General features: G+C 58.9%; 112 protein-coding genes, 3 tRNA genes and 1 pseudogene (1 of these 116 cut by a window edge). 58 read left to right on the forward strand and 58 right to left on the reverse strand.

Features of this window, described 5'->3' with window-relative positions; translation table 11 throughout:
• Positions 1–41 precede the first annotated feature (41 nt).
• A complete protein-coding gene (locus tag ACOI7Z_RS14510) occupies positions 42–359 on the forward strand; it encodes a hypothetical protein (protein WP_004204117.1) in 318 nt (105 codons plus the stop codon).
• A gap of 41 nt (positions 360–400) precedes the next feature.
• Here ACOI7Z_RS14510 and ACOI7Z_RS14515 read toward each other — a convergent pair whose 3' ends face one another.
• From ACOI7Z_RS14515 to trpS, 4 genes are all read right to left on the reverse strand, one after another.
• Complete coding sequence (locus ACOI7Z_RS14515; protein ID WP_048336335.1) at positions 401–1,525, reverse strand: ABC transporter permease; 1,125 nt, start codon at positions 1,523–1,525, stop codon at positions 401–403.
• Positions 1,525–4,269 carry a ribosome-associated ATPase/putative transporter RbbA gene (gene rbbA / locus ACOI7Z_RS14520; protein WP_087849125.1) on the reverse strand — a complete coding sequence of 915 codons (2,745 nt, stop codon included), beginning with the start codon at positions 4,267–4,269 and terminating at the stop codon, positions 1,525–1,527. The genes ACOI7Z_RS14515 and rbbA overlap by 1 nt, the downstream gene beginning before the upstream one ends.
• Positions 4,266–5,333, reverse strand: coding sequence for an HlyD family secretion protein (locus ACOI7Z_RS14525; protein ID WP_086076465.1), 1,068 nt, complete (start codon positions 5,331–5,333; stop codon positions 4,266–4,268). The genes rbbA and ACOI7Z_RS14525 overlap by 4 nt, the downstream gene beginning before the upstream one ends.
• Before the next feature lie 305 nt (positions 5,334–5,638).
• Positions 5,639–6,646: a tryptophan--tRNA ligase gene (trpS, locus tag ACOI7Z_RS14530; RefSeq protein WP_086076464.1), complete on the reverse strand. Its 1,008-nt coding sequence runs from the start codon at positions 6,644–6,646 to the stop codon at positions 5,639–5,641.
• A 500-nt stretch (positions 6,647–7,146) separates the two neighbouring features.
• Here trpS and ACOI7Z_RS14535 point away from each other — a divergent pair, with 500 nt between their 5' ends.
• The 4 genes from ACOI7Z_RS14535 to ACOI7Z_RS14550 are packed head-to-tail and all read left to right on the forward strand — an operon-like array spanning position 7,147 to position 11,582.
• Complete coding sequence (locus ACOI7Z_RS14535; protein WP_023291822.1) at positions 7,147–8,130, forward strand: autoinducer 2 ABC transporter substrate-binding protein; 984 nt, start codon at positions 7,147–7,149, stop codon at positions 8,128–8,130.
• Positions 8,131–8,180: 50 nt separating this feature from the next.
• Positions 8,181–9,665 (forward strand): sugar ABC transporter ATP-binding protein, encoded by a 1,485-nt coding sequence (locus ACOI7Z_RS14540; protein WP_049014154.1) that lies wholly within the window; start codon positions 8,181–8,183, stop codon positions 9,663–9,665.
• Positions 9,658–10,629 carry an ABC transporter permease gene (locus tag ACOI7Z_RS14545; RefSeq protein WP_023291824.1) on the forward strand — a complete coding sequence of 324 codons (972 nt, stop codon included), beginning with the start codon at positions 9,658–9,660 and terminating at the stop codon, positions 10,627–10,629. The genes ACOI7Z_RS14540 and ACOI7Z_RS14545 overlap by 8 nt, the downstream gene beginning before the upstream one ends.
• A complete protein-coding gene (locus tag ACOI7Z_RS14550; RefSeq protein ID WP_023291825.1) occupies positions 10,626–11,582 on the forward strand; it encodes an ABC transporter permease in 957 nt (318 codons plus the stop codon). Before ACOI7Z_RS14545 ends, ACOI7Z_RS14550 begins: the two co-directional genes overlap by 4 nt.
• Before the next feature lie 41 nt (positions 11,583–11,623).
• Here ACOI7Z_RS14550 and ACOI7Z_RS14555 read toward each other — a convergent pair whose 3' ends face one another.
• The gene (locus tag ACOI7Z_RS14555) at positions 11,624–12,406 is read right to left on the reverse strand and encodes an NAD(P)H-dependent oxidoreductase (protein WP_065883223.1); all 783 of its coding nucleotides are present in this window, start codon (positions 12,404–12,406) and stop codon (positions 11,624–11,626) included.
• Between the two features lie 86 nt (positions 12,407–12,492).
• Here ACOI7Z_RS14555 and ACOI7Z_RS14560 point away from each other — a divergent pair, with 86 nt between their 5' ends.
• Positions 12,493–13,401 carry a LysR family transcriptional regulator gene (locus ACOI7Z_RS14560; protein WP_023291827.1) on the forward strand — a complete coding sequence of 303 codons (909 nt, stop codon included), beginning with the start codon at positions 12,493–12,495 and terminating at the stop codon, positions 13,399–13,401.
• Positions 13,395–13,814, forward strand: coding sequence for a FosA5 family fosfomycin resistance glutathione transferase (gene fosA, locus ACOI7Z_RS14565; protein ID WP_072421092.1), 420 nt, complete (start codon positions 13,395–13,397; stop codon positions 13,812–13,814). The genes ACOI7Z_RS14560 and fosA overlap by 7 nt, the downstream gene beginning before the upstream one ends.
• A 71-nt stretch (positions 13,815–13,885) precedes the next feature.
• Here fosA and ACOI7Z_RS14570 read toward each other — a convergent pair whose 3' ends face one another.
• Positions 13,886–15,298, reverse strand: a complete 1,413-nt coding sequence (locus ACOI7Z_RS14570; RefSeq protein ID WP_023291829.1) for a PLP-dependent aminotransferase family protein — start codon at positions 15,296–15,298, stop codon at positions 13,886–13,888.
• Positions 15,299–15,474: 176 nt separating this feature from the next.
• Between ACOI7Z_RS14570 and ACOI7Z_RS14575 the strand changes: the two genes are divergently transcribed.
• From ACOI7Z_RS14575 to ACOI7Z_RS14590, 4 genes are all read left to right on the forward strand, one after another.
• A complete protein-coding gene (locus ACOI7Z_RS14575) occupies positions 15,475–15,639 on the forward strand; it encodes a DUF1127 domain-containing protein (protein ID WP_023319656.1) in 165 nt (54 codons plus the stop codon).
• A gap of 164 nt (positions 15,640–15,803) precedes the next feature.
• On the forward strand, positions 15,804–16,268 hold the full coding sequence (locus ACOI7Z_RS14580) for a MarR family winged helix-turn-helix transcriptional regulator (protein WP_086075159.1): 465 nt from the start codon (positions 15,804–15,806) through the stop codon (positions 16,266–16,268).
• 6 nt (positions 16,269–16,274) lie between these two features.
• Positions 16,275–17,342, forward strand: a complete 1,068-nt coding sequence (locus ACOI7Z_RS14585; RefSeq protein WP_004204152.1) for an HlyD family secretion protein — start codon at positions 16,275–16,277, stop codon at positions 17,340–17,342.
• Positions 17,332–18,396: a DUF2955 domain-containing protein gene (locus ACOI7Z_RS14590; protein ID WP_023291832.1), complete on the forward strand. Its 1,065-nt coding sequence runs from the start codon at positions 17,332–17,334 to the stop codon at positions 18,394–18,396. Before ACOI7Z_RS14585 ends, ACOI7Z_RS14590 begins: the two co-directional genes overlap by 11 nt.
• Here ACOI7Z_RS14590 and ACOI7Z_RS14595 read toward each other — a convergent pair.
• The 8 genes from ACOI7Z_RS14595 to ACOI7Z_RS14630 all read right to left on the reverse strand — a co-directional run bounded on the left by ACOI7Z_RS14595 (position 18,393) and on the right by ACOI7Z_RS14630 (position 25,046).
• Positions 18,393–18,647: a DUF3343 domain-containing protein gene (locus tag ACOI7Z_RS14595; protein WP_004204154.1), complete on the reverse strand. Its 255-nt coding sequence runs from the start codon at positions 18,645–18,647 to the stop codon at positions 18,393–18,395. The genes ACOI7Z_RS14590 and ACOI7Z_RS14595 overlap by 4 nt on opposite strands.
• Positions 18,644–19,411, reverse strand: coding sequence for a putative 2-hydroxyacyl-CoA dehydratase activator YjiL (yjiL, locus tag ACOI7Z_RS14600; protein WP_087849126.1), 768 nt, complete (start codon positions 19,409–19,411; stop codon positions 18,644–18,646). Before yjiL ends, ACOI7Z_RS14595 begins: the two co-directional genes overlap by 4 nt.
• Before the next feature lie 9 nt (positions 19,412–19,420).
• A complete protein-coding gene (locus ACOI7Z_RS14605) occupies positions 19,421–20,572 on the reverse strand; it encodes a double-cubane-cluster-containing anaerobic reductase (RefSeq protein ID WP_060591540.1) in 1,152 nt (383 codons plus the stop codon).
• A 97-nt stretch (positions 20,573–20,669) separates the two neighbouring features.
• Positions 20,670–20,909 (reverse strand): DUF2164 domain-containing protein, encoded by a 240-nt coding sequence (locus ACOI7Z_RS14610; RefSeq protein WP_004204157.1) that lies wholly within the window; start codon positions 20,907–20,909, stop codon positions 20,670–20,672.
• A gap of 25 nt (positions 20,910–20,934) precedes the next feature.
• A complete protein-coding gene (gene mdtM, locus ACOI7Z_RS14615; protein WP_023291836.1) occupies positions 20,935–22,182 on the reverse strand; it encodes a multidrug efflux MFS transporter MdtM in 1,248 nt (415 codons plus the stop codon).
• 53 nt (positions 22,183–22,235) lie between these two features.
• The gene (locus tag ACOI7Z_RS14620) at positions 22,236–23,528 is read right to left on the reverse strand and encodes a DUF445 domain-containing protein (protein WP_023291837.1); all 1,293 of its coding nucleotides are present in this window, start codon (positions 23,526–23,528) and stop codon (positions 22,236–22,238) included.
• Positions 23,521–24,183 carry a LysE family translocator gene (locus ACOI7Z_RS14625; RefSeq protein ID WP_023291838.1) on the reverse strand — a complete coding sequence of 221 codons (663 nt, stop codon included), beginning with the start codon at positions 24,181–24,183 and terminating at the stop codon, positions 23,521–23,523. The genes ACOI7Z_RS14620 and ACOI7Z_RS14625 overlap by 8 nt, the downstream gene beginning before the upstream one ends.
• Before the next feature lie 47 nt (positions 24,184–24,230).
• Complete coding sequence (locus tag ACOI7Z_RS14630) at positions 24,231–25,046, reverse strand: AraC family transcriptional regulator (RefSeq protein WP_087849127.1); 816 nt, start codon at positions 25,044–25,046, stop codon at positions 24,231–24,233.
• A 215-nt stretch (positions 25,047–25,261) separates the two neighbouring features.
• On the opposite strand from ACOI7Z_RS14630, the gene ACOI7Z_RS14635 reads away from it, so the two are divergent.
• Both ACOI7Z_RS14635 and ACOI7Z_RS14640 read left to right on the forward strand, forming a co-directional pair.
• The gene (locus ACOI7Z_RS14635; RefSeq protein WP_087849128.1) at positions 25,262–26,164 is read left to right on the forward strand and encodes an Rpn family recombination-promoting nuclease/putative transposase; all 903 of its coding nucleotides are present in this window, start codon (positions 25,262–25,264) and stop codon (positions 26,162–26,164) included.
• 159 nt (positions 26,165–26,323) lie between these two features.
• Entirely contained in the window at positions 26,324–27,694 is a 1,371-nt protein-coding gene (locus ACOI7Z_RS14640) for an NAD-dependent succinate-semialdehyde dehydrogenase (RefSeq protein WP_087849129.1), read from the forward strand.
• 49 nt (positions 27,695–27,743) lie between these two features.
• On the opposite strand, the gene ACOI7Z_RS14645 is transcribed toward ACOI7Z_RS14640, so the two are convergent.
• The 17 genes and pseudogenes from ACOI7Z_RS14645 to ACOI7Z_RS14725 form a co-directional block, all read right to left on the reverse strand.
• Positions 27,744–28,064, reverse strand: coding sequence for a hypothetical protein (locus tag ACOI7Z_RS14645; protein ID WP_032454756.1), 321 nt, complete (start codon positions 28,062–28,064; stop codon positions 27,744–27,746).
• Positions 28,064–28,609 carry a YfaZ family outer membrane protein gene (locus ACOI7Z_RS14650; protein ID WP_023291843.1) on the reverse strand — a complete coding sequence of 182 codons (546 nt, stop codon included), beginning with the start codon at positions 28,607–28,609 and terminating at the stop codon, positions 28,064–28,066. The genes ACOI7Z_RS14645 and ACOI7Z_RS14650 overlap by 1 nt, the downstream gene beginning before the upstream one ends.
• 392 nt (positions 28,610–29,001) lie before the next feature.
• A complete protein-coding gene (gene yjiA / locus ACOI7Z_RS14655; protein ID WP_087849130.1) occupies positions 29,002–29,958 on the reverse strand; it encodes a GTPase in 957 nt (318 codons plus the stop codon).
• Positions 29,959–29,969: 11 nt separating this feature from the next.
• Positions 29,970–30,173: a YbdD/YjiX family protein gene (locus ACOI7Z_RS14660; protein WP_002887451.1), complete on the reverse strand. Its 204-nt coding sequence runs from the start codon at positions 30,171–30,173 to the stop codon at positions 29,970–29,972.
• 110 nt (positions 30,174–30,283) lie between these two features.
• Positions 30,284–32,434, reverse strand: coding sequence for a pyruvate/proton symporter BtsT (gene btsT, locus ACOI7Z_RS14665; protein ID WP_044525281.1), 2,151 nt, complete (start codon positions 32,432–32,434; stop codon positions 30,284–30,286).
• A gap of 295 nt (positions 32,435–32,729) precedes the next feature.
• Entirely contained in the window at positions 32,730–33,242 is a 513-nt protein-coding gene (locus ACOI7Z_RS14670; RefSeq protein WP_023291846.1) for a 4-hydroxyphenylacetate 3-monooxygenase reductase subunit, read from the reverse strand.
• Positions 33,243–33,261: 19 nt separating this feature from the next.
• Complete coding sequence (gene hpaB / locus ACOI7Z_RS14675) at positions 33,262–34,824, reverse strand: 4-hydroxyphenylacetate 3-monooxygenase, oxygenase component (protein ID WP_002887473.1); 1,563 nt, start codon at positions 34,822–34,824, stop codon at positions 33,262–33,264.
• A 223-nt stretch (positions 34,825–35,047) separates the two neighbouring features.
• Entirely contained in the window at positions 35,048–35,938 is an 891-nt protein-coding gene (hpaA, locus tag ACOI7Z_RS14680; protein ID WP_023291847.1) for a 4-hydroxyphenylacetate catabolism regulatory protein HpaA, read from the reverse strand.
• 9 nt (positions 35,939–35,947) lie between these two features.
• Positions 35,948–37,306, reverse strand: coding sequence for a 4-hydroxyphenylacetate permease (gene hpaX, locus ACOI7Z_RS14685; protein ID WP_023291848.1), 1,359 nt, complete (start codon positions 37,304–37,306; stop codon positions 35,948–35,950).
• A 21-nt stretch (positions 37,307–37,327) separates the two neighbouring features.
• Positions 37,328–38,125 (reverse strand): 4-hydroxy-2-oxoheptanedioate aldolase, encoded by a 798-nt coding sequence (hpaI, locus tag ACOI7Z_RS14690; RefSeq protein ID WP_087849131.1) that lies wholly within the window; start codon positions 38,123–38,125, stop codon positions 37,328–37,330.
• 10 nt (positions 38,126–38,135) lie between these two features.
• Positions 38,136–38,939: a 2-oxo-hept-4-ene-1,7-dioate hydratase gene (gene hpaH / locus ACOI7Z_RS14695; RefSeq protein ID WP_087849132.1), complete on the reverse strand. Its 804-nt coding sequence runs from the start codon at positions 38,937–38,939 to the stop codon at positions 38,136–38,138.
• A gap of 107 nt (positions 38,940–39,046) precedes the next feature.
• Complete coding sequence (locus tag ACOI7Z_RS14700; RefSeq protein ID WP_064158449.1) at positions 39,047–39,427, reverse strand: 5-carboxymethyl-2-hydroxymuconate Delta-isomerase; 381 nt, start codon at positions 39,425–39,427, stop codon at positions 39,047–39,049.
• A gap of 9 nt (positions 39,428–39,436) precedes the next feature.
• On the reverse strand, positions 39,437–40,294 hold the full coding sequence (hpaD, locus tag ACOI7Z_RS14705) for a 3,4-dihydroxyphenylacetate 2,3-dioxygenase (protein ID WP_002887492.1): 858 nt from the start codon (positions 40,292–40,294) through the stop codon (positions 39,437–39,439).
• 1 nt (position 40,295) lies between these two features.
• Complete coding sequence (gene hpaE, locus ACOI7Z_RS14710) at positions 40,296–41,762, reverse strand: 5-carboxymethyl-2-hydroxymuconate semialdehyde dehydrogenase (RefSeq protein ID WP_023291851.1); 1,467 nt, start codon at positions 41,760–41,762, stop codon at positions 40,296–40,298.
• On the reverse strand, positions 41,759–42,523 hold the full coding sequence (locus ACOI7Z_RS14715; RefSeq protein WP_023291852.1) for a fumarylacetoacetate hydrolase family protein: 765 nt from the start codon (positions 42,521–42,523) through the stop codon (positions 41,759–41,761). Before ACOI7Z_RS14715 ends, hpaE begins: the two co-directional genes overlap by 4 nt.
• Positions 42,520–43,152, reverse strand: a complete 633-nt coding sequence (locus ACOI7Z_RS14720; RefSeq protein WP_023291853.1) for a fumarylacetoacetate hydrolase family protein — start codon at positions 43,150–43,152, stop codon at positions 42,520–42,522. Before ACOI7Z_RS14720 ends, ACOI7Z_RS14715 begins: the two co-directional genes overlap by 4 nt.
• 57 nt (positions 43,153–43,209) lie before the next feature.
• A pseudogene (locus ACOI7Z_RS14725) lies at positions 43,210–43,374 on the reverse strand (hypothetical protein).
• A gap of 64 nt (positions 43,375–43,438) precedes the next feature.
• Here ACOI7Z_RS14725 and hpaR point away from each other — a divergent pair.
• Complete coding sequence (gene hpaR, locus ACOI7Z_RS14730) at positions 43,439–43,879, forward strand: homoprotocatechuate degradation operon regulator HpaR (RefSeq protein WP_002887503.1); 441 nt, start codon at positions 43,439–43,441, stop codon at positions 43,877–43,879.
• Positions 43,880–43,882: 3 nt separating this feature from the next.
• Here the strand turns inward: hpaR and ACOI7Z_RS14735 are convergent, their stop codons facing one another.
• Genes ACOI7Z_RS14735 through ACOI7Z_RS14750 form a run of 4 tightly spaced genes read right to left on the reverse strand, consistent with a single transcriptional unit; the run spans position 43,883 to position 47,439 of the window.
• Positions 43,883–45,145, reverse strand: coding sequence for an FAD-dependent oxidoreductase (locus ACOI7Z_RS14735; RefSeq protein ID WP_086075167.1), 1,263 nt, complete (start codon positions 45,143–45,145; stop codon positions 43,883–43,885).
• Positions 45,126–45,389 carry a (2Fe-2S)-binding protein gene (locus ACOI7Z_RS14740; protein ID WP_086075168.1) on the reverse strand — a complete coding sequence of 88 codons (264 nt, stop codon included), beginning with the start codon at positions 45,387–45,389 and terminating at the stop codon, positions 45,126–45,128. Before ACOI7Z_RS14740 ends, ACOI7Z_RS14735 begins: the two co-directional genes overlap by 20 nt.
• Positions 45,386–46,495: an NAD(P)/FAD-dependent oxidoreductase gene (locus ACOI7Z_RS14745; RefSeq protein WP_086075169.1), complete on the reverse strand. Its 1,110-nt coding sequence runs from the start codon at positions 46,493–46,495 to the stop codon at positions 45,386–45,388. Before ACOI7Z_RS14745 ends, ACOI7Z_RS14740 begins: the two co-directional genes overlap by 4 nt.
• A complete protein-coding gene (locus ACOI7Z_RS14750) occupies positions 46,492–47,439 on the reverse strand; it encodes a 4-hydroxyproline epimerase (RefSeq protein ID WP_086075170.1) in 948 nt (315 codons plus the stop codon). The genes ACOI7Z_RS14745 and ACOI7Z_RS14750 overlap by 4 nt, the downstream gene beginning before the upstream one ends.
• A 310-nt stretch (positions 47,440–47,749) precedes the next feature.
• On the opposite strand from ACOI7Z_RS14750, the gene ACOI7Z_RS14755 reads away from it, so the two are divergent.
• The 5 genes from ACOI7Z_RS14755 to ACOI7Z_RS14775 all read left to right on the forward strand — a co-directional run bounded on the left by ACOI7Z_RS14755 (position 47,750) and on the right by ACOI7Z_RS14775 (position 53,910).
• Positions 47,750–48,574 (forward strand): AraC family transcriptional regulator, encoded by an 825-nt coding sequence (locus ACOI7Z_RS14755; protein ID WP_032455015.1) that lies wholly within the window; start codon positions 47,750–47,752, stop codon positions 48,572–48,574.
• Between the two features lie 151 nt (positions 48,575–48,725).
• Positions 48,726–49,646 (forward strand): dihydrodipicolinate synthase family protein, encoded by a 921-nt coding sequence (locus ACOI7Z_RS14760; protein ID WP_004204197.1) that lies wholly within the window; start codon positions 48,726–48,728, stop codon positions 49,644–49,646.
• A 14-nt stretch (positions 49,647–49,660) separates the two neighbouring features.
• Positions 49,661–51,265 (forward strand): aldehyde dehydrogenase (NADP(+)), encoded by a 1,605-nt coding sequence (locus ACOI7Z_RS14765; RefSeq protein WP_086075171.1) that lies wholly within the window; start codon positions 49,661–49,663, stop codon positions 51,263–51,265.
• A 15-nt stretch (positions 51,266–51,280) separates the two neighbouring features.
• Positions 51,281–52,882: an APC family permease gene (locus tag ACOI7Z_RS14770; RefSeq protein ID WP_087849133.1), complete on the forward strand. Its 1,602-nt coding sequence runs from the start codon at positions 51,281–51,283 to the stop codon at positions 52,880–52,882.
• Between the two features lie 11 nt (positions 52,883–52,893).
• Positions 52,894–53,910 (forward strand): Ldh family oxidoreductase, encoded by a 1,017-nt coding sequence (locus ACOI7Z_RS14775; RefSeq protein ID WP_032454766.1) that lies wholly within the window; start codon positions 52,894–52,896, stop codon positions 53,908–53,910.
• Positions 53,911–54,117: 207 nt separating this feature from the next.
• Here ACOI7Z_RS14775 and ACOI7Z_RS14780 read toward each other — a convergent pair whose 3' ends face one another.
• Positions 54,118–55,338, reverse strand: a complete 1,221-nt coding sequence (locus tag ACOI7Z_RS14780; RefSeq protein ID WP_420702330.1) for an amino acid deaminase — start codon at positions 55,336–55,338, stop codon at positions 54,118–54,120.
• A gap of 76 nt (positions 55,339–55,414) precedes the next feature.
• A complete protein-coding gene (locus ACOI7Z_RS14785; protein ID WP_065883258.1) occupies positions 55,415–55,561 on the reverse strand; it encodes a hypothetical protein in 147 nt (48 codons plus the stop codon).
• On the opposite strand from ACOI7Z_RS14785, the gene ACOI7Z_RS14790 reads away from it, so the two are divergent.
• The 5 genes from ACOI7Z_RS14790 (at position 55,539) to ACOI7Z_RS14810 (ending at position 60,423) form a co-directional block, all read left to right on the forward strand.
• The gene (locus ACOI7Z_RS14790; RefSeq protein ID WP_420702332.1) at positions 55,539–56,978 is read left to right on the forward strand and encodes an N-acyl-D-amino-acid deacylase family protein; all 1,440 of its coding nucleotides are present in this window, start codon (positions 55,539–55,541) and stop codon (positions 56,976–56,978) included. The genes ACOI7Z_RS14785 and ACOI7Z_RS14790 overlap by 23 nt on opposite strands.
• 10 nt (positions 56,979–56,988) lie before the next feature.
• Positions 56,989–57,381 carry a RidA family protein gene (locus ACOI7Z_RS14795; RefSeq protein ID WP_087849134.1) on the forward strand — a complete coding sequence of 131 codons (393 nt, stop codon included), beginning with the start codon at positions 56,989–56,991 and terminating at the stop codon, positions 57,379–57,381.
• 102 nt (positions 57,382–57,483) lie between these two features.
• Positions 57,484–58,968, forward strand: coding sequence for a sodium:solute symporter family protein (locus ACOI7Z_RS14800; RefSeq protein ID WP_087849135.1), 1,485 nt, complete (start codon positions 57,484–57,486; stop codon positions 58,966–58,968).
• A complete protein-coding gene (locus ACOI7Z_RS14805) occupies positions 58,965–59,837 on the forward strand; it encodes a 2-dehydro-3-deoxygalactonokinase (protein WP_087827562.1) in 873 nt (290 codons plus the stop codon). The genes ACOI7Z_RS14800 and ACOI7Z_RS14805 overlap by 4 nt, the downstream gene beginning before the upstream one ends.
• Positions 59,824–60,423, forward strand: coding sequence for a 2-dehydro-3-deoxy-6-phosphogalactonate aldolase (locus tag ACOI7Z_RS14810; protein ID WP_087849136.1), 600 nt, complete (start codon positions 59,824–59,826; stop codon positions 60,421–60,423). Before ACOI7Z_RS14805 ends, ACOI7Z_RS14810 begins: the two co-directional genes overlap by 14 nt.
• On the opposite strand, the gene ACOI7Z_RS14815 is transcribed toward ACOI7Z_RS14810, so the two are convergent.
• Both ACOI7Z_RS14815 and ACOI7Z_RS14820 read right to left on the reverse strand, forming a co-directional pair.
• Positions 60,420–61,283: a MurR/RpiR family transcriptional regulator gene (locus ACOI7Z_RS14815; protein ID WP_032429092.1), complete on the reverse strand. Its 864-nt coding sequence runs from the start codon at positions 61,281–61,283 to the stop codon at positions 60,420–60,422. The genes ACOI7Z_RS14810 and ACOI7Z_RS14815 overlap by 4 nt on opposite strands.
• Before the next feature lie 70 nt (positions 61,284–61,353).
• On the reverse strand, positions 61,354–61,887 hold the full coding sequence (locus ACOI7Z_RS14820) for a GNAT family N-acetyltransferase (protein WP_048336357.1): 534 nt from the start codon (positions 61,885–61,887) through the stop codon (positions 61,354–61,356).
• Between the two features lie 32 nt (positions 61,888–61,919).
• Here ACOI7Z_RS14820 and ACOI7Z_RS14825 point away from each other — a divergent pair, with 32 nt between their 5' ends.
• From ACOI7Z_RS14825 to ACOI7Z_RS14865, 9 genes are all read left to right on the forward strand, one after another.
• Complete coding sequence (locus tag ACOI7Z_RS14825) at positions 61,920–62,750, forward strand: GNAT family N-acetyltransferase (RefSeq protein ID WP_087849137.1); 831 nt, start codon at positions 61,920–61,922, stop codon at positions 62,748–62,750.
• Positions 62,751–62,849: 99 nt separating this feature from the next.
• A complete protein-coding gene (locus ACOI7Z_RS14830; RefSeq protein ID WP_087849138.1) occupies positions 62,850–65,615 on the forward strand; it encodes a sigma 54-interacting transcriptional regulator in 2,766 nt (921 codons plus the stop codon).
• Positions 65,616–65,714: 99 nt separating this feature from the next.
• Positions 65,715–66,137 (forward strand): PTS sugar transporter subunit IIA, encoded by a 423-nt coding sequence (locus tag ACOI7Z_RS14835; protein ID WP_044525295.1) that lies wholly within the window; start codon positions 65,715–65,717, stop codon positions 66,135–66,137.
• Positions 66,138–66,151: 14 nt separating this feature from the next.
• Entirely contained in the window at positions 66,152–66,622 is a 471-nt protein-coding gene (locus ACOI7Z_RS14840) for a PTS sugar transporter subunit IIB (protein ID WP_087849139.1), read from the forward strand.
• Positions 66,623–66,638: 16 nt separating this feature from the next.
• Entirely contained in the window at positions 66,639–67,418 is a 780-nt protein-coding gene (locus ACOI7Z_RS14845; RefSeq protein ID WP_023291868.1) for a PTS mannose/fructose/sorbose/N-acetylgalactosamine transporter subunit IIC, read from the forward strand.
• Positions 67,396–68,247 (forward strand): PTS system mannose/fructose/sorbose family transporter subunit IID, encoded by an 852-nt coding sequence (locus ACOI7Z_RS14850; RefSeq protein WP_065883271.1) that lies wholly within the window; start codon positions 67,396–67,398, stop codon positions 68,245–68,247. The genes ACOI7Z_RS14845 and ACOI7Z_RS14850 overlap by 23 nt, the downstream gene beginning before the upstream one ends.
• 12 nt (positions 68,248–68,259) lie before the next feature.
• A complete protein-coding gene (locus tag ACOI7Z_RS14855) occupies positions 68,260–69,321 on the forward strand; it encodes an SIS domain-containing protein (RefSeq protein ID WP_087849140.1) in 1,062 nt (353 codons plus the stop codon).
• Positions 69,322–69,338: 17 nt separating this feature from the next.
• A complete protein-coding gene (locus tag ACOI7Z_RS14860) occupies positions 69,339–70,349 on the forward strand; it encodes an SIS domain-containing protein (protein WP_044525297.1) in 1,011 nt (336 codons plus the stop codon).
• Between the two features lie 133 nt (positions 70,350–70,482).
• On the forward strand, positions 70,483–71,439 hold the full coding sequence (locus ACOI7Z_RS14865; protein WP_170927832.1) for an Rpn family recombination-promoting nuclease/putative transposase: 957 nt from the start codon (positions 70,483–70,485) through the stop codon (positions 71,437–71,439).
• 54 nt (positions 71,440–71,493) lie between these two features.
• Here the strand turns inward: ACOI7Z_RS14865 and opgB are convergent, their stop codons facing one another.
• The 6 genes from opgB to ACOI7Z_RS14895 form a co-directional block, all read right to left on the reverse strand.
• Positions 71,494–73,785, reverse strand: coding sequence for a phosphatidylglycerol--membrane-oligosaccharide glycerophosphotransferase (gene opgB / locus ACOI7Z_RS14870; RefSeq protein WP_023291873.1), 2,292 nt, complete (start codon positions 73,783–73,785; stop codon positions 71,494–71,496).
• A gap of 257 nt (positions 73,786–74,042) precedes the next feature.
• On the reverse strand, positions 74,043–74,537 hold the full coding sequence (locus ACOI7Z_RS14875; protein WP_087849141.1) for a DUF2501 domain-containing protein: 495 nt from the start codon (positions 74,535–74,537) through the stop codon (positions 74,043–74,045).
• 65 nt (positions 74,538–74,602) lie between these two features.
• The gene (gene dnaC, locus ACOI7Z_RS14880; RefSeq protein WP_087849142.1) at positions 74,603–75,340 is read right to left on the reverse strand and encodes a DNA replication protein DnaC; all 738 of its coding nucleotides are present in this window, start codon (positions 75,338–75,340) and stop codon (positions 74,603–74,605) included.
• Between the two features lie 2 nt (positions 75,341–75,342).
• Entirely contained in the window at positions 75,343–75,882 is a 540-nt protein-coding gene (gene dnaT, locus ACOI7Z_RS14885; RefSeq protein ID WP_032454787.1) for a primosomal protein DnaT, read from the reverse strand.
• Between the two features lie 102 nt (positions 75,883–75,984).
• Positions 75,985–76,458 (reverse strand): threonine/serine exporter, encoded by a 474-nt coding sequence (locus tag ACOI7Z_RS14890; RefSeq protein WP_004886472.1) that lies wholly within the window; start codon positions 76,456–76,458, stop codon positions 75,985–75,987.
• Complete coding sequence (locus ACOI7Z_RS14895; RefSeq protein ID WP_004886474.1) at positions 76,449–77,225, reverse strand: threonine/serine ThrE exporter family protein; 777 nt, start codon at positions 77,223–77,225, stop codon at positions 76,449–76,451. Before ACOI7Z_RS14895 ends, ACOI7Z_RS14890 begins: the two co-directional genes overlap by 10 nt.
• A gap of 280 nt (positions 77,226–77,505) precedes the next feature.
• Between ACOI7Z_RS14895 and pobA the strand changes: the two genes are divergently transcribed.
• From pobA to bglJ, 4 genes are all read left to right on the forward strand, one after another.
• Positions 77,506–78,690, forward strand: a complete 1,185-nt coding sequence (gene pobA / locus ACOI7Z_RS14900) for a 4-hydroxybenzoate 3-monooxygenase (protein WP_023291877.1) — start codon at positions 77,506–77,508, stop codon at positions 78,688–78,690.
• Between the two features lie 16 nt (positions 78,691–78,706).
• Complete coding sequence (locus ACOI7Z_RS14905) at positions 78,707–79,588, forward strand: helix-turn-helix domain-containing protein (protein ID WP_023291878.1); 882 nt, start codon at positions 78,707–78,709, stop codon at positions 79,586–79,588.
• A gap of 263 nt (positions 79,589–79,851) precedes the next feature.
• The gene (locus tag ACOI7Z_RS14910) at positions 79,852–80,574 is read left to right on the forward strand and encodes a helix-turn-helix transcriptional regulator (protein ID WP_044525327.1); all 723 of its coding nucleotides are present in this window, start codon (positions 79,852–79,854) and stop codon (positions 80,572–80,574) included.
• Complete coding sequence (bglJ, locus tag ACOI7Z_RS14915; RefSeq protein WP_032454790.1) at positions 80,535–81,209, forward strand: DNA-binding transcriptional activator BglJ; 675 nt, start codon at positions 80,535–80,537, stop codon at positions 81,207–81,209. Before ACOI7Z_RS14910 ends, bglJ begins: the two co-directional genes overlap by 40 nt.
• Before the next feature lie 5 nt (positions 81,210–81,214).
• Here bglJ and ACOI7Z_RS14920 read toward each other — a convergent pair whose 3' ends face one another.
• On the reverse strand, positions 81,215–81,673 hold the full coding sequence (locus ACOI7Z_RS14920; protein ID WP_023291881.1) for a YbaK/EbsC family protein: 459 nt from the start codon (positions 81,671–81,673) through the stop codon (positions 81,215–81,217).
• A 333-nt stretch (positions 81,674–82,006) separates the two neighbouring features.
• On the opposite strand from ACOI7Z_RS14920, the gene ACOI7Z_RS14925 reads away from it, so the two are divergent.
• The gene (locus tag ACOI7Z_RS14925) at positions 82,007–83,350 is read left to right on the forward strand and encodes a PTS cellobiose transporter subunit IIC (RefSeq protein ID WP_002887650.1); all 1,344 of its coding nucleotides are present in this window, start codon (positions 82,007–82,009) and stop codon (positions 83,348–83,350) included.
• A gap of 50 nt (positions 83,351–83,400) precedes the next feature.
• On the opposite strand, the gene fhuF is transcribed toward ACOI7Z_RS14925, so the two are convergent.
• The 3 genes from fhuF to ACOI7Z_RS14940 form a co-directional block, all read right to left on the reverse strand.
• Entirely contained in the window at positions 83,401–84,189 is a 789-nt protein-coding gene (fhuF, locus tag ACOI7Z_RS14930; RefSeq protein ID WP_023291882.1) for a siderophore-iron reductase FhuF, read from the reverse strand.
• 106 nt (positions 84,190–84,295) lie between these two features.
• Complete coding sequence (locus ACOI7Z_RS14935) at positions 84,296–85,342, reverse strand: GGDEF domain-containing protein (RefSeq protein WP_023291883.1); 1,047 nt, start codon at positions 85,340–85,342, stop codon at positions 84,296–84,298.
• A 23-nt stretch (positions 85,343–85,365) separates the two neighbouring features.
• Positions 85,366–85,536, reverse strand: coding sequence for a hypothetical protein (locus ACOI7Z_RS14940; RefSeq protein WP_072096669.1), 171 nt, complete (start codon positions 85,534–85,536; stop codon positions 85,366–85,368).
• Between the two features lie 70 nt (positions 85,537–85,606).
• Here ACOI7Z_RS14940 and ACOI7Z_RS14945 point away from each other — a divergent pair, with 70 nt between their 5' ends.
• Positions 85,607–85,846, forward strand: a complete 240-nt coding sequence (locus ACOI7Z_RS14945) for a DUF1435 domain-containing protein (RefSeq protein WP_023291884.1) — start codon at positions 85,607–85,609, stop codon at positions 85,844–85,846.
• 21 nt (positions 85,847–85,867) lie between these two features.
• Here the strand turns inward: ACOI7Z_RS14945 and ACOI7Z_RS14950 are convergent.
• The 4 genes from ACOI7Z_RS14950 to rsmC all read right to left on the reverse strand — a co-directional run bounded on the left by ACOI7Z_RS14950 (position 85,868) and on the right by rsmC (position 87,386).
• Positions 85,868–85,954, reverse strand: a tRNA-Leu gene (locus ACOI7Z_RS14950).
• A gap of 30 nt (positions 85,955–85,984) precedes the next feature.
• A tRNA-Leu gene (locus ACOI7Z_RS14955) sits at positions 85,985–86,071 on the reverse strand.
• A gap of 28 nt (positions 86,072–86,099) precedes the next feature.
• A tRNA-Leu gene (locus ACOI7Z_RS14960) sits at positions 86,100–86,186 on the reverse strand.
• A gap of 171 nt (positions 86,187–86,357) precedes the next feature.
• Positions 86,358–87,386: a 16S rRNA (guanine(1207)-N(2))-methyltransferase RsmC gene (rsmC, locus tag ACOI7Z_RS14965; protein ID WP_048296620.1), complete on the reverse strand. Its 1,029-nt coding sequence runs from the start codon at positions 87,384–87,386 to the stop codon at positions 86,358–86,360.
• Between the two features lie 102 nt (positions 87,387–87,488).
• Here rsmC and ACOI7Z_RS14970 point away from each other — a divergent pair, with 102 nt between their 5' ends.
• The 13 genes from ACOI7Z_RS14970 (at position 87,489) to deoD (ending at position 99,968) form a co-directional block, all read left to right on the forward strand.
• Positions 87,489–87,902, forward strand: coding sequence for a DNA polymerase III subunit psi (locus ACOI7Z_RS14970; RefSeq protein ID WP_004886506.1), 414 nt, complete (start codon positions 87,489–87,491; stop codon positions 87,900–87,902).
• Complete coding sequence (gene rimI, locus ACOI7Z_RS14975) at positions 87,871–88,317, forward strand: ribosomal protein S18-alanine N-acetyltransferase (RefSeq protein WP_023291887.1); 447 nt, start codon at positions 87,871–87,873, stop codon at positions 88,315–88,317. The genes ACOI7Z_RS14970 and rimI overlap by 32 nt, the downstream gene beginning before the upstream one ends.
• A 14-nt stretch (positions 88,318–88,331) precedes the next feature.
• The gene (yjjG, locus tag ACOI7Z_RS14980) at positions 88,332–89,009 is read left to right on the forward strand and encodes a pyrimidine 5'-nucleotidase (RefSeq protein ID WP_023291888.1); all 678 of its coding nucleotides are present in this window, start codon (positions 88,332–88,334) and stop codon (positions 89,007–89,009) included.
• 90 nt (positions 89,010–89,099) lie between these two features.
• Positions 89,100–90,689, forward strand: coding sequence for a peptide chain release factor 3 (gene prfC / locus ACOI7Z_RS14985; RefSeq protein WP_002887711.1), 1,590 nt, complete (start codon positions 89,100–89,102; stop codon positions 90,687–90,689).
• A 219-nt stretch (positions 90,690–90,908) separates the two neighbouring features.
• Entirely contained in the window at positions 90,909–91,529 is a 621-nt protein-coding gene (gene osmY, locus ACOI7Z_RS14990) for a molecular chaperone OsmY (protein ID WP_017901234.1), read from the forward strand.
• Between the two features lie 129 nt (positions 91,530–91,658).
• Positions 91,659–91,820 (forward strand): DUF1328 domain-containing protein, encoded by a 162-nt coding sequence (locus ACOI7Z_RS14995; RefSeq protein ID WP_002887716.1) that lies wholly within the window; start codon positions 91,659–91,661, stop codon positions 91,818–91,820.
• Positions 91,821–91,973: 153 nt separating this feature from the next.
• Entirely contained in the window at positions 91,974–93,047 is a 1,074-nt protein-coding gene (locus tag ACOI7Z_RS15000; RefSeq protein ID WP_023291890.1) for a patatin-like phospholipase family protein, read from the forward strand.
• Positions 93,044–93,838 carry a metal-dependent hydrolase gene (locus ACOI7Z_RS15005; protein WP_032452382.1) on the forward strand — a complete coding sequence of 265 codons (795 nt, stop codon included), beginning with the start codon at positions 93,044–93,046 and terminating at the stop codon, positions 93,836–93,838. Before ACOI7Z_RS15000 ends, ACOI7Z_RS15005 begins: the two co-directional genes overlap by 4 nt.
• A 129-nt stretch (positions 93,839–93,967) precedes the next feature.
• Positions 93,968–95,245 (forward strand): NupC/NupG family nucleoside CNT transporter, encoded by a 1,278-nt coding sequence (locus ACOI7Z_RS15010; RefSeq protein ID WP_023291892.1) that lies wholly within the window; start codon positions 93,968–93,970, stop codon positions 95,243–95,245.
• 415 nt (positions 95,246–95,660) lie between these two features.
• A complete protein-coding gene (deoC, locus tag ACOI7Z_RS15015; RefSeq protein WP_032452384.1) occupies positions 95,661–96,440 on the forward strand; it encodes a deoxyribose-phosphate aldolase in 780 nt (259 codons plus the stop codon).
• Positions 96,441–96,549: 109 nt separating this feature from the next.
• Complete coding sequence (gene deoA, locus ACOI7Z_RS15020) at positions 96,550–97,872, forward strand: thymidine phosphorylase (protein WP_032429093.1); 1,323 nt, start codon at positions 96,550–96,552, stop codon at positions 97,870–97,872.
• Positions 97,873–97,924: 52 nt separating this feature from the next.
• Complete coding sequence (gene deoB / locus ACOI7Z_RS15025; protein WP_023291895.1) at positions 97,925–99,148, forward strand: phosphopentomutase; 1,224 nt, start codon at positions 97,925–97,927, stop codon at positions 99,146–99,148.
• Positions 99,149–99,248: 100 nt separating this feature from the next.
• Positions 99,249–99,968 carry a purine-nucleoside phosphorylase gene (deoD, locus tag ACOI7Z_RS15030; protein WP_002887789.1) on the forward strand — a complete coding sequence of 240 codons (720 nt, stop codon included), beginning with the start codon at positions 99,249–99,251 and terminating at the stop codon, positions 99,966–99,968.
• A gap of 85 nt (positions 99,969–100,053) precedes the next feature.
• Here the strand turns inward: deoD and lplA are convergent, their stop codons facing one another.
• Both lplA and ACOI7Z_RS15040 read right to left on the reverse strand, forming a co-directional pair.
• Entirely contained in the window at positions 100,054–101,070 is a 1,017-nt protein-coding gene (lplA, locus tag ACOI7Z_RS15035) for a lipoate--protein ligase LplA (RefSeq protein ID WP_087848854.1), read from the reverse strand.
• Positions 101,070–101,717, reverse strand: a complete 648-nt coding sequence (locus ACOI7Z_RS15040; RefSeq protein WP_087848855.1) for a YtjB family periplasmic protein — start codon at positions 101,715–101,717, stop codon at positions 101,070–101,072. The genes lplA and ACOI7Z_RS15040 overlap by 1 nt, the downstream gene beginning before the upstream one ends.
• Positions 101,718–101,821: 104 nt before the next feature.
• Between ACOI7Z_RS15040 and serB the strand changes: the two genes are divergently transcribed.
• Genes serB through nadR form a run of 3 tightly spaced genes read left to right on the forward strand, consistent with a single transcriptional unit; the run spans position 101,822 to position 105,439 of the window.
• Positions 101,822–102,793, forward strand: coding sequence for a phosphoserine phosphatase (serB, locus tag ACOI7Z_RS15045; protein ID WP_023291898.1), 972 nt, complete (start codon positions 101,822–101,824; stop codon positions 102,791–102,793).
• Positions 102,794–102,802: 9 nt separating this feature from the next.
• Positions 102,803–104,185, forward strand: coding sequence for a DNA repair protein RadA (gene radA, locus ACOI7Z_RS15050; protein ID WP_023291899.1), 1,383 nt, complete (start codon positions 102,803–102,805; stop codon positions 104,183–104,185).
• Between the two features lie 21 nt (positions 104,186–104,206).
• Positions 104,207–105,439: a multifunctional transcriptional regulator/nicotinamide-nucleotide adenylyltransferase/ribosylnicotinamide kinase NadR gene (nadR, locus tag ACOI7Z_RS15055; protein WP_004886547.1), complete on the forward strand. Its 1,233-nt coding sequence runs from the start codon at positions 104,207–104,209 to the stop codon at positions 105,437–105,439.
• Positions 105,440–105,532: 93 nt separating this feature from the next.
• Here nadR and ettA read toward each other — a convergent pair whose 3' ends face one another.
• Positions 105,533–107,200: an energy-dependent translational throttle protein EttA gene (gene ettA, locus ACOI7Z_RS15060; protein ID WP_023291900.1), complete on the reverse strand. Its 1,668-nt coding sequence runs from the start codon at positions 107,198–107,200 to the stop codon at positions 105,533–105,535.
• Between the two features lie 228 nt (positions 107,201–107,428).
• Between ettA and sltY the strand changes: the two genes are divergently transcribed.
• Positions 107,429–109,366 carry a murein transglycosylase gene (gene sltY / locus ACOI7Z_RS15065; RefSeq protein WP_087848874.1) on the forward strand — a complete coding sequence of 646 codons (1,938 nt, stop codon included), beginning with the start codon at positions 107,429–107,431 and terminating at the stop codon, positions 109,364–109,366.
• Between the two features lie 88 nt (positions 109,367–109,454).
• Positions 109,455–109,784, forward strand: coding sequence for a trp operon repressor (gene trpR / locus ACOI7Z_RS15070; protein ID WP_065883303.1), 330 nt, complete (start codon positions 109,455–109,457; stop codon positions 109,782–109,784).
• On the opposite strand, the gene yjjX is transcribed toward trpR, so the two are convergent.
• Positions 109,771–110,286 carry an inosine/xanthosine triphosphatase gene (yjjX, locus tag ACOI7Z_RS15075; protein WP_032452387.1) on the reverse strand — a complete coding sequence of 172 codons (516 nt, stop codon included), beginning with the start codon at positions 110,284–110,286 and terminating at the stop codon, positions 109,771–109,773. The genes trpR and yjjX overlap by 14 nt on opposite strands.
• Positions 110,287–110,399: 113 nt before the next feature.
• Between yjjX and gpmB the strand changes: the two genes are divergently transcribed.
• Positions 110,400–111,047 (forward strand): 2,3-diphosphoglycerate-dependent phosphoglycerate mutase GpmB, encoded by a 648-nt coding sequence (gene gpmB, locus ACOI7Z_RS15080; RefSeq protein ID WP_004204216.1) that lies wholly within the window; start codon positions 110,400–110,402, stop codon positions 111,045–111,047.
• On the opposite strand, the gene robA is transcribed toward gpmB, so the two are convergent.
• Positions 111,044–111,721, reverse strand: the 3' portion of a protein-coding gene (gene robA, locus ACOI7Z_RS15085) for an MDR efflux pump AcrAB transcriptional activator RobA (protein WP_004204217.1). It continues 192 nt past the right edge of the window; 678 of the gene's 870 nt are visible here — the last part of the coding sequence; its start codon lies off the right edge, out of view; it ends in the stop codon at positions 111,044–111,046. The genes gpmB and robA overlap by 4 nt on opposite strands.

Here is a 111,721-nt window from a genome sequence, read left to right on the forward strand (position 1 = left end):
GCTATCTGCACTGGTTATCGGCTGGCAATATGAGAATAGAAATGAAAATCCTGCTTAACTGGTCGCCGTTGCGCCGGCTCTTCACCTACCTTCAGGAGCGCTTTACCTTTCTGGTGCTGCTCTGCTGGCCAGCGATAATCTGGCTGTTCTGCCGGGTCGGCGTGTGGCTGACGGATAACCTGTATGAACTGCTGGGGAAATCACCCGCCCAGTCCTTCACTGTCTATCTGCAGCCGTTTATGACCCCCGGCACGCTGCTGCGCATCTCCATCAGCTGGGTGGTGCTGCTGTTCATTCTCTTCAGCATGGCGATGGCCTTCACCTGGGGTCTTCGCCACTTTATGAATCGCCACAAATAAACCATTCGGGCCGCCGGGAGTCGACGGCCCTTCTTAAGCCCTTACGCCATCTGACCAATCGTTTTGCGAAAACGCAGCAGGGCGATAGTAAAGAACACCGCTCCGATAGCCAGCAAGGTTAAGAACTGCGGCCAGACGATACTGAAGCTGGCGCCGCGGTACAGAATCGCCTGCGCCAGACTGACGAAGTGGGTGGTCGGCATGGTCAACATGATATCCTGAACCAGCTGCGGCATACTTTCACGCGGCGTGGAGCCGCCAGAGAGCATCTGCAGCGGCAGCAGCACCAGGATCATCAGCAGCCCCAGCTGCGGCATCGAGCGGGCGAGGGTGCCCATAAAAATGCCGATCGAGGTGGTGGCGAACAGGCTGAGCGCCACCCCCAGCATAAACAGTGGAATCGACCCCTCAATGGGCACCTGCAAAATCCCCTGAACCATCAGCAGCAGCGACAGCCCGGAGACCACCAGCACCACCAGCCCCATCGACCAGATCTTGGCCATCATGATCTCAAACGGCGTAACCGGCATCACCAGCAGGTGCTCGATGGTACCGTGCTCGCGCTCGCGGATCAGCGCCGAGCCGGTGAGGACAATAGCCAGCATGGTGATGTTGTTGATGATCGCCATCACCGCGCCAAAGCGCTCCTGTTCCAGGTTAGGGTTAAAGCGCATTCTTACCGCCAGCTCTACCGGCAGCACGCTGTTCTCCCGGTAGCGGGCAATGAAGCCGTTTACTTCGCCGTTAATAATATTCTGGATATAGCCGTTGCCGGTAAAGGCCTGGCTCATGCGCGTGGCGTCGACGTTGACCTGCACTTCCGGCTGGCGGCCGGCCAGCACATCGCGCTGGAAATTTGGCGGAATATTGATGGCGAAAGTGTAGCGCCCGGCATCCAGGCCGGCGTCCATCTCATCGGCGGTGATCAGCTCCGGTTCGAGAAACCAGGGGCGGTAGAAAGCGTTAATGATGCGTGAAGAGAGCTGCGACTTATCCATATCGGCAACCGCAATTGGCGCCAGGTGCAGCGAGCCGGGCATCACCGTAGCTGAGGAGTACACCGACACGGTAAAAGCAAACACGATTAGCGCCAGCATCGCTTTATCACCCAGCAGGCTGCGCAGCTCTTTGACGCCGAGGTTATAAATATTACGTAATCCGCGCATCACCCCTCCTGTTTCTTCAGCAGCAACACGCTCAGCCCGAGCACCAGCGGCACCGCAATCAGTAGGGGAATAAAGGAGCCCCACAAATCGCTGAGATTCAGCGCTTTGGAGAAGGTGCCGCGGGCGATAGTCAGGAAGTGGCTGGTCGGGTAGATTTGTCCAATCCAGCGCCCGGGGCCTTCCAGCGACGCCACCGGATCGATCATCCCGGAGAACTGGGTCGCCGGGATGAGCGTAATGATGGCGGTGCCGAAGATGGCGGCGATTTGGCTCTTCATAAAGGTTGAGATCAGCAGTCCCAGTCCGGTGGCGATGGTGACATAGAGCAGCGCCGCCAGGCTCAGCGTCAGGAAGCTGCCCTTATGTGATACGCCAAAGACGAAGACCGACAGCGCGCACAGCAAAAAGAAGTTAAACATTCCCAGTACGATGTAAGGCACCTGCTTGCCGAGCAGGAATTCGCTGCGGGTGGTCGGCGTCACGTACAGGTTGATGATCGACCCGAGCTCCTTCTCGCGTACCACGCTCAGGGCGCTGAGCATCGCCGGGATCATCATCAGCAGCAGCGGGATCACCGCCGGGACGATGGCCGGCAGGCTCTTCACGTCCGGGTTATAGCGATAGCGGGTCTCAATGGAGATGAGAGAGGTAGCGCGCTGCGGACTGCTCTGCCGGGCGGCCATCTCCTGCAGCCAGGCCAGATGCATGGCCTGCATGTAGCCGCGTACCGTTTCAGCACGGTTTGGCATTGCGCCATCCACCCAGACACCGATTTGCACCGGCGTGCCGCGGGCGATATCGCGGCCAAAGTTCGGCGGGATCTCTATCGCCACCGCCAGCTCGCCGTCGCGCATCCGCCGGTCGAGCTCATCGTAACTGCGCAGCGGCGCCTGTTCGATAAAGTAGCGTGAGCCAGCGATATTCTGCGACCAGCCCTGACTGCTGAGGGTTTGATCGCGGTCGAGTACCGCAAAGCGCAGATCCTCGACGTCCATGCTGATCCCATAGCCCATGATAAACATCAGGATCACCGTTCCCAGCAGCGCCAGCGTCGAGCGCACCGGATCGCGGCGCAGTTCCAGCGCTTCGCGGCGGCTGTAGCTGAACAGCCGTTGCAGACTGAAGGCCTGGCGCGGGGCCGCGCGTTCTGGATGGGATGCTGCAGCAGGCGCAGGTTCCTCAGGAGCTGCGGCGGTTGGCTGCGCCTCCTGGAGCCAGGCGATAAACGCCTCTTCGAGGCTGGCGGCACCGCGCTGCTCGACCAGCGCCTGCGGCGTATCGCTGGCCAGCACCTTGCCGGCGTGCATCAGCGAGATGCGGTCGCAGCGTTCTGCCTCATTCATAAAGTGGGTGGAGATAAAAATGGTCACCCGATCCTGACGCGCGAGGTCGACCATCAGCTGCCAGAACATATCCCGTGCCACCGGATCGACCCCGGAGGTGGGTTCGTCGAGGATCAGCATTTCCGGGCGATGGATAACCGCCACCGCCAGCGACAGACGCTGACGGATGCCCAGCGGCAGGGCGGTGGGCAGGGCGTCTTCCACTTCGCTGAGCATGAAGCGCTCGCTCATTTCCGCCACCCGACCGGGGATTTCGCCGTCCGGAATATGAAACAGGCGGGCGTGCAGTTCGAGGTTTTGCCGGACGGTCAGTTCGCTATAGAGCGAGAAAGCCTGCGACATATAGCCCACCCGCTGGCGGGTGGCGATATCTTTCGGGTCGACCGGCTGGCCGAACAGCCAGGCTTCGCCTTCGCTGGCGGGCAGCAGGCCGGTGAGCATCTTCATGGTGGTGGATTTGCCGCAGCCGTTGGAGCCGAGGAAGCCGAAGATTTCACCGCGGGCGATGCGGAAGTTAACGTGGTCGACGGCGACGAAGTCGCCAAAGCGCATGGTCAGCCCACGGGCTTCGATGGCGATCTCTTCCTCGCGGTCGTCGCGCGGCGGGATTACCACTGCCTTATGCGCCTGGCGCTGCGCTTCCGGCAGCAGGGCGATAAACGCCTGCTCCAGCGTCTGACTGCCGGTCTGCGCTTTCAGCTCCGCAGCGGTACCGGTCGCCAGCACCTCGCCGGCGTTCATCGCCACCAGCCAGTCAAAGCGCTCAGCCTCTTCCATGTAGGCGGTAGCCACCAGCACGCTCATCTCCGGCTGGCGCTGACGAATGCTGTCGATAAGCTCCCAGAACTGCGCCCGGGAAAGCGGGTCGACGCCGGTGGTGGGTTCATCGAGGATCAGCAGCTGCGGGTCGTGGATAAGGGCGCAACAGAGCCCCAGCTTTTGCTTCATCCCGCCGGAGAGCTTACCCGCCGGGCGATCGCGAAACGGCGCCAGCCCGGTGCTCTGCAGCAGCTCGTTGATACGAGATTCGCGTTCGGCTTTATCGTGGCCAAACAGGCGGGCGAAGAAGTCGACGTTTTCATACACCGAAAGGGTGTGATAGAGGTTTTTCCCCAGCCCCTGCGGCATCCAGGCAATCTTCGGGCACACCTCGCGGCGGTGATGAACGTCACGCATATCCCCGCCGAGCACCATCACGTTACCCTGCTCAATAGCCCGCGCCCCGGCGATGAGAGAGAGCAGGCTCGATTTGCCGACGCCGTCCGGGCCAATCAGGCCGACCATGCGCCGCGCCGGGATCGCCAGACTGATATCCCGCAGCGCCACGGTGGTGCCAAAGCGCTGGCCAACGTTGTCCAGCCGGGCGACGGGGGGCGAGGTATCCTGTGGCGTCAGTATCATTGCGGCAACCTTACCGTCAGGGCTTCAGGCCAGGACAGCTGGTTATCCAGCCGCACGTAAGCCATGCCGGGCAGACCGGTTTTGACATACTCCAGGTGCTGCGCCAGCAGCTCCGGCGGGATACGCACTTTGACGCGGAACATCAGTTTGAGACGCTCGTCGCGGGTCTCCACCGTTTTCGGCGTGAACTGGGCGACGCTGGCGACAAAGCTGATATTGGCCGGGATCACCAGATCCGGCGCGGCATCGAGGATCAAGCGCGCTTCGCTGCCGAGCGCCAGCAGACCCGCCTGTTCGGTGGGCAGAAAGAAAGTCATATAGACGTCGGCGAGATCGACCATGTTCAGCACCCGGCCACCGGCGGCCAGGACTTCACCGGGCTCGGCGACGCGATACTGAACGCGGCCGTCGCGGGGGGCTTTCAGCTCGCTATCGTCAATATCGGCGAGGATCCGCCGCTCGGTCGCCTGGGCGGCTTCGACGCGGGTTTGCGCCTGAATAATGCTGGTGCGGGCGGCCTCGATGGCGGCGCGGGCGGCAGAGACCTGGGCTTTCGCCGACTCCAGCGCCGCGCGAGCGCTCTCCGCCGCGGCGCGATCGTCATCCAGTTGCTGAGCGGAGACGGCGCCGCGCTGGGAGAGAGTGTGCGAGCGGACGTGACGTTTCGCCGTGGAGTCGAGCTCCGCCTGACGCTGCTTCACTACCGCTTCGCTGGCGCGCATTTCACTTTGCCGCTGATCGAGCAAGGCTCTGGCGGCCAGGACCGCGCTTTCCGCTTCCTTGATTTGCGCGGCGGCTTCAAGACGCTGCTCGTTCAGTACACGGGTATCCATTCTCGCCAGCACCTCTCCCTGGTGCACGAACTGACCCTCTTTGACCAGAATGGTGTCGATACGCCCGGCGATTTTGCTGGCAATATCCACCTCGGTGGCTTCGATTCGTCCGTTGCTACTGGCAAAACCCTCCGGGAGGTCCGGCGGGCGCAGCAGCCACCATGCTGCGGCGGCGAGTACCACCAGTAAGCCGACAAAATACCCTGTCCAACGTTTCTTTATTTTGTCCATACGCGACTCGCTTGATTCCCTGTGCGAAGTGATACGCGTGTCTTCTCCGGCGGGCGGAGCGTCCTCCTTGCGAAGGACGAATGAGTGGGGAAGGGCCGCTGACGCCGCGCTCTACCGCGTCGATGCGCAGCCGAACGCTGTACTACTTATGTGGTCATCATCAGCGATCCTGGCCTTAATGAAACACGCATAGTGAGAGCTACCGTTAACGTGATAGTAACATTCGCGGCGGCGTTGTCCACACTAAAGGCAGGGTCTTGTCGACGCGTTAACAAAATATCCACTACCGGAAACCTTTCATCACCTCAGAACAGGACCGGCAGCCCCAGACCTCGTTTCACCTCATGCAGCGTCTGCTGCGTCAACTGGTGGGCGCGCTCGCTGCCCTGACGCAACAATTCCAGCAGCATCCCTTTATCCTGAATAAAGGTGGCCCGCCGTTCGCGGATCGGCGCCAGGAGCGCCTGCAGGCAGGTTTCCAGTTCATTCTTACACTGGCGATCCCCCAGCCCGCCGCGCTGATAGTGGGCTTTCATCTCAGCCACCCGCGCCTTATCGCTATGGAAAGCGTCGAGATAGGTAAACACCACGTTGCCGTCGACATGCCCCGGATCGCTGACTCTCAGGTGCGTCGGGTCGGTATACATCGCGCTGACCGCGCGGTGGATCTCCTCTTCACTGGCCGATAACGTCAGCGTATTGCCCAGCGATTTCGACATTTTGGCGTTGCCGTCGACGCCCGGCAGGCGGCTCACTTCGCTGAGTAGCGCCTTGCAGTGGCGCAGCACCGGTTCGCCGGTGAGGCTATTCATCTTGTGGACGATCTCGTTGGTCTGCTCAATCATCGGTAGCTGATCGTCGCCCACTGGCACCAGTTCGGCTTTGAAGGCGGTGATATCTGCCGCCTGGCTAATCGGATAGGCGAGAAAGCCCACCGGCAGCGAACGGGCGAATCCCTTCTGGGCAATCTCATTTTTGACCGTCGGATTACGTTCCACGCGGGCGACGGTGACGATATTCATATACAGCGCGCTGAGCTCCGCCAGCGCGGGCAGGGCGGACTGCAGGCAGATCGTGGTGAGCCTGGGGTCAATGCCGACGGCCAGATAATCGGCCATCACTTCGAGAATATGATGGCTTATTTTTTGCGGGTTGCTGCCGTTGTCAGTGAGCCCTTGCAGGTCGGCGATCAGAATAAACTGCTGGTGGTCGTGCTGCAGCGCGACGCGCTGGCGCAGCGAGCCGACGTAGTGGCCAAGATGTAGCTGGCCGGTGGGGCGGTCGCCAGTGAGGATGGTTTGCGGATGGTTCATCAGGGACTCCTTATCAGACTGTTCAGCCGAAAGACGTCCTGAAAACACCAAAGCCGCCTTCCGGCGGCTTTGAAAATGGAAACGTGTATCGTGCCGCCTGTTATGCAGGCAGCCACCAACGGCGGGGATAGGTTACGATCGCGTTTCTGTTCATCTTTTTATCCTGCCACGGAATAGGCCAAGAGCGCAATCAAAAACCATATGATTTTGCTGGTATTATTTTTTTGTTGTTTTGCGGTAAATGACCAGACGGGAAAATAGGTTTTCTCATAGACCTGATAATTATTATGGAACAATAAAGTATGTTGCAGGCTTTTTGTGAAAAAGCTCACGTCACAGGATTATAGTATTATTATCCATATTTATAGCTGGATATTACCTGTCTGCTGTTACAGCTTGTGTTTATTCTCTTCTAAATTATTAACATTATTACTATTTATATCTTTTTTCCATTTTGCGTCATACCCCTGTCTGACTACAACGTATTGAGGCTAATTATTATGCATAAACGTCTGGTCGTTAATATTTTTTCATCCTTGCTGTTGGGGGCTGCGCTTATTTCCGCGCCGGTATATGCGGCGGAAAAAACGGTAGTCAATATTTCAAAAGTAGATGGCATGCCATGGTTTAACCGGATGGGTGAAGGGGTAGTCCAGGCTGGGAAAGAGTTTAACCTCAACGCCTCTCAGGTTGGGCCGTCCAGCACCGACGCGCCGCAGCAGGTGAAAATTATTGAGGACCTGATTGCACGTAAAGTGGATGCCATCACTATCGTGCCTAACGATGCCAACGTGCTGGAGCCGGTATTCAAAAAAGCCCGTGACGCCGGCATCGTCGTGCTGACCAACGAATCGCCCGGGCAGCCGAGCGCCAACTGGGATGTGGAGATCATCGATAACGAGAAGTTCGCCGCTGAATATGTGGAGCATATGGCCAAGCGGATGGGTGGCAAAGGCGGCTACGTTATCTATGTAGGTAGTCTTACGGTACCGCAGCACAACCTGTGGGCCGATCTGCTGGTGAAATACCAAAAAGAGCATTATCCGGACATGCATGAAGTCACCCGCCGCATGCCGGTAGCGGAAAGTGTTGATGATTCCCGCCGTACCACGCTCGATCTAATGAAAACTTATCCGGATTTGAAAGCGGTGGTCTCTTTTGGTTCGAATGGTCCGATTGGCGCGGGGCGCGCGGTGAAAGAGAAGCGTGCGAAAAACAAAGTTGCGGTCTACGGGATGATGATCCCATCGCAGGCGGCCTCCCTCATTAAGAGTGGTGATATTACAGAAGGCATTACCTACGATCCGGCGACAGCCGGCTATGCCCTCGCGGCCGTCGCCAGCACCCTGCTGAACGGCAAATCCATTGAGCCAGGATTTGAACTGAAAGAGCTCGGTAAAGCGGATGTCGATAGCGACAAGCATATTATCCGCTTCCATAAAGTGCTGCTGGTAAATAAAGACAATATTGATTCGCTCTACTAATCCATCTTCCGGGGCGCCTGGCGCCCCGGCTTAACCTGCCAGGGGATGTTATGGAACCTTTCCTTTCCCTTCGTCACGTCAGCAAAACCTTCCACGCCAACCGCGCGCTCAATGATATCAGCATCGATTTTATGCCCGGGGAAGTACACTGCCTGGCCGGGCAGAACGGTTGCGGGAAGTCGACGTTGATCAAAATTATCTCCGGCGTCTATCGCCCGGATGAGGGCGCGGCGATGGAGCTGGGCGGCAAGACGTGGCCCAGACTGACGCCTGCGGCCTCTGTCGCCCATGGGATCCAGGTGATTTATCAGGATCTGTCGCTGTTTCCCAATCTCAGCGTGTGGGAGAACATTGCCATCAACCACTATCACCGCGGCGTGCTGGTAAAGCGCAGCGAACTGCGGCGCAGTGCGGAGCAGGCGATGCGGAGTATTAACGTCTCGCTGCCGCTTGATGCCACCGTTGAGTCGCTCTCCATCGCCCGCTGCCAGCTGGTGGCGATCTGCCGCGCGCTGGCGCAGGACGCCCGGCTTATCATTATGGATGAACCCACAGCCTCATTGACCCATCAGGAAGTGGAGGGGCTACTGAATGTCGTGCGCCAGCTACGTGAGAGGGGGATCTGCATCGTCTTCGTTAGCCACCGTCTGGAAGAGGTCATGGCCGTATCGGATCGCATCAGCGTGCTGAAGGATGGCAATCTGGTCGGCACCTTACCGGCGGCAGAGGTGACTACTCGGCGACTCGGTTTTCTGATGACGGGCCAGGAGTTTGATTATCAGGTGCGCGACCTGTGGCAAGGGAAGGGCAGCACGCCGGTACTGGAAGTGCGCAATCTCAGCCGCAAGGGGGAATATCACAACGTCTCTCTGAAGGTCGAAGCCGGAGAAGTGGTGTCGATAGTCGGCCTGCTGGGTGCGGGGCGAACAGAGTTGTGCCTGAGCCTTTTCGGCATGACCCGCCCCGACAGCGGCGAGATCCTGATAAATGGCCAACCGGTGCGGTTGCGTAGCAATCAGGACGCTATCCGCCACGGTATCGGCTATGTCTCTGAGGACCGTATGTCACGCGGCCTGGTGATGAGTCAGTCGATTGAAAATAACATCATCAGCACGGTGTTTCATAAAGTGAAAGGCACTTGCGGACTATTGAGTGACAGTAAAGCTCAGCAACTGGTCGCGAGAATGGTCAACGCGTTGACCATTAAAGCGCCGGATACGCATTTGCCGGTGAATACCCTCTCCGGCGGCAATGCCCAACGCGTCTCTATCGCCAAATGGCTGGCGATCGCCCCTAAGCTGCTGATCCTTGATAGCCCGACGGTGGGGGTGGATATCGCAAACAAAGCCGGGATCTATCATATCATCAGCGATTTGGCTGCCCATGGCATCGCCGTGCTGATGATTTGTGACGAGATCGAAGAGGCGTGGTACCAGAGTCATCGCATCCTGGTGATGAAGCAGGGCGAATTGACGCATAGCTTCCTGCCGGACAGCAGTAACCAACAGCAGATAGCGGAGGTGGTTAATGGCTAATCTGTTGAAACAACATGAATTCTGGTTAGGTATGTTTATTATCGCGCTGTGCCTGATGCTGGGCTGGCGCAGTGAGGAATTTTTCACTTTCGGTAATATTTACGACCTCGCTAATAACTACGCGATGCTGACTATCCTCGCCTGTGGCCTGTTCGTGGTGCTGATCGCCGGCGGGATTGATATCTCCTTCCCGGCCATGACCATTATCGCCCAGTACGGCATGGTAGTGATGCTGCAAAAAGTGGGCGGCAACTTCGCGGTGGCCTTTGTGCTTGCCGGCGGTATCGGCGTGCTACTGGGGCTGGTTAACGCGCTGTTGGTCAATCGTCTGCGGGTCCCCTCGATCATTATCACCATTTCCACGCTCAATATTTTCTACGGTTTGCTGCTGTGGTTAAGCAAAGGTGTCTGGCTCTATGACTTCCCCCCGTGGTTTGAAAAGGGGGTCATGCTGTTCAAATACACCGATGCCGATGGTTACGATTACGGCCTGGGGCTGCCGCTGCTGACGATGATAGCGGTGGTGTTGTTGACCGCGTTTATCATGAATTTCACCACCGTTGGCCGCAAGATCTATGCCATGGGCGGCAACCGGGAATCCGCCAGCCGCGTCGGCTTCAGTGTGCTCCGCCTGCAGTTGTTCGTTTATGGCTACATGGGGCTGATGTCGGGGGCCGCAGGTGTCGTGCAGGCATGGACAGTGATGACTGTCGCGCCGGATTCATTGCTGGGCTATGAGCTGACGGTGCTGGCCGCGGTGGTGCTGGGCGGCACCAGCCTGATTGGCGGGCGCGGAACCCTCACCGGTACGCTGCTGGGGGTGATTTTACTGGCGGTGATGCAGAACGGCCTGAACCTGCTGGGGGTCTCCTCCTACTGGCAGACCCTGATTACCGGGGCGATCATCGTCGTCAGTATCAGCGTAACGGCCTGGAGCCAGCATCAGAACCGGAGCTTGTTATGAAAAAATCATGGCGCAATAACGTTGAGTTTTACCTGATCGGCCTGCTGCTGCTGACGGTTATCGCCTTTAGCATTGCCATGCCAAACATCTTCTGGTCTGTCACTAATTTCCAGTCGATTGCCTCGCAAATGCCGGTGTTGGGGATCCTGGCGCTGGCGATGGCAATGACCATGCTTTGCGGCGGCATTAATCTGTCAATTATCGCGACCGCCAACGCCTGCTCGCTGGTGATGGCCTGGGTAGCGACAAGCTATCCACCGGGTGCCGCCACTGCGCTGGCGACGCTGCTGGCCGGCGGAGGGGCGGCGATGATCATTGGCCTGTGCAACGGGATACTGATCGCCGGGATCCGTGTTTCGCCGATCCTGGCTACCCTCGGTATGATGACCCTGCTCAAAGGGATAAATATTTTGATCACCGGCGGCAGCGCCATCGCTAACTATCCTCAGTGGGTACTGTGGCTGAATCATGCCCAGTGGTTTGGTATTCCGCTACCAATGTGGCTTTTTGCGGTGGTGGCGATCGGGCTGTGGGTGCTGCTGGAGAAAAGCCCGCTGGGTCGAGCGATCATGTTGATCGGATCCAACGAGCGGGCGACCCATTATTCCGGGATCAATACCCGACGGGTGTTGATGTGGGTATATGTCATCTCGGCCCTGCTCTGCGCTGTGGCCGCGTTTCTGATGATGTCGAAGCTGAACTCAGCCAAAGCGTCTTATGGAGAATCGTATCTGTTGGTGTCGATCCTCGCGGCGGTGCTTGGCGGCGTGAATCCGGATGGCGGCAGCGGGCGCATCGTCGGGATGGTGCTAGCGCTGTTCCTGCTGCAGATCATTGAGAGTGGGTTCAATATCCTCGGTATCAGCCCCTATCTGACGATGGCGCTGTGGGGTGTATTGCTGCTGTGCTTTATCCAGGCGCGAGGCATGCTGGGGCTGGAGAGAGTCGGATAAACTACCCATCCTCGGTGGCGAAGACGGGCAGCGTTTGTCTGCTACTTGCTACGCAGATGCACCGCCAGGCCGCTTTGCCCCGGCGCCAGCTCCGGGCGCAGCGTCAGCGATGGGATCAGATAGTCGCCATGATTTTGCCGGCGAAATGGAATGGGCTCAGTTTGCCACAGCGTGTCCAGCCGCCCGGCCAGGGTGGCGCACTGGTTGGCGAACTGCGCGGCATCGGTTTTGTCCGTGCGGTAGAACACCAGCGGCGGAAGCACCTCGAAGCCGGGATAGAACAGCATACCGTGCTGAATGGGGAACAGGATGTCGTCGATGGGGCCATTGATCCCGCGCGGTGAATAGTGTTCCGCCCAGCCGCCGGCGGTGACGATCAGCATTGCCCGCTTGCCGACGAAGGTGCCTTCCCCATAGCGATCGCCCCAGTGGCGGTCGCTGTGCTCGCCGACGCCATAGGCAAAACCCCAGGCGTATACCCGATCGATCCAGCCTTTCATGATCGCCGGCATCGAGAACCACCACAGCGGGAACTGAAAAATCACCGTATCGGCCCACAGCAGCTTTTCCTGCTCGGCTGCGATATCCGCGCTTTGAGTTCCTTGCGAAAAGGCCTGTTTTGAATCAAGGGTAGGACGCCAGAACTCGCCGACCGGCGGCGCGCCGCTGTCGTCGGCGTCATACCCGGCCTTCCAGCGCATGGCGTAGAGATCGGACACCTGGACTTCATGACCGGCCTGCTGCAGATGACGGATGGCGAAATCTTTGAGTCCGCCATTGAGGGAGCGCGGTTCCGGATGGGCGTAAATCAGCAGTACTTTCATAACATCACCTCTGAAGTGGGAAGATCTGCAGAGTAGGAAAGCTGGCGCTATAGTAGAAATTAATTACTTCAATCTCAGGTATAGCTGTGATTAATTTACATCGTCTGGATCTCAATCTGCTGCGCACGCTCGACGTGCTGCTCAGTGAAAACAACGTCACCCGGGCGGCGCAGCGACTGAATCTGTCGCAGCCGTCGGTGAGTATTCAGCTCGCCAGGTTGCGGGAGATGTTTGCCGACCCGCTGCTGATGCCGGGCCCGCGCGGCATGCAGCCCACCGCCCGCGCCGATGAGCTTCGCCAGCCGCTGCGCGCCGCGTTAGCCGCGCTGGAGCAGGCGGTGGCGCCGGTCAGCCCTTTTGATCCGGCGACGGCGGCGGAGACCTGGCGGGTGGCGGCGACGGACTATATGGCCTCGGCGATCCTCCTGCCGATGCTGGGCAGGCTACGCCTGGCCTCTCCCGGCAGTCGGCTGGCGGTATTTGAGCTCCAGCCGGCGCGCCTGGAGCAGCAGGCGGCCAGCGATGAAGTGGATCTCTGCTTCCATACCCGCGAGGGCGCGCCGCCGGGGCTGCATCAGCGCCTGCTGTTTCGCGAGCGCTACGTGCTGGCGGGCCGGGCCGGGCATCCGGCGCTGCGGCAAGGGTTGAGTCTGGAAACGTTCTGTCAGCTGGAGCAAGCGATCGTCTCCCCGGACGGGGGCGGCTTCAGCGCAGCGACCGATACCGCGCTGGCGAACCTTGGCCTGACGCGGCGGGTTGTCCTCTCCGTGCCACATTTCCTGTTTATGCTGGAGACCCTGCGCAATAGCGATTTGGTGGCGATGCTGCCGGAGCGGCTGGTGCGCGGGCAGAGCGGGCTGGCGGTCGTCGAGCCGCCGCTGGCGGTCGCCGGCTTTGAGATGCTGATGCTGTGGCACGAGCGCTGGCACCGCGACCCGGCGCATCAATGGCTGCGCCAGTTCATTGTGAATTCACTGGAGGAACAGACATGCTGAGCGGACTGAATCACCTGACCCTGGCGGTCAGCCAGCTGGCGCCGAGCGTGGCGTTTTATCAGCAGCTGCTGGGTATGACGCTGCACGCCCGCTGGGAGAGCGGCGCCTATCTCTCCTGCGGCGATCTGTGGCTATGCCTGTCGCTGGATCCGCAGCGGCGCATCACCCCGCCGGAGGAGAGCGATTACACCCATTATGCGTTTAGCATCAGCGAAGCCGATTTCGCCTGCTTCGCCGCTCGCCTTGAGGTTGCCGGCGTGGCGGTGTGGAAGCTGAACCGCAGCGAAGGCGCCTCGCACTACTTCCTCGACCCCGACGGCCATAAGCTGGAGCTGCACGTCGGCAGCCTCGCCCAGCGTCTGGCCGCCTGCCGCGAACAGCCGTATAAGGGGATGGTGTTTTTTGACCAGTGAAGCGCTTTGCTGACGCGGGATCATCCGTAGCCCCGGTAAGCGCAGCGCCACCGGGGAGAACAGGTTGCACTTCACTCCATCGCCACCTTCACCGCTTCTCCCAGCTTCACCATCACCGCTTTATGTTTCTCGGTCGGCGGCAGGGCGCAGTTGATCCTGACGCAGTTGCGATACTTGCCCGCCGCGGAAAACAGCGAGCCCGGCGCGACCTGGATCTTCAGCCGGCACAGCTGTTTGGCGACACAGACCATATCCACCTGCTCCGGCAGCTCCACCCACAGCATAAAACCCCCCTTCGGCCGGGTGACGCAGATCCCGCAGGGGAAAAATTCCCGCAGCCAGCAGGTATAGATCTCCATATTGCGCTGATAGATCTGCCGCATCCGCCGCACGTGACGGTGGTAGTGGCCTTCGCGAATAAAGTTACAGGCCGCCAGCTGAGTGGAGGGGACGTTGGTGCCGCTGGCGGCGTACTTCATCTGTAGCAGCTTGTCGTAGTAGCGACCGGGGGCGATCCAGCCGATGCGCAGGCCGGGGGCGATGGTTTTGGTAAAGGAGCTGCAGAGCATCACCCGGCCGTCGATATCCCAGGAGTGAATGGTGCGCGGGCGCGGGTACTCGGTGGCCAGCTCGCCGTAGATATCATCCTCGAAAATAACGATATCGTGGCGCTGGGCCAGGTTCAGCACTGCGCGCTTGCGAGCGTCCGGCATGATAAAGCCCAGCGGGTTGTTGCAGTTCGGCACCAGGATCACCCCTTTGATCGGCCACTGATCCAGCGCCAGCTCCAGGGCCTCGATGCTGATCCCGGTTTCCGGATCGGTGGGGATCTCAATCGTCTTTAATCCCAGTCCGCGCAGCATCTGCATGGTGCCGTAGTAGCAGGGGGATTCCACGGCGATGATGTCCCCAGGCTGGCACACCGACAGCAGGGCCAGCGACAGCGCGCTGTGGCAGCCGCTGGTGAGCACCAGATCGTCGGCAGTCACCACCGATCCGCCGTCGAGCATCAGGCGGGCGATCTGCTCCCGTAGCTCACGGCGCCCGGCCAGTTCGTCATAGTTCAACACCTCAGTGAGGTTGTGCTGGATCGCCCGGCTCAGTTCGCGCCAGATGGGCTTCAGGCTTGGCTGCGTCACGTCCGGCGAGCCGCCGCCGAAGGGGATGATCGTTTTATCGTAGCGGGCGTCGAGCATGGTCAGCACCTGATCCCACTGGGTGATCTCCACCGGGCGCTGCACCGGGCGCGACATCGGCGGCACCGGCGGCTGGGCCTTGCGGGGGGCGACGAAATAGCCCGATCGCGGCTGCGGCACAATCATCTGCTGCTGCTCTAGCAGCTGATAGGCCTGCTGGACGGTGCTGATGCTGACGCCGTGCTCTTGGCTCAGGCTGCGCACCGACGGCAGCTTTTCGCCGTGGCGATACAGGCCCTGTTCAATGCGTTCGGCCAGCAGCGTCGCGAGATGTTGATAGCGGGTCATGTGTATCCTTAATTGCCGCCATACAGATGGAATAACCAGTACAGATGGCCGTAAAAAGTGGGGTCTGCTGTACGTTTTAGCTAATCTGTATGTTAAAGAAAAGTGTTTTGTGAATCTGTATTCCTTACCCCCAAATCCGTGAAGATAAAGCCTCTGGCAAGGTGAGGAGGTAGAGGATGGAATTTCACGAGAACAGGGCAAGACAGCCATTTATCGGTTTCGTACTGCTGGTGCGGTTTGTCAAAAAATGGTGGCTTCAGGAGCAAACGCGCAGAGCTTTGCAGAAAATGAGCGACGAACAGCTGAAAGATATCGGCCTGCGTCGGGATCAGATCAATTAAAAAGTGCGGTTTTTTTCAGACATCATTTCTTCTTTGCCCCGGTAAGCGCTGGCGACGCCGGGGAAACATTCACGAAATTTATCAATTGATGCGACGCGACCTTCCGTTTCTTGATACTTACCCTGATAAGTATTATTTTCTTCTCAACAATGAGAGGAAAAGCTGTGACTGAAGACGAACTGTTTGCCCGCCGCCCGCTGGGGATGCGGATGGCCATGGTGGTGCGCCAGTGGCGCGCGATTATTGACTCCGCTATCACCGATACGGGACTCACCCAGTCCAGCTGGACGGTGCTGATGCAGCTGCAACAGCTGGGAGACAACGTCTCGGTCAGCGAACTGGCGGAGGTGCAGGGGATTGAACTGCCGCCGCTGACGCGCACCCTCTCATTACTGGAAAAGCAGGGCTATCTGTTGCGTTCCACATCGCCATATGACAAACGCATTCGCCTGCTGAAGCTGACCGCCGAGGGGCGGGCTATTCTGGAAAAACTGAGCCGCGTGATCGAGACCTATCAGGAGCGCGTAACCCAGACCATCCCGGAGGCCGACCTCGCCACCTTCAGCGCCACGTTAAATCAAATCGCCTGCCGTTTGCGGACTATCCGCGAAGAAGATAACAAGATCTAACACACTATGATGACGCCTGAACAAAAATTTGCCCGCTGGGTACGGGTGAGTATTGCCGCTTTTCTGGGAATATTCGCCTGGTTTATCGTTGCCGATATCTGGATCCCGCTGACGCCGGACTCCACCGTCATGCGCGTGGTGACCCCGGTTTCGTCGCGGGTCTCCGGCTATGTCTCGCACGTCTACGTGCATAACAATAGCCAGGTGAAAAAGGGCGACCTGCTGTATGAGCTCGACCCAACGCCATTCATTAATAAAGTTGAAGCGGCACAGATCGCCCTTGAACAGGCGAAGCTGAGCAACCAGCAGCTGGACGCGCAAATCGCCGCCGCCCGCGCCAACCTGCGCACCGCGCAGTACACCGCCCGTAACGATAAGGTCACGCTCGATCGCTATCAGCGCCTGAGCACCATGCAGAACGTCTCGCAGTCCGATCTCGACAAGGTGCGGACCACCTGGCAGACCAGCGAGCAGTCGGTCTCGGCGCTGAACGCGCAGATCCAGAACCTGCTGATCCAGCGCGGCGAGCGCGACGATAAGCGCAACGTCACCCTGCAGAAATACCGCAACGCGCTGGAGGAGGCGCAGCTGAACCTGGCCTGGACCAAAGTGCGTGCGGAAACTGACGGCATGGTCAGCAACCTGCAGCTTAACCCGGGGATCTACGCCACCGCGGCAACGGCCGTGCTGGCGCTGGTCAACAACAATACCGATATCGTCGCTGACTTCCGTGAGAAGAGCCTGCGCCACACCGCGGTAAACACCGATGCGGCGGTGGTCTTTGACGCCCTGCCGGGGGAAGTTTTCCCGGCGCACGTGACCAGCAGCGATGCCGGGATTCTGGCGGGGCAGGAGGCGGTTAACGGACAGCTGTCGCAGCCGGAACAGTCCACCCGCTGGGTGCGTGATGCCCAGCGAATGCGCATTCACGTCGCGCTGGATCAGCCGCTGGCGAAACCGCTGCCGACCGGCGCCCGCGCCACGGTGCAGCTGTACAATAGCGAGGGACCTTTCGCCCGTACCTTCGCCGGCCTGCAGATCCATCTGGTGAGCTGGTTGCACTATGTCTATTAATACCCTGGCGCACGTCTTTACCCCGCACGGCAATATCGTCTACACGGCGAATGATTTTCGCCAGACGGTGCGTATCGCCGTGGCCGGGACCATTGCGCTCAGCATCTCCACCTTCTACGACGTGCAGTACGGCGTATTTTTTGTGGTGTATCCGCTGATGCTGATGTCGCTGGTGCCGGTGTTCAACCGCCACGTCGCCCGCCAGTTTGTGTTCAGCGCGGCGGTGAACTGCGTCGAAATGGTATTGATCGTTGGTTATCTGTCGCAATGGCCGGTGATCATGACGCTGGTGGTGTTCGCCCTGTACGTGATGCGTTTTCGCTTTATGAGCCAGGGGCCGCTGTTTCTGCTGGGGTCGATGGGGGTGGTGTGTCAGAGTACGATGCTCAACTTTATGAGCTACCCGACCAGTAACTGGCACACCCTGATGTTCTCCAACATGGAAGCGTGCGTGCTGGCGGTGGCGCTAAGCGCGCTGCTGCATTACCTGATCCCGGACGTCGAGCCGCGCAAGCCGCCGCCGCGCCTTGAAAAAGACGCCGCCCGCATCCGCCACGAGTCGCTGCTCTCCGGAACGGTGGCGACGATCATCTTCGTGGTGTTTCAGATCTGCGATCTCAGCGACTCGCTGTCAGCGCTGATGGCCGGGATCCTGATCCTGTTCCCGATGCACTATCGCGGGGCGGTGATCAGCTCGATCTGGCGCGTGGCGGGGGTGGTGCTGGCCTGTCTCTATATTCTGGTGGTGCAGTTGATTATCTATGACTTCAGCAACCACATGGTCCTGATGATGCCGCTGATTGGCCTCGGGCTGGCCTTCAGCGCCCGTCTGCACGTGATGGAGAAAGTGGGCGCCGGGGTGGGCTTCGCCAGCATCACCACCATCGGCATTATGTTTGGCCAGAATCTGCATCCCTATCAGGATCTGGTATTCAGCGATCTGTACCGCATCACCTCGGTAACGGTCTCGCTGGTGGTGACGCTGACCCTGGTCTTTCTGATGCACCGTCTGCTGAACTGCTTTGCGGCGACGCGCTTTGTGGTAAGCGATTAACCTGCCGGTGGGAAGGTGGCGAGACAGCGCCACGCTTCCCCGTCCTGCTGATACAACGCCGCCGTCTGTTCCGGGACGATCCAGGCTCGCGCGTCGGCTTCCGTCCCCTCAAGCAGGATGCACAGCCCGCAGCCGCTGCGCAGCTGGCGGGGAATATCTTTGACCTCGAAGGTCATTCCCGCCGCCTGCAGGGCTTTGCGCGTGCGCACCACTCCCACCGTGGAATGAAATAAAAACAGAAACGTTGTCATCCGCGCCTCCGCTGGCGCTGGCCGATCAGCGCCGCGCCGATCGCCCCGGCGAACTGGGCGTCGGGATGGGTTGTCACCGCCATGCCGACATGGCTTTCCAGCATGCGGGCAAAGGCGGCGCAGTGGCTGACGCCGCCGGTAAACAGCAGCGGTCCCTGCGCCGATAAGCGGCCGATAAAGTTCGCGCTGCGCCGGGCCATGGCGTTAATCACCCCCGCCAGAATCGCCTCCGGCGCGACCCCCGCCGACCGCAGGCTGATGACTTCCGATTCGGCGAATACCGTACACATGCTGGTGATGGCATGCGGTTCCACGCCGTCGGTAATGGCGTCCAGCTGTTCGACGCTGGCGCCGAGGGTGCGTGAAATGACCTCCAGAAAGCGGCCGGTGCCGGCGGCGCATTTGTCATTCATCAGAAAGTCGCTGAGGTTGCCCCCGGCATCCAGCTGGATAACCTTGCTGTCCTGGCCGCCGATATCAATCACCGTGCGGGTGTCCGGCGCCAGCAGGCGGGCGCCGAGACCATGACAGGAAATCTCCGTCACCTGTTTATTGGCGAAATCCACCAGCTGGCGGCCATAGCCGGTGAGGGTTAAAAAGGGCGTTTCCGCGAGGCCAGCGCGCAGCGTCTCCCAGGCCTCATGGATGGCGTCGGCGGGGCGAAAGGGGGTCGGGCAGAGGAAACGACGCGTAATCACCCCGTCCGCCAGCAGGATGCCTTTCGTGGCGGTGGAGCCGGAATCAATACCAACCGTGTAGATCACGCCTGCTCCTTACAGCATTTCGATAAAGGCGGCGACGCGGGTGCTGAGCTGGCCGAGGTCCGCTGTCGAATAGTCGGTTTCAATCGCCATATAAGGAAGGTCGTGCTGCTGGCGCAGATGGCGTTTAATGGCCAGCGATTCCACGGCATAGGTATGGCAGGCCTGCAGGATGACGTCGATTACCCCGTCGGCCTGGTACTCCTCCACCATCTGGCTCAGCAGCTGCAGGCGCTGATCGTTAGGGGAAATACAGGAGCAGCCGATGGCGAGATATTTATCGGTTAAGGCGTCGTAGACGTCACCCTCTTCCGCCACGCAGCGCTCGGTCGCCTTCGCGCCGGTGCAGTTTTCATAGCCCACCACCCAGCCGCCGTTTTCTTCGATGGCGCGAACCACTTTCTCCGCCGCCCCGCCGATCGGGCAGCCGGTGATCAGAATGCGCGGGCGTGAGGCCAGTCGTTGACCCTGCCGCCACTCCTGACGGATGCGCTCCGCCATGGCGTTGAGCTCGTCAATCAGCGCGGTTTTGTCGAAGCGGAAGGTGGCGCCATACACCACTTTCAGGATGTCGCCGCCGCTGAGCGCCGGCGGATTGAGCTGCCCGAGATGATAAAAGTGGGCCAGCGCCCGGCGTTCGCGGTTTTTCAGCACGATGGCCTCGCGCAGCGCCGCCTCGCTAATCGGCGCGCCAAACTGCGCCTCAATCACCTGCTGCAGGCGCAGGATCTCCGCTTTCCACAGGGCGCGGGAGGCCGCGTCGCTGGCGCTGTTCGGCAGCTGCATGACGTGGACCGCCTTGAACTCGGCCATGTACTCGTACATTTTCTTTTTACCGTCGCAGGTGGTTTCCCCAACCACCAGGTCAGAGAAATAGAAATAGGGGCATTTATCGGTTTTGCCGAAGCCGTAGCTGCTTTTGATTAACGGACAGAGGTTGCGCGGCAGATCTTTTTCCGCTTCCTCGATGGTTTCATCGGAGGTAGAGCACAGCGAGACCACCACGGCCCCCGCCGCCATGGCGATCTCCTGAGGCATAAAGGTGCAGTAGGTGCCCACCAGCGGCACGTTCTGCTCTTTAAGATCCATGACGGTGAGAAAGCCCTTCTGGCGAGCTTCCGAGAACTGGTCAAAAATGGCGGGTAGATCGGTGATAAGCGACATGGTTTTCCTTCCCCGTACACGGGAGATGCTGAAAGAGTCGCCATTATAACCCTGTTGTTTGTATGCTTTTATTGATCTCCTGCGTCTGCGCGCGGCGTTAATAGACCTTCTTTAAATCCATCTCTTCCTGGATCCGCTCGCTCCATGCCAGATGGGTGCGGATGGCCTCTTCGATACCGGCGTTGTAAAACAGCGGCCCCAGCTCCTGGGCGATAAAGTCGACAAAAAATTCAGCGTCAAACTGCTCCAGTTCGAGGTTAAATGTCTCTTCGCAGTACTTGCTGAGCCTGTCGCGCAGCAGGTCGCGCTGCGCCGGGCTGAGTTCAATCTCACTCATGATGGGGCTTTCTCCGTAAAAGGGGTCACGACTGCCGGGCTTCAATGACCGCTTGCGCACACTGACGCTGGTGGCGTAACAGTCCGGCGAGGCAGCAGGCGGCGGCGAGCCCCGCGACCACCGCCAACAGGTGGAAGGGCAGTCTCCCGCCATGGAACCACAGCCAGCGAGCGCCTTCAATCGATAAGGCGCTGACGCTGAGGATCACGATATTCAGCGAGGCGGAGACCGTGCCTTTCGGCAGGTCGTTGGAAAAGAGGGTAAAGCGGAACAGCGTCGGGAAAATCAGCCCGATGCCAAAGGCGTAGAAGCAGGTGCCGAGCACCGACCACAGCCAGACGTGCGGCCAGGCCAGATTCCCGACGATCAGGATGGCCAGGCCGAGCATCTGTACCGGCACCGCGCTCAGCACAAAGCGCGGACGGGTGGGATCTTTTACCCAGCGCGCCACCGACAGGTTGGCAATGATGACGGCGCTGAAGACCGGCACCTGGCTCCAGGCGAACTCGCTGGTGGTCAGCCCGCCGGCGTCCATTAAAATCACCGGCGATACCGCCACCCAGCTCATCAGCGGAATATAGCTCAGCGACAGCGTGGCGGCGCCGAGCAAAAAGATGCGGTTGCGAAAGACGTTGCGAAAATCGCGCAGCACGCCCAGGGGGCTGAACGGCACATCGCCGCGGCGCACCGTCTCCGGCATGGTCAACAGCAGCCCCAGCCAGGCCACCAGCCCCATGGCGGCGATAATGCCGAACAGCGCTTTCCAGTGGATAAAATGCATCAGCGCCGCGCCGGAGAGCGGGCCGACGATCGGCGCCACCAGCACGACGGAGGTGATCACCGCCATCAGCCTGATCGACCTTTTTTCCTCAAAGGCTTCCTGTACGGTGACGTAGCCGACGGTGGCGATAAAGCAGATGCTGGTGCCCTGCACGAAGCGGGCGATCAGGAACTGGGTCATGGAGGTGGTGAACAGCGTCGCCAGGCAGGCGAGGGTGAAAATCAGCGCGCCGGTGAGCAGTACCGGACGCCGTCCGATCCGGTCAGAGAGCGGCCCCAGCAGCCACTGCAGCGCCATGCCGCCGGCCATATACAGGCTCACCGAGGCTGGAGCCAGCGCCACATCGGCGTTGAAATCCCGCACCACGTGCAGGATCCCCGGCTGGATCAGGTCGGTGGTGAGATAGGCGGAAAAATCATACAGAATGAGCGCCGCCGGGAAGAACAGCGCGGCGGCGTGCCGGGTTAGCCAGCGGGTCATCCGGTGCATCATCTCGCCCTCCCTGTGGAATATTTTTCAGCGCTATTGTTCAGATAGTATCATTGCTAACCAATATGCAGATGCAGCAGCGACGGGATCTGCGAGAGCAGCCACAACAACAGGCCGATGGTTCCCCCCACCAGGGTGCCGTTGATGCGGATGAACTGCAGATCTTTACCGATATTAAGCTCGATCTGCCGCGACATATCGCGGGCGTCCCAGCTCTTCACCGTGTCGCTGATATGCCGAGTGAGGAAGGCGGCGAACTCCGGCGCCACCCGATGCGCCGCCTGCTCCAGGTGTTCGTTAAGCGATTCGCGCAGCGCGTCGTCGCGGAGTAAGGTTTCACCGAACCACTGGCCAGCCTCGGCGATGCGCTGCTTAATACGCGAGTCGTCGCTGCTGATATCGTTTTTTACCCAACCGCGCAGGTCGCCCCACACTTCGCCAAGATAGCGGTTGAAGGTCTCATCATTTTTCAGCCAGGCTTTGATGTTATCTGCCTTCTGCGCCAGTTCCGGGTCGGATTTCAGGTTATCGATTAGCTTTTGCGTCGCGCGGTCAAAGGTCTGGCGGATCTGGTGGGTGCGATCGTGAGTGACCTCGTCCAGCAGGGTATTCACGGCGTCGGTGACCATCTCGGCGCTGTGCTCGCCGAGCCACTCGGTGGGTAATAGCCTGGCCTTCAGCGGGTGTTCGGTCTCCAGCCAGCGCACGATGCCGCGGGCGATAAAGGCGCGGGAGCTGTCGCGCTGCAGCAGGGCGATCAGCTGATTTATCAGCGAATCCAACAGCTTTTGATGGCGGTTGTCGCGGGTCAGCCCCTCCAGCATCATGGCGCTGGTCTGCGTCAGGTCGACCTTATCGATCGCCTTATGCACCGCGCGCCGCAGCAGGCGCTGAATGCGGGCGTCATCGGTCAGTTCGAGAAAACCGCTCATCACCTGCAGCAGGTGCTGGCCGACCCGCCGGGCGTTCTCCGGCTGGCTGAACCAGTTGCCGAGCATCAGAGCTGGTTGATAGCGGCGGATCAGCGCCACCAGCGACGGGGTATCGAGGAACTTCTCTTCCACAAAGCGGCCGAGGTTGTCGGCGATGCGATCTTTGTTGCGCGGGATAATCGCGGTATGGCGGGCGACAAAGGGCAGCGGAATACGACGAAACAGGGCCACCACCGCAAACCAGTCGGCCAGCGCCCCGACCATCGCCGCTTCGGAAATGGCCTTCAGCGCGCTGACCCATGGCGTCGGCGGCAGCAGCAGGGTGGTGATAAATAGCGCGGCGGCGATCAGCAGCAGCGACAGCGCCAGCAGTTTGGCGCGTTTCAGTTCAGCGAGTTTTTCCATAAACTTAAGCATATAACCTGACGGCGAGGTCGTGCAAAAATCGCCAGATAATCCACAGACCGAACATCATCAGGATCGCCCCCGCCGCCCGCTCGACCCGCCAGACGATGGCGCTCAGGCGGTGCTGTACCTGCGGCAGCGCAATCGCGCTCACCAGCAGTAAATCCCAGAAGAACACCACGCTGACCATCCACAGGCCACTTACCGTTTGCTGCAGCAAGGTAACCGCCGGCCCCAGCAGGGAGGTCATCAGCGCCAGATAAAACAGCGCGTTCTTCGGGTTGAGCAGCGATGACCCCAGCCCCAGCAGCAGCTGCTTGCCGAACCCCGGACACGATGCGCGAACGCTCTCCACCGCCAGCGCCGCGGGACGGCTGCGAATCAGCAGGCTGCCAATCCACAGTAAATAGCCTGCGCCCAGCAGCTCGATGAGCAAAAACAGCAGCGGCGCCTGGCGCAGAAGCCCCCAGCCAACGATGGCCAGAACAATATACAGCGCATTGCCGGCGGCGATGCCGAGACACAGTCCGAGGCTGCCGCGGATCCGGTAGCGTACAGCGTAACCGACCAGCAGAAAAAAATCGGGGCCCGGGCTGAGCAGAGCGACAAAGTGGGACAGGGCTAACGCCGGAAAGGCGGCGGGGAAGAGAGTCGATAAGGTATTCATAGTGGCCTCGATAATGGTGCTGAGGCCACCCTACGCCAGGTGGAAAATTACTTATTGTCGGAAATTGATCGGCTTTGCGCATACTGCCGCGGCGTGGCGGCGGTATAACTGACGAAGGTTTTATGGAAATGGCTCTGATCGGCAAAGCCGGCCTGATAGCCGACGTCGGCAATAGGGTCCCCGGCACGTAAGCGCGTTTTCGCATATTCAATGCGCGCCATATTGATCAAACTGGCGGGCGTCAGGCCGGTATCCTGTTTCACGGCGCGGATAACGGTCTCTTTACGTAGCGCGCTGTCGTGGGCCAGCTTATCCAGCGATGGCGGCGCCGGCAGATCTGTCGCCAGGCGCTGAAACAGCAGGGCGCTGGCGTGATGTGGCGCCTGCGGCGCGGCGGCGCATAGCGGCAGCGCGTGCAGGAGCTGCGCCAGCCGGGCGGGCAGTTGCTCAATGCGGCCGCGGCTCATCAGGACGACAATCTGCTGGAAGCAGGCAAAGAGAGGGCTGTCGCGCAGCAGTGGCTGCGGCGAGGTGATACTGGCGCCAGGGGGAATATCCGGCCGCTGCGCATGGCACCATGCCGCCTCCAGGTACAGCATATGATAGCTGCGCGGCCGGTCACGCAGCGGATTACAGCTATGCGGCGCGTGCGGCGGGATCACGATCAGATCCCCGGGCTGCAGGAGATATTCCTGACCATTGCACAGGCAGCGCGTTTCACCGTCGATAATCGCCCCCACCGAGAGCTGCGGGTGGCTGTGGCGCTTATAGGCCTGACGGCTGCGCCAGGTGCTGCGCAGCTCCAGCCACGGCAGGCGTTCGTCTCGCCAGAAGGTTTGGGGAATATCTCGGGTATGGTTCACCGCATCGACCTTTGCTGAGGGGATAAATCGTTTATAGCATGCTGCGCCAAGGCTGTCGCCCGCCGGGATTTGCGTACCGCGTCGAAAAAGGATGTCACGCTTGCAGTCCGGGGAAATATGTTTTCGTCGCGGAATGTAAAATCCCGGTTTCCGGGGTGTCAGCGACATTCATGGGAGGTAGAGTCCCTGCAGGATAAGCAGGCAGGGATGAGCCGATGGCAAAGGGCACCACCTCGACGCCGCATGATGCGGTGTTTAAACAGTTTCTCACTCAGGCCGACATCGCTCGTGATTTCCTGGCGATCCATCTACCGCCTGCGCTGCGTCAGCGCTGCGACCTCGATACCTTACAGCTGGAGTCGGCAAGCTTTATCGAGGAGAGCCTGCGGGCCTGGTACTCCGATGTGCTGTGGTCACTCAAAACCGCGTCTGGCGAGGGATACATTTATGTGGTTATCGAACATCAGAGCTCGCCGGATGCGCAGATGGCCTTCCGCCTGATGCGCTACGCCATCGCCGCGATGCAGCGCCATCTGGATAGCGGTCATACCAGACTGCCGCTGGTGGTGCCGATGCTGTTCTATCACGGAGCGACCACGCCATACCCGTGGTCGCTCAACTGGCTGGACTGCTTTGTCGATCCACCGCTGGCGAGGGAGCTTTATGCCTCGCCCTTTCCGCTGGTGGATATCACGGTGATCCCCGACGATGAGATCGTTCGCCACCGGCGGGTGGCATTACTCGAGCTGATACAGAAGCATATTCGCCAGCGCGATTTAATGGCGATTGTTGAGCAGCTGACGACGATTTTACTTAGCGGTGACGCTAATGACAGGCAGATAAAAACGCTGTTTAATTATCTACTGCAGACTGGCAACGCGCGTCGCTTTGGCCGGTTTATCCAGGAAGTGGCGCAACGGGTTCCTCAGCACAGGGAGAGATTAATGACCATCGCCGAACGATTACAGGAAGTGTGGCGCAGAAAAGGCAAGCGTGAAGGACAGCATGCCGAGGCGCTGCGCATTGCCCAGAGGATGCTGGCCGACGGCATTGCCTGCGAGACGGTGGTGAAAATCACCGGCCTGACCGCCGACGAGATCGCCGCGCTGGCGCATTGATAACGCCGGGGCGGCCTGACGGTCGCCCCGGTTAGCCACCGTTATGGAATATTCCGGATATACCTAACTTTACCCGCATCGCCAGCCATCTCGACTACCCTTAATATCCTTAACGGCATTTTTGACTGCCTTAATAGCGATAACAAGGAGACATGCGATATGGCCTATCAGACGGTGAATCCTGCGAACAATCAGCTTATTAAAACGTACCCGGCGCACAGCGATGCGGACGTGGAAGCGGCGCTGCGGCAGGCGGATGCGCTCTATCATTCGGCTTGGGCGAAAGGGGATATCGAACCGCGCCTGGCTGTGCTGCATAAGCTGGCGGATCTGATCGACAGCCGGGCGGAAGATCTGGCGAAAATCGCCAGCGAGGAGATGGGGAAACTCATTAAGCAGAGCCGCGGCGAAGTGAAACTGTGCGCGCAAATCGCCCGCTACTACGCCGATAACGCCAAATCGATGCTGGCGCCGGTGAAATATCCCACCGAACTCGGCGACGCCTGGGTTGAACACCATCCCATCGGTGTATTAGTGGCGGTGGAACCGTGGAACTTCCCCTATTACCAGCTGATGCGCGTCCTGGCGCCAAACCTGGCGGCCGGGAACCCGGTTATCGCCAAACACGCCAGCATTGTGCCGCACTGCGCGGAGACCTTTGCTCATCTGGTGCGCGAGGCCGGCGCACCAGATGGGGCGTGGACCAATCTGTTTATCTCCCAGGATCAGGTGGCGAAGATTATCGCCGACGATCGTGTGCAGGGCGCGGCGCTGACCGGGTCGGAAAAAGCTGGCAGCGTGGTGGCGGCGCAGGCGGCGAAGCATATTAAAAAATCGACCCTGGAACTCGGCGGCAACGATGTGTTTGTGGTGCTCGACGATGCCGACCTCGATCGCGCGGTGAAAATCGGCGTCCAGGCGCGGCTGAACAACGCCGGCCAGGTGTGTACTGCCGCCAAGCGGTTTATCCTGCATGAGAACATCGCTGAGTCGTTTCTGACGAAATTTAGCGAGGCGTTTCGCCAGGTAAAAATAGGCGATCCGCTGGATGAAAGCACCACGCTGGGGCCGCTCTCCTCTAAAGATGCGCTGGAAACCTTAAGCAAGCAGGTTGGCGAGGCGGTCAAACACGGCGCCACGCTGCATCTGGGCGGCAAGCCCGTGGCGCGAGACGGCAACTTCTTTGAACCCACTATCCTGACCGGTATCACCCGCGACAACCCGGCGTACTTCGAAGAGTTCTTTGGCCCGGTGGCGCAGATCTACGTGGTGAAAAACGATGAGGAGGCGATTGCGCTTGCCAACGATTCTCACTATGGCCTGGGCGGCGCGGTGTTCAGTCAGGATATCGAACGCGCTAAACGGATGGCATCCGCCATTGAAACCGGGATGGTCTATATCAACTGGCTGACCGATACCGCGCCTGAACTGCCGTTTGGCGGCGTGAAGCGTTCCGGTTATGGCCGGGAGCTCTCCGATCTCGGCATCAAAGAGTTTGTGAACCAAAAGCTGGTGGTGGTTCGCCGCTAAGCCCGACCATAAAAAAACCTGCCATCCGGCAGGTTTTTTTATAATAGATTTATTGCACTTCGACTTTATCCCAGCCGCTTTTGAACATACAGCTGTCGACTAAGGTCTCCCGCTGATATTCATTCGCGTCTTCTACCGTATAACTTGTTTCAACATCCTGTTTCTTATGCTTTTTGTCGCTTTTTTCTGAACTGGACCCGGTCACCACGTTATCCGGAGGGAGATCGACCAGGGCCTGCGCTTCACATTCGGTGAGCTTTTTATGCATGTCGGCATCGCTTAAACCCGGCTTCACCCAGGTATACTGAGTGCAGCCGGTGAGCAGCAACGCCAGGCTCAGCGCAGAGAGCGCGGCGAGACGTGATTTCATCAGAAGGTAATCCCGCCGCCCACGTAGGCGCCATCAATCAGGGTGTGGTTTGGGCGGCCCTCTTTGCCGTCAACGCTCACGTGACGGTAACCGACCTTCAGGGTCAGTGGACCAACCGGGGACCAGCTCACGCCGCCGTTCGCCTCAACATAGTTTTTCACGCTGTTGTTCAGGCCGTCGGGGGCGACATACCCTTCGCCAAACACGTGGATGCTGTCGGTCAGGGCCACGTTCACTCCGCCGCCGACCGGAAACGCGACGCCGTTATCGCCTTTTTTCGGCCCGAGGTAGATAGCTTTCGCGCCAGCGTTGAGCATCACCGGGCCAACTTCCAGATTGTAACCCGCGCCAACGCCGCCGGTCTGGCTACCATCATCGGTATTCTTCAGCCAGTGGCTTTCGGCATACAGGCCGGAAGAGGATTTACCCATTTCCATATTCAGGTTGGTAAAATTCTTACCTTGTTCAACGGTAAACCCCATTGCCATGGCGGAACCAGAGACCGCGGTCAGGGCAGCAACAATCAGGATGTTAAGCTTTTTCATGGTTTGCTCCTCGTCATTAAATTTGTCTGAGGGCACCTTAACAATCGATGTTTACCTCTGCAAATGTGACTTACGTCGATTTTTTATGCTGTGTTTGTCAGGGAAGTGTTTTGAAAATGTTGTCATGACGTTGGGTTATGGCGAGGTCAATCATCAAATTTGGTCTGTTTAGCCACAGTTTAATGGGTGGGCTAAACAGAAACTGAACAGGGCGGGCATTAATTATTAAGCATCCTATTCATTGAATTTCTTATTATTTCCAAAAGTGTTTCTGCTGTTACTTATAAAAACGTTGATTTACATTTTTCGACGCGATGACGACGTTTTAACCCTGTCTTTGACGATGTACGGGGAGAGAAGGGGGCCTGCGCCTTAGCGCGCAGGCGGGCAGATTAGCGTCGTAGCCCGGCAAATGCCGCGCGAATCTCCTCTTCCGGCAACTGAATGCCGATAAACACCAGCGTGCTGTGCGGCGTTTCATCGCCCCACGGGCGATCCCAGTCGGCGCTGTAGAGGCGCTGCACGCCCTGGAACAGCAGGCGATTTGGCTCGCCGTCGATCCACAGCATCCCTTTATAGCGCATCAATTGCTCGGCGAAGGAGAGCAGCAGATTTTCCATTACACGCGACACTTCGCTGATATCCACCGGGTAATCCATCTCAACCACGATTGATGACACGTCGTTTTGCTTATCTGCCATAAAGTGGAAACGCGGTTTGCTGTTTACGACGTTCTCTTCCAGCATAAAGCCGCTGGTGTTAAACAGCTGGCTAAGATCGATATCGCCGTGAATGACGGTATAAATCGGCGCCCGGGCATTAATGCGCGCCAGCCGTTCGCGCAATTTTTCGGTGTCGCCGGCAACATCAGTTTTGGTCAGCAAAATGCGGTCTGCGTAGCCTACCTGCGACTGGGCGATGGTGAACTGATCCATCTGCTGGTCGGCATGGACCGCATCCACCAGGGCGATCACGCCATCCAGCAGATAGCGCTCGCAAAGCACCTCGTGGGAGAAAAAGGTCTGGATAATCGGCCCCGGGTCGGCCATGCCGGTGCATTCAATCACCAGCCGGTCGAACTCGATTTCACCGCGGTCGCGGCTGTCGAGCAGATCGAGCAGGGCGTCTTCCAGTTCGTTGGAGCGCGTACAGCAGATGCAGCCGTTGGTCAGGGTTTTAATCTGCGTGGCGCGGTCGCCGATCAGCTGATCGTCAACGGCGACTTCGCCAAATTCATTTTCAATCACGGCGATTTTAAAGCCGTGCTGTTCGTTGAGAATATGGCGCAACAGGGTGGTTTTACCTGCGCCGAGAAAACCGGTGAGTAGGGTGACTGCAATTGGTGCCATTATTGCCTCCATTAACAGCAGCGGACGCCGCCTTTGCCGTCGCCGCCGTAGCGGGCCTGCTGGCGTTCGCGGAAGAATTCTTCATAAGTCATGTACGGCTGATCCGGATGGTTGGTTTGCATATGGGTGACGTAGTTGTCGTAATCCGGAATGCCAATCAGCATTTTCGCCGCCTGACCGAGATATTTTTTTGCCTGACCTAAGTTACCAAACATTGTAAGTTCCAGATAACGAATAAAGCCGGATGGCGGCTAGCGCCTTCTCCGGCCTACGTTGATGCGCTTTTTTGTAGGCCGGATAAGCGTAGCGCCATCCGGCATCGGGGTTAATGATGTGACGAGGTCTTCACGCCGCCTTCCGGTACCGGCACGTACGGGGTCTCTTTGTCGGTACGCACTTTATTGTTGCGGACAGTGAGCCAGGTTTTGATGCCGTAGAAGATGATGCTGTACACCACCACCAGGAACAGGATGCTCAGGCCGGCGTTGGTGTAGTTGTTGACCACGATATGGTTCATGTTGGCAATCTGCTGTGCGGTCAGTTCGCCGCCGGAAGCGATCTTCTCTTTATACTGCTGAGCCATAAAGAAGAAGCCTTCCATCTGCGGGTTGGTGCTGAACAGCTTCAGGCCCAGCGCCCAGGTGGTGCACAGCAGCAGCCACGCAGCCGGGATCACGGTGACCCAGATATATTTGGTGCGCTGCATTTTGACCAGCACCACGGTGCCAAGCACCAGCGCCACCGCGGCCAGCATCTGGTTAGAGATACCGAACAGCGGCCACAGGCTCTTCACGCCGCCCAGCGGATCGACCACGCCCTGATACAGCAGGTAGCCCCACAGCCCGACGCAGCCGGCGGTACCGATAATCCCGGCGACCAGCGAGTCGGTTTTTTTCAGGAACGGCACGAAGTTACCCAGCAGATCCTGCAGCATAAAGCGGCCTGCGCGGGTCCCGGCATCCAGCGCGGTGAGGATAAACAGCGCTTCAAACAGGATACCGAAGTGGTACCAGAAGCCCATATCCGCCATCGGGATGATTTTGTGGAACACATGAGCGATACCCACGGCCAGCGTCGGCGCGCCGCCTGCGCGGTTCAGTACCGACGGTTCGCCGATATCTTTCGCGGTTTGCAGGATCTGCTCAGGTGAGATCACGAAGCCCCAGGAGCTGACGGTCGCTGCCGCGTGAGCGGTGACATCCCTCAGCTGGGCGGCAATCAGCGCCGCGTTTTCACCGCCCATTTCGTGCAGGTTCGGCATGGTGATGCCCAGACCCGCCGGCGGGGTGTTCATCGCGAAGTAGAGGCCCGGTTCGATAATCGATGCCGCCACCAGCGCCATCACCGCCACGAAGGACTCCATCAGCATTGCGCCGTAGCCGATAAAGCGGGCGTCGGTTTCGTTGGCCAGCAGCTTCGGCGTGGTGCCGGAGGCGATCAGGGCGTGGAAGCCGGAGACCGCGCCGCAGGCAATAGTGATAAACAGGAACGGGAACAGGGCGCCTTTCCACAGCGGACCGGTACCGTCAATGTACTGGGTCACCGCCGGCATTTTCAGGTCCGGGTTAAGGATCACGATACCCAGCGCCAGGCCAACGATGACGCCGATTTTCAGGAAGGTCGCCAGGTAGTCGCGCGGCGCCAGAATCAGCCATACCGGCAGCAGAGCCGAGATAAACGCGTAGCCAATCAGGGTAAAGGTGATGGTGGTGTCTTTAAAGGTCAGCGCCGGGCCCCAGTACGGGTCGTGGGCAATCACGCCGCCGAAGTAAATAGACGCCACCAGCAGGACGATACCGATGACCGATACTTCGCCTACGCGGCCCGGGCGCAGGAAGCGCATGTAGATCCCCATGAACAGGGCAATTGGCACCGTCGAGCAGACGGTGAAGACGCCCCACGGGCTTTCCGCCAGCGCTTTCACCACGATCAGCGCCAGCACCGCGAGGATGATGATCATTATCAGGAAGCAGCCGAACAGCGCGATGGAGCCAGGTACGGGACCCATCTCCTGTTTGATCATCTCGCCCAGCGAGGCGCCGTTACGCCGTGAGGAGATAAACAGCACCATAAAGTCCTGTACCGCGCCTGCCAGCACGACGCCCGCCAGCAGCCACAGGGTGCCCGGCAGGTAGCCCATCTGCGCGGCGAGCACCGGGCCCACCAGCGGACCGGCGCCGGCAATCGCGGCAAAGTGGTGGCCAAACAGCACGTAGCGGTTGGTCGGCACATAGTTCAGGCCATCGTTATTAATGACCGCTGGCGTGGAGCGCGTCGGGTCAAGCTTCATCACCTTCTGCGCGATATACAGGCTGTAATACCGGTAGGCGACGAGATACACGGAAACCGACGCCACCACGATCCACAGGGCACTGACGTGCTCACCGCGGCGCAGGGCGACGACTGAGAGGCAAAATGCCCCGATGATCCCGAGAATCACCCAGGGTATGTGCTTGAATAGTTTTTTGGTATCCATAGTAAAACCTGGCGTTAATGAGATGAATAATTGGCCGAAGCCGTCTGGTTTTAAGTAAGGGTTGATAGAGGTATTGATTAGCTAGGCTGTCTCCGATCTTGCCAGACCGGCGCGCGCGTAAAGATGAGTAAATGGGTGAGTGGTTATATAGGAGGTTAAGCGGTTACTGGAAGGGGTAAGCGGTTGGCTACGAAGTGAACAGGGCGGGATTATGTGATTGTGATCACAGGAGATTGTGGCCTGAGACGCTGTGGGTTAACGCTCCTCCCCAACCGGGGAGGAGCAGACAAGGCGATTACACTGCGACTTCCATTTCCATCATTACCGGGTGGAAGCGGCGCTTAAAGTAGATCAGCCCGTGGCCCTGCTGGCTCAGGGTTATATTCCTGATTTCTACCAGATAGACCAGGTGGGTGCCGATGGTTTGTACCTGGCTAATCTCCCCCTCGAGACTGGCCAGCGACCCCTTCAGCACCGGCTGCCCGAGCGCGCCCTGCTGCCAGCCGCTGAGGGCAAAACGCTCTTCCATCGTCACCCCGGTCATCCCGGCGAAATGACGGGCCATGATTTCCTGTTCATGGTTCAGCACGTTGATGCACAACTTGCCGTTGCCCTGAAACACCGGGTTCATCGCGCTGTTGGCGTTGATACACACCATCACCGAGGGCGGCGTATCCGTCACCGAGCACACCGCCGTGGCAGTAATCCCGCAGCGGCCGGCTTCGCCTGCGGTGGTGACCACGTTAACCGCCGCCGACAGGCTGGCCATGGCATCGCGAAAACGCAGGCGTTGTTCATCTAATTGCATTATGACCTCCCGCTGCGAATTACTTCAGCAGCTTATCCAACATGTTGATATCAGCGTTATTGTGCAGATGCGGCACCGTCCAGCCGTTCTGGTCGTACTCGGACAGGCAGCGGTCGACCATCGCCATCATCTTGTCCATATTGCCGGAGCTCTGCGCCTGGCGCAGACACTGCAGGCGAATCTCATCCTGGCTACCGGAGTAGTTGATTTCATACAGCTCGTGGCGGCCGCCGAACTCGCTGCCGATGGCGTCCCACATCAGTTTGAGGATCTTGATACGTTCAACGTGATCCATACCGTTGGAGCCGCGCACATACTTCGCCAGATACTGGTCAATCTGCGGGTTGTTCAGATCGCGGGCGCTGGACGGCAGATAAATCAGGCCGCTGGTGACGTTGCGCTCGATGATGTTCTTGATCTTGGCGTAGGCCATCGGGGCCATCACGCGATAGGTCTGCAGCGCGGCGTGATCCGGCAGCCATGCGCCGTTGACCCACGGCGTCGCTTCCGAGCACATGGAATCGCTCAGCGCCCAGAACATGTTGCGCCATGCCACCACTTCGCCGAGGTCGGCCTGCACGCCGCGGAACTCGAGGGTGCCGGTACATTCCAGCGAGCGCTTCAGCAGGGCGGTGATAAAGTCCAGTTTTACCGCCAGACGTACGCAGGCCTGCAGCGGGTACATGCGGGCGAACCCCCCTTCCATGGTCCAGCGGCGGCAGCGGTCGAAGTCGCGATAAATCAGCACGTTCTCCCATGGGATCAGCACCTTATCCATTACCAGAATCGCGTCGTTCTCGTCGAAACGGCTGGAGAGCGGATAGTCGTACGGGGAGCCGGTCGCGCCGGCGACCATCTCATAGGAGGCGCGGGAGATCAGCTTGACGCCTTCGGCGTCCATCGGCGCGACGAACATCAGCGCGAAGTCCGGGTTTTCGCCCATCACCTGCGCGGAGCCGAAGCCGATCATGTTGTAGTGGGTCAGCGCCGAGTTGGTGGCCACCACTTTCGCGCCGCTGACGATGATCCCGGCATCGGTCTCTTTTTCCAGCTTGATGTAGACGTCCTTCACTTCATCGGCCGGCTTGTGGCGGTCGATCGGCGGGTTGACGATCGCATGGTTAAAGTACAGGCCGGTTTCCTGAATGCGGGTGTACCAGTTGCGGGCGTTCTGCTCGAACTGGCCGTAAAACGCCGGGTTGGCGCCCAGCGCGCAGCCGAATGCGGCTTTATAGTCCGGGGTGCGGCCCATCCAGCCGTAGCTTAAGCGCGACCACTCGGCGATGGCGTCGCGCTGCTGGCGCAGATCGTCGGCGCTTTTCGCCACGCGGAAGAATTTATGGGTGTAGCCGCCGCTGCCGGTATCGGTGCCCCAGCACAGGGAATCCTGCATCTCCGGTTTGTGCAGCGCATCGTACAGTTGAGCGACGGAGGCCGCGGCGTTACGGAAGGCCGGGTGGGTAGTGACATCCTTCACGCGCTCGCCGTAGATATAAATTTCGCGGCCATCCTGCAGGCTTTTTAAATACTCTTCGCCAGTTAACGGGCGTTTCGCGTCGGCGCGGAAATCTTCAGGTTTCATAGGGGCCTCTTCAGTATTTATCGGAAAATGATGTTAAATATATGTTTTGTTTTTGTTGTTCAATTGAAGCGGTTATTGCGCTTGTCGTGAAGGGACGTTTGCGACAATGACGGGTACTTTTCAGGCGGGAGTGAATTTTGTGATCTCTGCAGCGTTTGCCGGCTGGCGCGGCGCTGAACCGACCTGTGGACCATCGCCCGGCAGGCGCAGCGCCAGCGGGGAATTACGATACCGGTACTTTTTGCGCCCGGTAGCTGCTGGGCGAGCAGCCGACCTGGCGGCTAAAAAAACGCGCAAAATAAGCGGGATCTTTAAACCCCAGCTGCCAGGCTATCTCATTGACGGCGCTATCGGAGAACAGCAGCAGGCGCTTCGCCTCGCGCAGCTGGCGGTCGAATATCAGCCGTTTGGGCGAACGGTTGGCAAAGCGGCGACAGATATCGGTCAGCCGCGATTCGGTCAGGTGCAGCTCCCTGGCGTAATCCGGTACCGTCCAGTGCTGATGGTAGTGGCTGTCGATCATCTGGTTAAAGCGCTGGAATAGTTTCAGCTCGCCGCGCATGCCGCTGGCGGCGTGATCGTCGAGCTTTGCGTTACGCAATAGCAGGGTAAAGACCGCCTGCGCCAGCAGCGCCAGGGTGTGCTCGCGCCCCGGCAACTGGGCAGTGGATTCCCGGCGGATCAGCTGCCAGTAGTGGGCCAGCGCGGCCAGCTCGTCGGGTTTATCCGCCAGCGACAGGCAGATCCCCGGCAGGCCGAAGGTCTCCCGCGTGCCGGGATAGAGCACCTCCAGCAGCGGCCAGATGAGTTCTTCGTGCACCGTCAGCACATGGCCATCGCTATCGGACTCGGTAATAAAGGCGTGCGGCACCGAGGGCGGCGTTAACACAAACAATGGCGCCTGCACCGAATAGCGATGGTCATCAAGCTGCAGCTCAATCTGCCCGGTATCAAGATAGTGCATTTGGAAATAGCGGTCATGGCGATGCGCCTGCATGTCGCGGCCAAAAAAGGCCGCCATGCGGGAAAACGACTGATAGTGCACCTCCTCGGTGCCCAGGCTCTCGTCGTAATCTTTATTGATATCGATATTGGCGATGGAATGCTGGCACATACCCGCTCCTTAGTGGCCTTTCTGCGCCGCTAAGCCCGGCGCGGCGGCGGCGTCCTCACGCTGGCTCATTGGAATGCGGGTGAGCACCAGCGCGCCGACAATCAGCAGCCCGGCGACAAACCACAGCCCGGAGCTAAAGCTGCCGGTGGTATCGCGCAAAATGCCGATCAACAGCGGGCTGACGGCAGAGCCGACGTTGCCGATGGCGTTGATCACCGCCAGCGCCACCGCGCGCGACTGCAGGCTGATCACCCGATCCGGGGTGGTCCAGAAAATGGCCATCGCGGTAAAGGATCCCACAGAAGCCATAATAATGCCGATCAGCTGGATCAGGCTGTGGTGAGTTGCCGAAGCCAGCAGCCAACCCGCCGCGGCGAACAGGTAGGGCAGGATGGTATGCATTTTGCGCTCTTTGCGCCGGTCGGAGCGGCGGCTCCACCAGATCATGCCGAAAATAGTGCAGAACTGCGGGATCGCCGCCAGCAGGCCAATCATGATGTTGCTACTGCCGGTGTTGAAGCTCTGCAGGATCTGCGGCGTCCAGATATTAATGGCGCTCAGGGTATTGGTCAGGCAGAAGTAGGCCAGGGTATACATCAGCACCGCTGGCGTCAGGACTTCGCGCAGCGTGGAACGCGGCGAAGCCGGAACGACCGCCGCATTTTCCCGTTCACGATCGATCATCGCCTTCAGCGCCTGTTTTTCTTCGCTATCGAGCCAGTTGGCTTTATCCGGCGTGTCGTTGAGGAAGAACCAGGTGACGACGCCGAGCACCACCGACGGCAGGCCTTCCAGCAGAAACAGCCACTGCCAGCCCTTCAGGTTCCACAGGCCGTCGAGCGCCAGAATATAGCCGGAAAGTATCGAGCCGAGCATCATGGTCACCGGCATGGCGATCATAAACAGGGCGTTGGCGCGGGCGCGATGGTAGGCCGGGAACCACCAGGTCAGATAGACGAGGATCCCCGGTAGAAAACCAGCCTCGGCGATGCCGACCAGCATGCGCAGGATGTACAGCGTATGCGGGCTGGTGGCGAACATGGTGCAGGTCGAGGCGATCCCCCAGACCACCATAATTCCGGCGATCCAACGGCGCGCGCCGACTTTCGCCAGCATGATATTGCTGGGGATCCCGCACAGCACGTAGGTGACGTAGAACAGCGTCGCCGCCAGGCCGAACATGGTGGAGGTCAGGCCGAGGTCTTTGCCCATCGTCAGGCCGGCGAAGCCGATATTAATGCGGTCCAAAAATGAGAAAACAAAGAGAACAAACAGGAAGGTAATCAGGCGGCGGAACAGCTTTTTGATCACCCGGTTTTCTACTTCAACGGCTTTATTATCATTGTGTTGCAGGGTAGAGGTAGTCATGTTGCGCTCCACATTATCCGTTCAATAGACGGATTTATTGTTATCGGTTGTGGTCGTTGCGGTGTGGGTAAAACGGGCCGCCAGCGCTTCTGCGCCGCGCGCCAGCAGGGTGGTATCGACGCCGACGGCGACGAACAGCGCGCCCAGTTCGAGATAGCGCTTCGCCAGCGCTTCATTGGCCATCAGGATCCCCGGCGCCTTACCGGCCTGACGGATTTGCTGGATGGCCTGTTCAATGGCGGCCTGCACTTCCGGGTGCTGCGGATTGCCGCCATGGCCCATATCGGCGCTGAGGTCCGCCGGGCCGATAAACACGCCGTCCACGCCGTCGACATCGAGGATCTGCGGCAGATTTTTCAGCGCTTCGCGGGTCTCAATCTGTACCAGGACGCACATGGCGTCGTTGGCCTGGTGAAGATAATCCGGCACCCGGTTCCAGCGCGAGGCGCGGGCCAGCGCGCTGCCGACGCCGCGAATGCCGGCGGGCGGGTAGCGGGTGGCTCTGACCGCCAGCCGCGCTTCATCGGCGTTCTGCACCATGGGCACCAGCAGGGTTTGCGCGCCGATATCCAGCAGCTGTTTGATCTGCACCGGGTCGTTCCACGACGGGCGGACCACCGGCTGGCTGGGGTAGGGGGCGATGGCCTGAAGCTGGGTCAGCACCGTTTGCACATTGTTAGGCGCGTGTTCGCCGTCGATCAGCAGCCAGTCGAAGCCGGCCCCGGCCAGCAGTTCTGCGCTGTAGCTACTGCACAGCCCCAGCCACAGGCCAATCTGCGGTCGACCCGCTTTTATGGCGTCTTTAAAGGCGTTATTCATCATATTCCTCCTAGACGAACCGGCAGCTAATCGCGCCCATGGTGCCGTAATCAACGTGGAAGGTATCGCCCTTGCGCGCCGGGACCGGACGGGTGAAGGAGCCGCCGAGGATGATTTGCCCGGCTTCGAGCTGGACATCGTACGGCGCCAGTTTGTTGGCCAGCCAGGCCACGCCGTTGGCCGGGTGATTGAGCACCCCCGCGGCGACGCCGGTCTCCTCAATCACGCCGTTGCGATACAGCAGGGCGGAGATCCAGCGCAGATCCAGCTCGTCGGGCTTGATCGGGCGGCCGCCGAGGATCACCCCGGCGTTGGCGGCGTTATCGGAAATGGTGTCGAACACTTTACGCGGGCGCTGGGTTTCCGGGTCGATGTTGTGGCAGCGGGCGTCAATCAGCTCCAGCGCCGGGATCACGTAGTCGGTGGCGTTGTAGACATCAAACAGGGTGCAGTTCGGGCCGCGCAGCGGTTTGGCCAGCACGAACGCCAGCTCGACTTCGATACGCGGAACGATAAAACGGTCGGTGGGGATATCGCTGCCGTCGTGGAAGAACATATCGTCAAGCAGCGCGCCGTAGTCCGGCTCGCTGATCTGCGAGCTGGCCTGCATGGCTTTCGAGGTCAGGCCGATCTTGTGGCCTTTGAGTACGCGGCCTTCGGCGATCTTCATCTCGACCCACTCGCGCTGTACGGCGTAGGCGTCCTCAATGGTGATCGACGGATAATCCAGCGAGATCGCGCGGATCTGTTCACGCTGTTTTTCGGCCTGATTCAGCCGCTGGGCAATCAGGGTTCGGGTCTGTTTATCGAGCATAGTGATTCCTGTGGCATTGTATTGCCGGATGGCGCTTCGCTTATCCGGCCTACAATTCATGGCCGCTGTAGGCCCGGTAAGCGCAGCGCCACCGGGCAATTTGCACGTTATTTAAATAAGGCGTGCACGTTGTTCTGTTTGTAGTTCAGCGTCGGATCGAGCTCTTCCATGGCGAACGACAGCGCCAGGTAGCGGCTCTCCATCAGCGCCGCGAAGTGGGATTTGATCAGCGCGAACAGCATATCTCCCACGTCCTGACGGCTCTCCAGGCTGCGCCCGGAGCCGATCTTCAGCGTCATATGGACAAAGGCGTAATCCTGCCTGCCGTCGGCCATCTGCCAGGTATCCAGCCAGTGGGCACGGCTGCGGATCCCGCCGATCGGAAAGATGCCGGTAGCGGCCAGCGCCTCGTTGACTTTGGCGAACAGCCCAGGCAGATCGGCCTGCTCGCGGATGTTGTCGGTACATTCGGCGATAAAATGCGGCATGGGGCCTCCTTACGCCTGCGCCGGCAGCGGGAACACGGCGTTAACCTGGCCGGTGCCGGAGCTGGCGAACAGCTCGGTGATAAACTCCACCTTGCCGTCGTATTTATCCCAGCCCAGCAGGCCAAGCAGCATCACCGTGTCGTGCATGTTGCCTTCGCCGTAGCAGTAGTCGGCGTACTCCGGCAGCATGGTGCAGAACTCTTTAAATTTGCCCTCGCGCCACAGCTTCACCACCCGCTCATCCATCTGATGATCGAACTCGCGGGTGTAGCTGTTCATCCCCTCTTCGGCGCGCTGATCGTCGATAAAGCGGTGCGACAGCGAGCCGCTGGCCAGCACCGCCACGGTGCCGTCATATTTCTCAATGGCTTTGAGGATCGCTTCGCCCAGCCTGCGGCTGTCGGCAAAGTCGTGAACGGTACAGAAGGCGGAAATGGACACCACCTTGAAGTGCTTATCGCTGTTCATGTAGCGCATCGGCACCAGGGTGCCGTACTCCAGCTTCAGGCTCGGAATATTGTGCGCTTTGGCGCGCACCCCGAGCTTCACCGCCTCGTCGGCGATGAGCTGACCCAGCTCCGGGTTGCCGTCATAGTCGTAGGTCATGTCGCGAATAAAGTGCGGCAGTTCGTTACTGGTGTAGACGCCCTGGAAATGGTCGGCGCAGTTGATGTGGTAGGCGCTGTTGACCAGCCAGTGGGTATCGAACACGATGATGGTATCGACGCCCATTTCCCGGCAGCGCTTGCCAATCTCTTTATGCCCGTCGATAGCGCCCTGGCGGCAGCCGTGGTTTTTCCCCGGCAGCTCAGACAGGTACATCGACGGCACGTGAGTGATTTTTGCTGCTAACGCTAACTTACCCATATCAGACTCCCCATTTCGGGATCGGATGGTCGCCCATCGAGATGCAGACGTTTTTCATTTCGGCGAACACTTCAAAGCTGTACTCGCCGCCTTCGCGGCCGGTGCCGGAGGCCTTCACGCCGCCGAACGGCTGACGCAGGTCGCGGACGTTCTGGGTGTTGACGAACACCATCCCGGCTTCAATACCGCGCGCCAGACGCAGCACTTTGCTGACGTCCTGGGTCCAGATATACGACGCCAGGCCGTATTCCACATCGTTCGCCAGGCGCAGCCCTTCCGCCTCGTCTTTGAACGGCAGCAGGCAGGCGACCGGGCCAAAAATCTCTTCCTGCGCGACGCGCATGCGGTTGTCGACATCCGCCAGCACCGTCGGGCGCAGGAAATTGCCGGCTTTCAGATGCGCCGGCAGGTCGGACGGTTTATCCGCGCCGCCGGCCAGCAGGGTTGCCCCTTCTTCAATGCCGAGGCGGATATAGCCGGAGACTTTCTCCCAATGTTGCTGGCTAATCAGTGCGCCGACCTGGGTGTTCGGGTCGGTTGGATCGCCGACGCGCAGGCGGTTAGCGCGCTCGGCGAAGCGTTTAACGAACTCGGGGTAGATGCTCTGCTGAATGAAAATGCGCGAGCCGGCGGTGCAGCGTTCGCCGTTGATCGAGAAGATGGTGAACAGCGCGGCGTCGAGGGCGCGCTCAATATCGGCGTCTTCGAAAATCAGCACCGGCGATTTGCCGCCCAGCTCCATTGAGTACTTTTTCAGCCCGGCATTTTTCATGATGTTGCGCCCGGTGGCGGTACCGCCGGTAAACGATACCGCGCGCACGTCATGGTGGCGTACCAGCGCATCGCCCGCCGTCGCGCCGTAGCCCTGCACCACGTTCAGTACCCCCGCCGGAATACCCGCTTCCAGCGCCAGTTCGCCCAGACGGTCGGCGGTCAGCGGCGACAGCTCGGACATCTTCAGCACCGCGGTATTCCCCAAGGCCAGGCACGGCGCCACCTTCCAGGTGGCGGTCATAAACGGCACGTTCCACGGCGACACCAGCGCGCAGACACCCACCGGCTGCACCAGGGTGTAGTTCAGCATCTTGTCGTCGACCGGATAGGTCTTACCGTTCATCTGCTGGCACACTTCGGCGAAAAACTCGAAATTGTGGGAGGCGCGCGGGATCAGCACGTTTTTGGTCTGGTGGATAGGCAGACCGGTATCGGCGGTTTCCATCGCCGCGATCTCCGGGACGTTCTGGTCGATCAGATCCCCGAGGCGGCGCATCAGACGCGCGCGCTCTTTCATCGGCAGGTTAGCCCACTTCGGGAAGGCCTCTTTCGCCGCCGCTACCGCCTGATGGACTTCGGCTTCACCGCCGGCGGCGACTTCCGCCAGCACTTCGCCGGTGGCCGGGTTGGTGGTATGAAAATAGTCTGCGCCGGCAACGTTTTTACCGTTGATCCAATGGTTAATCTTTTTCATGACAGTGTCTCCTCATACGCTTGCTGGCTGATGATATGGTTGGCCAGGCGGCCCACGCCCTCGACTTCAACGATCACCTCGTCGCCTGGCACCACGTCGGACAGCCCTTTCGGCGTGCCGGTGGCGATCATGTCGCCCGGTTGCAGGGTCATAAATTCGCTTAAGTAAGCGATGAGAAACGGGATGCTGAAGATCAGATCGGCGGTGGTGCCCTGCTGGCGCAGCTCGCCGTTGACCCAGGTGCGCAGGGCCAGATTATGCGGATCCGGGATCGCCTCTTTGCCGACGATCCACGGGCCGATCGGCGTCAGGGTGTCGCGGCTTTTCACCCGCAGGTTTGGCCGGTAGTAGTTTTCCAGATAGTCGCGGATCGCGTAGTCGTTGCAGACGGTATAGCCGGCGACATAGTCCATGGCCTCGGCTTCGCTGACGCGGCGGGCGGTTTTACCGATCACCACCACCAGTTCAGCTTCGTAGTGCATGTATTCCACGTTATCCGGGCGTACCGACTGCTGCTGGTGGCCAGTAAAGGTGTTTGGCGCTTTGATAAACACCAGCGGCTCGGTTGGCGGCTTAAACGCCAGCTCGCTGGCGTGGTCGGCGTAGTTCAGCCCCAGCGCGAACAGCGTGCCGTCGGCGGGCGGCAGCCAGCGGAATTCACCTTCTTTCAATACCGTGCCATCGTCCAGGCGCACCTGGTCGCGTTCATCGACCACCGCATCGCGTACCTGTCCCTGCCATTCAATACGTGCCTGTTTCATGCCAGCTCTCCTTCTGCGACAACCGGGTTTTCCAGCGCCGGGAAGCCCTCGGCGAGAATGCGTACGCGATCGCCGGGACGCAGCGTAACGCGGGAGTGGGGCGTACCGATGAGGATCGCGTCGCCGGGATTGAGGGTGGCGAACTCGCTCAAGGCGCTCAGCAGCTGCGCGGCGTTACGCTGCAGATCGCCGGTATGCCAGCTGTCCGCTTCGCGGCCGTTGATTTCGGTGATGATGGTCAGGTTATCGACGTTGCGCACCGGCGACAGCGCGCCGACGGGGCAGAAACCATCGCGGCACTTGGCCTTGATCGCCGGGCGATAAAAACTCTCTTCCGGCAGGCTGACGTCGTTCGCCAGCGCGTAGCCGGCGATATAGTTCGCTGCCTCTTCCGCCGCCACCTTGCGCGCGGTTTTGCCGACAATCAGCGCCACGGTGGCGCCGCTTTGCACGGTTTCGCCCTGCGGATGGGGGATCGCCTCGCCATCGCCAATCACGGTATTGCGCGGCTTGATAAACCAGACCGCGGTTTTCGGCGGCGTTTTGTAGGGGGCCTGTTGAAACGCCTCGCGCCAGGCGTCGAGCTGGCTGCGATGATTGAGCGCAACGGCGAAGATGGTACCTTTCATTCACCACTCCTCTGGGACTGATTTCGGTTCAAAGGGATTTCGTTAATATATTAATGATCATCTTTTATGCTTTGCGATGAGGTTTAGCAACTGGAAGTGAATGTTTTGTGATCGGATTAACACAATATTTACACATCAATAACTTATTCGTTATTAATCAAATGGTTGAATATTTTTCTGGGAAAGGCTGGTACTTTTCAGGTGCAGAAACCGGTTGTACATGGCAGGATTAAAGCTAATTATTAAGTTGTTAATAAGTTTTAGATGAGGCCGTTGAGGGGATACTATGCATGATTCATTAACCATTGCCTTGTTGCAGGCGCGTGAAGCGGCGATGGCCTACTTTCGACCGATCGTCAAACGACACAATCTCACCGAACAGCAGTGGCGGATCGTGCGTATCCTCGCCGAACGTCCGTCAATGGACTTTCACGATCTGGCTTTTCGCGCCTGTATTCTGCGCCCCAGTCTGACCGGGATTTTGACGCGCATGGAGCGGGATGGACTGGTGCTGCGGCTGAAGCCGGTTAACGATCAGCGCAAGCTGTACGTCTCGCTGACGCCTGCCGGAACCGCGCTGTACGAAAGCGCCCAGGCGGAGGTGGAAGAAACCTATCGCCTGCTGGAGGCTCAGTTCACTACGGAAAAGCTGCAGCAACTGACCTCGCTGCTGGAGGAGTTTATTGCGCTTGGCGTCCCTGCCGGGCGCGGTGATGAAGAAGAGTAGCGGTTACGGCTCGGCGCTCAGCCTGGCGAGGGCAATAAGCGTCTCCGCACGGGCGGGAGACAGCGGCTCTCTCGGCTGCGGCAGCGGCCAGCCATACAGCCAGCGGGCGCTGGCGGCGCAGGTGCGTCCCTGACAGGCGCCCATTCCGCAGCGCTGGGTAAGCTTGGCCTGTAGCCAGTCGTCGGCGGCTGCCACATCGCCGCAGCGCACATCTTCGCAACGGCACAGCAGGCTCTCCGGCGTCGCCGCGTTTTTCAACGACTCCGCCAGCCGGAAGGTGCGGTTGATGGCCGTGGCGAAGCGCTGCCAGCGGGCGCGACGGGCAAATAACGCCTGGGCCTGCTGGCTGGCCCCGGCGGCGGCATACCCGGCGATTTCGCCCTCCGCCAGCGCCAGCTCGCTCCCGCCGAAACCGGTGCACTCCCCGGCGGCGTAAATATCCGCGAGGCTGGTCTGCTGCCAGCGGTTAACCTGGATCGCCTCCTGCGCCGTGGCGCAACCGAACAGCAGCCCCGTCTCGACATTGGGCACCAGCCCGTAGCCGATAGCCAGCCGATCGCAGGCGACAGTCCGCTCGACGCCGCGCTGGCGCAGCGTCACGGCTTCCAGCCGCGTTGTACCGTGAGCGCGGATCGCCTGGGCGCCGCTAAGATAGCCTTTCGGGGCCAGCGTCGCTAACTGGCGCAGCTTCTGCGGCCAGCGCCACAGCCCGCTGGCGAAGTGCAGCAGCGCCGGGAGCGGTGCTTGCTCAACGATATTCGTTACCTGGCCTCCGGCCTTGTTCACCGTATCCGCCACCGCCAGCAGCAGCGGGCCGCTGCCGGCAATCACTACTTTTTCGCCTTTCAGCGACAGGCCATGTTTGATCTGCGCCTGCAGGCCGCCCGCGCTGGTCACGCCGGGTAAGGTCCAGCCGGGAAAGGGCAGCGACAGCTCGCGCGCGCCGCAGCAGAGGATCAGTTTCTGCCAGTAGACCACGCCACCGCCGTCGGCGGTTTCAAACAGCACGCTGCGCGCGGAGGGGCGGGCAATCAGCCGCGCGCCGTTCACCACCCGGATGACGGCAGACGCGGCGATGGCGTCGCGGTAGCGCCGGGCCAGGGCGGGCAGCGTCGCCTGCGGGCCGGCGCGCCAGATTTGCCCTCCGGGGGCGGGGTTATCGTCGAGAATAATGACCTGTTTATCGCAGGCGGCGGCAGCGAGGGCTGCCGCCATGCCGGCGGGGCCGGCGCCGAGGATTAAAATGTCACAGCGCAGCGTGTACATAGCGGCTCCTTTCTATTTGCATGCCGGCCCGGCACAGGGTCTGGCAGGCCAGCACCCGCCGGCCGTCGACGGTGATCCGGCACTCCTGGCAGACCCCCATGCCGCAAAACGGCGCGCGGGGGGCGCCGTTAACCGCCTGTCGGGTGGTGGGATCGCCGGTCAACGCCAGCGCTGCCGCCACGCTGATACCTTCCGGCACCGTCAGCGCTTCGCCATCGACAGTGATATTGAGCGTGCTATTCATGCGATTGCCTCCTGATGGTACAGACGGGCCGGGAGCCAGGCCTCAGGCGCCAGCGGGCAGCGTTCGCCGAGGATCTGCGCCGCCAGCAGCTCAGCCGTCGCCGGGGCGGTGGTGACCCCCAGTCCTTCATGGCCCAGCGCCAGCCATACACCGCGGCGCGTGGGGTGCGGGCCGATCAGCGGATTGCCATCCTGCGAGGCGGCGCGCAGGCCGCTCCAGCAGCGGATGATATTCAGCGTCGCCAGCGCCGGCACAAAATGGCGGGCGCGGTCGAGCATCTGCCCCAGCAAGGGGAGATCCAGCTGGCGCTCGCGATTATCGAACTGGCGCGAAGAGCCAATCAGCAGCTGGCCAGTGGGCCGCGGCTGCAGGTTAAACGCTACCGAGGTACCGCCGCCGTGGGCGCTGGCGCCGTAGCCCAGCTCAACCAGCTGGTGATGCACCCGCGGCCCGTAGCGATCGGTAATTGCCAGCTGACCCTTCCTTGGCCGCAGCCAGTTTTCCGCCAATAGCGTATTGGCCTCCAGGCCGCAGGCCACCACGATGGCCCGCGCCTGTAGCCGTTTGCCGCTGGCGAGCAGCACCTGCGGTTCGGTAATCGCCTGCGCGCTGTCGTGCAGGCAGGTGAGATGGTCTCCGGCATCGGCCATCAGCCAGCGGGCGACGTTTGGCGCGTAGACGATGCTGTCGCCGGGTACCCATAGCCCGCCGGCCAGCCCGCTGCGCAGCAGCGGCTCGCGCCCAGCGATCTGCTGTGGGGTCTGCAGTTCGCTGTGGATCTGATAGCCAGCCAGCCGCCGCTGTTTTTCACCCGCGACGGCCATCTCTTCTTCGCTTTCCGCCAGCCACAGCGTGCCGCAGCCGCGCCAGGCGCAAGTGGCGGGCATCCGCGGGGTGATGGCGCGCCAGCGCGCCAGCGACCACGCCGACAGCGCCAGTTCGGCGGGGTCGTCATCCATGCACACCAGATGGCCCATACCCGCCGCCGTGGCGCCGGGTTGACCGTCATCGATAAGCGTCACTTTCTGCCCCCGCTTCGCCAGCTGCCACGCGCAGGCGGCGCCGATGATCCCGGCGCCGATCACGATGACATCGCACGGCTTCACGGCGCGATCCCCCAGCAGAAGGGATCGTCCGGGTTGAGGATCAACTGGTTATCGCCGCACACCCAGGCTTCGCCGCGGATCGTTGGAATGATGCCTGCGGCGGCGCGCTGGTAGCTGGCGGTAAACTGGCTGCCGATGATGCTGGCCTGGCGCCAGATCGCTCCCGGCTGGAGTTTGCCATCCTGCGCCAGGCAGGCCAGCTTGGCGCTGGTGCCGGTGCCGCACGGCGAACGATCCCAGGCCTTTCCCGGACAGAGTACAAAGCTGCGGCTGTCGGCGGCATCGTCATCGGCGAACAGCTCGATATGGTCGATAACGCCGCCGTCGTCGCCGCGGATCCCCGCGGCCTCCAGCCCCTCGCGCACCGCCCAGGCGTAGTCGGTGAGCTGTGGAATGTGCGCCGGGGTAATGGCGAACGGGTGATCGTTAATCAGGAAAAACCAGTTGCCGCCCCAGGCAATATCGCCGATGACGGGACCCCGCGCGGTCTCCACGCGGACCTGCTTTTTCCAGCGGCGGGCCGGGACGTTTTGCACCGATACGCTGCCATCGTCGTGCAACGTGGCGCTTACGTCGCCGACCGGGGTTTCAATCAGATGAACGCCTGGCTGGATACGGCCAAGCCACGCCAGCGAGGCGATAAGCCCGATGGTGCCGTGGCCGCACATATTCAGAAAACCGGCGTTGTTGAAGAAAATGACGCCAGCGGTGGCCGCCGCCGAGACCGGTTTGCAAAGCAGCGCGCCGACCAGCACATCGCTGCCACGCGGTTCGAGAATCACCGCCTGACGCCAGCGATCGAAGTCACGGGCGAAACGGTCGCGACGCTCCGCCATGCTGCCGCCGCCGAGGTCGGGGAAGCCGTCAACGATCAGGCGGGTGGGTTCGCCGCCGGTGTGTGAATCAATGGCTCTCAGCGTAATAGGGGGGCGTGGCGCGGTCATTCTGCTCTCCGGAAGTTAACAACATGTTTCATCATGCTGGCGCAACCCGTGACGGGCGGCTTGAACGCTTTCGGCAGAGATAATGACGAAATCGGCATAATAGCGCCGGGGGGATGTTCATTTGGTGCATAATTATTTCTTATTAATCATTCTGTTAATGGCGTGGTAAACCGAAAGTGGCGATTGCGCCAGTGGATAAACCAGGGGAAGGCGTAAAGCGGATCCAGGATCGCAAAACCGGCGGTTGCCGCTTGAGGTGTTAACAGGAAGTGAATAAATATCCTTCGGTCACTTACCATGAGGAAGCCCTATGATCGGTGTGTCTGAAGCGGCGCCGCCGCGCGCTGTTAATCAACCGGAGCTGGCGGTCGATGAGCTGAGCCAGATCTGCGAAGGGCTGGCGCGCCAGCGGCCGGAGAATATGGCGGCGCTGCTCAATGCCCTGGCGCTGATCGCCCCCCTGCTCAATGCCATCCCCAACGTGGTCTTTTTTATCAAAGACAGCGAAGCGCGTTATCTGCTGGCGAATCTGACGCTGGCCCGCCGCTGCGGTTTCAAAACCGTCTCCTCGCTGCTGGGGAAAACCTCCGCCGACGTCTTTCCTTCCGCACTGGGTCAGGGTTACACCGAACAGGATCTTCGGGTATTGCGGGAGGGCGTGACCCTGCGCGACCAGCTGGAAATGCATCTCTACAATGGCCGGGAACGCGGCTGGTGCCTGACGCAGAAGCTGGCGCTGCGCGATGTCCGCGGACAGGTGATCGGCATGGCCGGGATCTCTCACGATCTGCAGGAGGCCCACGCCCGCCATCCGGCGTGGCAGCGGCTGGCGATCGTCGACGATCATATCCGCCGCCACTATCACCGGCCGATCGCCATGGAAGAGCTGACCGCCTTGAGCGGGATGTCGATTGCGCAGATCGAGCGCTACTGCAAACGGATCTTCCATCTCACGCCGCGGCAGATGATCCACAAAGTGCGTCTGGAAAAAGCCACCGAATTGCTGGCCGGCGACACGCCGATTACCGATATCGCCTTGCAGTGCGGCTATACCGATCACAGCGCCTTCAGCCGCCAGTTCAAAGCGATGACCGGCTCGACGCCGCGCGATTTTCGCCTGACGCTGCAGGGATAACGGCTGGCTCACACTTTTGTAGACTGTGCTAATTTCGTCATCGGATTAAGGGAAAACCGACAAGCCGCCGGTTCCGCGACGCGTCAATCTGTCAGTGAATATTCACCAATCATTCACCTCGACTTAACAAAATGACGACAAGGAACCGAGCATGAGCAATAAAGCGATTCACTGGAGCGGCGTATTCCCGGCGGTTAGCACGCAGTTTCGTAGCGATTACTCCCTCGATTTAGACGCCACCCACGCGGTGATGAAAAACCTGGTCAAAGATGGCGTTTCCGGGCTGGTGGTGTGCGGCAGCGTAGGGGAGAACACCTCCCTGAGCACTGATGAAAAATTGCAGATTATCGAGGTGGCGAAAGATGCCGCCGGCGGCAAAATTCCGGTGATCGCCGGGGTGGCCGAGTTCACCACCGCCTTTGCCCAGAAGATGGCGAAAGAGGCGGAGCGCGTCGGCGTCGACGGGATCATGGTGATGCCGGCGCTGGTCTACTCCTCAAAACCGCATGAAACCGCCGCTCACTTCCGCAGCGTGGCCACCGCCACCGACCTGCCGATCATGGTCTACAACAACCCGCCGATTTACAAAAACGACGTGACGCCGGACATTCTCGCCACCCTGACCGATTGTGACAACATCGTCTGCTTTAAAGACTCCTCCGGCGATACCCGCCGCTTTATCGACCTGCGTAACACCGTTGGCGACCGCTTCGTGCTGTTTGCCGGGCTGGATGACGTGGTGGTGGAAAGCATCGCCGTCGGCGCGGAAGGGTGGATCTCCGGAATGTCCAACGCCTTCCCGCGCGAAGGGGAAACGTTATTCCGTCTCGCCCGCCAACAGCGTTACGAAGAAGCGATGGCGCTGTACCGCTGGTTCATGCCGCTGCTGCATCTCGATGCGCGTCCGGATCTGGTGCAGTGCATCAAGCTGTGCGAAGAGCTACTCGGGCGCGGCAGCGCTGTGACTCGTCCGCCGCGTCTGGCGCTGGAAGGCGAAACGCGCCAGCAGGTGGTGGCGATCGTGGAACAGGCGCTGGCGACTCGTCCTGCCCTGCCGGACGTTGGCCTCTGAGCACAGGAGTCAGTATGAATGCATCTCAAACCACGGCGGGACGGCAGTTTATCGCCGGACGCCGCGTTGCCAGCGGCGAAGCGACGCTATTGAGCCTGCGGGCGGTGGATGGCGAGGCCACCGGCCATCGCTTTTATCCGGCTTCCCACGCGGAGGCCGCCCAAGCCGCGGAGGCGGCGCAGCAGGCGTTTGCCATTTATTCACAGACCACGCCGCAGCAGCGGGCGCACTTTCTCTGCGCCATTGCCGATGAACTGGACGCGCTGGGGGAGGCGTTTTTTGCTATCGCCGAACAGGAGACCGCGCTGCCGCTGGCGCGGCTGCAGGGCGAGCGGGCGCGAACCAGCGGCCAGCTGCGGATGTTTGCTGGCGTGATCCTGCGCGGGGATACCTTCGCCGCCCGTATTGATACCGCCTTAGCTGACCGTCAGCCGCTGCCGCGCCCGGACCTGCGTCAATATCAGCAGGCGTTAGGGCCGGTGGCGGTGTTTGGCGCCAGCAACTTTCCGTTGGCCTTTTCCACCGCTGGCGGCGATACCGCCTCGGCGCTGGCGGCTGGCTGCCCGGTGGTGGTGAAGGCCCATGCGGGCCATATGGCCACCGCCGAGCTGACCGCTGACGCGATCGTCCGGGCGGTCGCGCGGTGTGGGTTACCCGGCGGCGTATTCAATATGATTTTCGGGACGGATATCGGCGCCGAATTAGTCCGCCATCCAGCGATTCAGGCCGTTGGCTTTACCGGCTCGCTGGCCGGCGGTAAGGCGCTATATCAGCTGGCGCAGCAGCGCCCACAGCCAATCCCGCTGTTTGCTGAAATGTCGGCGATTAACCCGCTGATTATTCTGCCGCAGGCGCTGCAGACGCGGGCCGAGGCGCTGGCGAACGAGCTGGTGGCGTCATTTACCCTCGGCGGCGGCCAGTTCTGTACCCGTCCGGGGCTGATTCTGGCGCTGCGCGGCGCCGGACTGGAACGCTTTAAGTCGGCGCTGTGCGCGGCGGTAGCGGGCTGCGCGCCGCAGGTGTTGCTCAATGCGCCGACCCTTCAGCACTACCGCCAGGGCGTGGCGGCGCTGGCGACGCATCCGCGTATCGAGAGGCTGGCGAGCGGCCTCGCCGCCGGCGCCGGGGAGGCGCAAACCCAGCTGTGGCAGGCTCAGGTCGAGGATCTGCTGGCGCAGGATACGCTGCTGCAGACCGAAGTTTTCGGCCCGCTATCGTTGCTGGTGGAAGTGGACGACGCGGCCCAGCTGCAGGCGGTGGTGAAAGCGCTGCAAGGACAGCTCACCGCGACGCTGCACGCGGAAGCGGACGACGGCCCGCTGGCGGCGAGTCTGCTACCGCTGCTGTGTGAGAAGGCCGGACGGGTGCTGTTTAACGGTTATCCCACCGGCGTGGAAGTGTGCGATGCGATGGTCCACGGCGGCCCATGGCCGGCGACGACCGATGCGCGCGGGACGTCGGTCGGCAGCCGGGCGATTGAGCGTTTTCTGCGCCCGGTCTGCCTGCAGAATGCGCCGGCCGCCCTGTTACCGCCGGCGCTGCAGGATGCGAACCCTTTAAACCTGCTGCGCCTGGTCAACGGCCAGTGGACCCGGGAAGCGATTTCCTCCTCTCATTGACGCAAGGGCATCACCATGACCATTCACACTACGCATAACAGTCAAACCCGCGTTGCGGAGTCGGGTAAGTTTAAAAAACAGCTGACCCTGACCGACCTCACCTTTATCGGCCTGGGGGCGATCTTCGGCTCCGGATGGTTATTCGCCGCCAGCCATGTGGCATCCATTGCCGGTCCGGCCGGTATCGCGTCGTGGGTGATCGGCGGCTTTGCGGTGCTGCTGCTGGGGATTGTCTACTGCGAGCTGGGGGCGGCGCTGCCGCGCGCCGGCGGCATTATTCGTTACCCGGTCTTTTCCCACGGTGAGCTGATGGGTTATCTGCTGGGGTTCATCACCCTGATCGCCTTCTCCAGCCTGATCTCGATAGAAATTGTCGCCGCCCGGCAATATGCCGCGGCCTGGTTTCCGGCGCTGACCCAGCCGGGCTCCAGCTCGCCGACGCTGCTGGGGTGGGGGGTGCAGTTCCTGCTGCTCTGTTTCTTCTTCGCGCTGAACTACTACAGCGTCAAGACCTTCGCCCGCTCGAACAACTTCATCAGCGTGCTCAAGTTTCTGGTGCCGCTGCTGGTGGTGGTCACGCTGTTCGCCTTCTTTAAACCTGAGAACCTGCATGCTCAGGGCATTGCGCCGTTTGGTATGTCCGGGGTGGAAGCGGCGATCAGCGCTGGGGGAATTATCTTCGCCTATCTGGGACTGACGCCGATTATCTCGGTGGCCAGCGAAGTACAAAAGCCACAGCGGACTATCCCTATCGCGTTGATTTTATCAGTGGTGCTGTCGACGATTATCTACGTGCTGCTGCAGTTGGCGTTCCTTGGCAGTATTCCCACCGAGATGCTGAACGGCGGTTGGGCCGAAGTGAGCAAACAGTTCTCGCTGCCGTATCGCGATATCGCCATTACCCTCGGCATGGGCTGGCTGGCCTTTATGGTGATAAGCGATGCGATCATCTCCCCGAGCGGCACCGGCAATATCTATATGAACGCGACGCCGCGGGTGATCTACGGCTGGGCGAAGGCGGGTACTTTCTTTAAAGCCTTTACCCATATTGATAAAGCGTCCGGTATTCCGCGCCCGGCGCTGTGGCTGACCTTTGGGCTGTCGATTTTCTGGACGCTGCCGTTCCCCTCCTGGGAACAGCTGATAAGCGTGGTGTCGGCGGCCCTGGTGCTGAGCTACGCCATCGCCCCGGTGACCGCCGCCGGGCTGCGCCGCAACGCCCCGGATCTGCCGCGGCCGTTCCGCGTGCGCGCCTTCGGCATCATCGGCCCGGTGTCGTTTATGGTCTCGGCGCTGATCGTCTACTGGTCCGGCTGGAATACGCTCTCGTGGCTGCTGGGGCTGCAGATCGTGATGTTTGTGGCGTATGTGATGTGCAAAGGCAAGGTGCCGGAACATACCGTGAGCCTGGCGCAGCAGGTGAAGTCTTCGCTGTGGCTGATCGCTTTTTATGCGTTGATTATCCTCTTTTCCTGGCTGGGCAGTTTCGGCGGGCTTAATGTTATTGGTCACCCCTGGGATACGGTGCTGGTGGCGGCAATGTCGCTGGGGATTTATTACTGGGGCGCGCGCAGCTGTCTGCCGCAGGCTAATTTTAGCGGAGACGAAGAAGAGTAAAGGAGAACAGTATGGGGTCGGTAACTCTATCGTTACCAGAAGCTTATGACCTGGCGCTGGCGGTGCTCAGCGCCAATGGATTCAGCGCCGACCACGCGGCGGCCATCGCCCGTAACGTGGCTGCCGGGGAGCGCGACGGCTGCGCTTCCCACGGCCTGTGGCGGCTGTTGGGCATTGTCGATACCTTGCGTAAAGGTAAGGTTTCGCCTGATGCCGAGCCGCAGATCCACGACCAGGCGCCGGCGATTGTGCGGGCGGATGCCGGGGGCGCCTTTTCGCTGCTGGCCTACGAACGCGCGCTGCCGCTGCTGCTGGAGAAAGCGCGGCACAGCGGTATTGCGGCGCTGGCGATTAACCGCTGCGTCCATTTTTCCGCGTTGTTTGCCGATATTGAACCGTTGACTGAGGCAGGGCTGGTGGGGCTGGCCTGTACGCCAAGCCATGCCTGGGTCGCCCCGGCGGGCGGCACCCGTCCGCTGTTCGGCACCAACCCTATCGCCTTTGGCTGGCCGCGGCGGGAGGAGCCGCCGTTTATTGTGGATATGGCGACCAGCGCCGCGGCGCGAGGCGAGATCCAGCTGCATCAGCGCGCCGGCAAAGCGCTACCGGAAGGGTGGGGAATCGACAGCCAGGGGCAGCCGACTACCGATGCCACAGAGGTACTGAACGGCGCGATGTTAACCTTCGGCGGCCATAAGGGCTCGGCGCTGGCGGCAATGGTTGAGCTGCTGGCCGGGCCGCTTATCGGCGATATGACCAGCGCCGAATCGCTGGCGTGGGATAACGGCGCGGGCGGTTTACCCTACGGCGGCGAGCTTATCCTGGCGCTGGATCCGCAGCGTTTTCTCGGCGCGCAGGCACAGGAGCAGCTGGCGCGCGCCGAAACGCTGTTCAATGCGATGCAGGATCAGGGCGCGCGGCTGCCGGGCGAGCGGCGTTTCGCCTGCCGCCAGCAGAGTGAGCGGCAGGGGGTCGCCATCAGCCGTTCATTGCATGATGAGATTTGCGCCTTGCGCCAGGGCGGGTAAGGCGCGAATCGCCGTCCCCCGGGACATCCCCCGGCTTGCGCTACGCTTAGCCGGGCTACCGAACGTCGCGGGTTGTGTAGCCCGGGCAAGGCGCGAAGCGCCGCCACCGGGGCATCCCCCGGCTTGCGCTACGCTTAGCCGGGCTACCGAGCGTCGCGGGTTGTGTAGCCCGGGTAAGGCGCGGAGCGCCGTCACCCGGGATGCCTGTCAAAACAGCGTGTCGAGCTCGTCCAGCACGTTGTAGTCGTCATCGACCAGCAGCAACGTCTTCCACTTATCAAAGGTCAGACAGGGGTGCGAGGCGCCGAACAGCAGAATATCGCCGACCTGCACATCGCTGCCCGGCGCCAGGCGCAGCATGCAGTGCTGATCCATGATGCCGATACTGACGATCGACTCCGCGCGCAGCGCTAACTGCTGGCCGTTACGATAATGGGCGATCGGCTGCGGCAGCCCGGCGTCGAAGGCGCAGTCGCGCTTGCCGAAATTCACCACCGCGCGATCCGCCTCAGGCACCGATTGCACCATCGCCATCAGCTCCAGCGCTGATGTAAGATCGCCGGCGAGATCGCAGGCAATCGGATCGCGGGCGATCAGCGCTTGTTGGGCGAGATCGTAGATCCCGCGATCGTGGGTGATATAACAGCCCGGGCGAATGACGATACGGCAGCGGCGCGGTTTTGCCGCCGCCAGCCAGATGTTGCACACCACGTCATACCAGACGGTGCCCGCGCCGGTGAGAATAAATTCGCCGTCAACCAGCGGCTCCATGCGGCAGGCTAGCGCTGCAGCCTGTTGTAATAGCGCTTCCACCTGCGGTTGCGGATCGTCGCCGTGCAGGACCCCTTCATACAATTCCAGACCGCGTAGCCGTAGCCCCGGCAGGTCGCTGACCCGCTGCGCCAATGCCAGCGCGTCATCCACGCTACGACAGCCGCAGCGCCCGCCCGGCACGCCAAGTTCAATCAGCACATCCAGCGTTTGTCCCTGGGCGGCGAAGAACGCGGAGAGGGCGCGCACGTTGGCCTCGCTATCGACACAGCAGATAAAATCCACTGCCCGGTAGTGGGCTTTTAGCTGCGCGACCACCTGCATATTGGCCTTACCGACCAGCTGATTGACCATCAGGACGCGTTGGATGCCGCTGGCCATCGCCGCGCTGGCCTGCCAGGCGCTGCCCACGCCGATCCCCCACGCTCCCGCTCGCTGCTGCGCCTGAAATATCCATGGCGTCATTGTCGTTTTACCATGCGGCGCCAGCGATACGCCGCGGGCATCGGCGTAGCGCTGCATCCATGAAATATTATTTTCCAGCGCCGACTTTTTTAGCAGCGCGGCAGGCAGACAGCCCTCTTCCGCCAGCAGATTAGCCGGCGCGGACATGAGGGCGGATTTGTGCGGAATGAGCGGTGCTGAATGGTATTTCATAACACTTTCCTTTCAGGGTTTATAATCGGTGAGTTGCTGGGTATCATTTATAAATATTTGATAATAATGATTTTAATTAATAATTGTTGTTTATTTTGAATAAAAGTATCACAAAATGATGTGGTTTTTGCGTAGTTTTCCACTGTTTTTTGCACTTGTAAATGGTTAACTTGTCGGTATGTCGAAAGGGAGTAATTGCTATGAAAGTTGACTGGCTTTTCAAAAACGTCACGGTGATCGACGGGAGCGGTGGGCCGCAATACCGTGCCGATGTGGCGGTGAAGGGCGACCGAATAATGGCTATCGCTCCGGCGCTTGACGTCGCGGCGGAGCAGGAGATAGATGGTCAAGGGCGGGTACTGGCGCCTGGCTTTATCGATGTTCACACCCATGACGATATCAACGTCATCCGCATGCCGGAGTACCTGCCTAAGCTCAGCCAGGGGGTGACAACCGTGATCGTCGGCAACTGTGGGATCAGCGCGGCAACCGCCACCATGCGCGGCGAGGTGCCGGACCCGATGAATCTTCTCGGCGAACGACAGCACTTTATCTATCCCACTGTCGAAGCCTATGCCCATGCGGTAGAGGCCGCGCGACCCTCGCTTAACGTCGGGACGCTGATTGGGCACACCGCGCTGCGCAATAACCATATGGATGACCTGTTCCGCCCGGCGAGCGAGACGGAAATCGCCGGCATGCGCATACAGTTGCGCGATGCGCTGCGCCAGGGCGCTTTAGGACTGAGCACGGGACTTGCCTACGCCAGCGCCTTCCAGTCTACCACCGAAGAAGTGATGGCGCTCGCTGAGGAGTTGACGGCAGAGGGGGGAATTTACACCACCCACCTGCGTTCGGAGTTCGAGCCGATTCTGGAGGCGCTCGACGAGGCGTTCCGCATTGGTCGCCACGGCAACGTGCCGGTGGTGGTCTCGCACCATAAGTGCGCCGGCGCGAAAAACTGGGGTCGCACGAAGGAGACGCTGGCTTTCTTCGATGAGATGCGCCAGCGCCAGGAGATCGCCTGTGACTGTTACCCCTATTCCGCCAGCTCGTCGACGCTGGATATGAAGCAGGTCACCGATGAGTTCGATATCGTCATCACCTGGTCGGAAGCACAGCCCGAGCAGGCCGGAAAAACGCTGCAGCAGATCGCCGATGAATGGCAGGTGAGCCTGCACGACGCCGCGGCGCGGCTGATGCCGGCAGGCGCTATTTATTACAACATGGACGAGCAGGACGTACGGCGGGTGCTGGGTTATCCGGTGACCATGATTGGCTCCGACGGGCTGTCGAACGACCCGATGCCGCATCCGCGGCTGTGGGGGGCGTTTCCGCGGGTCCTGGGCCACTATTGCCGCGATGAACGCCTGTTTCCGCTGACTACCGCGATCCACAAAATGACCGGGCTGTCGTCGGCGCGCTTCCAGCTGGCGGATCGTGGGCTGGTAAAAGTGGGCTACTACGCCGACCTGGTGCTGTTTGACCCGCTGACGGTGCGCGATGTCGCCAGTTTCTCCGACCCGAAACGTCCGGCGGACGGTATTGAGGCGGTGATGGTTAACGGCGTGATGAGCTACGGCAGCGACAAAAAGATTATCGGGCGCGCGGGGCGTTTCCTGCGCCGCCGAATGAACTGAGGAGTGAAAAATGAGTATTAAACGTTATGGCGTAGAGGGCGGTACCGGTACCGGCGGGCAGCACCTGCCGTTCGCGCGGGCGGTGGAAGCGGGAGGCTGGCTGTACGTCTCCGGCCAGACGCCGATGAAGGACGGGGAAGTGGTGGAAGGCGGGATTGTCGACCAGGCGCGTCTGGCGATTCAGAACTGCGTAGATATCATGACCGAAGCGGGCTACACCCTGGCCGACGTGGTGCATGTTAAAGTGATCCTCACCGATGCGCGCTATTTTCAGTCTTTCAATAAAGTCTTCCGCGAGTTCTTTGGCGACAACCCGCCTGCCCGCATCTGCTGCGTAGCGGACCTGGTGGTGGATTGTAAAGTCGAAGTGGATGTGACCTGTTATAACGCTTCTCGCGCATAAAAAGTTAGTAACCAGAAATATAAACAGTCATTTTGAGCGCTGAAATAATTCAGCGCTTCGTAGCCTTTTACCTTTACAAAATTAACTGGCAGGATGTGAATTATGAATAGTCATGTCTTTTTAGTCGGCTTTATTATTTACGCATTGGCCATGATTTGGCTTGGCTGGTACGTGTCCCGTCATCAAAAAAGCGGTGAGGATTTTTTACTCGGCGGCCGTTCTTTGCCGCTGTTCCTGACGCTGGGGTCTACCGTGGCGACCATGGTGGGAACCGGTTCAAGCATGGGCGCTGTCGGCTTCGGCTACAGCAATGGATGGGCCGGGATGCTCTACGGCGTGGGCGGCGCCATCGGTATTTTACTGGTGGCCTGGCTGTTTGCGCCGGTGCGAAAGCTGCGCTTTATGACCATGAGCGAAGAGCTTTCTTATTACACAGGTAGCAGCCATTTAATTAAAAATCTCGTCGGGATAATGATATTTATTGCCTCAATTGGCTGGCTGGGGGCGCATATTCTTGGCGGGAGTATGTATTTAGCCTGGGCGACAGGAATTAATCTGACGGTGGCAAAAATTATTATTGCCATGGCGTTTGCGATTTACGTCATTATCGGCGGTTATTCTGCTGTGGTGTGGACAGACACCATTCAGGCATTAATTCTGTTTTTCGGTTTTATCCTGATGGCGATTCTGGCAGTGGTTCACGTCGGGGGATGGGATGCCATCGTTCAGGCGATGGATCCCAAGGCGATGAGCCTGTTTGCGGTCGATAAGTTGGGGACCATTCCGGCGCTATCGCTGGCGATGGTCATCGGCGTCGGCGTGCTGGCGACCCCTTCCTATCGCCAGCGTATTTACTCGGGAAAAGACGTCTCTTCGGTGCGGCGCTCGTTTGTCTATACCGGCGTGCTGTATCTGTTTTTCTCGGTGCTGCCGGCGATCATCGGCATGGCGGCCTGGACGATGAACCCCAATCTTGAGAACAGTAACTACGCCTTCCTGTTCGCCACCAGCTTCTTACCGGCGATCCTCGGGCTGGTGGTCCTGATTGCCGGACTTTCCGCCACCATGTCTTCGGCCAGCTCCGATGCGATAGCCGCCGTGGCCATCATGATGCGGGATGTCTATACCCTCGTGACCGGAAAAATGCCGCCGGCGCATAAGGCGATAACGCTCTCTCGCTGGATGCTGGCGTTCGTCATCGGCCTGGCGATGATCTTCGCCCTGACCTCGAACGATATCATCAGCTATATCACCAAAATGATCTCCATGCTGATGTCCGGGCTCTTCGTCTGTTCCATTCTCGGCCGCTTCTGGCTGCGCTTTAACTGGCAGGGGGCGCTCACCGCGCTGCTGAGCGGCATGCTGGTGTCTATTGTGGTTCTGGTTAAGGCCGACTGGCTGGCTTACTGGGGCAATCCGTGCATTCCGTCGGTCGTTGGCAGCTTTGTTTCCGCTATTTTTGTCACCGTCATGACGCCAGCCAGCAAAATCAGCCGTCAGCAGGCGCTGGAAATGATTACCCAGGAGCGGGAAGGGGAGGCGATCCCGGCGAAGACGGCGGTGCAGGTCTCAGGAGAAGCACAATGAAGGATTATATTGCCGTCGACTGGGGCTCTACCCAGCTGCGCGGCTGGCTGATTCGCAACGGCCAGTGCGTCGAAACGAAGCAGCTGCCGCTGGGTATTACCCGCCTGAACGGACGATCGCCTGCCGATGTATTCGCGGAGCATTTGGCCCCCTGGCGCGGCGCACAGGCGCTGCCGGTGCTGATGGCCGGGATGATCGGCAGCGATGCGGGCTGGCAGGCGGTGCCGTATCTGGACTGTCCGGCGGCGATCGACGCGCCTGGGCGGCAGCTATGCGCCGTTGCTGAAGGCGTGTGGATTATTCCCGGCCTCAAGATTGAACAGGACGGGGATTTCAACGTGATGCGCGGCGAAGAGACGCAGCTGCTGGGGGCCTGCCAGCTGGCGCCGGCGGAGTGTTACGTGCTGCCGGGCACCCACTGCAAATGGGTCCAGGTGGCGGGCGGCGCGGTGCGTCATTTTGCCACGGCGATGACCGGCGAACTGCATCATCTGCTGATGACGCAATCGCTGATCGGCAAAGGGCTGCCTGCCCAGCAGCCGGACGAGGCGGCGTTTGAACGGGGGCTGGAAAAAGGGCTGGCGCAGCCGTCGCTGATTAGCGAACTGTTTGTCGCCAGGGCCGCCCGGGTGCTGGGCGGTCTGGCGGCGAGCTCGGTCAGCGATTACCTCTCCGGGCTGCTGATTGGCGCGGAGGTAGCGACCCTGGGGCAGCGTTTCCGTGCTTCTGCCGTCACGCTGGTTGGCGACCCGGCGCTGAATGCCCGCTACGGTCGGGCGATGAAGGCGCGCGGAATGACGGTTAACAGCTGCAGTGGCGATGAGGCATTGCTGGCTGGCATGGCGAGGATAATGCATGAACAAGATTAAGCTGGTGGCGATTTTACGCGGTATTCGCCCCGCTGAGGCAGCGGAGCATATTGAGACGCTAATCAATGCAGGCTTTCGCTATATCGAAATCCCGCTCAATTCGCCAGACTGGCAGCAGAGTATTCCGCAGATGGTTGCGCGGTTTGGCGAGCAGGCGATGATAGGCGCGGGAACGGTACTGCGCGTGGAACAGGTCGATTTTCTCGCTGAGGCCGGGGCGAAGCTTATCGTGACGCCGAATACCCAGCCTGCGGTGATCCGTCAGGCAGTGGCGCACGGAATGCAGGTTTGTGCCGGGTGCGCCACCGCGACTGAGGCGTTTAACGCGCTGGATGCCGGGGCGCAGTGGCTGAAGATATTTCCGTCTTCTGCTTTCGGTCCGGACTACATTCGGGCGCTGAAAGCGGTGTTGCCGTCGGAGGTGCCGGTGCTGGCGGTGGGCGGCGTGACGCCGGAAAATCTGGCAACCTGGATGCGGGCTGGGTGCGCCGGAGCCGGTCTGGGCAGCGATCTTTATCGCGCCGGACAGGCCGTGGAACGTACCCGCCTGCAGGCGGAGAGGTTTATCGCCGCTGCCGGTGGCTAGTCGCCAAGAGGCTGGCGATCGACGCCGCCGCGGTGGCTGTCGAGGGCCAGCTTAATACGACGTAATTTGCCTTTTGCCTGAGTTTTGTTGGCCATCGCCAGTTCGGTGGCCAGCACATCGACCATCGCCAGCATCGCATAACGCGAAGTGCTGGGCTTGAAGATATAGTCGTTTTCCCGCACCAGCAGCGGCAGCACCAGATCCGCCTGCTCAGCCAGCGGCGTCCCGGCGGGGGTAATCGCAATGACCTTCGCGCCGTACTGGCTGGCAATCGCCGCGCTCTCGATGATCTCCGGGGTATAGCCGCCCAGAGACAGTACAATCACCACATCCTGCGGCGTCACCGCCGAGCTCATCATGCGTACCAGCAGACCGTCGCTCTGACTGACGACCGGAAGACCAAGACGAAACAGGCGATATTGAATCTCCTGAGCGCAGATGGTTGACCCGCCGCCCATTCCAAGGGCGAGGATCTGCCGCGCTGCACTCAACCAGCTCACCGCACGCTTCAACGCCTCGATATCCAGCGCCCGGCGATTGGTCTCCAGCACGCTGATGATTGACTCATAGATCCCCTGTACGCCTTCGAGGTCCGGAACATCGAGGATAAACCGCTGGCCGACCGCAAGGGATTGCGCAAGCTTCATCTTCAGCTCACGGACGTCTTTACAGCCGAGCGCCCGGGCAAAACGGGTGACCGACGCCTGGCTGGTCTGAGTCAGACGCGCTATCTCGGCGATGGGTAGCTCCGCCGCCGCCGCGACATCATCGAGAATAAACTGCGCGATGCGCTTTTCGGTCGCCGTGAGCTCCACAAAGCGATCGGTAATACAGGAAATAATATCGATTGACCAGGACATACGGGTAGCAACAGGTAAGTTTTGATTGGTACTTTGTACCATATATCGCCGCTAAATTCAGCGCTGGCGTCTACAACGCCAGGCGCATGGCGCAGCGCGTCTCCGGCGGCAGTCCGTGCCGGGTCTCCTGTTCTCTTTTCGCCGCCAGCCCGGCGGGCAGGGTCAGCTCATCGAGGATGGCGAATCCCAGGCGGGTATAAAACGGCGCATTCCACGGCACTTCGCGGAAGGTGGTGAGGGTCACCGCCGGGTAAGCCATTTGCCCGGCGCGCTCGATAACCTGCTCCAGCAGCATCCGCCCGATGCCCTGATGCTGCCAGGCCTGGTGGACGGCGATTTCGGCGATAAATAAGGCATCGTCGAGCGGTTCGGTAAGAATAAAACCAACCGGCTGCCCGGCGGCCACCGCCAGCAGACTATGTTCCGTTTCCAGATAATCATGATGGCGCGCAACGCTAATCACCTCGCTGTCCGCCAGCCAGGCGAGAGCGGGGATCTGACGAAATGCCTGAGCGGCGGAACGTTCAATGGCCGGCAGAAGGGCGATATCACTCTCCTCGGTCAGGCGTAATCCGGCGCCGGCAGTTATAGTGTTAGTTTTCATCACCTGAGCATAGCAGCCTTCGGGAGAAAAATATGGAGCTGACCGCCGTTCCCGCCACGCAGTTCAGCAGCGTGCAGTTAACGGATATTCTTAACGCCTGTTTTGAAGCCTATCTGGTACCGGTGACCCAGTCGGTGGAGGGATTTGTTCAGCGCTTTAGCGCCGAGGGGATGAGCCTGATCGATTCCCGCGTCTGGCTGGCCGGAGATGAACCGGCGGCGATCACGATCGTCGCGCGTCGGGGGAATATGGCTCGCCTGGCGGCCTTTGCCCTGCGCCCGGCCTGGCGCGGCAAAGGTCTTGGGCGGAAATTGATGCAGGAGCTGCTGACGTTTCTGCAGCAGCAGGAGATCGAGACGGTTTCCCTGGAGGTGATCCGCGATAACCACGCGGCCGTCGCGCTGTATCAGTCGTTAGGCTTTACGCGGCGCTATGGGCTCTGCGGCTACCTGAGCGCAGAGCCTCTGGCTGCGGCGCCTGGCGCGTTACAGCCTTATCCGATCCTGGCACTGCTTCGACGCGCCGTTGAGGAGAGTAACAGTCAGCTCCCCTGGCTGATGGATCCGCTTACCTTCGCCACCCTGCCATGCCGCGTCGTGACCCTGGAACAGCGCGCCTTCGCGGTACTGAGCACCTCGGGCTCACGGCCTGTACTGCAGTTTTTATGGGTGGAACCCGCCGCCCGTCGCCAGGGGCTGGCGCAAGCGCTGCTGATGGCGCTGGCGCAGCAGTTCCCGGGGATCGGCACGTCGGTGACGGTCCCGGAAACCTTTACGCCGCTGTTTGCCGCGGCGGGGTATGCGCCGCTATCGCTGCAGCAGTATGAAATGACGATGGAGTGTGCCGCAGCGAAGTCCGCTTAGGCGGGAGTGTGCGCTGGGCCGCAAAAAACAGCACGGGGCGTCGATAAGCCTCTCTTTTGCCGCATCATATCTCTTCGTAATGGCGACGAGGGGGATGTAATGCGTAAAACGGAACTGTTGGCTTTTTTGCAAAATCAGACCGATTTTTTCGATCCGGATCACCTGAGCGACGTTTTCACCGCCAGCTGGCTGGCTCAGCGTTTCGCGATGCAAAGAAATACCGCCAGCCACTATCTCAATCAGCTGGTCGCCCAGGACGTGCTGGTGAAGATCAACACCCGGCCGGTCTATTTTCTGCATAAAAAAGCCTTCTGCCAGCAGTTCTTCCCCCTTTCCCGCAGCGAGTACGCCAGCATGGCGGAGCTGCTCGCGGAGAGTGACCGCCAGCCGGAACAGGCGGACCATTTTTCGTTGCTGACCGGGCATGACGGCAGCCTGCGTAAACCGATTGAGCAGATGAAAACCGCGCTGTTTTATCCCAACGGCGGCCTGCCGCTACTGATCGTCGGCGACAGCGGAACCGGCAAAAGCTATATGGCGGAGCTGATGCACGAGTTCGCGATCGCCCAGGGCCTGCTGGCGCCCGATGCGCCCTTTGTCAGCTTCAACTGCGCGCAATATGCCAGTAACCCGGAGCTGCTGGCCGCCAACCTGTTTGGCTATGTCAAAGGCGCGTTTACCGGCGCGCAGAGCGATAAAGCCGGGGCGTTCGAGGCGGCAAACGGCGGGATGCTGTTTCTCGACGAGGTCCATCGACTGGATGCTCAGGGGCAGGAGAAGCTCTTCACCTGGCTGGACCGCAAGGAGATCTACCGGGTGGGAGAGACCGCCCATGGCCTGCCGATTTCCCTGCGGCTGGTGTTTGCCACCACCGAAGATATTCACAGCACGTTTCTGACCACCTTTCTTCGTCGTATTCCGATCCTGGTCAGCTTGCCCGATCTTCAACACCGCAGCCGCGAGGAGAAGGAGGCGCTAACGCTGCAGTTTTTCTGGCAGGAGGCGTGGACGCTTGCCGCCAGGCTGCAGCTCACGCCGCGGCTTTTGCAGGTTCTGACGCAGTACGTTTATCGAGGCAACGTCGGCGAGCTGAAGAATGTGGTGAAGTACGCCGTTGCATCGGCCTGGGCCAGGTCTCCGGGCAGCGAGATGCTGACCGTGACGCTGCACGATCTGCCGGAAAATATCATGGCGGCGACGCCGGCGCTCAGTGAAGCCATGGGCCAGAAGGAGCCGCTGCTTATCGAGCCGCAGACCAGCCTGGTCTGGCTGCTGCGGGCGCGCGATCCGGTTCAGGGGCTGATCCATGACGTTCAGTGTCGGATTCTGGCGCTGTATGAAGCAGTGCTAAATAAAAAAACGGTCTGGGAAGAGGCGCAAAGAAGCATGGGGGAGGAGATTGAAACCCTCTTCGATCGGCTGATCTTTGATAACCAGGATGCCAGTAGCTCGCAGATGTTGCTGCTGATCGCCCATCAGGTGCGGGAGGAGTATTATCGCCTGGAAAAACGCTTCAATATCCAGTTTAACGGCAACTGTCTCTACGCCCTGAGCCACTACCTGATCCATCGCTCCCGTCAGGCGCAGTCGACGATGAGCAATGAGAAAATCCGTCTGCTGGCGGATTTTCTGGCAAACAAATTCCCGCTGCTGTATCGCTTTTGCGAAGCGATCCTCGACGCGCTGGCGTTGAAGCTGGATATTGAGCCCCGGCGTATTGACCTGCTGTTGCTGGTGCTATGGTTCCAGAAAAACGGCGCAATCAGCCAGCAGCAGGTGACCCGCGCGATTATTCTCGCTCACGGTTACGCCACCGCCAGCAGCATCGCCAGCGTGGCGAACCGCTTGCTGAAAAGCCCGCTGTTTGAGTCATTCGACATGCCGCTCGACGTGACGCCGGAGGCTATCGCTAATCAGGTGATGGCGTATATTGAGCGCCACGCGCTGGCTTCAGGGCTGATCATTCTGGTCGATATGGGATCGCTGAACGCTATTCACAGCCATTTTAATCGTCGCCTGAATACGCCGGTGGCGATTATTAACAATGTCTCCACCGGCATGGCGATGTACGTCGGGGAGCGGATTTTACACGGCGATATGCTGGAAGATATCGTCCGCGAGATCGGCGACGATCTGGCGGTTGAGCACCAGCTCTATTACCCGCAGACCGATAAACCGCGGGCGATTTTGACCACCTGCGCCACCGGTCTGGGCGCTGCGGCGAACCTGTCGGCGCTGTTAAAAGCCAGCATCCCTGAAGCGCTCGGCGTTGATATTGTGGCCTGCGATGTGGAGACCCTGGCCGACCCCGCGCGGCGGGAGCCGATGCTCAGCCGCTACGACGTGCTGGCGATCGTCGGCACCCTCGATCCGCATCTTGCCGATCTCCCGTGGATCTCGCTGGATTCGCTGATCTCGGGGGAGGGAAGTCGCCCGCTAATGCGTATCTTCGGCGAACTGGCGACAGCGGAGCAGGTCAGCGAGATCAACAACCTGATCCTGAAAAACTTCTCGCTGCGGCGGGTGATCGAGTCGGTGACGATCCTCGATACCGCGAAGGTGATCAACCAGGTTGAGCAGTTTTTGCTGCGCTATGAGCATTTGGCCGGGTACGAGGTGCCCAACGAACGTAAGGTGGCGCTGTATGTGCATATCAGCTGTCTGATAGAGCGGTTAATTCGCCACGCTTCCCCAACCCATTATGCGGGAAGGCAGTGTCCGGAGCGCGAGCTGGCGACGCTGCGCGAGGCCTTTAGTGTCATAGAGAGCGGATATAGTGTCAAAATCCCCGCCGTAGAACTGTACTACATTCACGATATTCTGACGCGGGAAACGGAATTTATTCAGGAAGATCAAGAGTTTTAACGCTTCTCTCCCTTTTGTCCTTACGTTAGCCGACGCGCCACTGTTTCTGGCACGTCGGTTGCAATTAAGAAAGCAGTGGAATGCGCTTTCGAGGTAAGGATGAAACGACACTATATTTTTGCCAGCCACGGCACCTTTGCTAACGGTTTGTTGAACTCTGTGGAGCTGATCCTCGGTAAACAGCCGGATATTCATACTCTGTGCGCCTATGTGGAAGAGGAGGTCGATCTGACGCAGCAGGTGGAGGCGCTGCTGGCGCGTTTCCCGGCGCAGGATGAGCTGATAGTGATTACGGATATTTTCGCCGGTAGCGTGAATAATGAGTTTGTGCGTTTTTTATCGCGCCCGCACTTCCATTTATTGTCCGGGTTAAATCTACCATTAATTATTGATCTGCTTATTTCTGCAGCGGAAGAGAATACCGAAAAATTAATTTCTGAAGCATTAATCAACGCCAAAGAGAGCATTCAGTACTGCAATCAGACTATTGCCGGGGCGATGACTATGGATAAAGACTTCTGAAATGAGGATGCATAATGATTACGTTATTAAGGGTTGACCATCGATTACTTCACGGCCAGGTAGCCTTTTCCTGGACCCAATATGTCGGCGCCGATTGCATTTTAATCGCCAACGACAGTGTCCCTGAGGATGAACTGCGGAAAACCACCATTAAGCTTGCTAAACCACCCTCGGTGAAGCTGGTGATTAAAAATATAAATGATTCTATTGAGGCGATAAAAAGCGGGGTTACCGATAAATATAATTTATTTATTGTTGTGGAGTCGGTCAATGACGCCTGGCGTATTGCCAGCGCCGTTGGGGACATAAAAAGTATTAATCTCGGCGGGATTAAAGCCAAAGAGGGCAGTAAAAATATCTCTAAGGCGATTAATTTATTGTCGGAGGAAATAGAGCAGTTGCAACAACTGGTGGGCAAAGGCGTCGAGGTGGAGATTCGCCAGGTCCCGAACGATCGCAAACAGCTTTTTACGGAATGCGTGTGATTCCGGAGGACAGATTATGGTAGAGGCTCTCTTACTGGGTCTGGTGGCGTTTATCGCGCAATCGGAATATGCCTTAGGGACGTCGCTGATTTCCCGGCCTATCGTCACCGGGCTACTGACCGGTCTGGTGCTGGGGGATGTGCAGACCGGCGTCATTATGGGCGCGACGCTGGAGCTGGCGTTTATCGGTTCGTTCTCCGTTGGCGCCTCGATCCCGCCCGACGTGGTGACCGGCGGTATTCTCGGCGTGGCGTTCGCCATCACCTCCGGCGCGGGCACGGAAACGGCGCTGTTGCTCGGCCTGCCTATCGCCACCCTGACCCTGATCCTGAAAAACGTTTATCTGGGGATGTTTATTCCGCTGCTCAGCCAGAAAGCGGACGGCTATGCGGAACGGGCGGATACGCGCGGCATTGAGCGGATGCATCTGATTGCCGGATTCGGCCTGTCGCTGATGCTTGCCACGGTGGTGACCGTCTCATTCCTGGTGGGCAGCAACGCGGTGAAATCCCTGCTCGATACGATCCCGGAATTTATTAAACACGGACTCAGCGTGGCCACCGGGATCATTCCGGCTCTCGGCTTCGCGATGCTCGCCAGGTTGCTGATTAACAAGAAGGTGGCGCCGTACTTTTTCCTCGGCTTTGTACTGATGGCCTATTTGAAAATCCCGGTGACCGGTATCGCCATTCTCGGCGCCATCGTGGCGGTGGTGATGGTTAATGTCACCGCATTGAGCGCACCTCGTACCACGACAGAACAAGGAGTCAGCGATGACGACGAAGATGATTTCTGACGAAACTCTGCAGCCGCAGGCGCAGGAAGAAGCCCGTATTACGCCGCGCGATCTACGCCGGGTCTTCTGGCGCTCCTTCCAGATGGAGTTCTCCTGGAACTATGAGCGGCAGATGAATCTTGCCTTTGTTTACGCGCTGATCCCGGTGCTGAAAAAGCTCTATCCGCGCAAAGAGGAGCTGGCCGGGGCGCTGAAACGCCATCTGGTGTTCTTCAATACCACGCCGCATATCGTCACCCTGCTGCTGGGGATCACGACGGCGATGGAGGAGAAAAACAGCCAGCAGAAAAATATGGATGCCAACGCGATTGATAACGTCAAAGCCTCGCTGATGGGCCCGCTGGCCGGGCTGGGAGACTCCTTCTTCTGGGGAACGCTGCGCCTGATCGCGACCGGCATCGGCACCAGCCTGGCGCTAAAGGGCAATATTCTCGGGCCGATCCTGTTTCTGCTGGTGTTTAACGTGCCGCACATTCTGGTGCGCTGGTGCTTTACCCGCTGGGGCTACGTGCTGGGCACCGGGGTGCTGCAGCGGATCCAGAAGAGCGGAATGATGGAGAGCCTGACCTACGGGGCGTCGATTATCGGCCTGATGGTGGTCGGGGCGATGACCGCCTCAATGATCGATATCACCATCCCTGTCTCCTTCGGGGCCGGGGAGGCCAAAACTCAGGTGCAGGACATCATCAACGACATTCTGCCCTGCATGCTGCCGCTGGTGAGTTTCGGTATCGTCTACTGGCTGCTGGGGCGGAAGGTTAAACCGCTCTCTATTATCGGCGGAATGGCGCTGGTGGGCATTCTGGGTTCGTGGATCGGATTGTTTTAACGGGAGTGAGCTATGCGACCAACAATGATGACCTATATCAGCGAAGAGCCGGCCTGTCTGGCGCAGATCCTGCGCGACTACCGGCGCAAGCTGGCGGCGATTGAGACCTTCGCCCGCCAGCAGCCGGTGCGGCGTATTTTGCTACTGGCGACCGGATCGTCGCTGAATGCCGCGCTTTGCGCGCGCTATTTCTTTGAACAACGCTTTGACGTGCTGGTGGACATTAAAGAGCCGTACAACTTTACCCATTACGAAACTATCGACCCGCATACCGATCTGGTGGTGGCGATTTCACAGAGCGGAAAAAGCGCGTCGACGCTGGAGGCGATGCGTAAGGTACAGGCCTCAGGACTGCCGGTATTTGCTCTGACCTCCGACCCGCAAAGCCCGACCGGGCGGGCCTGCGATGGCGTTCTGGATATCAATACCGGGATCGAGAGCGTAGGGTTTGTCACCCGCGGCTTTAGCGCGACAGTGCTCAATCTGCTGCTGATAGCGCTGATGATTGCTCGCAGCCAGGGGAAGGCCAGTGAAGCCGAGGAGCAGCACTATCTTGCCGAATTCCAGCGACTGGCGGCGGCGATCCCGGAGGTCATCGCCCGCACTTCGCGCTTTATCGACCGGCATAGCGAAACGCTGCGGCGCGGCGAGCGCTTTGTCGCCACCGGCTATGGCGCGCTGGTTGGCGTGGCGAAAGAGTTCGAAACCAAATTTACCGAGACGGTGCGGGTACCTTCCAGCGGCTTTGAGCTGGAAGCCTATATGCACGGCCCCTATCTGGAAGCCAATGCCCGCCATGTGATGCTGTTTATGGAGGACTCGCCGGACGCGCGAACCCGGGCGCTGCGCGACTATATGGCGCCGTCGATTGCCCGCGCCTTTACGCTGACGCTGGGGGACGAAGAGGATGAACAAACGCTGGCGCTTAACTGCCCGTGCGAGCATCACCTGGCGCCGCTGCTGCTGATTGTCCCCGTGCAGATGCTCGCCTGGCATACCGCCGGGCTAAAAGGCATCGATCTGGCGATACGTATTTTCGACGATTTTGACCGCGTATTAAAAAGTAAAATCTGATTATTCAGGAGAAAACTATGTTGGGTTTTAATCAGGACGAGTACCTGACCAGTGCTCGCGAGATCATCGCTGCGCGTAAACAGGCGGAAACCGTGGCCGACGCTATTTATGACAGCGGCTGCAGCGCGTTATTTTTCGCCTCGGTAGGCGGTTCTTTAGCTCCGATGATGGCAATTAATGAGTTTGCCAAAGAATTAACCAGCGTGCCGGTTTATCTTGAGCAGGCGGCGGAATTAATTCATCGCGGGCATAAAAAATTAAATAAAGAGGCGGTGGTGGTGACGTTATCCAAATCCGGCGATACCAAAGAGTCGGTGGCCATTGCCGAATGGTGCAAGGCGCAGGGGATACGCGTGGTAGCCATTACCCGTCATGCCGATTCGCCATTGGCTGCCGCCGCCAGCTGGCATATTCCGATGTGCCACAAAAATGGCGTGGAATATGAATATATGCTGCTGTACTGGTTATTCTTTCGGGTCATTTATCGTCACGGCGAGTTTGCGGATTATGCGCGTTTTGCCAGCCAGCTCGAGTTGCTGCCGGAAAATCTTCTGCAGGCCAAACGCCAGTTCGATCCCCAGGCGGACAGCATTGCCGCGCAATACCATGACAGCGACTATATGATGTGGATTGGCGGCGCGGAAATGTGGGGTGAGGTCTACCTGTTCTCGATGTGTATTCTCGAAGAGATGCAGTGGAAGCGGACCAAGTCGGTAAGCTCGGCTGAATTTTTCCACGGCACTCTGGAGCTGCTGGAAAAAGAGGTCCCGCTGTTTCTGGTGAAGGGCGAGGGGAAATGCCGGGCGCTGGACGAGCGCGTCGAACGCTTTGCCGAAAAGATAACTGACCATCTGGTGGTGATCGACCCGCGCGACTATCCGCTGAACGGCATTGATGATGCGTTCCGCTGGATTATGGCGCCGTGCGTGGTGTCCACTCTGCTGGTGGACCGGCTGGCGGCCCACTTTGAGCACCATACCGGCCACGACCTGAATATCCGCCGTTATTACCGGCAGTTTGATTACTAAATCTTGCCTATGGCGGCCAGTCAAACTGGCCGCTCCGCTATTCTCCGAGGCGCTTCCCAGAAAATCATCGTTAAAACCAACCGGTTAAAAACCGGTGGTAGAGTCCGGCTTTCCTTCTCTTTCAGGCAAGCGGATGGCCATGAAAAAACGAATAACCGCCACGCCGCATGATGCGGTGTTTAAACGATTTCTTCGCCACCCGGAGACGGCGAATGATTTTCTCATGCTCTATCTTCCCGAAGCGATCCGCCAGCGGTGCGATTTAGCTACTCTGAGGCTGCAATCGGCGAGCTTTATCGATGAGGATCTGCGCGCCTGGTATTCGGACGTGCTGTGGTCGGTGCAAACCACCTGCGGGGCGGGATATATTTACGTGGTGATAGAGCATCAGAGCTCGCCGGATAATCATATGGCTTTTCGTTTAATGCGCTATGCGATTGCCGCGATGCAGCGACACCTCGACGCCGGGCACAAAACGCTGCCGCTGGTGGTGCCGATGCTTTTTTATCATGGCGCAACCAGTCCGTATCCTTTTTCCCTCAACTGGCTGGATGAATTTGCCGACCCGCAGCTGGCGAAGAGGCTGTACGGCAGTCAGTTTCCATTGATCGACGTCACGGTCATGCCGGACGATGAAATCGTGCAGCATCGGCGGGTCGCCCTGCTGGAGCTGATGCAAAAGCATATTCGCCAGCGCGATCTCAGCGGCATAACGGAGTCGTTGGCGGCCGTGGTGATGCTGGGATACACTAATCCCCGGCAGTTGAGAATGCTGTTTCACTATATGCTGCAGTACGGTAACACGGCCGAGCCGGGCGTGTTTCTCCGCCGGCTGGCCCGCCGTCTGCCACAGTATGAGGAGACATTGATGTCTATCGCGCAAAAGCTTAAGCAGGAAGGTCGACAGGAAGGTCGGCATGAGGGCCGACAGGAGGGGCGCCTGGAAGGGCGCCTTGAGGGCTTACAGGAAGGGAGCCGGCGTGAGGCGCTGCGCATTGCCGGCAGCATGTTACAGAATGGCCTCGACAAAGAGACGGTACAGAAAATTACCGGACTGTCGGCTGACGACCTCAAGCCGCTGTTTTGTTAACACCCTGCCACGGAAACTGTTGCCCGGCGCCAATATCCGCCGGGCAAGGTGGCTTTAACCTTCGCTTTTTACCACTTTGATCTCCACCATACCGATCCCCAGCTGACGCGGGGAGTGGCCGAGGATATTGCCCTCGTTGGTGGACTGCGGGTCCGGCGGAGTGATGGTCAGCGTATTGCTGCGCGTTGGGTTGTCGAAATGCAGCGTCGTGGTGGTCACATCATTGACCAGTGTAAGCACTTGCTCACTTTGACCAACCCGCACCGGGATCGGCTTATTGGCATTGGGACCGTAGGCTTTGGCGGTGATCACCAGATCAAATTTCTCCGGCAGCGGCTCTTTATATTCAATCTTCACGTCGCTGCCCAGCTGGGCATTGGACCACCGACCCCAGGACTCGGGCCGCGAAATGCCGCTAAACTGTTTCACCTCTTCCGGCGCGCCGGCAACGTTAAACACGAAGCTGTCGGCCTTATAGCGAATATCGTTGTCGACAACTTTCAGCGTATCGACGTTGCCCTTATAGCGCTCCATATCGATAAGGGTGTCCCTGAAGGCGGTCTTACCTTGCCACTGTGGCTTATCAACGTGCTGGACCTTCTGCTCACCCCCCAGTTGTCCCTGCGAGACGCACCAGTCGGTGGAGAGCGCCAGCTCAGGAGACCACAGCTGGCCCATTTTATAGCAGCGATCGACCCACACGAAATTATCCCGCGGCGCGAAATCGGCCAGCTGGAAGCGCAGCGGCGCCGAGTATTCGCTCTCCGGCAGCGGTTCAACGCGCTGGTTCGACACCCGGAGCAGCAGCGGCAGACGGAAATGGCTGCCGGAGAAGGCGATCATGTTCTTCTGCGAGTCGATGGTGAAGTTTTTCATCTCTTTCGGGAAGTTCCACAGGCGGATCACGTCGGGTTTCCAGGCCAGGACCTTCTCTTTCATATTCATGAAAATACCGGAGAGCGACTGGCCAGAGAGACTGCTGCGCCCGAGGCCGATATAGTTATCGCCACCGAGAATATCCAGCACCGTCGCGCCGTTATCCATGGTGTTGCGTTTCACCGCCAGGGTCTCCTGCTGCGGCCGATCGCCGCGCAGGACAAAGAACAAATTGCTGCGATCGTGTTTGTTGAGGTAATCCCAGGCGCTGTTCTTCATGGCCAGGTGATCGGAAGAGACCACGATGACCGTGTTTTTGAAATAGGGAGAGGCTTTGATCTTCTCGATCAGCGCGGCGATATGTTCCTGGCTGCAGCTAACGGCGCTGAAGGAGAGGTTTTTCTTGCCGTCCACGTCATAGCGTTTACGCTCGCAGGTACGCGAGATAAAGCCGTCGGGATGGTGAGTGTCCACCGTCAGGGCGAACAGTGAAAAGCGTTTTCCGGACTGCGACAGTTCTTCGAATTTTTTCCACGTCTCGTCGAGTACCGTGTCGTCATAGAAGCCCCAGTCGTTGCGGTAGGTTGGATCGGCTACCGTGGTTTTGAGCTCTTCCGCCCCGAACAGGTGATCGAAGCCGTGGGATTTGAGAAACACGTCTTTGCCGGCAAAGCGCAGGTTAGCTCCCTGCACAAAATAGTTTTCGTAACCGGAGTTTTTCAGGATATCGCCAAGGCAGATATTCTGCGGAAAGAAGCTGGAGACCGAGGCCGAAGCGTTGCCTTCAAACGGGGCAAACAGCGGAATGCCACACTGTGATGCGACCATGCCGGCGATGGTGTAATCGGTCCCCGGCAGCTGCATAGTATTGCTGAAATCAATGCCCTCATCTTTTATTCTGCCAAGCTCAGGGGTGAGGTTGGGGAAAGCATCGTTATCAAAATAGGTGCGCTCAAGGCTTTCGCCATAGATATAGACCAGATTCAGCTGCGGATTGTCGATACGCTTCGACGGTTCTTTGTAGTACGCCGCAAAGTCCGGATCTCCTTCCCGCGACTGCGATTTCACCAGCTCGCTGATTTGATGGAAGGCCGGGCTGGCGTCGACCGAAGCCAGCGCCAGCAGCAGCGCCGCCAGGCTGTAGCCGACGTGATGAGGATGATGCCGACGGCGGCGCAGCACCCATCCCAGGGCGCCAAAGACGGCAACCAGCGCGACGGCCACGCCGACGCCCGGCAGAATGTATTTGCCGATCCCGGCGCCGGTCAGGCTGTTGGTCAGAGTGTAGAGTACCGCGTCGTTGATGCCGTCGCCGGTAAAGTAGTCGCTGGCGTAGAGGGTGATATTCAGCACCACGAACAGACCTAACACCGTGAGCGTGGCGGCAAACCACCAGGTGTTACGACCCGCTTTCCAGGCATAAAGCACCACCGAAGCTAAAAATAAGGCGATGGATAACAACTCTGACACAGCTCATCCTCATTAACGCCAGTTATCGGCTGGCAGAACAGATTACTTTTCAAGCCACACTGTAATTGCAGCGCCATCTTGCTGCAATTCTAGCGTCATGAAAGTGTGCAGTTATTCAGAATTGGTTTAGAAGTTGCCTTTTTTGATCGGCGTCGCAACGGGCGGGGCGGGGAAGCGCAAGGAGAAATAGGCGAAAAAAGCCGTTTCAGGCCGCGCTGCCGTCGCGAAGGCGACAAACGCGGCATTGGCCCTCTGCGTCAGGAGAGAAAGTTAACGCCCTGTTTTAAGACCAGATCGCAGGCTTTGGTTTTCACCTGATTCGCCAGCGAACTGTTGCCGAGGGTATTCAGGTCAAGCTGCTGGCCATTATTGCTGTTGAGCAGCCCCTGCAGGCCATCAAGATAGCTGGTGTCCTGTTTTTGTTTTTCCGGCGTGCTGAGCCCCAGCTTATCCAGCACCTGGTTTTTGACGTTATCAGCGCTGGTCGCCGAGGCGAGCTTCTGTTTGGCGCAATATGACATGATCCCGGCGGCGTTATTCATGCTGCTGGCGGTCAGCGACTGGCTGCTGCCGTTGAGCAGGCTGGTCAGAGAGGAGATGGACATTCCGCCGCCGCTGGCCTGGGTGGTGCTGCCGCTGAGCTGGCTGGCGGCGCTGTTGAGAGAATCCTGCCAGGAGGCGGCGTGGGCGCCGGAGAGGGTAAATGCGCTGAGGGTAAGCGCGGCAAGCAAGCCATTTTTTAACGATTTCATAGACGGACTCATAAGCGTGACTGAAGAATCGCTTTAGTATAACGCCGTCGTCGTCCGGAAATCTCTTAATACTCCTTGCCGGTGACGCGGTGCCGGTAACTTTCCCAGTTGAAGATAACCCACAGGCTGTTGCCCAGGCGCATACGGTCCATCACCCGTTCGCCGAGCAGCTTATTCATCTCTTCCATATTACTGTTGGTCAGCATACCGGTGGGCCGTTTGGATGAAGATCGGCGGTCAACGATCTGATTGATAATGACCTTTTCATAGCGAGACTCTGTCTGCATACCAATTTCATCAATGACCAGAAGATCGACCTTGCTGAGGTCGTTCAGTAACTGCTCTTCGCTCGTCTCCCGGTTGCCGAAGGTATCTTTCATCGCCGACATAATATCGGCCACGGTGATGATTAAGACCGACTTCCCGCGCAGCAGCAGTTCGTTGCAGATAGCCGCAGCGAGGTGGTTTTTGCCGGTGCCCGGTTTGCCGGAGAAGATAAAGCTGGCGATATTGCCATCGAACTCCTCCACGTACTGACGCGCGCGGGCGAGGGCGTTCATCTGCCCCTCGCACTCGACGCGATAGTTATCAAAGGAGCAGTTCTGATGAAGGGGGCGGATCCCCGAGCGGTTAAAGGTGCGCTGCATTTTCATCGCGCGGTTCTCCCGCTCCAGCGCTTCGGAACGCAGCTTGCCTTGCTCTTTTTGCCAGGCCAGCAGCTCTTCGCCGGTTTTAAACGCCGGTTCGATATGAGCCGGCATCATTTTCTGCAGGCGCTTCATCAGATCGCCAACGTTTTTCATGCTCATCCTCGGAAACCTCGCGGAATATGACTGTCGGGTTCGCTAACGCTGTTCACATCGCGCTTCGGCTGCCCGCCGTTGCTGGCGCGGCTGATTTGCACGCTGCGAGCCAGTTTCTGCTGCCACTGCACGTGGTGAAACACTTTACCTTCCGCCTGCCAGTAAGCGACGAAAGCGGCCAGCTCTTCCGGGGTGACCGGCTGGCTCAGCGCGATGCCCCACAGCGCGGCCAGACGCTGAAAGTCGGCGTCCGGCTGCCAGGCCGCATACATGGCAAATTTGCCCATCGGCACCGCAACCGGCGCCGCGGCGGGCTCGTCGAAAAACTGCGGGTCAAGCGCGATGTCGCTGCCGGGGCGCGCCAGCCTGGCTTCCAGCTCCAGCAGCTGCGCCAGCCGGGCTGGGGTCAGCGCATAGAACGCCGGGGCGTTGTTGGCAAAAACGGCGACGGTGCCGTCAGTCGATTTCGCCAGCAGCGCCGCGTGCTGCTGGAGGAACTCTTCCAGGCCGCTAAAATGGGAGGTTAAAATTCGCGAAGACATAACTCTATCTCAACTCTGAACTGCAAAGAGTGGGGTGATCTGCACATAGTAGCACAGAGCCCGTCGCGGAAGGAGCGTCGCGGCTCTGCCGCGACGCCGGGGTTAGACGCGAGGGCGCTTACGATACAGCCACAGACCGGGTATCGACAGGCCAATGGAGAGGGCGCCCACGATCGAAGAGGCCTTTAAAAAATTGCTCAGCAGCAAAATCATCATCTCTTCAGAATAGCCAAAATGGCTGATTTTTACCGCGGAGATCATCGCGGTGTAAGCGGAAATACCGGGAAACATCGGGATCACGGCGGCGACGGTAAAAATCTTCGGATGCGCCAGATACCAGCGCGACCACTGGATGCCGATGCAGCCCACCAGCAGGGCGGCGAGAAACGTGGCCCATTCAATGTTAAAACCAGCGCTCATCATGACCATGCGCGAACCATGGCCGATCGCTCCCAGCAGCGCGCACCAGCGCAGGGCGCGCTGCGGGACATTAAAGACCATCGCAAACCCGACGGCAGGGATCGCCGCCAGCAGCATGTCTTCCGCCAGTGCGAAAATAAACGAAATTATGCCCATCCCCGCAGCCCCCATACGGTCATTGCCATCACTACGCCAATGCAGGTGGCAAGGGTTAACAGGCTGGCGATCGCCCAGCGGGCGAGGCCAGTATTTATATGCCCTTTAAACATATCGGCGACGGCATTGATCAGCGGAAAGCCCGGGACCAGCAGCAGGACGCTGGCGGCCATGGCAATGGTCGGGGTGCTGGCAAAGGTCGGGAGGCGCAGCAGTAGCCCGGAGATCGTGGTGGCCACAAAGGCGGTGATGCAGAAGTTGATCTGCGGATGCATAGAACGGTGGGTCAGCACCTGGCGAATGTACATGGCCACCGTGCTGGCGCAGAAGCTGACCAGCGCTCCATCCCAGCCGCCGTTATTCAGTTTACAGAAACAAGCGCAGGAGAGGCCCACCATGATCACCAGCAACCAGCGGGGATAACGCAGGGGCCTAATCTGCGCGAAGCGCTTCTCGACGTCGCGATAGTCCAGCAGCTTATGCTCGGCGAGGATCACGATATGCTGCACTTCCGTCACCACATGCATATTAATGCCGCGGTCGACATTCTTACGCGTTGAGGTAAGACATTCGCCATCCTTAATGGTGGTCAGGACGATAGCGTTGGAGGAGATGGCGCTTTCGACGCTGTCCATCCCCAGCGCCAGCCCGAGACGCGTTGAAAGCTCTTCCACCAGCGCGCTTTCGGCGCCGTGCTGTAACAAAAAAAGACCACACTGGATGCATAATCGTGTGATTGCCCGCTGCTGTGCCCGATCAACCTGCATATTTCCTCTGCTGTCCGCGACGCCTGGTATCTGCCGATACTTTAACCTGAAGCGCCGGGGCGGCTGAGGGGGGTGGGATCAAATAATGTGCAAAAATCTCCCGTCCGCCGGGGTGGCGGAATTTGAAGCGTCCCACACTTTTGCCAGTTTGGTGAAAAGTGCAATTTTTGTCGCCATTCATCCCTTCTTTTTCCCGTCTGACTTATCAAAAATGCAGGAAAGCACTTTTATTAAACAAAAATTATACAAATAATTAACCCTGCAAAAGTGAGACAATCCTATGAAAACACAGGTCGCGATTATTGGCGCTGGCCCTTCCGGGCTGCTGCTGGGGCAGCTACTGCACAACGCCGGGATCCACACGGTCATTCTTGAGCGTCAAACGCCGCAGTATGTGCTGGGGCGTATCCGTGCGGGAATTCTGGAAAGCGGTACCGTCGATCTGCTCCGTGAAGCGGGCGTGGCGCAGCGGATGGATGTCGAAGGCCTGGTGCATCATGGGGTGGAGTTTCTCTTTGACGGCCAGCGGGTGCCCGTCTCACTGAGCGAGCTGACCGACGGCAAGAGCGTGATGGTTTACGGCCAGACTGAAGTGACCCGCGATCTGATGGCTGCCCGGGCCGCCAGCGACGCGCCGATCGTGTACGGCGTCAGCGAAGTGACTATCCATGACGCAAAAAGTGACCGGCCGACGATCACCTATCTTAGCGAAGGTGAATTCTGCCGCCTGGAGTGTGACTTTATCGCCGGTTGCGACGGGTTCCATGGCGTGTCGCGGCAAAGTATTCCCGCTGACATCCTCAAGACTTACGAGAGCGTCTGGCCGTTCGGTTGGTTAGGCCTGCTGGCGGATACGCCGCCGGTCAATCCGGAGCTGATCTATGCGCATCATCAGCGGGGATTTGTTTTATGTAGTCAGCGCTCACTTACTCGCAGCCGCTACTATCTGCAGGTTCCGCTGAGCGATAAGGTGGAGGACTGGTCGGACGAACGCTTCTGGCAGGAGTTGAAATGCCGATTGCCGGAGGATCTGTCATCAAAGTTAGTGACTGGTCACTCACTTGAGAAAAGCATCGCGCCCTTGCGCAGCTTCGTCGTCGAGCCAATGCAATATGGGCGATTGTTCCTGGTGGGGGATGCCGCGCATATCGTACCGCCGACCGGCGCTAAAGGGTTGAACCTGGCGGCATCGGACGTGAACTATCTGTGGCGGATCCTGCGTGAATACTACCATCACGGCCGGAGCGATCTGCTGGCGACCTATTCGCGACTGGCGCTGGATCGGGTCTGGAAAGGGGAACGCTTTAGCTGGTTCATGACCCGCCTGCTGCACGATTTTCCGCAGCAGAGCGAGTTCGACGCCAAAATGCAGGCGGCCGATCGCCGCTACTATCTGGGCTCGCGCGCCGGGCTGACCACTATCGCGGAAAACTACGTGGGCCTGCCCATGGAGCGTGTCGTCTGACTGAACAGGAGTCACTATGCCGCCCGTCCAAACTGTTCCGGTATTTAAGCTGTATGGCGAGGAGCGCGGCTGGCCGACGCCGGACCTGCTGCACTGCGAGTCGATTTTGCAGCGCAGCAGCCTGTATCAGTGGCATATTCGCGTCCACCAGCACGCCGAAATGGTCCAGCTCCTCTATTTGCATAAAGGTCGGGCGGAGATCGAAATTGAAGGCACCACCTCGGTGATGACGGAGTCCTGCATCCAGGTGGTGCCCGCCCTCTGCATTCATGGCTTTCATTTCTCACCCGGAACGCACGGATTTGTGCTCTCCCTGGCGCTACCGCTGCTGAGCCGCTTTGAAAATCAGTTCGGCCGACCGCTGGATGTGCTTAGCGTTGCGCAGTGTCTGCCGGTGGGGCGTTCCCGGGGGCGTATGCATACGCTGTTTTCAGCGCTTCGCGAGGAGTACAGTGCCGATCATGATGCCCGGGAAATGATGCTTTATTCGCTGCTGGGGACGCTGCTGGCCTGGTTGAACCGGCAGTGCCGCCCCGCACCGCCCGCGGAAGATAAAGCGGAGCGAAAGCGCAGTATGATGCGTCATTTTTCCCGGCTTATTGAGAGCCACTACCGACAGCACCTCCCGCTGGCGGAGTATGCGAAGTTGATTGGGCTCTCGGTCACGCATTTAAACTATTTATGTCGCGAGTTCTATGGCTGTAGCGCCCTTGGGGTATTGCATCAGCGACTGATGCTTGAGGCGCGGCGTAATCTGCAATACACCCGCATGACGATAACGCAACTCTCTGATTATTTGGGCTTTAGCGACGCCGCCTATTTTTCTCGCTTTTTCCGCCGCTATAGCGGTATGTCGCCTAAAGCATTTAGAGAAGCAATTAAAGAGAATGCTTCATAATGTTCATGCCTGAAATTATTTTTGCTAAATAATGGTTTTATCTTTTCTAATTTATTAGCGCAGGGCGTCTGTGCTAATATTCATCGCAAGTATACACAGGAATAATATTTACTTGATATGACCACGGTTCGGTCATGCAGTATATCGTGTACGCGGGCCATGAATATGCTTTTAATATTCATCCAGTAAATGGTATGGCGATCGAGTCACTCGCCGATCGTTTGCGGGCAAGCGAAGAAACTTCGACAGGAAGCGGAGGTGTTATGTTACCAGGACAAGGTAAGTTTGGCGTCGTTATTAGTAAAATCCCCGTCATGCAGTCAGGGTTAAAGGTGATCTTCAATGAGAACCTCCCGGATTACGAACTCAGTTTTTGCCGCACTCATGATGAGCTCACCCTTTTACAACTGCGGCGAGCGGTGCTGGTCGTTGCGGATATCTCCGGCGAGATTGCGCAGCCCCGGGCCGTCTGCGAGCGTTATTACTCCCTCATGACCCAGTATCGAGATATTCACTGGGTTTTTATGGTCAGCGACAGCCTCTATCCATTAGCCGTTGAGCTTTTAATTCGTCCCGAAAGCTCGCTGATCTCAGAGAACGAGCCGGTTGACCGGCTGATTGAGGTGATTTGCGCCGGTAGCCGTGCGGCTGAGCAGATTAGCCGTACGTTGTTTACCGGGGATGTGGACAGCGATTTCGCTAGCTACCACTCAGCGGCGATGCTGACCCTGTCAGAGCGGAAAGTTCTGCGCCTTCTGGCGAAGGGATGGGGAATTAACCAGATCGCCGCGCTGTTGAAAAAGAGTAATAAGACGATTAGCGCGCAGAAAAATAGCGCAATGCGTCGTTTATCGCTACGCAGCAACGCTGAAATGTATGCCTGGATCAACAGTGCGCAGGGAATGCAAGAGCTGAATATCAATTCAGCTTACGGGGAACAAATGGAATGGAAAAAAATAGCACAACCCGTCATGTCGCCATCGTAGAAAAATGTGTGATGACGGAAATGGCCTGGCGCTATACCTTTAGCCGTGAAGAGAGCAGCCAATACCGCATTCATTTTTTTAAAAATATCAATTTGCTCAGGGCGGTGGAAACGTCGTTCCCATGGTCAGCAATCATCTTTTCACTTTCGGGGAGTCGTTCGTCCAGAGCCGAGAGCCTGCTTTTTCTTCACGAAATGGCGAGGATCCGACCGGAAGTTCAAACGATTATTCTGGCTAATAATGAAAGCGAAATGCGTCTGATCGGCCATTTAATGCCGGCCTGCCTGCAGGGTATATTAAATAAATCCGCGCCGCGACGCGGATTGCAGGAGCATTTGTTACAGCTGCTGGATAATCATTCCCTCGCCGGCAAAGAGCACTTTTGCGGCAGAGAGGCATGCAACGATCCGCTAAGCCCAACGGAGCACGCCATTCTTCGGTATATGTCGTGGGGATATTCGCTTGCGGAAATTGCGGTGCAGCTGAACCGGAACATTAAAACCATCCGCGCGCATAAATTCAACGCCATGACCAAGCTCGGGGTTCGCTCTGACATTGGTTTATTAAACGCGGCGGATATCTTGCTGCATTTACCGATAAGCGGCCCGACCAGCGCCGTTAAACAGGTGGCATAACGCGGCTATATGCATACGTCTACCCATGTTGCATCGGTGAGCTGCGCCATTCGTTCTGGTTCAATGCGAACGGCGCTGTGAATAGCTCCCGCTGCGGGTAGCACCTCCTGATAGTGCCTGAGCGAGACGTCACAGAAGACGGCCAGCGGATTTTCCAGACCAAACGGGCACACGCCGCCAACCGGATGGCCGGTCCAGGTTACCACCTCGTCGCTGCTCAACATACGCGCTTTAGCGCCAAAGGTCTCTTTCAGCTTTTTATTATCCAGCCGCGCATCGCCCCTGGCGACGATCAGTACAATCTTATCTTTGATCTTGAGCGACAGCGTTTTGGCTATTTGTCCCGGCTCAACGTTGTGCGCGGCAGCGGCAAGCGCCACAGTGGCGGTACTCTGGTTTAACTCAATAATTTCGATATCGGGGGCGTGTTCGGCAAAAAACTGCCGTACAGACTGCAGACTCATTGGATTCTCCTGATTTAAGGCTGGTTAAATCTGTCACAAGCCTGGCGGAGTGTAAATATCAGCGCGGACAATCCAGATTCTTTCTATTTTGTCGATCTCCTTCACATTCACCGTAACCGGTTACAGTAACCGGTTGCGGTTATCTGCATTGAGATGAATACTGGAACAGTCACTTCTCCTTTTATTTATAACAAAAGAGCCGTGTATGAATCGTTGTGTTATGGGCAGTATAGCCGGTAATCCACCCGCGGCCTGCTGCATCAATAAGCGGTCATCGTAACGGCAGGGTAATCGTTGTTGGGCCAGTATCAATAGCCTGTCAGGAGGGCTACTATGTCTGCTAACCATGCTGCGTTTAATTTGATATTTCGCTTTGTAGAAAATTACATAAGCCCCATAGCAGGGCGGATCTCATCGCAGCGTCACGTCATGGCTATCCGTGACGGTTTTATCTCCGCGATGCCGTTTATGATCGTCGGATCGTTCCTGCTGGTGTTTGCTTATCCTCCTTTCTCCCCGGACACCACCTGGGGTTTTGCCCGCGCCTGGCTGGATCTGGCAAAAGAGTTTGAGGGGCGCATTCTGACCCCCTTTGATATGACGATGGGGATCATGTCGATCTACATCTGCGCGGCAATCTCTTACAACCTCGGTAAGCACTACGAGAAATCCAATCAGCTCGATCCCTTTATGTGCGCGATGCTGTCGATCATGGCCTTTTTACTGATTGCCGCGCCGAAGACGAATGGCACGCTGCCGGTGGATAGCCTCGGCGGAACAGGGATCTTTACCGCCATTCTGGTGGCGATCTACTGTGTGGAGATGATGCGTTTTCTCAAGGCGCATAATATCGGTATCCGTCTACCGGATCAGGTCCCACCGATGATCAAAAATTCCTTTGATCTGTTGATCCCGGTGCTGGTGGTTGTGCTGACGCTCTATCCGCTGAGCCTGTTTATTCAGCACCATTTTGACATGCTGATCCCGCAGGCCATTATGGCAATTTTCAAACCGCTGGTTTCGGCAGCCGATTCCCTGCCGGCGATCCTGCTGGCGGTCCTCATCGGCCACCTGCTGTGGTTTGCCGGGATCCACGGTGCGGCGATCGTTTCCGGGATGCTGCAGATGTTCTGGCTGACCAACCTCGGTATGAATCAGCAGGCGCTGGCCCAGGGCGCGCCTCTGCCGCATATTTTTATGGAGGCGTTCTGGACCTTCTTTATCGTGGTCGGAGGTTCCGGTGCCACCATGGGGCTGGTGTTCTGCTATCTGCGCAGCCGCTCAGCGCATTTGCGCTCCATTGGGCGTTTAAGCGTGGTGCCAAGCCTGTTTAACATTAACGAGCCGGTCATCTTTGGGACGCCTATCGTCATGAACCCGGTGTTCTTTATTCCGTTCCTGCTGGCGCCGATGGTGAATGCGGTGTTGGCCTGGGCGGCAATGAAGCTGGATCTGATTGGCCGCGTCATCTCCGTGGTACCGTGGACGGCGCCGGCGCCGATTGGCGGTGCCTGGGCGCTGGGCTGGGATTTCCGGGCGGCGATTCTGGTCATCGTTCTGGCCTGCGTGTCGGCGATTATCTACTTCCCGTTCTTTAAGGTATATGAGAAGCAACTGCTTGCTCAGGAAGCGGAAGAGGCTGAACGGGCGGAGCAGGAGAGTCAGCAGACCGCATAAATAGTGACCGGGCGGCCACAGGCCGCCCGTTGCTTATTGTAGACAGGGCGTTATTTTAACGTGCAGTCGCCGCACTGTTGGACGTCCGGCAGGCGATAGCGCTGGCAGCAGGTGCGTCGGACTAACTGTCCTTCACGCAGCACAACCGTTCGCCATAGTGGGTTATCCTGACCATCGGCGAGTTGTTTTTCGAAGAAACAGTGCTGGCGCAGGGCGGCAAGCTGCTCATCCCCCAACAGCGCGCGCATTTCCCCAAGATACCAGTTAATCAGATAGCCAGTATTGCTCCAGATAAGTTTGCCATTGATCTCGCCCGTGGCTTCCAGCGCCTCAATAACCGGCTGCAGGGTGCGCGTCACCAGGGCATCCATTCGCGACAGCGGTGACAGTCTCTCAATACCGGCATCGCTATGGACATCAATCCAGAAACAGGCCGCCCTGCCGCTTTCGTGAAATTCGACGTGGAAATGTTCCGGCGCCAGGCTGAGACCCTGTGGTTCATTGAGCAACGCCAGCATCAGCGGCGGCACCAGCAGACCGATATACCATTGCGCCCAGAGCGAGAGCAGAGGTTTTGCTTCCCGTGTCAGCGTTGGCTGATGACGATAGATATGATCGGAATAAGTGGCCAGCAGGGAGCGTAAGGCGGTGGGTCGCGACCACTCGGCAAGCGTCAAAGCGTGCCCTGGAGCGGATTCATCCAGGCGCAGGAAATCGAGCAGATGGGGGCGAAGGGTGGCGATTTTTTCCCGAATACTCTCCGCCAGGGCGCGCTCAGCCGTCGGCAAAGGGGCCCGCCAGATAAGTTCATCGCTGAGAGGAAGGGAACGCCAGGCCATTCGATTTCCAGATACAAATCTAAATGATAATGATTCCTGATATTAGTTGTTTGCAGGCGGCATGGCAAGAATTTTGTCGGCGCCACGATGCCGCGGCGCGCGCAGGTTAACTGGCCAGAATAATGTTGCGGCCTTTATTCTTAGCGTCATAGAGTGCGCCGTCGGCGCGCGCCAGCGCTTGCTCAATATTGTCATCAATAAGCGGCGTCAGGCCAATACTGATGGTCACGTTGGTGGCGACGCTCTCATTAAACATATGCGGGATTTTCAGGTCATAGACCCGCTGCCGAATACGTTCGGCAGCCTGCCAGGCCGTTTCTTCGCTGCTGTTGGTCAGCAGCACCATAAACTCCTCGCCGCCAAAGCGGGCGACAATATCGCGCGAGCGTACGGCGTTGCGAATGGCTGCAGAGACGCGAATGAGCGCCTGGTCGCCCATCATATGACCATAGTGATCGTTATAGGCTTTGAAATGATCGATATCGAGGAGCAGCACGAAGTGGTTGTCGCCGTCCAGCGCCAGCAGGGTATCGAGGCGATTCTGCAGTCCGCGGCGGTTATACAAACCGGTCAGAGGATCCAGCATACTGAGATCGTTGAGGGTGTTGCGTTCCTGCATGAGTTTATCCATTAATCCTTGTGTGAAGGCATCGCTGCGCTTCTGGATAATATTTTGCAGGGTAATACCGGCAATAGGCAGCATAAAACAGTAAGTCATGCGCAACCATTGTTCCCCCTCCGCCATTATCAGGCAGGCAAGGAAAGTCGGTAAAGAGTGGAGGGTAAAGGCAGTGATATTATTGGAAAAAGCGATGGTGCCGATAAACAGAATGCTTAATAGGGCGATCACCAGAAAGTTAAAATGCGGCGGTGTCAATAGCATCGCCTTTGTCACTACGTGCCATGCCCATAGCATGCCAAATAACAACGAGATAGCGGGAATATTTATTTTCGATTGCGGCCATTTCCAGTGCCAGAGCAGCAGCAACCCGCTGCAGGCCACGATCAGGGCGCAAGGCAGCGTAAAACGAACTACCGTAAATAGGGGGGTGACCAGCGACAGAGAGGATGAAATGAAATTAAGCAGTAAAAAAAGCCGTAAGGAATATTGATATTTTTGTGCGTAGTGTGCTCGCCAGGTTTGTGCAGTCATATCGGAAGAATCATTATTAGTCGTTAAATTTCAAAATGATGAAAGCCAAAAATGAAGAGTCTGATAACAATGTGCAAAAAAAGGTTATTTGCAAAATAAGAAAAATATTTAATATATATCGATAATCCGCTTAATTTATCACCTTCATGAATGTATGTCATTACCGCGAACGTAAAGAATAAGGCGCAGAGCACATCGCAAATGACAAATGATAAAAGTTATCATATGATATTGGTTATCATTATCGTTGTGAGAGGTGAAACCATGCTGCAGCGAGCATTAGGAAGCGGTTGGGGAGTCATCGTTCCCGGCGCGCTGATTGTCGCTCTCGGGTATGCCGGGGTGTCGGCTGACGTATGGCGGACGCTGGTCGCGGTGGGCATGCTGATGTCCGCGGCGATGATATGGCATCGTCAACTGCGCCATTTTATTCTGCTGCCATCGTGCGTTGCACTGGTTGGTGGAATAATGCTGATGCTTGTGGATATCAAACTGAGGGGATAACGCCGGGAGAGGGAAAAATATTGGTGCGAGGGGGGGGACTTGAACCCCCACGTCCGTAAGGACACTAACACCTGAAGCTAGCGCGTCTACCAATTCCGCCACCTTCGCACAGTATTCTTTCTTTAGATATTGCCTCGTTGGTGCGAGGGGGGGGACTTGAACCCCCACGTCCGTAAGGACACTAACACCTGAAGCTAGCGCGTCTACCAATTCCGCCACCTTCGCCCAGTGCGAGCAATATCTTCGTGGATTATGGTGCGAGGGGGGGGACTTGAACCCCCACGTCCGTAAGGACACTAACACCTGAAGCTAGCGCGTCTACCAATTCCGCCACCTTCGCATACCATCGACACTATGAAAGTATCGTTACCACGGAGGCGCATTCTAGTGGTTTTCGGCGACACGTCAATAGTTAATTATGCAGGTTGTATCGATTGCTGCAAAAATGGGCGGATTTGCCCGCAGGAAGCGCCAGCGGTACCAGAAACGGGCCGCCGGCGTGAGAAGGCGACTATTTTTTCGCCTGACGGGTCATGATGGTGCGATAGACCTTAAAACGTCCGGTCTGGGCGATCACCTCATGGAAGCCGAACGTCTCATCCAGCACCTGCGGATACGGCAGGAAGGCGTTGGCGACAATGCGCAGCTCGCCGCCGCTGTTCAGATGGCGAACCGCGCCGCGGATCAGCGCCTGGGCGGCTTCGAGGCTGGTCTGCAGCCCGTCATGGAATGGCGGGTTGGAGATGATCATGTCGAAGCGACCATTGACCTCGGAGAAGACGTTGCTGGCAAACACATCGCCAGCCAGGCCGTTGGCGGCAAGCGTCGCGCGGCTGGCTTCGACCGCAGGGGCGCTGACGTCGCACAGGGTCAGGCGCACTTTCGGCGAATGGCTGGCCAGCGCGGCGGCCAGCACGCCTGCGCCGCAGCCGACGTCCAGCACTTTCCCTTTGGTATGCGGCTCGAGGGTGGAGAGCAGCAGCTGGCTGCCGACGTCCAGCCCGTCGCGGCTAAAGACGCCTGGCAGGGTTTTAATCGTCAGATTATCCAGTGTGTATTCGCCCCAGAAGGCATCGGCGTTGAAGGCGGGCTGCTTTTCCAGTCGGCCATGATAGAGGCCACAGCGGCGGGCGCTATCCACTTTGTTTAATGGCGCGTATTCAGCCAGCATCTGCTCCGCGCTGCGGACGCCGCTGCGGTTTTCACCGACGACGAAAATGTCGCTTCCCACCGGCAGCAGAGAGAGCAGGTTCATCAGCTGGAACTGTGCCTCTGGTTTATTCTTTGGCCAGTAGTAGATCAGGGTGTCGCATTCGGCGACGTCAGCGGCCTCAGCCACTAAGCTAAAACGGACGGTGTCTCCCATCTGGCGGTTGAGAACCTGCCAGTGGTGGAACTGTTGGGTGTGGGCGCGGCTGGCCGCGGTATCCAGACGCGCAGGCAGGTCATCCTGCAGGTCACCGGCAAACAGAACGCGGGCGGACTCGAAATCATCACTGTGGCGCAGCAAGACTTCACTTGCCGGGGTAAAAGCGGACATGAAACACTCCTTCATTAAGACTGGCGCCGATTATAGTAGTTTGTTGGCGCAGATACGACGGATTTGCTATATTGCGCGCTTGTTTAACAGGAGTGTTTCGCTATGACATCCCGACGAGACTGGCAACTACAGCAGCTGGGCATTACCCAGTGGTCGCTGCGCCGACCGGGGGCGTTGCAGGGCGAAATCGCTATCTCGCTTCCTGAACATATTCGTCTGGTGATGGTGGCGGAAACCCCGCCGTCGCTGACAGAGCCGCTGATTGGCGACGTATTGCGCGCGCTGGCCGTGACGCCAGATCAGGTCCTGCAGCTGACCCCGGAGCGGGTGGCGATGCTGCCGCAGGACAGCCGCTGCAACAGCTGGCGGTTGGGCACAGAGGCGTCGCTGCCGCTGGCGGGCGCCCAGGTGTCCACCCCCGCTTTTGATGAACTCCAGACCAGCGCGCCGGCTCGCAGGGCGCTCTGGCAACAAATCTGCGCACATGAACACGATTTCTACCCTCAGCACGGCTGATTTAACCCGAGCCTGGCAAATCGAAACCCGCGCCCACGCTTTCCCGTGGAGCGAACAGACCCTGGCCAGTAACCAGGGGGAACGCTATCGCAACTATCAGCTGTCGGTGGATGGCGAAATGGCGGCGTTCGCCATTACGCAAGTGGTGCTGGATGAGGCGACGTTGTTCAATATCGCGGTCGATCCCGCTTACCAGCGCCGTGGCCTGGGGCGAGCGCTGCTGGAACACGTCATTGACGAAGTCGAAAGGCTCGGCGTCGTCACGCTATGGCTGGAGGTACGCGCCTCCAACGTTGCCGCTATCGCGCTGTATGAAAGCTTAGGCTTCAATGAGGCGACGATTCGCCGCAACTACTACCCGACGGCCGACGGGCGCGAAGACGCCATTATTATGGCTCTGCCAATCAGTATGTAAGACAAGGTGATACGATGAAATGGGACTGGATTTTCTTTGATGCCGATGAAACGCTGTTTACGTTTGATTCTTTCAGCGGCTTGCAGCGGATGTTTCTCGACTACAGCGTGACCTTTACCGCCGAAGATTTTCAGGACTATCAGGCCGTGAATAAGCCGCTATGGGTGGATTACCAGAACGGCGCCATCACCTCGCTGCAGCTGCAGCACCAGCGCTTTGACAGCTGGGCGGAACGTTTGAATGTGCCGCCGGGGGAACTCAACGACGCGTTTATGAATGCGATGGCGGAAATCTGTGCGCCGCTGCCGGGCGCGGTCTCTCTGCTCAACGCGCTGCAGGGCAAGGTCAAGATGGGCATCATCACCAACGGCTTTACCTCGCTGCAGCAGACTCGTCTGGAGCGGACCGGTTTACGCGATCACTTTGATTTGCTGATTATTTCTGAAGAAGTGGGCGTCGCCAAACCGGACGCGCGCATTTTCGATTACGCGCTGGCGCAGGCGGGTAACCCACCGCGCTCGCGGGTGCTGATGGTCGGCGATACCGCCGAGTCGGATATTCGCGGCGGCGTGAATGCCGGACTGGCGACCTGCTGGCTCAATGCGCATCAGCGCGAGCTGCCGGCGGACCTCGAGCCGGACTGGACGGTGACCTCGTTAAGCGAACTGGAGCAGCTCCTGTGTAAACACTGATTGCCTCCCCCCCGTTGATGGGTAAAATAGCCGCAATTTTTCGTATTCCACATGCGTGGCTCATGGCCGCGTTTACTTAGAAGATTAATTATGACGTTGTCTCCTTATCTGCAAGAGGTGGCCAAACGCCGCACTTTTGCCATTATTTCTCACCCGGATGCCGGTAAGACCACCATCACCGAAAAGGTGCTGCTGTTCGGACAGGCGATTCAGACCGCCGGTACCGTAAAAGGTCGTGGCTCCAGCCAGCACGCGAAATCCGACTGGATGGAAATGGAAAAGCAGCGTGGTATCTCGATCACCACCTCGGTGATGCAGTTCCCCTATCATGACTGTCTGGTGAACCTGCTGGATACCCCGGGGCACGAAGACTTCTCGGAAGATACCTACCGTACCCTGACGGCGGTGGACTGCTGCCTGATGGTGATTGACGCGGCAAAAGGCGTCGAAGATCGGACCCGTAAGCTGATGGAAGTCACCCGTCTGCGCGATACGCCGATCCTCACCTTTATGAACAAACTCGACCGTGATATCCGCGATCCGATGGAGCTGCTGGATGAAGTGGAGAACGAGCTGAAAATCGGCTGCGCGCCGATTACCTGGCCTATCGGCTGCGGTAAGCTGTTCAAGGGCGTCTATCATCTCTACAAAGATGAAACCTACCTGTATCAGACCGGTAAAGGCCATACCATCCAGGAAGTGCGCATCGTGAAGGGGCTCAACAACCCGGATCTCGACGCGGCGGTGGGGGAAGATCTGGCGCAGCAGCTGCGCGATGAGCTGGAGCTGGTGCAGGGCGCGTCGAACGAGTTCGATAAAGATCTGTTCCTGGCCGGGGAAATCACCCCGGTGTTCTTCGGGACCGCGTTAGGTAACTTCGGCGTTGACCATATGCTGGATGGCCTGGTGGAGTGGGCGCCGGCGCCGATGCCGCGTAACACCGACACCCGTGAAGTCACCGCGACGGAAGAGAAGTTCACCGGCTTCGTGTTTAAAATTCAGGCCAATATGGACCCGAAACACCGCGACCGCGTGGCTTTCATGCGCGTGGTGTCAGGTAAATATGAGAAAGGCATGAAGCTGCGTCAGGTGCGCATCGGTAAAGACGTGGTGATCTCCGACGCGCTGACCTTTATGGCCGGCGACCGTTCGCACGTTGAAGAAGCCTATCCTGGGGATATCATCGGCCTGCATAACCACGGCACCATTCAGATTGGCGATACCTTCACCCAGGGCGAGATGATGAAGTTCACCGGTATTCCGAACTTCGCACCGGAACTGTTCCGTCGTATTCGCCTGAAGGATCCGCTGAAGCAGAAACAGCTGCTGAAAGGGCTGGTTCAGCTTTCTGAAGAGGGCGCGGTGCAGGTCTTCCGTCCGATCGCCAATAACGATCTGATCGTCGGCGCCGTGGGTGTGCTGCAGTTTGACGTCGTCGTGGCGCGCCTGAAAAGCGAATACAACGTGGAAGCGATTTACGAATCGGTCAACGTGGCCACCGCACGCTGGGTTGAATCCACTGACGTGAAGAAATTCGAAGAGTTCAAACGTAAAAACGAAGTTCAGCTGGCGCTGGATGGCGGCGATAACCTGACCTACATCGCCCCGACGATGGTCAACCTGAACCTGACGCAGGAGCGTTATCCTGACGTGGTGTTCCGCAAAACGCGCGAGCACTAATCCCTGACGAAGCGCGGCGCAGGCCGCGCTTTTTTCTTCTTCCGCCCGCGCTTCCCTCCTTCTGGAAAGTTCTTAAAACGCCGCTAATTCGTCTGTTTTTTATCCATATCCTCCGCAACCCCTTCGCCTGTCTACTATATTTAATTCGTGTTTTTAAAAATGCTGGCGTAATTCACTGCGATAAGACGCCAGCGCTGGTGAAAAAACGAGGACATCACGATGACCAGACTAAAGAATGCCAATATGTTGCTGGCGCTCTTCTTAGGCTTAGCCGCGTTGAACGCCTCGGCAGAGACGGAAAAAACAACGGTAGACAGTGCGAAGTCAGCTGCCAGCAATGCGGGAGAGGCGGTAGACAATTCGATTAATAAAGTCGGCGATTTTATGGACGACAGCACTATTACCGCACGGGTAAAGGCGGCGCTGATCGACCATAAAGATATTAACTCCGGCGATATTTCGGTGAAAACGGAAAACAAAGTGGTCACCCTCAGCGGCGACGTCACCAGTGCTGAACAGAAAAGTCAGGCGCTGAGCGTGGCAAAAGCGGTCGAAGGCGTCTCTCAGGTCAACGACAAGCTGACGGTGCAGCACAAATCGTCGAGTGAGACGGCGACGCTGAAAGGCTATGCCGGGGACACCGCTATTACCAGCGAAGTGAAGGCTAAGCTGCTGGCGGATGACATTGTCCCTTCGCGCAATGTGAAAGTCGAAACTAACGCCGGCGCAGTGCATCTGACCGGTACGGTGGCTTCCGCGGCGCAGGCTGAGCGCGCCGCAGAGATTGCGAAAGCGGTTTCCGGTGTGAAAAGCGTCCGCAACGATCTTAGCGTGAAGTAAATCGAGTTATTAACAAAAGTGTTGTCTGGCCAAGGTTGCCGAACGAATAGCAGCACCCACTGAGCGATGAGCTTTCCAGAAAGGGTGCGCAAACCGCTGTTCACCGTCCATTATGGTAAGGAGAAAAGTATGTTTCGATGGGGAATTATTTTTCTGGTCATTGCATTAATTGCTGCGGCCCTGGGCTTTGGTGGTCTGGCGGGTACTGCCGCTGGCGCCGCGAAAATCGTCTTTGTCGTCGGGATTATCCTGTTCCTGGTGAGCCTGTTTACAGGACGCAGACGTCCGTAGAGGGACAACAATCCGGGCGATGCTGAAGCCTGAGCGTTTTTACTGACACGTCGTCTTACACAAAGCCAGTCCTGCGGACTGGCTTTCGCGGTTTAAGCGATGGGCAAATTGCGTTACCTTGTCAGGAGAAGACTAATCGAACAGGAAAGCAGGGTGGGGCAACGCATTCCCGTTACGCTGGGCAATATCGCCCCGCTGGCGGTTAAACCCTTCCGACCAGGCAAGCTGGCGCTGGTGTGTGAAGGCGGGGGACAGCGAGGGATTTTCACCGCCGGGGTTCTGGACGAATTCATGCGCGCCGGATTTAACCCCTTTGACCTGATGCTGGGGACCTCCGCGGGGGCGCAAAATCTCTCCGCTTACATGTGTAATCAGCAAGGCTATGCCCGCAAAGTCATCACACGCTACACCACCTCACGCCAGTTTTTCGATCCGATGCGCTTTGTGCGCGGCGGCAACCTTATCGATCTCGACTGGCTGGTGGAGGCCACCTCGCAGCAGATGCCGCTGGCCATGAACTATGCCGAAACGCAGTTCGCGCTGGGCAAAGAGCTGTGGATGTGCGCCTGTCGCGGCGACGATTACTCCGCCAGCTATTTTTCACCGACGCCGCAAACCTGGCTGGATCTGATCCGCGCCTCCAGCGCCATCCCCGGGTTTTACCGCAGCGGCGTGTTACTTGACGGCGTTAGCTACCTTGACGGCGGCGTCAGCGATGCGATCCCGGTACAGGAGGCGGCCCGCCGCGGCGCTCAGACCATCGTGGTGATCCGCACTGTCCCTTCGCAGATGTTTTACACCCCGGAGTGGTTTAAGCGGATGGAGCGCTGGCTGGGGGAGAGCAGCCTGCAGCCGCTGGTCAATCTGGTGCATCATCACGAAACCACCTATCGCGCCATCCAGCAGTTCATCGAAAAACCGCCCGGCAAACTGCGGATCTTCGAAATCTATCCCCAGCGGCCGCTGCGCAGCATGGCGCTTGGCAGCCGACTGCCGGCGCTGCTGGAGGACTACAAAACCGGACGCCAGTGCGGCCGTTATTTCCTGGCCACCGTGGGTAAACTGCTGGCCGACCGACCGCCGCTGTTGCGCCACGCGCCGCGTATCGCCCGGCCTGCGCCGGTGGTGGTGCCGCCGGTGCCGGTGGCCAATGAAGCGCCGCAGGCGACCATCATCGCTGCGCCGCAGGCCAATGACGCAAGCTTTAATCATGAGGATCTGGCGTGACGCACCGTTTTATCGATACCCACTGCCACTTCGATTTTCCTCCCTTCGCGGAAGATGAGGTCGCCAGCCTGGCGCGTGCGGCGCAGGCCGGCGTCGGGCGAATTATCGTTCCGGCCATCTCCGCTGAGCGTTTTAGCCGCGTGCTGGCGCTGGCGGCGCAGCACGAGGCGCTGTATGCCGCGCTGGGCCTGCATCCGATTGTCATCGAGCAGCACACCGATGAGGGGCTGGCGCAACTGGAGGCGTCGCTGGCGCAGCGCCCGCCAAAACTGGTGGCGGTGGGGGAGATTGGTCTCGATCTCTATCGCGACGAGCCGCAGTTCGATCGTCAGCAGGCGCTGCTGGAAGCGCAGCTGCGTCTGGCGAAGCGTTACGATCTGCCGGTGATCCTCCACTCCCGACGCACCCACGATAAGCTGGCGATGCTGCTGAAAAAACATGCCCTACCGCGTACCGGGGTGGTACATGGCTTCGCCGGCAGCCTGCAGCAGGCCGAGCGTTTCGTGCAGCTTGGCTATAAGATCGGCGTTGGCGGCACCATTACCTATCCCCGCGCCAGCAAAACCCGCGAGGTGATGGCGCGTCTGCCGCTTTCAGCCCTGCTGCTGGAGACCGATGCCCCGGATATGCCGCTCAATGGCTTCCAGGGACAGCCCAATCGCCCGGAGCAAGCTGCGCGGGTATTTGACGCCCTGTGCGAACTGCGGTCGGAGCCGCCGGCAGCCATAGCCGAAGGGATAATGCGCAACACGCTCGCCTTGTTTTCCCTGCCCTCCGCCACTGTATGGTGATCGAATTCTCATAATTGTTCATCCATATCATTGATTTGCGTAAAATGTGTGAAGCCTGGCAGGCAGGATAGTTTCATGCCGATATAATCACGCCGTTAGTGCTGGACTATCAAAACACAGGGAATCTGTATGCAAATCCTCATGGGACTTATCGGCATGGTGGCGCTGTTGGCCATTGCTGTGCTGCTCTCCAATAATCGAAAAGCCATTAACCTGCGTACTGTGCTCGGCGCCTGGATAATCCAGGTGGGTATCGGCGCGTTGATATTGTATGTACCGGCCGGGCGCTCGGCGCTGTTAGCGATGTCGAACGGCGTCGCCCGCGTAATTGCCTATGGCAATGAAGGGATCGGTTTCATCTTCGGCGGGCTGGTCTCCGATAAAATGTTCGAGGTGTTTGGCGGCGGCGGCTTTGTCTTTGCCCTGCGCGTGCTGCCGGTGATCGTCTTCTTCTCGTCGCTGATTGCCGTGCTTTATTACCTGGGCATTATGCAGCTGGTCATTCGCATTCTCGGCGGCGCGCTGCGGGCGGTACTGAAGACCTCGCGTACCGAATCGCTGTCGGCCACGGCGAACATCTTCGTTGGTCAGACCGAAGCGCCGCTGGTGGTGCGTCCTTATATCGCCACTATGACCCGCTCGGAGCTGTTTGCGGTCATGTGCGGCGGCCTGGCCTCGGTGGCAGGTTCCGTGCTGGCGGGCTATGCGCAGATGGGCGTTCCGCTGGAGTACCTGATTGCCGCGTCGTTTATGGCGGCGCCGGGTGGATTGCTGTTTGCCAAAATTATCGTACCGGAAACGGAAACGCCGGACGATAACCCGGCTCATGACCGCCAGAGCGCAGACGCGGATAAACCGGCCAACGTGCTGGACGCCGCCGCCTCCGGTGCCGCGTCTGGTATGCAGCTGGCGCTCAACGTCGGCGCGATGCTGCTGGCGTTTATTGCGCTGATCGCCCTGCTGAACGGCATTCTGTCCGGCGTCGGCGGCTGGTTTAACCATCCGGAGCTGTCGCTGCAGATGATCCTCGGCTGGGTCTTCTCACCGCTGGCGTGGGTGATCGGCGTGCCGTGGCACGAAGCGACGGTCGCGGGGTCGTTTATCGGCCAGAAGCTGATCATTAACGAGTTCGTGGCCTATATGAACTTTGGCGAGTATCTGAAGGCGGATGCCGAGGTGGCGGCGGCCGGGCTGCAGGTTATTTCAGATCACACTAAAGCCATTATCTCTTTCGCGCTGTGCGGATTCGCTAACCTGTCATCGATCGCCATCCTGATTGGCGGCCTCGGGGGGATGGCGCCCAACCGGCGTCAGGATATCGCCCAGCTTGGGCTGCGTGCGGTGGCGGCGGGGACGCTATCTAACCTGATGAGCGCCACCATCGCCGGGGTTTTCCTCGCCCTCTAAGCCAGTTCCCTCAACCAGCGGCCGCCGCGTCGCTGGTTTTATTGAATTTGTTAAAATCCCATCATTTCTGGCTTTTGGAAAAATAGCTTATATTTCAAAACATAATAATTTCATCACCGGCTGGGTGGGCAAAATGTGCGCCACGGTGTCGAGAGTCTCTGTCATTGTGTGTTAGAATTATCACATACTCATTGGGTGCGGAGTTTCGATTATGCTTAAGAGGGGCGTGAGGATAATTGCCGCGGTATGCGCTGATATTTTGTGATTAAAGTCACATTACAGTAATGCAAATTAGTAAGTAGTTTTCATTAACTGTGATGAATGTCGAAGTGTAGCGGCGAGTGAATGTTACAATAGTAACAGACTCGCAAGGTGAACAAACTATTGAACCGGCACTGCGCCGGCGGAGTATGAAATGACTGATTTAAAAGCAAGCAGCCTGCGCGCGTTAAAACTGATGGACCTGACCACCCTGAACGACGACGACACCAATGAGAAGGTGATTGCCCTGTGTCATCAGGCGAAAACCCCGGTGGGTAACACCGCGGCGGTCTGCATCTATCCGCGCTTCATCCCGATTGCCCGTAAAACGCTGAACGAGCAGGGAACGCCGGAGATCCGCATCGCTACGGTCACCAACTTCCCGCACGGTAATGACGATATCGACATTGCGCTGGCGGAAACCCGCGCGGCGATCGCTTACGGCGCCGATGAAGTGGACGTGGTGTTCCCGTACCGCGCGCTGATTGCCGGTAACGAGCAGGTCGGCTTCGAGCTGGTGAAAGCCTGTAAAGAGGCCTGCGCGGCGGCCAACGTGCTGCTGAAAGTGATCATCGAAACCGGTGAGCTGAAAGAAGAAGCGCTGATCCGTAAAGCGTCTGAAATCTCTATCAAAGCCGGGGCCGATTTCATCAAAACCTCGACCGGTAAAGTGCCGGTGAATGCTACGCCGGAAAGCGCGCGCATCATGATGGAAGTCATCCGCGATATGGGCGTTGAGAAAACCGTTGGCTTCAAACCGGCGGGCGGCGTGCGCAGCGCGGAAGATGCGCAGCAGTTCCTGGCGATCGCCGATGAGCTGTTTGGCGCCGACTGGGCCGATGCCCGTCACTACCGCTTTGGTGCCTCCAGCCTGCTGGCCAGCCTGTTGAAAGCCCTGGGTCACGGCGACGGCAAGAGCGCCAGCAGCTACTGATTGTCAGACATTGCCGGATGACGCTTCGCTTATCCGGCCTACAGGATCGTAGGGCGGGTAAGCGTAGCGCCACCCGCCACCATTCACCCGATTCCTCATGGGGGTTACCGTGTTTCTCGCACAAGAAATTATTCGTAAAAAACGTGATGGTCAGGCATTAAGCGATGAAGAGATCCGCTTTTTCATCAACGGCATCCGCGACAATACTATCTCAGAAGGGCAGATCGCCGCGCTGGCGATGACCATCTTCTTCCACGATATGTCTATGCCGGAGCGCGTTTCGCTGACCATGGCGATGCGGGATTCCGGTACCGTTCTGGACTGGAAAAGCCTCAACCTTAACGGCCCAATCGTCGATAAACACTCCACCGGCGGCGTCGGGGATGTCACTTCGCTGATGCTGGGGCCGATGGTGGCCGCCTGCGGCGGTTATGTGCCGATGATTTCCGGCCGCGGACTCGGCCATACCGGCGGTACCCTGGATAAACTGGAAGCGATCCCGGGCTTCGATATCTTCCCGGACGACAACCGATTCCGCGAGATTATTAAAGATGTCGGCGTGGCGATTATCGGGCAGACCAGCTCCCTCGCTCCGGCGGACAAACGTTTCTATGCCACCCGCGATATTACCGCGACGGTGGACTCCATCCCGCTGATCACCGCCTCGATCCTTGCCAAGAAGCTGGCGGAAGGGCTGGATGCGCTGGTGATGGACGTCAAAGTCGGCAGCGGCGCGTTTATGCCGACTTATGAACTTTCCGCCGCGCTGGCGGAAGCGATCGTCGGGGTCGCCAACGGCGCCGGCGTGCGCACCACCGCGCTGCTGACCGATATGAACCAGGTGCTGGCTTCCAGCGCCGGGAACGCCGTTGAAGTTCGCGAAGCGGTCCAGTTCCTGACCGGCGAATACCGCAATCCGCGTCTGTTCGACGTGACGATGGCGCTGTGTGTGGAGATGCTGATTTCCGGCAAGCTGGCGGCGGACGATGCCGACGCGCGCGCGAAGCTGCAGGCGGTACTGGATAATGGTAAAGCGGCGGAAGTCTTTGGCCGTATGGTCGCGGCGCAGAAAGGACCGAGCGACTTTGTCGAGAATTATGATCATTATCTGCCGACGGCGATGCTGAGCAAAGCAGTCTATGCTGATACCGAAGGTTTTGTCAGCGCGATGGATACTCGCGCGCTGGGTATGGCAGTGGTTTCTATGGGCGGCGGCCGCCGTCAGGCATCAGACACCATTGACTATAGCGTTGGCTTTACCGAGATGGCGCGTCTGGGTGACCGCGTGGACGGACAGCGTCCGCTGGCGGTGATCCATGCCAAAGACGAGAACAGCTGGCAGGAGGCCGCGAAAGCGGTCAAAGCGGCCATTAAACTGGACGATAAAGCTCCGGAAATTACACCGACAGTCTATCGCCGTATCACCGAATAGCGATATACTGATCTGATCGCTTTTTTGCAGCGCAAGATGTATGGAGAACAAGATGAAACGTGCATTTATCATGGTGCTGGACTCCTTTGGGATTGGCGCAACGGAAGACGCAGACCGCTTTGGCGACGTCGGCGCCGATACCCTGGGACACATTGCGGAAGCCTGCGCCAAAGGCGAGGCTGACCACGGCCGCAAAGGCCCGCTGAATTTACCGAACCTGACCCGTCTGGGGCTGGTGAAAGCGCATGAAGGCTCTACCGGTAAAATTGCCGCCGGAATGGATGGCAATGCCGAAGTGATTGGCGCCTGGGCCTGGGCGCATGAACTCTCTTCTGGTAAAGATACGCCGTCCGGCCACTGGGAAATCGCCGGCGTGCCGGTGCTGTTTGACTGGGGCTACTTCAGCGATCATGAAAACAGCTTCCCGCAGGAGCTGCTGGATAAGCTGGTGAAACGCGCCAACCTGCCGGGCTACCTCGGCAACTGCCACTCTTCCGGGACGGTGATCCTCGATCAGCTCGGCGAAGAGCATATGAAAACCGGGAAACCGATTTTCTATACCTCCGCTGACTCCGTGTTCCAGATCGCCTGTCACGAAGAGACCTTTGGCCTCGACAAGCTGTATGAGCTGTGCGAAATCGCCCGTGAAGAGCTGACCGAAGGCGGCTACAACATTGGCCGCGTCATCGCTCGTCCGTTTATCGGCGATAAAGCCGGTAACTTCCAGCGTACCGGCAACCGTCACGATCTGGCGGTCGAACCGCCGGCGCCGACCGTGCTGCAGAAGCTGGTTGACGAGAAGAACGGCCACGTGGTGTCTGTCGGTAAGATAGCGGACATCTACGCAAACTGCGGCATCACCAAAAAAGTGAAAGCCACCGGGCTGGACGCGCTGTTCGACGCGACCATCAAAGAGATGAAGGAAGCCGGCGACGAGACTATCGTCTTCACCAACTTCGTCGACTTTGACTCCTCCTGGGGCCACCGTCGCGATGTCGCCGGCTACGCGGCGGGTCTGGAACTGTTTGACCGCCGTCTGCCGGAGCTGATGGAGCTGGTAGGGGAAGACGACATCCTGATCCTCACCGCCGACCACGGCTGCGACCCGACCTGGACCGGTACCGACCACACCCGCGAGCATATTCCGGTGCTGGTGTACGGCCCGAAAGTGAAACCAGGATCGTTAGGCCACCGCGAAACTTTCGCGGACATCGGCCAGACGCTGGCGACATACTTTGGTACCTCGCCAATGGCCTACGGTAAAAACATGCTGTGATGCAATTGCCCGGTGGCGCTCAGCGATCCGGGCCTACGGTTTTGTCGGCCGGGTCAGGCGTAGCCGCCCGGCAAAAACAACAATGTAAAAGGAACTGAAGATGGCAACTCCTCACATTAACGCAGAAATGGGCGATTTCGCTGACGTAGTCTTGATGCCGGGCGACCCGCTGCGCGCCAAGCACATTGCAGAAACCTTTCTCGAAGACGTGCGTGAAGTGAACAACGTGCGCGGCATGCTGGGCTTCACCGGCACCTATAAAGGCCGCAAAATCTCCGTCATGGGCCACGGGATGGGTATTCCGTCCTGCTCTATCTACACCAAAGAGCTGATCACCGATTTCGGCGTCAAGAAAATCATCCGCGTCGGCTCCTGCGGCGCGGTGCGCGAAGACGTCAAACTGCGCGACGTGGTGATCGGTATGGGCGCCTGCACCGACTCCAAAGTGAACCGTCTGCGTTTTAAAGACCACGACTTCGCGGCGATTGCCGATTTCGGCATGGTGCGTAACGCGGTAGACGCGGCGAAAGCGCTGGGCGTTGACGCGCGCGTCGGCAACATCTTCTCTGCAGACCTGTTCTATACCCCGGACCCGTCCATGTTCGACGTGATGGAAAAATACGGCATCCTGGGCGTGGAAATGGAAGCGGCGGGTATCTACGGCGTGGCGGCGGAATTCGGGGCGAAAGCGCTGACCATCTGCACCGTGTCTGACCATATTCGTACCCACGAGCAGACCACTGCCGCGGAGCGTCAGACCACGTTCAACGACATGATTAAAATCGCGCTGGAATCCGTGCTGCTGGGCGATAAAGAGTAAAAGCTGTTGTGCCGGGCGGCGGCTTCGCCTGACCCGGCCTGCGGTTTTCCAGGCCCGCTAAGCGCTACGCCAGCGGGCTTTTTTTTTAGCGTACCGCGCCGGCAATCCACACCGACAGCGCTTTGAGTTCCGCTTCCTGCTCCGGGAAGTCCTCCATCAGCGCCTCACACTGCTGTTGCAAAACCTCAGCCCGATACTGACAGCCGATTAAGCGTTCCGCCAGCGCCTCCAGCGGCGCCGGATTCAGGCTATCGGTAAAGGCCTGCGCGCGGGTGATATGGCCCTTCTCAACGTCAAAATGCAGCTCGACGCCGCCCCAGGGGAAGCGCTCGTCCAGCAGGTGGGAAAAGGCGGGCGCCTGGCCGAAGTTCCACTCCCAGCTGCTCTGGCGAGCGAAAGTGTCGGCAAAGTTCGGCAGGTCCGGCGTGTTGTCCGGGGAGATCACCTCGGCGTCTACCCGTTCGGCGTAATGGCTGAAGAACGCCTCCTGGATCGCCTCGCAAACTTGCTGATGGGTAATGCCCGGCAGCAGCTCAACCAGGTTCGCCACCCGCCCGCGCACCGAGGTAATGCCTTTAGCCTGCAGCTTTTTCTGGTCCGGGTTGAGGTAGTTGGCGAGACGGCTTAAATCGGCGTTGAGCAGCAGGGTGCCGTGGTGAAAACCGCGGTCCATGGTTTCACGATAGGCTGAGCCGGAGACTTTGCGGTCGCCGCTGTCGGTTTTGACCACCAGATCGTTGCGCCCGGAGGCGTCGGCGGTTACGCCAAGTGAATTGAGCGCCGCCAGCACAATAGCGGTGGAGACGGTTTTGTCGTACTCCGGTTTGCCTGCCATAAAGGTAAAGCAGGTATTGCCGAGGTCGTGGAACACCGCGCCGCCGCCGCTGCTGCGACGGGCCAGCCGCACATGATCTTCCTCCATGCGGCGGGTATTACACTCCTTCCACGGGTTCTGCGCGCGGCCGATGACCACGGTATCGGCATTGCGCCACAGGAACAGCACCCGCTGGGTGGCGGGCATCTGGCGGAAAATGCACTCCTCGACCGCCAGGTTGAACCACGGGTCGTAAGAGTCAGAAAGCAGGAGGCGCAGTGTGGACATTATAGATTTCCTTTCTTTTCATCGTCTTCATCCTCAACCGGCTTGTTGGCGGTGAGCAGGAAGGGCGATTGCTGCCAGCGGGTGCGTTTGCCCTGCAGCAGCGTGCGGGTCAGTACCACGCCGATGGCCAGGGACAGCAACAGCATCAGGCGTAAAATATTGGTGGTATTATCCACCTGCTTCGCCTCGGTCGCCAGCGTATGGGTATCGAGGGTCAGACGCAGGTAGCCCAGCGGGCCGTTTTTTCCCGGCACCGGCTCGACAATCTGCTGGTTGAAGTAGCCACCGGCTTTCTTACCATCCAGCGCCAGCCGGTCGCGAACCTCGACGCTTTCGCCAGAGCGCGCCACCAGGTCGCCCTGGTCGTCATATACCCCGGCGTCCAGTACGCGGCTGTTGTGGGTGAGCTGCGTCAACAGCTGATTGATGCGCTTTTCGTCCGGCGTTTCGCTGCGCATCAGCGGCGTGAGATTCAGCACCACCTGCTGCGCCAGCGTGCGGGCCAGCTCTTCCAGCTGCGGATTGCGTTGTTTCTGACTGTTCTGACTGAACCACGAGGCGCCCTGCATCAGCGCGACGAGCAGGGCGAGACAGATAAGGACAATGACCGCACGATGCAGCCGGAATTTCAGTTTTGCGCGAACCATATTCCACCTTTGAAAATTTGCAGCTTAATGTTGCCAGAAGCGCTGGTTACAAGGTAGCCTCATGCGTTATTTTCCTCGCCTGAATGAAGAGATGTGGAGCCGTAATGCCTAACAGTTTGACCTGGTGCGACCTGCCTGAAGACGTTTCCCTGTGGCCTGGGTTGCCGCTTTCCCTGAGCGGTGACGAGGTCATGCCGCTGGATTATCACGCCGGGCGCAGCGGCTGGCTGCTGTACGGGCGTGGGCTGGATAAACGCCGTCTGACGGACTGGCAGCGTGAGCTGGGCGCCGCGTTAGTGATCGTCGCCTCCTGGGTGGTCGAAGATTACCAGGTGATCCGCCTGGCCGGTTCGCTGACCCCCCGTGCGACGCGGCTGGCGCATGAGGCGGGGCTGGACGTCGCGCCTTTGGGTAAAATCCCTCATCTGCGCACCCCGGGACTGCTGGTGATGGATATGGACTCCACGGCGATCCAGATCGAATGCATCGATGAGATCGCGAAACTGGCCGGCACCGGCGAGCTGGTATCGGAAGTGACCGAGCGGGCGATGCGCGGGGAGCTGGACTTCACCGCCAGCCTGCGCCAGCGCGTGGCGACGCTGAAAGACGCTGATGCCAGCATTCTGCTGCAGGTTCGCGACGCGCTGCCGCTGATGCCGGGCCTGGCGCAGCTGGTGCTCAAGCTGGAAACGCTGGGCTGGAAGGTGGCGATCGCCTCCGGCGGCTTCACCTTCTTCGCCGAGTATCTGCGCGATAAGCTGCATCTCGACGCGGTGTTCGCCAACGAACTGGAGATCCGCGACGGCAAGCTCACCGGCAACGTGCTCGGCGATATCGTCGATGCCAAATACAAAGCCAATACGCTGCGCAAGCTGGCGGAAAAGTATGCGATCCCAACGGCGCAGACCGTGGCCATCGGCGATGGCGCCAACGACCTGCCGATGATTAAGGCTGCCGGGCTTGGCATCGCGTATCATGCGAAGCCTAAAGTGAATGAACAGGCGGAAGTGACTATCCGCCACGCTGACCTGATGGGGGTATTCTGTATTCTCTCGGGCAGCATGAACCAAAAGTAAGAGGTAAACGTGGCGAAAGCTCCAAAACGCGCATTTGTCTGTAATGAATGTGGTGCGGATTACCCGCGCTGGCAGGGGCAGTGCAGCGCCTGCCATGCCTGGAATACCATCACCGAGATGCGCATCGCCGCGTCGCCGCAGGTGGCGAGAAACGAGCGTTTGTCAGGCTACGCCGGTCACGCCGGCGTCTCGAAGGTGCAGAAGCTGTCAGACATCAGCCTTGAGGCGCTGCCGCGTTTTTCCACCGGTTTTAAAGAGTTTGACCGCGTACTCGGCGGCGGCGTGGTGCCGGGCAGCGCGATCCTGATTGGCGGTAACCCCGGCGCGGGGAAATCGACGCTGCTGCTGCAGACGTTGTGCAAGCTGGCGGAAGGGATGAAAACCCTGTACGTCACCGGGGAGGAGTCCCTTCAGCAGGTGGCGATGCGCGCCCATCGCCTTGGGCTGCCGACGGCGAACCTGAACATGCTGTCGGAAACCAGCATTGAGCAGATCTGTCAGATTGCCGAGGAAGAAAAACCGCAGCTGATGGTGATCGACTCTATCCAGGTGATGCATATGGCCGACGTTCAGTCGTCGCCGGGCAGCGTCGCCCAGGTACGTGAAACGGCGGCCTACCTGACGCGCTTTGCCAAAACACGCGGCGTGGCGATCGTCATGGTCGGCCACGTCACCAAAGACGGTTCGCTGGCCGGCCCGAAGGTGCTGGAGCACTGTATTGACTGCTCGGTGCTGCTGGACGGCGATGCCGACTCCCGCTTCCGCACTCTGCGCAGCCACAAAAACCGCTTTGGCGCGGTGAACGAGCTGGGCGTCTTCGCCATGACCGAGCAGGGGCTGCGCGAAGTGAGCAACCCATCCGCTATCTTCCTCAGCCGGGGAGATGAAATCACCTCCGGCAGCTCGGTGATGGTGGTCTGGGAAGGGACCCGCCCGCTGCTGGTGGAGATCCAGGCGCTGGTGGATCACTCGATGATGTCCAACCCGCGCCGCGTGGCGGTGGGGCTGGAACAGAACCGTCTGGCGATCCTGCTGGCGGTGCTGCATCGCCACGGCGGCCTGCAGATGGCCGATCAGGACGTTTTCGTCAACGTGGTCGGTGGGGTGAAGGTCACGGAAACCAGCGCCGATCTGGCGCTGCTGCTGGCGATGGTCTCCAGCTTGCGCGATCGCCCGCTGCCGCAGGACCTGGTGGTCTTTGGCGAAGTGGGGTTGGCTGGCGAAATTCGCCCGGTGCCGAGCGGACAGGAGCGTATCTCCGAAGCGGCGAAGCATGGCTTCCGCCGCGCCATCGTCCCGGCGGCCAATGTGCCGAAAAAAGTGCCGGAAGGCATGCAAATCTTTGGTGTGAAAAAGCTTTCAGACGCGCTAAGCGTTTTTGACGACTTATAATAAGTTAAAAGGAGATTAGCGATGTCGTCATTTGACTATTTAAAAAGCGCCATAAAGCAGAAAGGCTGTACCCTGCAGCAGGTGGCGGAAGCCAGCGGGATGACCAAAGGGTATCTCAGCCAACTGTTGAATGCCAAAATCAAAAGCCCGAGCGCGCAGAAGCTAGAAGCGCTGCATCGTTTCCTCGGGCTGGAGTTTCCCCGCCGACAGAAAAGCGTCGGCGTGGTGTTTGGTAAATTTTACCCGCTGCATACCGGGCACATCTATTTGATTCAACGCGCCTGTAGCCAGGTCGATGAGCTGCATATCATCATGGGCTATGACGACACTCGCGACCGCGAGCTGTTTGAAGAGAGCGCCATGTCGCAGCAGCCGACGGTGCCTGACCGCCTGCGCTGGCTGCTACAAACCTTTAAATATCAGAAGAATATTCGCATCCACGCCTTCAATGAAGAGGGGATGGAACCCTATCCGCACGGCTGGGATGTGTGGAGTCATGGGATCCGCGCTTTTATGAGCGAAAAAGGGATCGAACCGAACCGGATCTATACCTCGGAAGAGGCCGATGCGCCGCAGTACCTTGAGCATCTGGGGATCGAGACGGTGCTTATCGATCCTAAGCGGACCTTTATGAATATTAGCGGCGGCCAGATCCGCGAGAACCCGTTCCGTTACTGGGAATATATTCCGACGGAAGTGAAACCGTTCTTTGTGCGGACGGTGGCGATCCTCGGCGGCGAGTCGAGCGGGAAATCAACGCTGGTCAATAAGCTCGCCAATATCTTCAATACCACCAGCGCCTGGGAATATGGCCGGGATTATGTCTTTTCGCATCTCGGCGGCGATGAGATGGCGCTCCAGTATTCGGATTACGATAAAATAGCCCTCGGGCACGCCCAGTATATTGATTTCGCAGTGAAATATGCCAACAAGGTGGCGTTTATCGATACCGACTTCGTCAGCACTCAGGCGTTCTGCCTGAAGTACGAGGGGCGAGAGCACCCGTTCGTGCAGGCGCTGATTGATGAATACCGCTTCGATCTGGTGATCCTGCTGGAGAACAATACCCCGTGGGTGGCCGATGGGTTACGCAGCCTTGGGAGTTCGGTGGATCGTAAAGAGTTTCAGTCGCTGCTGGTGTCGCTGCTGAAAGAGAATGAGATCGAGTTCGTCCATGTTAAGGAGTCGGACTACGATACGCGCTTCCTGCGCTGCGTCGAGCTGGTGAAGCAGCTGATGGGGGAGCAGGGCTAGATCCTCTGCGGGCTGATGCCCTCACCCCGGCCCTCTCCCGGTGGGAGAGGGAGCAAACATTAAAAAAGGCAACTTGCGTTGCCTTTTTGCATTTTATTTTGAGATACGTTTGTACTTGATTCGCTTCGGCTCCAGCGCGTCGGCGCCGAGGGTGCGTTTCTTGTACTCTTCGTACTCGGTAAAGTTACCTTCAAAGAACTCCACCTTACCTTCATCCTGGTAATCCAGAATGTGGGTGGCGATACGGTCAAGGAACCAACGGTCGTGCGAGATAACCATCGCGCAGCCCGGGAACTCCAGCAGGGCGTTTTCCAGCGCGCGCAGGGTTTCGATATCCAGGTCGTTGGTCGGTTCATCGAGCAGCAGTACGTTACCGCCAACCTGCAGCAGCTTCGCCAGGTGCAGACGACCGCGTTCACCGCCGGACAACTCGCCAACGCGTTTGCCCTGGTCTACGCCTTTGAAGTTAAAGCGGCCCACGTAGGCGCGGCTCGGCATCTCGGTGTTGCCGATCTTCATGATATCCAGGCCGCCGGAGACCTCTTCCCACACGGTCTTGCTGTTGTCCATCGCGTCGCGGAACTGATCGACGGAGGCCAGCTTAACGGTTTCGCCCAGGGTGATGGTGCCGGAATCTGGCTGTTCCTGGCCGGACATCATGCGGAACAGCGTTGATTTACCCGCGCCGTTCGGGCCGATGATGCCGACGATAGCGCCCTTCGGTACCGAGAAGCTCAGATCGTCGATCAGCACGCGGTCGCCGTAGGATTTACGCAAGTTGCTGACTTCCAGAACTTTATCGCCCAGACGCGCGCCTGGCGGAATGAACAGTTCGTTGGTCTCGTTACGTTTCTGGTATTCAACGTTGTTGAGCTCTTCAAAGCGCGCCAGACGGGCTTTGCCCTTGGACTGACGGCCTTTCGCGCCCTGGCGAACCCACTCGAGCTCTTTCTCGATGGATTTGCGACGCGCGGCTTCCTGAGAGGCTTCCTGCGCCAGACGCTGATCTTTCTGCTCCAGCCAGGAGGAGTAGTTGCCTTCCCACGGAATACCTTCGCCGCGGTCAAGTTCGAGGATCCAACCGGCGACGTTATCGAGGAAGTAACGGTCGTGGGTAATTGCCACCACGGTGCCTTCGAAGTCGTGCAGGAAGCGTTCCAGCCAGGCGACGGACTCGGCGTCCAGGTGGTTGGTCGGTTCGTCGAGCAGCAGCATGTCTGGTTTTTCCAGCAGCAGGCGGCACAGCGCGACGCGGCGGCGTTCACCACCGGAAAGATTGGCGATTTTCGCATCCCAGTCCGGCAGGCGCAGGGCGTCGGCCGCGCGCTCCAGCTGCACGTTCAGATTGTGGCCGTCGTGCGCCTGGATAATTTCTTCGAACTTGCCTTGCTGTGCGGCAAGCTTATCGAAGTCTGCATCCGGCTCGGCGTACTTGGCATAGACTTCGTCCAGACCCTTCAGCGCGTTAACCACTTCGGCGACCGCTTCTTCAACGGACTCGCGCACGGTGTGCTCCGGGTTGAGCTGCGGCTCCTGCGGCAGGTAGCCGATTTTAATGCCAGGCTGCGGACGCGCTTCACCTTCGATCTCGGTGTCGATACCGGCCATGATGCGCAGCAGGGTAGATTTACCGGCGCCGTTCAGACCGAGCACACCGATTTTTGCGCCAGGGAAAAAGCTGAGGGAGATATTTTTCAAAATATGACGTTTCGGCGGAACCACTTTGCCGACACGATGCATGGTATAAACGAATTGAGCCACGTTGGACTTCGCCTCTTTCTATTTTGATAGATAGTTCAAAGCCGAAGTGTAGCCTTTTTCGCGCGCTAATCCCAGCGAGGCGACAGGATTCACAGAAGCGTAAAAAAATGTTCAGGACATGGCGCGTTTAGCGTTGTCTGATTAGCATAAGTAAAGCCGCCTGCCGAACCGGCAGTGGCTTTTAAGCGGCACGATGCTGCGAAAATGCACCTGAAAGAGGAAGAGCTTGTGGAAAAAGCCAAAAAAATGGCGTGGCATCTTTTGGCTGCCAGCGTTGGTCTGTTGGCGTTGAGTCAGCTGGCGCATGCGGATTCACTGGATGAACAGCGCAGCCGCTACGCACAAATTAAGCAGGCGTGGGATAACCGGCAGATGGATGTGGTTGACCAGCTGATGCCCACGTTAAGCACCTATCCCCTGTATCCCTATTTGCAGTACCGGCAGATTACCGACGATCTGATGAACCAGCCGGCGCTGGTGGTGAAAAACTTTATTGACGCCAACCCGACGCTGCCCCCCGCGCGTTCATTACGTTCGCGCTTCGTGAATGAACTGGCCCGGCGCAGCGATTGGCGCGGCTTGCTGGCGTTTAGTCCCGATAAGCCGACCAGCACCGAGGCGCAGTGCAACTACTACTACGCCAAACTGAGCGTGGGGCAGTCGCAGGAGGCCTGGAGCGGAGCGAAAGACCTCTGGCTGACGGGCAAGAACCAGCCCGGCGCCTGTGAACCGCTGTTCAGCGCCTGGCGCGACTCCGGCCAGCAGGATCCGCTGGCTTATCTTGAACGGATCCGCCTGGCGATGAAGGCCGGCAATATCGGGCTGGTGAAATCGCTGGCCCAGCAGATGCCCGCCAACTACCAGAGCATCGCCAGCGCCGTGGTCGCTCTGGCTAACGATCCTAACAGCGTCCTGACCTTTGCCCGCACCACCGGGGCGACGGACTTTACCCGCCAGATGGCCGCCGTCGCCTTCGCCAGCGTCGCCCGTCAGGATGTGGAAAATGCCCGTTTGATGATCCCTTCGCTGGTGCAGGCCCAGCAGCTCAATGAGGATCAGACCCAGGAGCTACGCGATATTGTCGCCTGGCGCCTGATGGGGAACGATGTGACCGAAGAGCAGGCCATCTGGCGCGACGATGCGATTATGCGATCGCAGTCCACGCCGCTGGTGGAGCGGCGGGTGCGGATGGCGCTGGGGACGGGCGATCGCCATGGCCTGAATACCTGGCTGGCGCGCCTGCCGATGGAGGCGAAAGAGAAAGACGAATGGCGCTACTGGCAGGCGGATCTGTTGCTGGAGCGCGGCAGGGACGAGGAGGCGCAGGCGATCCTCCGGTCGTTGATGCGGCAGCGCGGTTTCTACCCGATGGTCGCCGCGCAGCGTCTCGGCGAGGAGTATACCTTCCGCATCGATAAAGCGACTGGCACGCTCGATCCGGCGCTGGCCTCCGGTCCGGAGATGGCCCGGGTACGCGAGCTGATGTACTGGAATATGGATAACACCGCGCGCACCGAATGGGCGAATCTGGTCACCAGCCGCACGAAATCTCAGCAGGCACAGCTGGCGCGCTATGCCTTCGATCAACACTGGTGGGATCTGAGCGTGCAGGCGACGATCGCCGGCAAGCTGTGGGATCAGCTGGAGGAGCGCTTCCCGCTGGCCTATAACGATCTGTTTGCCCGCTATATCAGCGGTAAAGATATTCCGCAGAGCTACGCGATGGCCATTGCCCGCCAGGAGAGCGCCTGGAACCCGAAAGTGCGTTCGCCGGTCGGCGCCAGCGGGCTGATGCAGATTATGCCGGGCACCGCGACGCATACCGTCAGCATGTTCCGCATTCCCGGCTACAGCGGCCCGTCGCAGCTATTGGATCCGGAAACCAACATCAACATCGGCACCAGCTATCTGCAGTACGTTTACCAGCAGTTCGGCAATAACCGCATCTACGCCTCGGCGGCCTATAACGCCGGGCCGGGTCGGGTACGCACCTGGCAGGGGAACAGCGCCGGACGGATCGATGCCGTGGCGTTTGTCGAGAGTATTCCGTTCTCGGAAACCCGCGGCTACGTGAAGAATGTCCTCTCCTATGACGCCTACTACCGCTACTTTATGGGACAGCAGGATAAGCTCTTCAGCGATGCGGAGTGGCGGCAGCGTTACTGATCGCCGGGAAGTATGTTATGCTTTGTACTCGTTGAAGAGTACATTCGACGGGCAGCGTAAGCTGCCCGTCTCAATATGGTGGCGCGATATGACCCAACAATCTCCCTATTCCGCGGCCGTTGCCGAACAACGTCATCAGGAGTGGCTGCGCTTTGTGACGCTGCTACAGCAGGCCTATGCGCAGGATCTGCATCTGCCGCTGCTGCAGCTAATGCTAACCCCTGATGAGCGCGAAGCGCTGGGAACCCGGGTGCGCATTATCGAAGAGCTGCTGCGCGGCGAGATGAGCCAGCGCGAGCTGAAAAATGAGCTCGGCGCCGGCATTGCGACCATTACCCGCGGGTCGAACAGCCTGAAGTCGGCGCCGGTTGAGCTGCGTCAGTGGCTGGAGCAGACGCTGCTGGCTAGCGATAAATAGCGTTGTGGAACGGGCTTAACGCCAGCACGACCGCCTGATGGTAAACGCTGCTGCGGGTTAATTTGCCGCCGGTGAAAACCCCAATCGCCCCCTCTTTACGACCGATCTGATCGATGCCGGTATACTGCGACATGACCGGCCCGAGGGCTTCGCCAGCGCGAACCTGCTCAAGAATAACGTCAGGCAACGGCAGCGTGGCTGAGCGCGCTTCTCCGCGCTGGCTGGCGCTTTCGATGACCACCCAGCTAAAGGTACTGCCATCGTCAATTCCGGCTTCGATGGCGACCCAGAAATCGGCATGGGGCTGGGCGAGGCGCGCATTAGCGACGCGATTTCGTGCGCCAGCGCGCGTTTCCTCGCTGCCGAAGGGCTGTTCCGGCACGCCGCTCTCGACGGATACGGACTCAATGTGGCAGGATCCTTCGCCGAAAATCTCGTCAAAAGCCTGCAGAATTGCCTGAATTTTGGCGGGATTAGTGGTCGCTGAGACAACATGGTGCATAATCAAAACAACTCAGAATAAACTAACGTCATCGCAGTATACTCTAAATCACCCCCAGGGCAGGCGGTAATGCCCGAAAGCGGTCGATAACGAGTTCAGAACGGAAAAAAAGCATGTTACAGGTATACCTTGTTCGCCACGGTGAAACGCAGTGGAACGCCGAGCGACGTATTCAGGGTCAGTCCGACAGCCCGCTGACCGCACACGGTGAGCGCCAGGCCTGGCAGGTTGGCGAGCGCGCCAGAACGCTGGGGATCACCCATATCATTACCAGCGATCTGGGACGAACCCGCCGCACAGCAGAGATTATCGCCGAAGCCTGCGGCTGCAGCGTGATCGCCGATGCGCGCCTGCGCGAGCTGGATATGGGGGTGCTGGAGAAGCGCCATATCGACTCGCTCAGCGAAGAAGAAGAGGGCTGGCGCCGCCAGCTGGTCAACGGCACGCCGGATGGTCGTATTCCTCAGGGCGAATCGATGCAGGAGCTTAGCGAACGCATGCATGCGGCGCTGGCAGCCTGTCTGGAATTACCGGCCGGTAGTCGACCACTGCTGGTGAGTCATGGTATCGCGCTGGGCTGCCTGGTGAGCACGATTTTAGGGCTGCCGGCGTACGCAGAGCGTCGTCTGCGCCTGCGCAACTGCTCTATCTCGCGCGTCGATTATCAGCAGAGCCCGTGGCTGGCTTCCGGCTGGGTGGTGGAAACGGCGGGCGACGTCTCGCATCTTGACGCCCCCGCGATGGACGAGCTGCAGCGTTAACGGCGGATCGGGATCAGATATTCGCAGCGCAACTGAATCGGCGTGGCCTGATCCCGGCTTTCATCTTCAGGATAGAAGCGTTCAATATCCAGCCCCTTGCGACGCGTCAGGTTCAGCATCGGCATGCAGGTGCCGTAGACCGTCAGGATGAATTCCTGCAGGCCGGTACCCAGCCCTTCATACGTAAACATGACATACTCGCCGCCCTCCAGCGTCACCGGATGGGCGTTCTGCAGGTGGCCGTTAGCCATCTCCGGCGTCAGCGCGGTGGTATAGAACACTTCCTGTTCATCGTCTTTCTCCAGGCTCGGACGCGGTTCATGCAGCCCATAGAGCACCGGGGGGATCGACGGCGAGTTGCCGAGGAAATCGCGCCAGAACTGGACCCGCATCTGGTTGCGGAAGTCGGAGATTTCCTCCAGCTTACAGGTATAGCTCTGGGTTACTCCCAGCAGTTGAGTCGTGGGCAGGGCGACAAATTCATGTTTCGGCAGGGTAAACTCGCCAAGACGCAGCGGCGGACGCATACCGAACGAGCTCCAGTCCGGCGAGCGGCGGTAGAGCGCCGGCGTCAGCGAGAACTGCTTCTTAAACGCCCGGGTGAAGGTCTGCTGGGAGTCGAAACGGTACTGCAGCGCAATATCAAGGATTGGACGGGCGGTAAGGCGTAATGC

It is taken from the genome of Klebsiella sp. C283, assembly GCF_048822555.1.
Classification (GTDB): domain Bacteria; phylum Pseudomonadota; class Gammaproteobacteria; order Enterobacterales; family Enterobacteriaceae; genus Klebsiella; species Klebsiella quasipneumoniae.

Bases quoted from the DNA above. Each gene is read 5' to 3' on its own strand.
- ACOI7Z_RS14535 (WP_023291822.1), top strand. From the start codon at position 7,147: ATGCATAAACGTCTGGTCGTTAATATTTTTTCATCCTTGCTGTTGGGG.
- ACOI7Z_RS14875 (WP_087849141.1), bottom strand. From the start codon at position 74,537: ATGAAATCGTTAAAAAATGGCTTGCTTGCCGCGCTTACCCTCAGCGCA.
- yjiA (WP_087849130.1), bottom strand. From the start codon at position 29,958: ATGGCACCAATTGCAGTCACCCTACTCACCGGTTTTCTCGGCGCAGGT.
- hpaE (WP_023291851.1), bottom strand. From the start codon at position 41,762: ATGAAAAAGATTAACCATTGGATCAACGGTAAAAACGTTGCCGGCGCA.
- ACOI7Z_RS14835 (WP_044525295.1), top strand. From the start codon at position 65,715: ATGAAACGACACTATATTTTTGCCAGCCACGGCACCTTTGCTAACGGT.
- ACOI7Z_RS14770 (WP_087849133.1), top strand. From the start codon at position 51,281: ATGACCATTCACACTACGCATAACAGTCAAACCCGCGTTGCGGAGTCG.
- ACOI7Z_RS15040 (WP_087848855.1), bottom strand. From the start codon at position 101,717: ATGGTTCGCGCAAAACTGAAATTCCGGCTGCATCGTGCGGTCATTGTC.
- hpaR (WP_002887503.1), top strand. From the start codon at position 43,439: ATGCATGATTCATTAACCATTGCCTTGTTGCAGGCGCGTGAAGCGGCG.
- prfC (WP_002887711.1), top strand. From the start codon at position 89,100: ATGACGTTGTCTCCTTATCTGCAAGAGGTGGCCAAACGCCGCACTTTT.
- ACOI7Z_RS14865 (WP_170927832.1), top strand. From the start codon at position 70,483: ATGGCCATGAAAAAACGAATAACCGCCACGCCGCATGATGCGGTGTTT.
- hpaD (WP_002887492.1), bottom strand. From the start codon at position 40,294: ATGGGTAAGTTAGCGTTAGCAGCAAAAATCACTCACGTGCCGTCGATG.
- ACOI7Z_RS14910 (WP_044525327.1), top strand. From the start codon at position 79,852: ATGTTACCAGGACAAGGTAAGTTTGGCGTCGTTATTAGTAAAATCCCC.
- ACOI7Z_RS14945 (WP_023291884.1), top strand. From the start codon at position 85,607: ATGCTGCAGCGAGCATTAGGAAGCGGTTGGGGAGTCATCGTTCCCGGC.
- ACOI7Z_RS14755 (WP_032455015.1), top strand. From the start codon at position 47,750: ATGATCGGTGTGTCTGAAGCGGCGCCGCCGCGCGCTGTTAATCAACCG.
- ACOI7Z_RS14590 (WP_023291832.1), top strand. From the start codon at position 17,332: ATGTCTATTAATACCCTGGCGCACGTCTTTACCCCGCACGGCAATATC.
- btsT (WP_044525281.1), bottom strand. From the start codon at position 32,434: ATGGATACCAAAAAACTATTCAAGCACATACCCTGGGTGATTCTCGGG.
- ACOI7Z_RS14810 (WP_087849136.1), top strand. From the start codon at position 59,824: ATGAACAAGATTAAGCTGGTGGCGATTTTACGCGGTATTCGCCCCGCT.
- ACOI7Z_RS14515 (WP_048336335.1), bottom strand. From the start codon at position 1,525: ATGCGCGGATTACGTAATATTTATAACCTCGGCGTCAAAGAGCTGCGC.
- ACOI7Z_RS14740 (WP_086075168.1), bottom strand. From the start codon at position 45,389: ATGAATAGCACGCTCAATATCACTGTCGATGGCGAAGCGCTGACGGTG.
- ACOI7Z_RS14510 (WP_004204117.1), top strand. From the start codon at position 42: ATGAAAATCCTGCTTAACTGGTCGCCGTTGCGCCGGCTCTTCACCTAC.
- dnaT (WP_032454787.1), bottom strand. From the start codon at position 75,882: ATGTCTTCGCGAATTTTAACCTCCCATTTTAGCGGCCTGGAAGAGTTC.
- ACOI7Z_RS14935 (WP_023291883.1), bottom strand. From the start codon at position 85,342: ATGACTGCACAAACCTGGCGAGCACACTACGCACAAAAATATCAATAT.
- ACOI7Z_RS14855 (WP_087849140.1), top strand. From the start codon at position 68,260: ATGCGACCAACAATGATGACCTATATCAGCGAAGAGCCGGCCTGTCTG.
- ACOI7Z_RS14895 (WP_004886474.1), bottom strand. From the start codon at position 77,225: ATGCAGGTTGATCGGGCACAGCAGCGGGCAATCACACGATTATGCATC.
- ACOI7Z_RS14525 (WP_086076465.1), bottom strand. From the start codon at position 5,333: ATGGACAAAATAAAGAAACGTTGGACAGGGTATTTTGTCGGCTTACTG.
- ACOI7Z_RS14720 (WP_023291853.1), bottom strand. From the start codon at position 43,152: ATGAAAGGTACCATCTTCGCCGTTGCGCTCAATCATCGCAGCCAGCTC.
- ACOI7Z_RS14540 (WP_049014154.1), top strand. From the start codon at position 8,181: ATGGAACCTTTCCTTTCCCTTCGTCACGTCAGCAAAACCTTCCACGCC.
- ACOI7Z_RS14820 (WP_048336357.1), bottom strand. From the start codon at position 61,887: ATGAAAACTAACACTATAACTGCCGGCGCCGGATTACGCCTGACCGAG.
- ACOI7Z_RS14795 (WP_087849134.1), top strand. From the start codon at position 56,989: ATGAGTATTAAACGTTATGGCGTAGAGGGCGGTACCGGTACCGGCGGG.
- gpmB (WP_004204216.1), top strand. From the start codon at position 110,400: ATGTTACAGGTATACCTTGTTCGCCACGGTGAAACGCAGTGGAACGCC.
- ACOI7Z_RS14800 (WP_087849135.1), top strand. From the start codon at position 57,484: ATGAATAGTCATGTCTTTTTAGTCGGCTTTATTATTTACGCATTGGCC.
- ACOI7Z_RS14595 (WP_004204154.1), bottom strand. From the start codon at position 18,647: ATGACAACGTTTCTGTTTTTATTTCATTCCACGGTGGGAGTGGTGCGC.
- hpaH (WP_087849132.1), bottom strand. From the start codon at position 38,939: ATGCTCGATAAACAGACCCGAACCCTGATTGCCCAGCGGCTGAATCAG.
- ACOI7Z_RS14735 (WP_086075167.1), bottom strand. From the start codon at position 45,145: ATGTACACGCTGCGCTGTGACATTTTAATCCTCGGCGCCGGCCCCGCC.
- ACOI7Z_RS14790 (WP_420702332.1), top strand. From the start codon at position 55,539: ATGAAAGTTGACTGGCTTTTCAAAAACGTCACGGTGATCGACGGGAGC.
- ACOI7Z_RS14585 (WP_004204152.1), top strand. From the start codon at position 16,275: ATGATGACGCCTGAACAAAAATTTGCCCGCTGGGTACGGGTGAGTATT.
- ACOI7Z_RS14805 (WP_087827562.1), top strand. From the start codon at position 58,965: ATGAAGGATTATATTGCCGTCGACTGGGGCTCTACCCAGCTGCGCGGC.
- nadR (WP_004886547.1), top strand. From the start codon at position 104,207: ATGTCGTCATTTGACTATTTAAAAAGCGCCATAAAGCAGAAAGGCTGT.
- deoD (WP_002887789.1), top strand. From the start codon at position 99,249: ATGGCAACTCCTCACATTAACGCAGAAATGGGCGATTTCGCTGACGTA.
- trpR (WP_065883303.1), top strand. From the start codon at position 109,455: ATGACCCAACAATCTCCCTATTCCGCGGCCGTTGCCGAACAACGTCAT.
- ACOI7Z_RS14845 (WP_023291868.1), top strand. From the start codon at position 66,639: ATGGTAGAGGCTCTCTTACTGGGTCTGGTGGCGTTTATCGCGCAATCG.
- ACOI7Z_RS14750 (WP_086075170.1), bottom strand. From the start codon at position 47,439: ATGACCGCGCCACGCCCCCCTATTACGCTGAGAGCCATTGATTCACAC.
- ACOI7Z_RS14715 (WP_023291852.1), bottom strand. From the start codon at position 42,523: ATGAAACAGGCACGTATTGAATGGCAGGGACAGGTACGCGATGCGGTG.
- ACOI7Z_RS14815 (WP_032429092.1), bottom strand. From the start codon at position 61,283: ATGTCCTGGTCAATCGATATTATTTCCTGTATTACCGATCGCTTTGTG.
- hpaI (WP_087849131.1), bottom strand. From the start codon at position 38,125: ATGAATAACGCCTTTAAAGACGCCATAAAAGCGGGTCGACCGCAGATT.
- mdtM (WP_023291836.1), bottom strand. From the start codon at position 22,182: ATGATGCACCGGATGACCCGCTGGCTAACCCGGCACGCCGCCGCGCTG.
- ACOI7Z_RS14850 (WP_065883271.1), top strand. From the start codon at position 67,396: ATGACGACGAAGATGATTTCTGACGAAACTCTGCAGCCGCAGGCGCAG.
- deoC (WP_032452384.1), top strand. From the start codon at position 95,661: ATGACTGATTTAAAAGCAAGCAGCCTGCGCGCGTTAAAACTGATGGAC.
- ACOI7Z_RS14610 (WP_004204157.1), bottom strand. From the start codon at position 20,909: ATGAGTGAGATTGAACTCAGCCCGGCGCAGCGCGACCTGCTGCGCGAC.
- hpaB (WP_002887473.1), bottom strand. From the start codon at position 34,824: ATGAAACCTGAAGATTTCCGCGCCGACGCGAAACGCCCGTTAACTGGC.
- ACOI7Z_RS14775 (WP_032454766.1), top strand. From the start codon at position 52,894: ATGGGGTCGGTAACTCTATCGTTACCAGAAGCTTATGACCTGGCGCTG.
- ACOI7Z_RS14670 (WP_023291846.1), bottom strand. From the start codon at position 33,242: ATGCAATTAGATGAACAACGCCTGCGTTTTCGCGATGCCATGGCCAGC.
- ACOI7Z_RS14765 (WP_086075171.1), top strand. From the start codon at position 49,661: ATGAATGCATCTCAAACCACGGCGGGACGGCAGTTTATCGCCGGACGC.
- rimI (WP_023291887.1), top strand. From the start codon at position 87,871: ATGAACACGATTTCTACCCTCAGCACGGCTGATTTAACCCGAGCCTGG.
- yjjG (WP_023291888.1), top strand. From the start codon at position 88,332: ATGAAATGGGACTGGATTTTCTTTGATGCCGATGAAACGCTGTTTACG.
- ACOI7Z_RS14760 (WP_004204197.1), top strand. From the start codon at position 48,726: ATGAGCAATAAAGCGATTCACTGGAGCGGCGTATTCCCGGCGGTTAGC.
- lplA (WP_087848854.1), bottom strand. From the start codon at position 101,070: ATGTCCACACTGCGCCTCCTGCTTTCTGACTCTTACGACCCGTGGTTC.
- ACOI7Z_RS14550 (WP_023291825.1), top strand. From the start codon at position 10,626: ATGAAAAAATCATGGCGCAATAACGTTGAGTTTTACCTGATCGGCCTG.
- ACOI7Z_RS14825 (WP_087849137.1), top strand. From the start codon at position 61,920: ATGGAGCTGACCGCCGTTCCCGCCACGCAGTTCAGCAGCGTGCAGTTA.
- hpaX (WP_023291848.1), bottom strand. From the start codon at position 37,306: ATGACTACCTCTACCCTGCAACACAATGATAATAAAGCCGTTGAAGTA.
- osmY (WP_017901234.1), top strand. From the start codon at position 90,909: ATGACCAGACTAAAGAATGCCAATATGTTGCTGGCGCTCTTCTTAGGC.
- ACOI7Z_RS14635 (WP_087849128.1), top strand. From the start codon at position 25,262: ATGGCAAAGGGCACCACCTCGACGCCGCATGATGCGGTGTTTAAACAG.
- bglJ (WP_032454790.1), top strand. From the start codon at position 80,535: ATGGAAAAAAATAGCACAACCCGTCATGTCGCCATCGTAGAAAAATGT.
- rsmC (WP_048296620.1), bottom strand. From the start codon at position 87,386: ATGTCCGCTTTTACCCCGGCAAGTGAAGTCTTGCTGCGCCACAGTGAT.
- ACOI7Z_RS14840 (WP_087849139.1), top strand. From the start codon at position 66,152: ATGATTACGTTATTAAGGGTTGACCATCGATTACTTCACGGCCAGGTA.
- ACOI7Z_RS14920 (WP_023291881.1), bottom strand. From the start codon at position 81,673: ATGAGTCTGCAGTCTGTACGGCAGTTTTTTGCCGAACACGCCCCCGAT.
- ACOI7Z_RS14970 (WP_004886506.1), top strand. From the start codon at position 87,489: ATGACATCCCGACGAGACTGGCAACTACAGCAGCTGGGCATTACCCAG.
- ACOI7Z_RS14860 (WP_044525297.1), top strand. From the start codon at position 69,339: ATGTTGGGTTTTAATCAGGACGAGTACCTGACCAGTGCTCGCGAGATC.
- ACOI7Z_RS14555 (WP_065883223.1), bottom strand. From the start codon at position 12,406: ATGAAAGTACTGCTGATTTACGCCCATCCGGAACCGCGCTCCCTCAAT.
- ACOI7Z_RS14575 (WP_023319656.1), top strand. From the start codon at position 15,475: ATGGAATTTCACGAGAACAGGGCAAGACAGCCATTTATCGGTTTCGTA.
- ACOI7Z_RS14650 (WP_023291843.1), bottom strand. From the start codon at position 28,609: ATGAAAAAGCTTAACATCCTGATTGTTGCTGCCCTGACCGCGGTCTCT.
- ACOI7Z_RS14995 (WP_002887716.1), top strand. From the start codon at position 91,659: ATGTTTCGATGGGGAATTATTTTTCTGGTCATTGCATTAATTGCTGCG.
- ACOI7Z_RS14625 (WP_023291838.1), bottom strand. From the start codon at position 24,183: ATGAATACCTTATCGACTCTCTTCCCCGCCGCCTTTCCGGCGTTAGCC.
- ACOI7Z_RS14645 (WP_032454756.1), bottom strand. From the start codon at position 28,064: ATGAAATCACGTCTCGCCGCGCTCTCTGCGCTGAGCCTGGCGTTGCTG.
- trpS (WP_086076464.1), bottom strand. From the start codon at position 6,646: ATGAACCATCCGCAAACCATCCTCACTGGCGACCGCCCCACCGGCCAG.
- ACOI7Z_RS14660 (WP_002887451.1), bottom strand. From the start codon at position 30,173: ATGTTTGGTAACTTAGGTCAGGCAAAAAAATATCTCGGTCAGGCGGCG.
- pobA (WP_023291877.1), top strand. From the start codon at position 77,506: ATGAAAACACAGGTCGCGATTATTGGCGCTGGCCCTTCCGGGCTGCTG.
- ACOI7Z_RS15010 (WP_023291892.1), top strand. From the start codon at position 93,968: ATGCAAATCCTCATGGGACTTATCGGCATGGTGGCGCTGTTGGCCATT.
- ACOI7Z_RS14605 (WP_060591540.1), bottom strand. From the start codon at position 20,572: ATGTCGCTTATCACCGATCTACCCGCCATTTTTGACCAGTTCTCGGAA.
- ACOI7Z_RS14700 (WP_064158449.1), bottom strand. From the start codon at position 39,427: ATGCCGCATTTTATCGCCGAATGTACCGACAACATCCGCGAGCAGGCC.
- ACOI7Z_RS14620 (WP_023291837.1), bottom strand. From the start codon at position 23,528: ATGCTTAAGTTTATGGAAAAACTCGCTGAACTGAAACGCGCCAAACTG.
- fhuF (WP_023291882.1), bottom strand. From the start codon at position 84,189: ATGGCCTGGCGTTCCCTTCCTCTCAGCGATGAACTTATCTGGCGGGCC.
- ACOI7Z_RS14640 (WP_087849129.1), top strand. From the start codon at position 26,324: ATGGCCTATCAGACGGTGAATCCTGCGAACAATCAGCTTATTAAAACG.
- fosA (WP_072421092.1), top strand. From the start codon at position 13,395: ATGCTGAGCGGACTGAATCACCTGACCCTGGCGGTCAGCCAGCTGGCG.
- dnaC (WP_087849142.1), bottom strand. From the start codon at position 75,340: ATGAAAAACGTTGGCGATCTGATGAAGCGCCTGCAGAAAATGATGCCG.
- rbbA (WP_087849125.1), bottom strand. From the start codon at position 4,269: ATGATACTGACGCCACAGGATACCTCGCCCCCCGTCGCCCGGCTGGAC.
- yjjX (WP_032452387.1), bottom strand. From the start codon at position 110,286: ATGCACCATGTTGTCTCAGCGACCACTAATCCCGCCAAAATTCAGGCA.
- deoB (WP_023291895.1), top strand. From the start codon at position 97,925: ATGAAACGTGCATTTATCATGGTGCTGGACTCCTTTGGGATTGGCGCA.
- ACOI7Z_RS14905 (WP_023291878.1), top strand. From the start codon at position 78,707: ATGCCGCCCGTCCAAACTGTTCCGGTATTTAAGCTGTATGGCGAGGAG.
- ACOI7Z_RS14545 (WP_023291824.1), top strand. From the start codon at position 9,658: ATGGCTAATCTGTTGAAACAACATGAATTCTGGTTAGGTATGTTTATT.
- ACOI7Z_RS14780 (WP_420702330.1), bottom strand. From the start codon at position 55,338: ATGAAATACCATTCAGCACCGCTCATTCCGCACAAATCCGCCCTCATG.
- ACOI7Z_RS14890 (WP_004886472.1), bottom strand. From the start codon at position 76,458: ATGGGCATAATTTCGTTTATTTTCGCACTGGCGGAAGACATGCTGCTG.
- ACOI7Z_RS14830 (WP_087849138.1), top strand. From the start codon at position 62,850: ATGCGTAAAACGGAACTGTTGGCTTTTTTGCAAAATCAGACCGATTTT.
- ACOI7Z_RS14925 (WP_002887650.1), top strand. From the start codon at position 82,007: ATGTCTGCTAACCATGCTGCGTTTAATTTGATATTTCGCTTTGTAGAA.
- serB (WP_023291898.1), top strand. From the start codon at position 101,822: ATGCCTAACAGTTTGACCTGGTGCGACCTGCCTGAAGACGTTTCCCTG.
- hpaA (WP_023291847.1), bottom strand. From the start codon at position 35,938: ATGTGCCAGCATTCCATCGCCAATATCGATATCAATAAAGATTACGAC.
- ACOI7Z_RS14570 (WP_023291829.1), bottom strand. From the start codon at position 15,298: ATGACCCGCTATCAACATCTCGCGACGCTGCTGGCCGAACGCATTGAA.